Genomic DNA, 115,343 nt, shown 5'->3' on the forward strand with positions numbered 1-115,343 from the left:
GGTTCGCGTTGTAGGTGTGCAGTAAGGTGTCGTCGACGGTAGTTTTTAAATCGGCATGAGTGGTACCAACCGATAAATGAAGGCTTGTCGCATCGGATGGCTTTTCTGAAGTCAAACGTGCGGCTAATTGTGTCGGGAGGTGATCAAGTGTAAGAACGGCTTCATCACCAGATAGCAAAGTGGAGACCTTTAGAACATTGTCTAATTCACGAATGTTACCCGGCCAAGAGTAATGACAAAGTAAGGCCATGAGCTGTGGACAAAGGGTTTGTTTTACGGTCACATATTTCTGGTGAATATGAGAAATTAGCGCCAGTTTATCGTGCCTGTCCCTTAGGTTCGGGATCCTAAAGGTAAGACCCGTAATTCGGTAATAGAGATCCTCTCGAAATTGGCCATCGGCGATCAATTGTTCAAGATCTTTATGTGTGGCAGCAATGATTTGGCAATCAACGTTAAAGTGTTGGTTGGAACCAACAGGCACCACCGTTTTATCTTGTAATACTTGCAATAAACGACATTGTGCCTCAAGAGGCATGTCGGCAATTTCGTCTAGGAATAATATGCCTTTGTCAGCTTGGCGAATTTTACCTTGATAACCTTTGTTGTTGGCTCCAGTGAATGCGCCAGGTGCGTAGCCAAACAGTTCAGACTCAATCAGATCTTTAGGTAACGCCCCACAATTGACGGAAACAAGCGGTGACGATTTGCGTTTACTTTGCTTGTGAAGCGCTTTAACAAACTCTCCTTTACCAACGCCAGTTTCCCCCAAAATAAGGAGGCTAATGTCGTTATTAATAATTCGATTGGCTTGTTGCCACGCATCTTCAATAGATTGCTCGCCAAAATGTAAATCACTGGAGGCCGTGTACGATTGAGAGCGGGGAAGGCTTGGTGTTAGGTGCTGTTTTTGAAACACTAAAGGTGATGGGGAAAGTGAACCATCCAATAACGCATCTATTGATTTACCTAATATAGGAGTCTGGTCTAATAGTTGTGTGGCGACTTGGTTATGGGCCAATATTTCACCAGATTCATTCGCAATAACAATCCCTTGCCAACCACTGCGTAATAGAGATTTGTCGCAAGCAAGGTCGATTCTGATCGAGCCATCTGGAATGGTGTCAAGAAGGTGGTTTTCGACTTGTTGCACCATACTTTGTACTAATACTTGAATGGTAGTGTCGTGCTGTTGCTGTTCACTGGTAATATCTAAAATGCCGATCAGTTGTCCAAGGTGGTCGAATAAAGGGCTGGCAGAACAACTGATGAAGCGATGTTGGTGAATAAAGTGCTGCTCGCCGATAATTGTCACGGGTTTTGCTTCAATTAATGCGGTGCCAATGGCGTTGGTGCCTTTGACTTGCTCTTGCCAGCAGGCCCCTGAACTTAACGCAATGGATGTTAGCTTTTCCTTAAACCGTTCCTGTCCCCAGCTTGCCAGTATCACCCCTTCTTGGTCTGTTAAAATAAGACGGCTGTCCGTTCGAGCAAACATCTGGCTAAACAAAGGTAATGCGTAGCGCTCCACGATGTTAATCAGTGCAGAGGACTGGTGACGTCGCTGTTTCAGTACGGAAGGTGCTAAGTGAATATCATCAGGGCGCTTTCTTTGTTTGAGTCCGGCTTCACTACTGCGGTGCCATGAGCTTGAGAGCCAATCTGAAGTATGAACATGTTGTAGCCGCATGAATGTTCCATCCTGTGACAGTTAGGGTGTTTCAATTTGCAACAGTTGAACAAGGGGGCATTCCCGCGATATCGCACCTGTCGATTATTGTGTTTTATGTTAATGGATTGTAATCATAGCGTTGCGCTATGTTGACGGCAAGTTTTCATAGTTGGCGCGTGAATTGCGTTGTTGGTTTTGTGAAGCTGATTTTTTGATGGCTGTTTTAAACCATATTCTAAGCGCTGACTCATTCGCTGCATTTGCACCGTTTAAGTCGCACGTCGAATATTGCCATACCTTTAGACACTTCCTAAACAATGAACCGACACAACGTAATGTAATAGACAGAAGGATATCACGATGATTTATGCACAACCGGGCAGCGCAAACTCAGTCATTAACTTTAAAAATCAGTATGATAATTATATCGGCGGTGAATGGGTCAAGCCTGTTGGTGGAGAGTATTTTGACAACATCTCGCCAGTGAATGGTGAAGTTTACTGTCAAGTTGCGCGCTCTAGTGGTGCTGATGTTTCATTAGCGCTGGATGCCGCACATGCCGTCCGTGAAAGTTGGGCGAGCACGAGTGTGACGGAACGATCCAATATTTTGTTGAAAATCGCGGATTGCATTGAAGCAAATTTAGAAGAGATAGCCGTGGCAGAGAGTTGGGAAAATGGTAAGCCCGTACGCGAAACGTTAGCGGCAGACATTCCTTTAGTTGTTGACCATTTTCGCTATTTTGCTGGGTGCATTCGTGCGCAAGAAGGCAGTGCGGCAGAGCTAGATGTGAACACGGCAAGTTATCACTTTCCTGAACCGGTTGGTGTTGTAGGTCAAATTATTCCTTGGAATTTCCCAATTCTTATGGCGGCTTGGAAATTAGCTCCTGCACTGGCTGCGGGCTGCTGTGTGGTTTTAAAGCCAGCAGAACAAACCCCAACGTCCATATTGGTGCTAATGGAAAAGGTCGGCGCGTTGTTACCCGCAGGCGTAGTTAACATCGTCAATGGGTTTGGCAGCGAAGCTGATCAAGCACTGGCCACCAGCGATCGTATCGCAAAGCTTGCATTTACAGGTTCAACAGAGATCGGCCATCATATTCTTAAATGCGCCGCTGAGAGTTTGATCCCTTCAACGGTTGAGCTGGGAGGGAAGTCTCCTAATATCTATTTCCCAGATATATTTGACTACGAAGATGAGTACCTTGATAAGTGTGTAGAAGGAATGCTGTTGGCATTCTTTAATCAGGGCGAGGTGTGCACGTGCCCGTCTAGAGTGCTGGTTCATGAATCGGTATACGACAAGTTTATTGCCAAAGTGATAGAGCGCGCTCAGAGCATTAAGCAGGGTAACCCTTTGGACACGGACACCCAAGTTGGGGCTCAGGCTTCTAAAGAACAATTTGATAAGATCTTGAGCTATTTGGATATTGGTCGACAAGAAGGCGCGAAAGTACTGACTGGAGGGGAAATAGCTCAACAATCCGAATCCTTAGGGAGTGGCTACTATATTCAACCAACGGTGCTGCAAGGGAACAATAAAATGCGAGTGTTTCAAGAGGAGATTTTTGGTCCTGTCATTGCAGTGACAACGTTCAAAGATGAAGCAGAGGCGTTAGCCATTGCCAATGATACCGATTACGGCTTAGGCGCGGGAGTGTGGACACGAGACGCAAACTTAGCGTATCGAATGGGGCGTAAGATTGAAGCGGGTAGAATATGGGTGAACTGCTACCACGCCTATCCGGCACACGCTGCGTTTGGCGGATACAAAAAATCAGGTATCGGACGAGAAACACACAAAATGATGCTAGACCATTATCAAAACACCAAAAATCTGTTGATTAGTTACGACACCAAACCGTTGGGTTTCTTTTAATGGCAAATTTCTAAACGCAAACTGACTATGCAGTAAGCAGTAAGCATTAAGTAGTAAGCAGTAAGTAATTAGCATTATCCCCTTAGTTGGATTGTAGTTATGACGTGAATGTAAAGGTCGTTCTGGCAAAGAACGACCTTTTTTTGTTCGCTGAACTACCCATTGTAGGGATTGTTGTAAGACATAGTTGTAGGGTGGCTTCCCGCTTTCGTACGCTTCTGCATAGGATTTGTAGGGCATGGCGAGCTGATCGAGCGCTGTTAAGTGATCGCTTATCGATAGAATAATCCGGCGATGGTGTTCTCGTAGCCCTTGAGCGTAAATAGTTTGAGTCTGAGGAGATTAGGGAATAACCCTTTTTTATCGTGATGATTAAAATTATTAGAAGCGATTGCGTGGTTTGTTATATGTAATTGGACGCGGTAAATGGTAGATTTTGCAGTCTATTATGCTGCCTTGTGCGTATTTTCTAGTTGTATCTGATATTTTCAGTACACGGCCATTGAGTAATAACATGACCGCGAAATCGTCCTTCCTCATTCATTTATCTTGTCTTGCACTTGCCTCTCATACGGTTGCCTCCGATGACCTAATGTCATTAATTGACATGCCTTTGGCGTCATTAGCTGAGACGAAAGTGGTGTCGACCACTCGGAACGCGCAGAGTTTAGCGGATACGCCAGCATCTGTTTATGTGATTACTGCAAAAGAAATTAATCGTTCAGGTGCTCGCTCGGTGGCCGACGTTTTAGCCCTTGCTCCTGGTTTACATGTTGCTAAGTTTTCCAACTATGACTGGGGAATTAGCGCTAGAGGACCAAATCAAGCCTTAAATAATTCGCTGCTGGTGATGGTGGATGGTCGAAGCGTATTTAATGCGATGTTTTCAGGCGTGGACTGGGATTTAATTCCAGTGAGTTTAGATAGTATCGCCCAAATAGAAATTGTGCTAGGACCCGTTGGCACTATTTGGGGAGGAAATGCGGTTAACGGTGTAGTGAATATTATTACCGCAGATGCGGAAAGTGCGCCACAAGGAAAGGTGTCGGTTAGTGCAGGTAACTACCAATATAGAGAAGTAAAACTTCATGAAGCAACGCAGTTAAACGCAAAGACACATATTAGCGGCTATGTTGAATATGTTGAGCATATGCCATGGACGAGTGAAGAAGAGCGTGTTCAAACCAATCAGCACTTTGGCGTATTAACGGGGCGCTTTGGTGGACGGTTGGATTACCAACATCTAGAAAATACACTGAATGTGCAGTTTGGTGGTATACGTTCTGAAGAAGACTACCTGTGGGCAAAATATAACCCACACTTTTTATTTCCAGGTAAACCTAGTACTGAGTACTTTGAACAAGTGATGGTGGCTCAGGAGTATTTTTGGGTATGAATCATGTCTATGAGCGCGCTAATGCCGACACATGGGAAAACGATGCGTGGCTGACTTATAGCTCGAACGACAGTACTGATAGAAATACGCAATTCGCGAGACTCGATCTTGATAGTCGTTACACATTAAATGACGTAGTAGGGACTCAATTAATGCTCGGTGTGAATGTTCGTCTAATTGATGAGGCCTTCGCGTCATACTCCTTACAAGACCAATTCACCATGCCGTATTTACGCACGACGCAATCACCGGAGTTTTTTAATCAAAGTTACGGACTGTTTGCTAACTGGACGGTCCCTGTTACCGATAGAACTACGATGATGCTTGGATCCCGTTGGCAGTATGACAATATTACCAACCGAGTTGCACCACAACCCCAAGCTCGTTTCAGTTACGCCTTGTCCAAATCGCAACGTTTATGGGCGGGTTGGGGGCGGGCTATTGTGACGCCGTCACGCTTGGAGTTAAGCACGGAATTTCAACAAAACGGCTATATTGAAGGCGCTCAATTTAGTGACGGTAACAAATATGATTACTTTTATAGTTACGTCTATAAAGGTAATGAAGACTTAGCGGTAGAAAGTGTAGAAACGTATGAACTTGGCTATCGCTTTTGGAATGAAGACCGCCTGCAACTCAGTGTCAGTGGTTTTTACAGCCAAAGGGACAACATCCGAGTTTACAAAGGTGTGTCGTCTAATCAGTGGGTTATTTCTGACGGATCGTCGCCGGGTACAAGTGGCACGGTGATCGAAGAATACGTATCGCAATATATCGATCCACTTTCAACGCAATCTTATGGCGGTGAGATCGCAATGAAATGGCAAGCTCTTGAGAATCTACAGCTTAATACCAACTACAGCTACAAGCGTATTATTGGTGACTGTTCTGGTGCTATTTGCAGCACCAATAATGAAGTGACATATAACTTGGAAAATCAACCTAATCATTTTGTTAATGCGCAATTAATGTGGGACATTTCCGCGAATTTTTGGATGAGCAGCATGATGCAATATATTGCTCCTTCTGTGTTACATCCCGATTCAAACAGTGAGACGAGTGCGCGTTGGCCACGCGTATTTAACGTTGAAATGGCGTTGAGTTGGTTACCAAAAGTGGGATACCCACGCTTTACTGCATCTGTGGAGAATTTAGGGGCAAACCAAACAATAGAATACCCAGAAACGTTTGGGGCCTTTCAAAATGGTACGCAATATTGGATAACAGCGGAGTGGGATTATGCCGCTTCGCTGAATCGATAACGGAAAGGTCGCATTATGGTGCATTTTCGCGGACTTCACCGTTTGCTAATGATGTTGGGGTGGTTCTGTTATAGCGTTCCTGCTTTTGCTCAATATAGTGATGATGATTTGAAATCTGTGTATTTATTTAGGTTTGCCATGTTGGCAGAGTGGCCGGAAAGTGGAGATGTATCGGCAAAAGAATATTGTGTCGCTCGCGATTCTCAAGTAGGAGATGGCCTTAAAAAAATCGTTGAAGCCAAATTGGGTGGTCAGGCATTTTATAACGCCGAAACCATGAGTTCGGCAAGTACGTGTCATATTTTATATATTGAATCCGCGAGTGCGGCGCTTATATCGCAACTAAAATCGCAATTTCCTCATGCTCTTTTGATTGGTAATGGTATGCAGTTCATCAACCTTGGTGGAATGATTGCTTTCATTCGAGTGAATAATCGAATTAAGCCTTTGATTTCCACCGCTCATGTTAAACAAAGTGGCATAAATTTGAGATCTCAATTACTCAGTGTAGCTGAAATTGTAGGGGTAGACTTATGATAGCCGATCGTTTTGCGTCGATGCCTTTACGTTACAAAATGATGTTGCCTACTTGGTTTATTGTGACATTCATAATGATTGTAGTCGGGTCGAGTGCGATAACGATGTTAAGACATTATCAAGAGCAGGCACTTGATACACGGGTTAATATCTTATCGAAAGGTGTGGCGAATACACTTCAAGCCGCGTTGATGTTTGATGATGCAACGACAGCCCAAGAGCAATTGGCTTACCTGTCTTTTGACCCCGATATTATTGCAGCCAAAGTGAAAGATGCAGAAGTGGCGCGTTTGGCGTTTATTGACCGAACACCATCACACTGCATTTGGATGCAAGAGCAGTTGGTGTGTGACAACATCGATTTCGTTGAGCGCTCCATTAATATCGAATTAGGGGATGATTCTTTAGGGGAGTTGATCGTCTGGGTTTCGTTAGAGCGGCTTCACTTAGAACAACAGCATATGTGGTTTTGGTTAAGCGTGTTAACGGGATGCCTATCGTTGTTTGCTTGGCAATTGGCGAGAACGTTACATAATTTGATCGTGATGCCGTTGAGCTCATTGCATTACTCTATGGAAACCATGATTAAAGAAGGGGTGAAGAAACGGGAGATCCCCGTGTTGCACAATGATGAGTTGGGGCGATTAACCCGTTGTTTTAACGCGATGGTTGTCAGTTTGTTAGAGCGAGAACGTCAACTCCATCAAGCGCTAGAGCATTTAGAAAGTAAGAATCGGTACATTAATAGGGCCTTGGATGTTATGCAAAAAGGCATCATGGTGACGTCGACCAATTTAGATATTATGTACAGCAATCCTCATGCGGCTAAGCAGCTTAAAAAATATGAAAAAATCAGCAATGCGAGAGTATTACTGGATGCGGTGTTTACACCGAAAGCCACCGTTGAAGCCATTGTCAATGCCATTCAAAATCAAACAATATTGAATGAAGTAGAATTAAGAAAAAACAAGACTAACCAAAAATTTATGGTGAGTTGCCATCCAATGGGTAGTGAAGAGCACTCGTTAATCCAGTTTGAAGATTTCACTGAGCAGTATTTAGCGGAACATCGACGAAAGTTAATTGAGTTAATGTTTGAACAGCATCAAGAAGCGATGTTGATGTTGAGCCGAAATGGCACGATTGAAATGCAAAACCCAATCAGTGTGAAATGGTTTGGCTGGCGAGCGCAAGTTTTTGAAATTAATGTTAAAGGTAAAGTCGTTCCGAGCATCCGTGTTTTGAAGAAGCTACTACTGGAAGGGAGTTTGGTGTATCACGTTAAAGTACAAAATGAAGACAGTTCGTGGTTTCCTTGTGTACTTCAATTAAGAACGTTGACCAATGAGAGCGGGAGAGTAGAGGCGTTTGTATTAGCGATTCGTGATGAGTCTGAAAAAGTTCAGCTCAAAAAACTCAACTATCAGGTGAATCATGATTTGCTTACCGGACTGGCTAACCGCGTGAGTGCAATGCAAACGTTACAGCAGCAGCATGACTATGGTGTGTCTTTGTTTGTCGTATTTATTGATTTAGATGGTTTTAAAGCCGTTAATGATCAATTTGGTCACCACATTGGTGACGAGTTACTGAAAGTTGTCGCGCAAAGAATGAAGGTCAGAGTGGGAGAACATGCACTGGTCGCAAGGCTTGCGGGTGATGAGTTCTTGATTGGTGTTGAGAGCCAGCACAACATTGAGGATATTTTAGAGCCCTTGCTCGAAGCGCTGTCTACTCCAGCTGAACTTGAAGGACATGGCTGCCAAGTATCAGCAAGTTTAGGTGTCGCATTTTGGCCTGCCACTTCTAATGAATCCCTTGATGCTGTGATTGATAATGCTGACAAGGCCATGTATCAAGCTAAGCGTGCAGGGAAAAACCGTTATGTCTTGAAAGAGTCAGAAGCGTTCTAAAAGTTATTAGCATGGTTAAGTGATTATATTGCGATGCTTGATGTGCACGGTTGCGCGTAATGTTACGGATATGCGCAGCGGTTTGTCGAAGCCCGCTCTAAGATTACTGCTTCTCCAAAGACTGAGACTGAAACTGCTGCCTAAGCCAGTGTCGAAGCGTGGCAACGTTCTTGGATTTAAGTTTGTCGGGGGCACAGACAAAGTAGAAGGCTTGAAGCGGGTTCGCGATAGGTTCGCCAATTTCAACCAGCAGCCCATGTTCGATATCATCTTTGACAAACTGGCGGTGAGTGACTAAAACGCCTAGGTTGCGGATTGTGGCGTGTATGGCTTGAACCGAAGCATTGAACGTCAAGTTATTCGGCGATTCCGGTGCATCAACGTCATGGGCATCGCACCAGACTTGCCAATCGTTTTTACGTCTGTCGTTGGCTACTGAAATAGCTGGATAGCGTGTCATCATTTCAGTGGCAGATAAACGTGGGTTTGTCGTCAGTGCGCTTGGGCTTGCTACGAGAACCAGGTCATCTTCAGCTAACTTTTCACAAAAGTAGTCTTGCCAGTCATCAATAGAATCATGAACGAGCGCAATATCGACACCTTCTAACTCTAAACTAAATGTTCCGACTCGGTTTGATATACGGATATCAAGCTGAGGTAGCGCTTTTTGCAGGTATGGAACTTGCGGGATCCACCAATGCAGTGCGAGTGAATTGACCATGTTTATGGTCATTCTATCGTCGCTCCCTTTATTAAGTATTTCTTCATTGGCTTTAATGATTTCTGCAATAGCAGGGGCAACATTGCGGTAGTATTTTTTACCTTGCGAGTTGACGGTTACGTGGCGCCCAATACGTTGAAATAGCTGGGTCCCTAGCTGAATTTCTAGTGTTTTTATTGCTTGGCTGACTGCAGAGTGACTAACATTTAGCTGATCAGCTGCGCGTGACATGCTCCCTGTTTCAACAACATTAACAAAGGCATAGATGGATTTTAGTGGGATATGGCTTTTCATAATATCTATAGTTAAGTTTTTCTAACATTATAGTTCACAATTACTCGTTATTTTACTGTGGTGGAGATCAATATACTAACAATCAGTTATCACGTTGTAGCGAGTAATAGAATGCAAATCAATCCAGGTTATCGTGCAGTAGGGCTTATGCTTTCGTCTACATTAAGCTTATCAATCACGGGAGTGTTGACGAAGCTTCTTGCTAGCGATGTTTCACCGGGTAATCTAACGGTATTACGCTTTCTATTACCAGCGGCAGTGTTGTTACTATTTCTTGCTTTGACATCGATTCGGCTGCCTCCCAAGGGTATGCGTAGAATTCTCGTATTTCGCGCCTTGAGCATTGGTGCATGCCAACTGTGCTTTATCTACGCGATCGATAAACTGTCTTTGGTTGAAAGCGTTGTTTTATTCGGTACGGGGCCTTTGTTTATCATGCTTTTTGAAACGCTATTTTTCGGTGTTCGTTTATCCTTCAGTACTATTGTTTCTTTTGTCGTAACATCGATAGGCGTAGTGTTGCTTGCGGGTGATATATCAGGATTTACTGCGAAACCAGAAATATTGATCGGGTTGTTGGCTGGTGTGTTTAATGCGGGTTCACAACTGAGCCTTCATAGGGCGTCTAAAGGCAGCATGTCTGGTATAGAGAATAATGCGTGGGCATTTTTACTCGCAGGCCTTTCTATAGCACCGATTGTTATGGTGACATCCGTGGGTGCTCTTGGAGACGTATGGCGCTTGAATGTAACATCGTGGGATATAGCAAGGCACTGGGAAACAATATTGTTACTCGCATTGTTAACGATGATGATCATTAATACCCAAACAAGCCGTTATAAAGCGTATCAATTGGCACCAACTAGCTCTCAAATCGCCCCTTTAATTTACAGTAATCTTATTTTTACCGCAGTCTGGCAATTGGTGTTTTTTGATGTGGTGTTTAATCAATATCAAGTTGGCGGAATACTGCTGATTGTCTGTGCAAACGTGATGTGTACATTGTGTAATCACCGTCGACCAGTCAATAACCTAGCGACTAATATTCGCAAACGCCCGCTTTCTTCAATTTGATTCTCAAATTGATGTCTTCAAGCTAACCTATAGTTAAGCTTTTGATTATCAATAGTAAATTGTTATGGCATGTTCCTTGTATGACTGTTGGTAACCAGCGTCAATCAAGGGATTAGATAATGCAAAGACTAAAACAAAACATTAAATTGGCCTCCGCGATTAAATTCACTGTCGCCGTTGCCATGTTGACATCAGCGAATGCTACCGCTTCGCCTTTTGAAACCTGTCCGAGCAAAGCCTACCTGTTTCAAGCCAACCCAGTACAGGTTTACGGAGTGAACCTCGTGACCGGAACCACGTCTTTATTACAAGGTGATACGGGGTTAAACGCCAATATTAATGGGGTAGGGTTTGATTTCAATGGTCGTTACATTTACGGCTATGACACGTCAAATAAGCAAATTGTTCGTTTGGGCGAAGATTTTATCGCAGAAACAATATCAACCACAGGTCTGCCAACTAGCCATACATTTTACGTGGGTGATGTGTATGAAGATGTCTATTACCTATACCGAAAAGGGAAAGGTCTGTTTACCATTGATGTGTCCCCACTCGCTGCTGATTCCAGCGCGACACTTGCTGTCAACCAAGTGAGTACGAGAGCGGTGGTTAACCTTACTGATTTTGCATTCCATCCAAGTGATGGAAACTTGTATGGTATTGACAACGGCACAGGTGGATTGTATTCGTTTGATGCAAGTAATGGGCAAGAAACGTATATTGGTGATACAGGAGAATTAGGGACTTTTGGTGCCGGATACTTCGATGTGGATGGCTATTATTATGTTGCTCGTAACCAAGATGGACAAATATACCGAATCGATCTTTCTCCGGGTAATGCAGCGAATATTGCAGCTGGTATTGTGCCCGCAGTTAAATTTGCTGATGGTCCTTACTCAAGTCAAAACGATGGTGCTCGATGTGCAAACGCCCCAGTTATCGATGAGGATTCAAACATCGATTTCGGTGACGCGCCGATAAGTTATTCGACGAAGCTTGCTGACAATGGTCCAAGACATGAGTTGGATGGCGTTACCTGGATGGGAGCAACCGCACCTGATGGCGATCAAGATGGGCTTTATTCGGGGCTGGCAGATGATGAAGTCGGCCTTGATGATGAAAATGGGGTGGGTTTTGTTACTTCAGTTGAACCCGGACTAGACAGTATAGTGAGAGTGAATGCGTCAACGAGCGGTTACCTCTCTGCATGGATTGACTGGAACCAAGATGGAGATTTTGCCGACGACGGAGAGCAGGTTTTCACCGATCAGCTTCTTGAAGCTGGTAACAATGATCTTATTTTAACCGCGGCTTTAGACGCTGATGTTGGCTCAACATGGAGTCGATTTAGATTCAGTCAACAAACGGGACTCAGTTACTCGGGCGGCTCTACATCGGGTGAGGTTGAGGATCATGCGTTGACCGTGACAGGTACAGGGCTCTCCGTTCGGTATTATCCGAACGCAACGGGTTACACCACGGTAGCGTACGAAGATAATTGGCCTTATACCGCGGATTATGACATGAATGATGTGGTAGTCAGATACCGAATTACTGAGATATTGCGTGACGGTGCGGTAGTCAAATCTAAAGTCGATGGTTACTTAGGTGCGGTAGGGGCATCATATCACAATGGGTTTGCGTTGCGTTTTAAAGGCGTTAATCGCAGTGACATTGACACCACAACCACTCGTCAAATTCATAACGGTAGTCAACTTGCCAGTAGTGGCCTTGAAAGCATCTCTAATGAAGCGATTTTTGTAATTAGTGAAGATACATCCGTCTACAAAGTTGAGGGGTGTGAATATCACCGAACGTTGGCATCTTGCGCGCAGCAAGAGGACGTACAGCTCAACTTTACTCTCCACATTAACTTCCTTGATGGCTCGGATACGTCGTCACTGATGAGTATGCCTTATGACCCGTTTATATTTGCAACGCCGGGTTATTATCATGGGGAAGGATACTTGCAACCTGGAAGAGCGTGGGAAGTTCACTTACCCAACTATGAACCTACAGAGCAATTTAACGCACAACTCTTCGCTGGCTTAGGTGTTGACGTTAGTGACGCAGATAGTGGTGTGTATTTTAAAACCTCGGGCAATCTACCATGGGCCTTGATGATAAATGATGAATGGGAATGGCCAACCGAAAGAACAGACCTCGTGGTTGCCTACCCACAATTTGCAACTTATGCCGAATCGGCAGGCGACCAAGCACAAAATTGGTTTGAATCTCAATACGCAACGCCGGGCAAATGCTACGTCCCTTAGGAGGCTGATATGAAAAACTCTATATTATTTATCACGACATTAGGAATGGTGACAGCTTGTGGTGGTGGCGGCGGTGGCGGTGACTCATCAGGAGGCGGTACACCCACACCCGCGCCAGTTGTTGCAGAACGGACGATGGAGGATCTCTCTATTCCAGATGAACTAGACTATAACCCAGTCGAGGCATATACACTGTCAGTTGATGCAAGTGCAGAGGTATCGGGACGTGCATTAGTGTCTATTTATACTGAATTTGCGAGTCAGAGTACTGGTGAAGTGGTACCAGTCTATGACAGTCGAATTGCTTCATTATCACTGCAATCTGGCAAAGGCAGCATAGACTTCTCGTCGGCGGAACATGTGAATGAATTTTTGTTGGAAATCTGGACGCATGATGGCAATCCACCCCTACAAAAAATCGTCTCTGCCGGAAATGAGAACTTGGCTTGGTAATAACAGGATGTTGTAGTTGCTAAAATTCGAGTGTTGGTATCACCAAGGCAAAGAAAAGCCCCGTTTAACGGGGCTTTTTATTAGATAGAATGGGCGCAAACCAGTACAATGCCCGACAATGAAGCAAAGACACCTACCTGAGTAACTGCGATATGAATGACGAACACTTTGATGAAAGCTATGAAGAAGATGCAATAGAAATAGAAGCACTTGGTATTGAGGTCTCCAGTCACCCGATAGAGCTTTATAAGTTGTTTAAAGTGGCAAACTTAGTTGGTGGTGGTGGTGAAGCTAAGCACTTTATCTCTGAAGGGTATGTTGCGGTTAACGGCGAACTGGAAACAAGAAAGCGTCGCAAAATGTATGATGGTGATTTTTTCGAATTTAATCAAGAGTACTATGTGGTGGTGTGCGATCAGCCGCCAATAGAAACGATAAAAAATACCGATGAGAAACAGACGAAGAAAGCGTCAGGTTCCAAATCGGCATCAAAAGAGTCGAAAAAAGCTAAATCGGCCAAACGTGATGCTAAGAAAAATGCCACGTCTAAGCAAGATCTGATGTCTAAGAAAGATCCAGCTAAAAACCCGGGTTCGAACTTAAGTGCTTCTGCTAAAAAGAAAGATAAGAGCAGTAAAAAATCAAAACCTAAAGCAGCAGAAACACCATCAGTTGAAAAATCCAAAAGTAAAGATCCAAACAGCGGTCGCGGTGGTATCGATTTCTTTTAATATTTCTGCGATACGCTGAAGGAAGCTAAGTGACAGTGAAGTGTAAGGTAGCTATTTTGCGACCTTTCATTTTACTGTTAGGAAACCTTCCCCAAATACTTATTTAGTGACACCATTTCAATTACGAAAAGCGTCATTTAAAGCTAGGAGAGCAGGCATGCAATTTGTTGTTGATACTCATACTCACACGTACGCGAGTGGGCACGCATACAGCACTATTATGGAAAACGCTCAAGCGGCAAGTCAGGCTGGGCTAAAAATACTTTGTACCACCGACCACGCGGATTCAATGCCAGGCGCCCCTCATTATTGGTTTTTCTCTAATCAGCGTGTATTGCCTCGCTACTTGTTCGATGTCGCGATTATCCGTGGCGTGGAAGCCAATATCTTAAATGAACAGGGCGACATAGATGTCCATCCAAGCTCTTATTCTTCACTGGATTGGATTATTGGCAGTTTTCATGAGCCTGTATTTAGACCCGCGACGAAAGATGTCCACACACAGGCATTAATTAACGTTATCGAGAGTGGCAACATTGATGCGCTAGGGCATTTAGGCAACCCAAATTTTGATTTCGACTTTGAAGCCGTTGCTCGGTGTGCTGCTAAGCATCATGTTGCGATTGAAATCAATGCTTCTACTTTAAAAGGTCACAGCCGAGTGGGCAGTGTGGATCGCTGTTACGACATAGCAAGGGCAGTGAAGCAAGCTGGCGGGTTTATTACGACGGGTAGTGACTCTCATTTCTGTGACACGATCGGCCAGCTGGATCTGGTGAGCGAGTTGTTAGTTAAAGTCGGCATGCCGACCGAAAACGTCATTACGTTTAGCACCACACAGTTTCTTAGCTTCCTACAGCTTCGTGGCAGAGCACCTATTGCAGAATTTCAGGCGTTACAAGACACTTAACCTTAAGGAGCTTAGCTTTAAGGTACTTCGTCGCAAGGAACTTGGTAACAATGCGTTTAGCTTCAAGATGCTTAGTTTCAAGATGCTTAGTTTCAAGATGCACAGCTTCAAGATGCACAGTTTCAAAAGCTTAGCCCCAAAAAGCCTAGTTCTCAAAGCTGAGTTTTAAACCGCTCATCCGCAAGAGATGTCTTGCAATAGGTCGAGTGGCGTCAATTAATCACAATGCACTTAATTGGCGCTTGTGATTGGCTGTTGATTACACAGACATTATTACGTTTAGAAACAATTATTGTACTGGCTTGTTTCGACAGTTCAGTACAATATTAACCGTATGTGACCTGATTGCTATTGATATCGTTGATTGATAGGGCATTTAGGTCATTTCTTTCAAAAGGAACCTTAAATGAATACAACAATAAAAGCAGGTGCTTTTGCACTCATGCTTGCGGCTAGCTCGACCGCATTTGCCTCTGAAGGCGTTGATCTAAAAAAGAATATGCAAGCGATGAAGCTGGCGTTTAAACAAGCCGCTGAAGCACAATCTGTTGAAGAAATGAAGACACCTGTCGCGACATTGGATACGTTGATTGCAGAAAGCAAGCAAGGTGATTATCCGCCAGAGAAAATGGATCTTTACCAAGAAGGTTTCAACAAGCTGTCATCCGCTTTACAACAAGTTGATAAGGATTTGCAGCAGGGCGATTTAGACGCTGCGCAGCAAACACTTCGTGAAGTGGATACTTTACGTATTGAATACCACGATAGACGTAACCCAAGTATTTGGCAACGCCTATTTGGCTAGTCATATCAAGGGCTTGATTTGTTATACCGCGAAATGCTTAACAAGCAAATAGTGGTATAACAATTAGGGTTACGCAAGTGACGGTGTAACCACATGTAGCCCTAAGCCAGCCATAGCCCCTAAGCTAACTATAGCCCCTAAGCCAACTATACTCTAAGCTAACTAAGCCCCACAGCCAACTAAAGCCCAAAGCCAATTTTTGGCTGCATCCGTACTGATCGTACACCCCAAGGCGTCAAGTCAGGCTTGGGTTGACCTAGATATAATTGCCTAAACAAATGTAACCCTTAGACAAGTAGCGATAAAGAAAGTCACCACCATCAAGTGAGTTGGCTTTATCATTTCCCGTAATAAACTGAATGCGCTCTACGCGTAAATCTCGTGCAGTTTTAAACGCTGGATAAACCGAGGAATTAATGTTGTGAGCGTCGAGATCATTAAGCAGGGCTTTATCGGACATTTTTGCCGTCGTACGACTAAATATCATGATCAGGCGTTTTTGTTGTTCTGATGAAACGATGAGCATTTCCATGAGGGCGCTTCCTTGAAAAACGAGAGACTATACAGCAAGCATCACGCTGTGACTAACGGTTAACGGGTAAATGTCCTCTTAGGGCCGCTAACCATGCATTTTTATACCCGCTATTCGTAGCGCAAAAGTAGGCCGACGATAGGCTTTGATAACATCGCGTTTGAGATAATGGCGTTTGAGATGATGGCTTTTGAGATTATAGCATTTGAGACTATCGCTTTGTTGGTGCTAGCGTGTCAGACGATAGTTTTTGGCCTGATAGCCGTTGCCACTCACTACGGGTCATGCCATATTTGAGCGAGTCATAGTATTCCCCCTCAAAATAACGCACTTTTCTTAAGCGGGCTTCTTGTAAAAATCCTAGCTTTTCCGCGCATGCCATCATTCTTGGGTTACCTGACCACGTAGTAAGACCAACGTGTTCAATACGAAGTGTTGAAAACAGTCGTGCTACCCATAAAGGTATAGCGTCAAAGGCGATGCCTTTATTCCAAAAATTGGAATCATAGATAATCACGCCCATTTCCAACCAACGTGTTTCCTCACACTCCCAATAATAACTCACGCTGCCTATCGGGACTTCATTGACGATAATGAGCTGCATGTCATCGCCGCGACATAAGCGTGCGAATGTACCAAGCTCAAACGCCTCACGAGTAGGCGTTGAATAGGGGAAGTAGGGACCATTATAGCGGGTCCATGCTTCATCTTCTGTCACGAGTGAATAGAGCGTATCTAACTCGTTAACCCTCGCTTTCCGAATGGCAATTTGGCGTTCAGTCATAGTAACAGCACCTAATCATCTGATTGTTTGCAACCATATTAAACTCGGCGAGACAAAAAAACTATTGAATGGTAGCTACGCTCGCTTCATTCACAATTTGCCATCCTTGATTACTTTGGCTATTTCGGTTCACCACACTCTTTACCATTAACTCACCTTATTGACCGTTAATTCTTCCTATAAACCGTTTATCGCATCCTCGTTTTTTCATCGCAAAGGCGAGGTACGCTTAACATCAATAAAAAGGCAGAAGGAGAACAGAAAAATGATGAAGTTTGATGGAATCTCAAAACAATACTCACTCGGTCAGAATCAGATTTCGGCACTAGATGGCGTGACAGGGCAGATCGCACAAGGTGAGCTGGTGGCATTGTGTGGCCCATCGGGTTCAGGAAAAAGCACGCTATTGAATATCTTAGGCATGCTCGATACCCATTACGATGGTGAAATTATGTTTGGAAGCCAGCTGTTATCTAAAAACCCTAAGTCCTTGATTCAATTTCGTCGCCAAAACTTAGGGTTTATCTTTCAACGTTTTAACTTAATCCCAGTGATGAGTGCGTTAGAAAACGTCAGTTATCCATTAATGCTAAACGGTTTGAGTACTAAAGAGCAGCAAGAGCAATCGCTCGCCATGCTCGATAAAGTCGGACTTGCGGATTGGGCACACCATAGACCGGATGCGTTGTCTGGTGGTCAACAACAGCGAGTTGCTATCGCCCGAGCGTTGGTTCATAAGCCAAGCTTGGTGATTGCCGATGAACCGACAGCGAGTTTGGATAGTGCATCAGCAAGCCAAGTGATCGAATTAATGAAGACGCTGGGTCATGAGCTGAAAACCACGTTTATTGTTGCTACTCACGATAGCCGTATGGCAACACGATGCGATAGAACGATTGAGCTAATTGATGGAAAGATAAGCCACAGCGCCTATCAATGGGCGAGCTAATCGCGATAGAGAACGTTAAGCGTCTTCGTTATTAAGACGAGTAATGGCTATGGCTACCAATTAAAAAAAGGGAAAGATTATGATCATGCGCACCGTCTATTCATTCAAAATGCCGCTGTTGTATTTACTGCGTAATCGCAGGCGGACAATTTTGTCTTTATCCATTGTTGCTATCGCTATTTTTGCGTTGACCGCTGCGGCGGGCTTTGGATTGTTTACCTATCAATCACTTGAAAAGTCGACAGCCAATGATGTGGGGCATATCACGGTCACTCAAACGGGATACTTTACGTCGGAGGAAGAAACGCCATTGGAAAATGGCTTAACCAAACCTAATGAGCTGATCGCGTTGTTGAAGGGGGTTGAGCATGCAAAAAGCGTCCAGCCGAGAGTGTATTTTTCAGGCTTGATATCTAACGGTAGAAAGTCAGCGATTTTCATCGGTAATGGTGTTGAACCCAGTGAGTTTGACGTTCGTGATGGCGTTGTTGATATGCAGTCCGGCGCGGTACTTGCGAGTCAAAGTGACAATCAGTCTGGCGCAGAAGGTCAGGATGATAGCGGTATCATGATAGCCAAAGACTTAGCACGTAATTTACGGGTAGCAGAAGGCGATTGGGTGACGTTACTTGCTACAACAAGTGATGGCGCGCTTAATGCGATGGACTTCCAAGTAACCGGGATCTACTCCACTGGCGTTCCTGAGATGGATAAGCGTCAGATATATGTTGGGCTTTTGGCAGCACAAGATTTATTAAGTACAGACCGCATTAGCACGTTGTCAGTGTATCTTTCTGATACTAAATATACAGAGCAAGGGATGGCTGATGTCGAGCAGCGGCTTAATCAATATCACAATCAGGGCGACACTTCAGCGCAAAACCTAGAGACGACACCATGGCAGGACAGAGCATTTTTCTATCATAAAGTTCGTGGATTGTATAACGGCATCTTTGGCGTGTTGGGTTTAGTGATGGCATTAGTGGTGTTCGTTGCCTTGTTTAACACCATGACGATGACGGTGACAGAGCGAACGCGCGAAATAGGCACCTTGTCAGCGCTAGGCAGCTATCCGCGTGAAATTGTGGGCGGTTTTGTGAGAGAGTCAATGTTAATTGCGGTGATTGGCAGTGCGATTGGCGCAGGACTAGCACTTGCGACGACCTTATTTCTTAAAGTCGCTGATGTTCAAATGCCACCGCCTCCAGGACGGTCTGAAGGTTATCCGTTAGAGATCATATTCTCGCCTCAAGTTGCTGTCTATTCGTCACTCGCTATTTTGTTCATCTGTATGTTTGCTGCTTTTATGTCTGCGCGTAAAGGGGCAAAAAAACCAATTACGGAGGCACTCGCTTATGTTTAATTTACTAAATAACCGCTCAACTATTAACCGCTCAACTATCCAAAAGCTATGTCATCAAAAGCTAGGTTACACAAAGCGGTGTCACCAAAAGAAAGGTCACCAACAGTCATCGAGTCACCTAATCAGAGCGAAATGGCTTGTTGCCACCATAATGGCTTTAACGACGCTGCCGAGTTTCGCTGACAGCGTGCTTTCAGTCGATGAAAACCTAACGCAAGCCAGTGCCTTAATCGAACAAGCTGACCATTATCGTTTAGACTCAGAGGCATCTAGAGTCGTGTCAGAAGTGAAACTTTATCAAGATGATAACTTGGACAAAACACGCTTGTACGATGTGTATTTAAAGCCCAATCGTGAATCGTTAGTGGTGTTTAAAGCCAAAGTAGAGCAAGGGCAAAAGATGCTTATGCTGGGCGATAACTACTGGTTGCTGATGCCGAAAAGTCGCCGTCCTATTCGTATAACCCCAATGCAAAAACTGTTGGGTGAGGCGTCGGTAGGTGATATTTCAACATTAACATGGAGTCAGGACTATCAAGGTGAAATTCTAAAAACGGAAGAAATAACGGCATTAGATGGGACAGTACAAAACACCAAAAAGCTCAAGTTGACGGCAAAAACCACGGGTGCCAGTTACCAGCAGATAGATTTGTGGATTGATGACAAGAATGCGTTTCCAATTCAAGCCGATCTGTATTTACGCTCTGGAAAGCTAGCGAAAAAAGCGCATTTTAAACAAGGAATCAGAGCGGGAAAACCCCGCGTGACGGCCATGGTTTTGCAAGACCAAATACAATTAAACAAAAAGACGGTGATCGAATATCAGTCGATAGAGCCTTACTCGCTGCCGAGCAAATATTATAACCCGGCGTTTTTATCAAAAAATAAGCAGCTAGGGATAGAGTAATGTTCGTGGCACGCAAGGTTAAATATGTACCGGTATTCGTTTGCCTCGCGTTAGGGGTACTCGTCCCATCGACAGGGTTGGCAAAGGAGAGCAATGGTAGTGATCTTACTGGACCATGGACACAATCGTTGATGCTAACGGTGGACTACCAACTTAACTTGCAAAGTGTAGGGGAGCAAGACTCAGTGTTTTTTCCTGAAAAAAACCGAGAACCCGTTCAAACCGTGAATGGATTGGTTGATATTGGTGTTGGGTTTAAGGCGTTTTCCACGAATGTTGCTTTGCTGGGAAGTGATCTCTTGAATGATGCTGAATCATCATCGAGTGCTTACCGAGAGCAAGAGTTTGATGCTGTCGTGAGGGAAGCCGTGTATGAATCTCAGGTGTCGTTTGGTGATGTAGAACTTGACGTATTATTGGGAAAGGCCCGGATAGACTGGGGTGTAGGTTATGGATATCGAGTGCTGGATCTGTTTAATCCATACCGCCGTAATCCGGTTGGCATTCAAATTGAAGAGGGCGCAGGGACGTTGGCGTTGTCTCATTATGGTGCGAGCTCTGAGTGGACGTTGATCGCAACAGACTCTAGTTGGACGCAATTAACCAGCTCTGATTTTGATGAAGCGAACCAGCAGCAAGGGGTAGGTGCACGTTATTACACCTTGCGTGGAGATTCAGAAATACAGGCTGTTGGTTATTATGACAATGTCCGGCAGGGTCTTATTGGTGGCAGCTTTGTCACCGTATTTGGCGAGTCATGGGAGTTTCACTCCTCGGCTATGATGCAGCGCCGCTATTTGAATTATCAGTTTGAGGACGCCGCTCCTACAGAACTAAAAGAGAGCCACAATGCTGTGCAGTATCTTATGGGGGTAACATGGGCTAATGAGGCCGGGCATAGTGTGATTGCGGAATATTGGTTTGATGAAAGGGCGTGGAGCGAGCAAACATGGAAGACGGCTTATGACAATACGTCCCAAGTACACCCTTTAGTTGCTCAGTCCTACGGGCTAGGTTATACACAACAAAATCTTGTACAACATAGCGTAATGTTACACTGGTCGCTTGACCCTGCGGCATGGAGCCATTGGGATTGGAGCCGTGGATTGGGCTTAACGGATCGACTGACTCCAAAGATAGATCTGATGCTGTCTCCTGAAGATGGTGGAGTGATTGCAACGCAATGGTTGGATTTCGTAATTATGGATACGGGGGATTCGAATTTGCACTTGGAGCTGGCTGCACGTTATGTGACGGGTAAGAGTAAATCCGTATATGCAAACTTACCCGATCGCTATAACATGTTGATAAACATAAAAGGAAGGTTCTAGTTATGCAATGCGGACGCAAAGGTTCTAACCTGTTGCAATCGATGATCTTTACAACGTTGTTTTGTCTTGCGATTGCTGTGCTTACTTCATCAATTTGGGCGGCATCTTATTTAGAAAATGCGATCATTAGTTTAGGTTATGGCTATAGTGCGGTGGCATGCTCATGGTTCATTCAACGTTTTCTACCGAAAATCGCCGAGCTCAACTTGGTGGCGGTTGGCTTGTCCCTTGTTGGGGCAGTGTGCTTAGGTACGCTGAATGCTTATCTGTGGCTAAAGCAATATCCGGGGTTTGATGAGTGGCAGGGGCTAAAACCTATTTTACTGCTCGGTGTAATATTTACCGCGATTTCATTTTACTTTTTCTATGCTCAAGAAAAACAGTTTTTGCTCCAGCAACAAATCGAGCAGGCAAAACTAGACAGAGCAACACAAGATAGAGCGTTGATTGAATCAGAACTTAAACAGTTACAAAGCCAAATCGAGCCGCATTTTTTATTCAATACTTTGGCAAACATTAATGTCTTGATTGATTACGATACTAGTCAAGCGAAAGAAGTGTTGGACAAGCTGACAGTGTTACTGCGAGGCTCAATGTCCCGGCACAGAGAAAGCTATGTTGACATGGCGTCTGAAATCGCATTAATTGAAGCTTACCTTGGTATTCAGCAGGTTCGGTTGGGGCCTCGGTTAACCTATAACATCGAGATAACAGATGAACTCGCAAGCTTCCATCTTCCACCGTATCTATTGCAGCCCTTGGTAGAAAATGCGGTGATCCATGGAATTGAGCCAAATGTGGCTGGTGGGCATATTCAAATAAAAGGCAGCATAGTTCAGGGCGTCTGTACTTTGCAGGTGATTGATTCTGGTTGTGGCTTCGGCGGGGCAGAAAATGATATTGGGACGGGCAACGGCATTGGTTTAGCGAATGTGAAAGAGCGCTTATCAACACTATACGGCAAAGCATCTTCTCTTTCTGTTAGTGCCGGACAGAAGAAGGGCGTAGTATCAACCATCACCTTGCCGTTACCGATAAATAAGGAAGTATAAAATGAATTCAGTGACCGCGATTATTGCCGATGATGAACCATTGCTCAGATTTCATTTAGATAAGATGTTAGCAGAAACATGGCCTGAATTGACGATTGTCGAAGCTTGTGAAAATGGAGAATCAGCATTAGAGGCCATTAAAGTACTCCAACCTAATGTGGTGTTTCTTGATATTCAAATGCCGGGAATGTCGGGGGTTGACGTCGCCAACCAGCTGGTCGCGCTGGAAAAGAAAAACCAACTGACCGCACCACTCATTGTGTTTGTTACGGCGTTTGATCAATATGCAATCTCTGCCTTCGAGGCGAACGCTATTGATTACGTTCTTAAGCCAGTACAAGAAGAGCGACTTCTTGAAACCTGTCAGCGGGTTAAACAGCGCTTAGCATCCTCAGATACTGACGGCACAATGCAAACATTAATGGCGAAGATTGAGCACCTTTCCGTTGGCGGCACTACCAACTACACCAAGTGGATAAAAGCGACGAAGCATGATGAGATTCATATACTTGCCGTAGATGATATTGTCTATGCGAAAGCGGAAGATAAGTACATCACCTTGATTGCGTCAGTCGAAGGAGGCTATCAAGAGTATATTCTACGTAGCTCGATAAAAGAGCTAATTCGTCAATTGGATCCAGACCGATTTTGGCAGATACATCGCTCAACATTAATCAATGTAGAGCGACTCGATAAAGTAAAAAAAGACATAACAGGTAAGATGTACGTTTATATCGCTGATAATAAGCTCCCCGTTAGTCGAGCGATGCAGTCACTTTTTCGTTGAAAAAACGCTGACCAGTATTCGTCACGCTTCACAATCAGATCGGTCTTATATACGGATAGTGCGCTACTTATGTTAGATCGCTAGCAATATTTTTGGGCAATGCCAATTTGGGATGGTGAACACCTTTCGCAGCCATATCAATAATGGTGTATTCCTGGGTGTTTGGCGTCGCCGAATTTCTCGTTTGACTGAGCCGTAGTGCCTCGAACATTAACTGTTCCAGTTTCAGGTTGTAGTCGCTAAATTCTTGCTGAGTGAGACGAAGCTTACAAGTGATAAAGTAAGCGTTTTTGTCATTGGGTGAAATTACTTGCACGTGTTTTTGCACACTCTCTATGACACAGTTTTTGAATAGTAGAGGGAACTTAGCTTGTTCGGAAAAAGCGGTACTTTTAGGTACCTGAAGTACAAAGTCTGAGCCTTTTAACATTTTAATTAGATTGAGCTTTTCTAGCGATCGTAGGTAAAGGTAGGTTGAAGGTTCGTTTAAATTAAATACAGTCATCAGCTGTGATGAGTTCGCATTTTCATTCACAATTTCATGGAAAATAGTATACAGCTCAGGCTTGTCATAGAATGCAGAATCTTGCGCCGAAGTGAAGAGCGAAACGGTTTTAATGGCGTCCTCTGCCGTTGTTATCACTTTGGATAGAGGTACTTTTATTAACTCGCAGATCTCATTAAGCTTTGAAACGGAAAGATGGCTTTGCCCATTAAGTAACCTTTTAATACTCACCTCTGAGGTTCCAAGCTGCTCCGCAATATTCTTATAAGACCAACCTGACTGTTTTAATCGCTGTTTTATCTCTTTGCAAATTGCGAGGTTCAGTTCGCTCATTCTTGTCTCCTTCCATATATGCCCTTAAAGGTATCATATTTCGTACCTTTGTGATGATTTCTTGTCAGTGTGGGGATGTATATTGATACTAGATTCTAAGGTCAACGATCAAAGAATGCTGAGGAGTCACATGAACATTTTAACATCTTATAACTATCGTTATTTGGCAACGGATTACCTTAAATCTAACGACATCCCGGTTACAGCGATTAGCTTTCGCTCGATCCTTTTTTCGTTTTGGCGATAAGGGAGGATTTTAAGTGAATAGATTGGAGATAGAGCTCATTAAAATAACTGCTTGGGAGTAGATGTATGGATTTAGGATTAGAAAATAGAAATGTTGTTGTGACAGGAGGCTCAAGTGGTATTGGGGCTGAAATTGTGAAAGCGTTTGCCAAAGAGGGCGCTAACGTTTGGTTTTGTGGCCGTTGCCAGCAACGAATAGATACCGCGCTAGAGTGTTTCGATGATGTGAACATCAAACCAACGGGTCAAGCTCTTGATGTTTATGACTTAGACGCGTTTACATCTTGGGTTCATTCCATCGCCAATATCGATATTTTTGTGCCAAATGTAAGCGCGTTGTCTGATGAATGGGATGATGTTGTCTATAAAGATCTTCTGGCGACTCAACAAGCGATTGATGTTGTTGTACCTATATTACTAAAATCCCCCATTGCAGCTTTAACCTATATAGGTTCGAAGGCGAGCGGAACCACGGTATCTAATGCCAATGCTTATGGTGCAGGCAAGGCTGCGCTTGCACATTATATGAAATCACTTTCTCTCACTCACGCCCCAGAGTTAAGAGTAAACACAGTGTCGCCGGGTGATACGTTTACTGAAGATGGATTGTGGGGACGCTGTAAAAACACCGCGCCGCAACAATATCAACGTGTACTGGATCGCAACCCGATGGGTCGGCTTGCTATGCCTGAAGAAATTGCTAATGTTGTCGCTTTTATCTCAAGCCCTACAGCTAGTTTTGTTTCAGGTGCAAATTGGTATGTCGATGGGGCATCGACACATCATGTCCAATATTAGATAACACGTGATATTGTTCAAAATGACAACTCTTCGCACAGTTCTAGTGGTAAGCCGTCAGGGTCTTTAAAAAACGTGTAGCGTTTCCCTGTGTATTCATCCACTCGAATGGGTTCTAGCTGGATCTTTTGTTGACTTAACCACTCAACAGCTTGCTCGATATTTTCGACGGTAAACGCTAAATGTCTAAGCCCTTGTGCTTCGGGCATGTTTGGTCTGGTTGGGGCATCAGGGAATGAAAATAGCTCGATTTGTGTGCCGTCTGGCAAAGCGAGGTCAAGTTTGTAAGAGTCTCTGGCTGTTCGATAGTTTTCATCCAAAACCGTAAGACCTAAGATATGGGTATAGAAGTGCTTAGAGATGGCGTAGTTGGAGCAAATGATGGCAACGTGATGTGTGGCTTTTAACATAAATCGTTTTACCTAACCGGGATGTGTTGTGTTTAATCATGCTTGGCGATGTTTGTATCGACCCGTTATAACGAAAGCCGCTGTGGAAGTACGGACATGACATAATCAATAAATACTCGCATTCTGGCGGGTAAGTACTTAGTTTGGGCGTACTGTAGTGCAATAGCACCATGATAATTACTTTTTATTGTCCAGTCTGCGAGAACTTGAACAGCGCTGCCATCGGCCAACGATTCTTTGATCACAAAATCGTGAAATATTCCAATGCCCAAGCCTTCTTTTACCCCACTTAAACGGAGTTGAGATTGGTTGACAGCGTAGCGACCTGTCACTTTAACCGTCAGAAATTCATCGTCTTTCAAGAAATCCCAAATATTATCTCGTGCCGTTTCGGCAAGGTACAAACAGTCGTGTTGGGTTAAGTCTTGAGGTGTGGCTGGCATGCCATATTGCGCGATGTAATCGGGACTGGCGCATAATACGAGATTCGTTGGGCCGACATTTTTCATGACTAGGTTTTCGTCTGGCTTATCGGTAAGCTTGAACGCGACATCAATCCCCATTTTCATTAAATCAATATTGCCATCTAGGGCGCGAACTTTAAGCTGGATTTCAGGGTATTGCTTGAGAAACGGAGTAATAAAGGGCTGCAGTACTGAATTGAGAAAAGCTTCTGGCGCTGCAACAGTTAATGTTCCGCTTGGGACGGTATGATCGGATTGGGATACTTCAATGGCTTGCTGAGCGGCATTCACCATTAGGACGCTTTGATCGTAGACTTTTTGTCCTGCTTGAGTAATGACGAGTTTGCGCGTGGTTCGTTCAAATAACTTCACGGATAGCGCGCTTTCTAAACGAGTAATGGTTTTCGACAAAGCTGAAGGTGTGACGCCGAGATTTTTGGAGGCCGCAGTAAAGCTGCCTTCATTTACCACCATAATGTAGGAGGCGAGATCAGGTAATAAGCTGATGAGGCGATGATCAAACATTATTGTTGCCTTGAATTCACTAATGGTTTTCCATCTTAAGGGATAATTGTTTTCTTCACAATGAACTAGAATGGTTTCATTAAAGACTGACCAATACGGTCCCCGTCTTTCCCTACAAACCTATGCCCTACAAATCGGTGGTATTAGGATAATAAAAAAGGAATCTAAGATGTCTTCTGCATTCTACCAACAAATCCAAGATCAAATTGAAGAAGTAAAAGTGGAAGGACTGTATAAGTCTGAACGAATCATCACTTCTCAACAAAAAGCAGCAGTAAAAATCGCTTCAGGCGAAGAAGTACTTAACTTCTGTGCTAACAACTATTTAGGTCTTGCTAATCACCCTGAGCTTATTAAAGCTGGTCAAGTTGGTATGGATGAGCACGGCTTTGGTATGGCGTCTGTACGTTTTATTTGTGGTACTCAAGATATCCATAAAGAACTCGAGCAGAAACTGTCTATTTTCCTAGGCAAAGAAGACACGATTCTTTACACGTCATGTTTTGATGCAAACACGGGTTTGTTCGAAACTATTTTAGGTAAAGAAGATGCGATTATTTCAGATGCATTGAACCATGCTTCAATCATCGATGGCGTACGTTTGTGTAAAGCCATGCGCTTCCGTTATGCAAATAACAACATGGCAGAGCTTGAGCAGCAATTGATTGCCGCTAAAGAAGTCGGTGCTCGTCATACGCTTATCGTCACTGACGGCGTATTCTCAATGGACGGCGTAGTAGCGAACCTTCCTGCTATCTGTGATCTAGCGGATAAGTACGGCGCATTAGTGATGGTTGATGATTCTCATGCGGTTGGCTTTATGGGTAAATCTGGTGCAGGTACACATGAATACCACGACGTGGTTGACCGTATCGACATCATTACCGGAACGCTAGGTAAAGCGATGGGCGGCGCGTCAGGCGGTTACACGTCTGGTAAGAAAGAAGTTATCGACTGGTTGCGCCAGCGTTCTCGCCCGTACTTGTTCTCTAACTCTGTGGCACCAGCAATTGTTAATGCATCGATCCGCGTTCTAGACTTACTAGAAGAAAGTGGTGATTTGCGTGACCATTTATGGGCGAACGCGGCGCACTTCCGCACACGTATGGAAGGCGCAGGCTTCACTATGGGCGGAGCAGATCACGCGATTATCCCAATCATGTTAGGCGACGCTAAAGTGGCGGCAGAATTTGCAGAGCGCGCACTTGAAAAGGGCATTTATGTCGTTGGGTTCTCTTTCCCTGTCGTACCGAAAGGGCAAGCTCGCATCCGAACTCAAATGTCTGCAGCGCACTCGCGTGAGCAACTTGATCGCGCAATTGATGCGTTTATTGAAGTTGGTAAAGACATGGCAATCATTTAATTCTTGCCAACAACTAAGCAAGTATTTAATTGAATGAGTCAACGAACGAGCGTTAATTATAGCGCTCGTTCAACATTAGAATTGTATTTTTACTTGCTGTATCGCAAGTGGGAATTATAGGTAACAACATGAAAATTAAAGCACTCTCAAAACTAAAGCCAGAAGAAGGCATCTGGATGACCGAGGTTGAAAAGCCTGAAATGGGTCATAATGATCTTCTTATCCGCATCAAGAAAACTGCTATTTGTGGTACTGATGTTCACATCTACAATTGGGATGAATGGTCTCAAAACACGATTCCTGTTCCTATGGTAGTCGGGCACGAGTACGTGGGCGAAGTTGTGGGTATTGGTCAGGAAGTTCGTGGCTTTGAGATTGGTGATCGTGTTTCTGGTGAGGGTCATATTACCTGTGGTCACTGTCGTAACTGTCGTGGTGGTCGTACTCACCTATGTCGCAATACAACAGGCGTTGGTGTAAACCGAACGGGTGCATTTTCAGAGTACCTTGTGATCCCAGCGTTTAACGCGTTTAAAATTCCAGCAGGCATCTCTGACGATCTTGCGTCTATTTTTGACCCGTTTGGTAATGCTGTTCACACCGCATTATCTTTTGACCTTGTGGGTGAAGACGTCCTGATTACTGGTGCTGGCCCAATTGGTATCATGGCAGCCGCTGTTGCGAAGCACGTTGGTGCACGCCACGTTGTTATTACTGATGTTAACGAGTACCGCCTAGAGCTTGCTAAAAAAATGGGCGTGACCCGCGCGGTTAACGTAATGGAAGAGAAGCTTGAAGATGTCATGAGCGAACTTGGCATGACGGAAGGCTTTGATGTGGGCCTTGAAATGTCGGGTAACCCATCAGCATTTAACAGCATGTTGGTTAACATGAACCACGGTGGCAAAATTTCTCTGCTAGGTATTCCACCATCGGATATGGCAGTAGACTGGAACCAAGTTATTTTCAAAGGCTTGGTAATTAAGGGCATCTACGGTCGTGAAATGTTTGAAACGTGGTACAAGATGGCATCTTTGATTCAATCTGGTCTAGATCTCACGCCAATCATCACTCATCACTTCAAGGTTGATGACTTCCAAGCAGGCTTCGACGCTATGCGTAGCGGGCTTTCTGGCAAGGTTATCCTTGATTGGGAATAAGATAAATTAAACATATTGGCAATGTCGTGGTGTAAGTGCCATAAAAAGGTTCAGATAGCTTTAGTTGCCGATAAAGTTTTTAAAAATGTCCCAAGAAGCGCTTGGGACATTTCTCCTTTCATTGCTTAGATGTAATTAAACACATCAAATTTTTCGTTACTTATAGTCTTTCACATCCCCATTGATTTTTTAAACCCTTTCTGTGAGTCATCGACGTTCCCAAATCTCATGCTGATATGGTGTCCTTACGAGATTGTTCTAAGCGATTTTTCCATATGGCTAAATTTCGGGGCGGGAGCGTGACGGTTCGTATAATCTGAATCACATCATAGCAACGTCTTGTGTTATAAGCCTATGAGAGATGGCATTGTTGTAGTGGCTATACAAGCGAACCTTGGATTATAACTTTCTTACAACTTAGTGAGTTATGAAACCTTTAATGCGCTACTTTTTGCATATATCATTTCTTTAATTCAAAGAGGGCTCATAATGAAAAAATGCAAATCACTCGGTCTACTAACCGCTACATTATTACTTCCATTCACTACCTATGCACAAGTGGTGCTCATTAATCCCTTTACTGTTCCTGAGGGTAAAAGTGAAGAAGCCCTAAAATTCTGGGAAACGGCACGAGATTTTTTGAAAGATCAACCAGGTTATGTTTCAACTAATCTTCATCAGTCTATTACCCAAGGTTCTACTTTTGAATTTGTTAATGTCGCTGTGTGGGAGTCTGACACCAGTTTTGAACAAGCGACGAACGAGATGCGTAGGTATTTTCGTGAGAACGGAATTGTAGCACCAAAAGGGGTAGTTAACGCCCCTGCGTTATACGAGGTTGTTCGCCAATAATCGGCCTTTTTGACGTTGCACCGATTGATTATAACCCATGTTCTTCAGTACGGTGACTTGTTGGGGTGAGCGAGAAAAACTTGTCGATTGTTAAAAATGGTAAGGCGAAAGCAATTCGTTTTAGTACGCTTGAAAAAATATGTGAAGTCTTGGAGTGTCAGCCGGGTGATATTTTGGTTTACGAAGTGAAGTCGTAGGATATGCATAAAGGGGCTAAAAAGCCCCTTTGTTTTATTATGAAGTAATCATTAAGTTTGTTTAGTTGGCGACTTGTGCACAAGACACATAGCGCCAGTTAGACATAGAGTTGTTACCTGATGAACCATCTTTGTAGAACTGAACGGCATTGAGTGTATCAGTGTTAGAGTTTGTTTGCGATGCACTCCAGTAAGCCATTGCAGTACCGCCTTCGCCGTTAATTGGCCAGCCGTAAATTGGAGAAACATGGTAATCAGTGCCATCTTTTTCTATTCGACCAACTAGACCTTCTGCCGTATTTTGGGCAATTTTTGTTAATCGCATCAAGTAGTTAAATTCAGGTGCAGCATTACCTTGGTCAACATAAATGTTGGCCTTGTAAGAACTATCTGCTCGGCTGCTTGGAAGGAACCAAGCTGAATCGTCTTTTAGGTTTAAACAGGCATTGAGTGCGACTTTATTTGCATCAACTTCTGCTGAATATACCGCCCATTGAATGCCATTCACAGTTTGAGTTCTTGTGTAGTCTGGTAGATTCGCACCATACCCCACCTGATCTTTAAGCATGGATTCAGCCGCAGAAAGGGGACGGTGGAAAGCCACAGCTTTGCCTGAATGGCGTAACACGACTTGGCGAGCTGGCTCAATCGCGCGTTTGGTTACGTCGAGCTCGTCGTAGTAGACACCTCCCGTAATATCACTTTGCTCTGAAGCGATAAAACACTGTTCACCTTTTTCTACAGAGTCGATACAGACTTCTAATTCTTTACCGATATATTGCGCTGAGTTCGCTTCATCTACAGGGAAGACATTTTCAGCCATTGCTTTATGCCAGTCATTGTCATCAACCACGCCGTTGTTATTACCTTTAGTCGCTTCAAACTCAGGCGTGATTTTTGCGATGATTTCGCCACCAATGGTGTACGTAGTACCTGTAGCAACTTCAGTTCGGCTTAAGTCACCCGCTGGGCCTTCACTGTTTGATGTATCGATTTTCCACGAAATAGCATTCACGGTGTAGCCGTTTGTCGTAACGGTTACATCTTGACCAAATTCAAGTTTACCTGAGAAATCGATACCAAATGTTTTGATGCCAGTTGTGCATTGCTCAGTACCTGCAACACTGTCGTTGGCTTTTGGCGTCACACAGTAGCTTAGCGCTTTGCCAATGTGCTCTTGCTTGACAGTGATTGTACAATCAGAGCCTGTCGTACATGAAACATCGTTGATAACCGTATCTTCGGCTTTCCATACGGCGCTTGAGTTATCAGCACTACCGGAAGACGAAGGCGTATAGTCGTAACCCGCAGTTAATACGTCACCAAGGATAGTGTGATTCACATCATTATCACTGGTGATGGTTTTTAACGTAACGGTTGGAACATCGCCTACGGGATCGCCAATATCAGTCATTGGTGCTGAGCAGGTTTCTGTACCAGTAGTAGGAAGACCTGTTAATGCTTCAGGAGTAACACAGAACGTTAAACTTTGATCCTTATCAGCAGACTCAATCGTGTAATTTTCAGAGGTTGCGCCTGAAATCGGTGTATCGTTGCGCTTCCAAACTAACTGACTGCTGCCCTCAAGATCGCCATCCGCATCGGTATAGTCATATTCACCGACCAACGATGAACCTACGGTATTATTACCGACAATATCGACATTGTTAGCGACTGGCGCATCACCGGTTAGTGGAAGGACAACATCGGTAACCGCAGAACAGACTTTGTCGCCAATCGTTGGATAGTGTGGGGTATTGTCTGGGTTTTCTGATACTGGAGTCACACAGAAAGACAGTGTTTTGCCTTCTTGTACGTTGGTGACATTGAATTGTTTGGTGTCAGCGCCGCTAATTGGCGTACCGTTTTGTTGCCATTCGAATTCAGACGCCGCTTCTAAGTCTCCGTCCGCATCGTAATAATCGTAGCTGCCTTCTAGGGGATCGCCAACCGTAGGAGAGGTGTTGTCGATCGTGACATTTGATGCTTCAGGTTTTTCGCCATTATCAGGTGCGTCTATTAGCACTGGCGCGGAACAGGCCTGATCACCAACGGTGTTTGATGTGCCGTCAGCTACTGGTGTAACACAGAAGTAAACGTGAGACTGGTCGTGCTCTGGTAGTAGTGGCAAAGTCAGGTCATTACCGATGACGCTATCATTTACATAAGGGGTTTGAGCGTTTTGGCGCATCCAAGCGTAGAGACTATCGCCCTCTGGGCGAGGAGTATGGTTAGCATCAGTAAACTGATATTGCCCGGTTAATGTTGATCCAACGAGTGGATCTCCCTTTAATACGACGTTAGATGCACTAGGCGGTATCCATGCTTGGCCATTATTGTCGCTTGCGTCGTTGCTCTCAGAATTACATCCAGACAGAGCAGTAGCGGCTGCTAAAGCTATCGCGCTATATCTCAGTTTCATTAGTCTTCCCTATTGGTAATCATACATTCCCCTTCATTACTTTTCGATGAAGGCGTGTTTTATTTTCATAAAGGCTAAGTGAAAGAGTTTGCAAGTCAAAGTGGTGTAATTCGAAAGTGTGATGAGCTTCATGTGCTTGCGATATGTTCCGTGATCTTGCGCATTTCTTTCGTTGTCACATGTTGACGTTAACTTACAACTAATTGATAGTTCTCTGACTTTCGATGCCTTTTGTTTATGGGCTAAGTGAAACTTTGTGAGATTGTTAACATAGGATGGTAAGGTCACAATGAAAACCAAATTCTTCTCACCGTCGGTGCGAGTTAGTTGCATAAGTTTAGCGCTGTGCATGATCCCTTTAAGTGCACAGGCTGCACGAGTGAATGCGACATTATCGTGGGAATCAGGCGACTACGGAACGACTTATAATTACGCAGGGCCAAGGCTTGATATGAGTATTAATCCCGATGGCTCGAACTGGTATTACACCTTGGGGTATAGAAATAGGACGCACGAAACAAACCAAAATTATACACGGACAGAAGGACAAGCGGCGTATCGCTTCCGCTATGCCGAGGGTTGGATTCAACCACACCTCAATATCCGCCAAGATGTGACTTCGTTTGAAAGTAACAGTAGAACGAAAGTCGACCATTATAAAGCTGGCGTCACCTATATCCACGATATTGCTGATAGCTGGTCGTTATGGGGTGTTTTGAAGGGCGGGATAGAAAGACAATCAGATACTAACGCAAGCCAAGGTATTACAAGAGAATCAGACTATCTACAATGGGAGCTAGAGCCAGGTATTCGCTATTCGTTTACTCCAAACAGTCGTGTTACGGCATCCTATTATAACAATGGGGTTCGGAGCGATAAAGGCGAAACGTGGGGGCTATCAGATGATAAAAGTAGTGAGCAAGTTCGCCTTTATTACTTCTATCGAGCGGACAATGGCTTTACTTTCTCGCCATACATACGACAAGCGATTGGTTGGGGAAATCAACATACATGGTATGAAAGTGCCGCGCTTGATGGAACAGTCGCACTTAATAAAGTATCTCGTTACGCACTGCAAATGAGCTACCCAATTTTTGACTCAGTCAGCTTGACAGCGGAATATTACATTGAAGATGTCGAATATAAAGAAAACTTCGATTTAGGAAAAGATGATCTTCGAGTTAAATATTTAAAGTTAGGTGTAAGAGCTAGCTTTTAATTGATTTTCATTACCTAATTTCGAGAGTTATTATGAATTCCAAATTTAATTTTAATAAAACCACATTGGCAGTATGCTTTGCGATATCGCCGCTTTCATTTAATGTAATGGCGGATACTTCTCTTTCGTCTACTCAAGGGTTTGATGAGTATAATAAAAACCAAGTTGTGTCGCATAATACAGCATTTTTAGTTAACGCTAATGAGAATTTAGTTAACGCTAAGGCGAACAACTCGAATGAATTTATTTCTCAAGCTGCAAGAGGTGGCGCTTCAGGCAGTGAATTGTTTGTCGCTGACTATATGCTTAACTTTGCTTTAGATAACCAAGCTAATGGGTCTGAAGTGTCACAGCAGCTACTCGACTTGTTTGCTTCAGTCGGCAGTAGTGATGAAGCAGCAGCTCGTCTTGCTGGTGAAATTACCCCAGACGCAGAGGGTAGTGAGATCATGGCTACGTTGCTATTGGTCGATAAAATGAGGGCCAATGCGAATGAGCGAATAGGGTTGCTTAGAAGTGGGGCAAGTTATGGTAACCCAAGTACCTATTGGAATAACTGGGTAAGTTTTATTGGCGGCGCTGGTGATAAAGCAAGCCAAGGAAATGTCAATGGATATTCAATGAACAATTATGGATTGAATATTGGCTTTGACCGCGCGTTTGACAATATCAATATGCTTGGGTTTTCTTTAGCATATTCTAAATCTGACATTGATATAAAGAATTCGCAAAATAAAAAGGAAGTGGAAAGTTTACAAACCATGATGTATGCTGACTGGTACAACGATTACATGTTTATAGACGGTAACGTTAACTTTGGCCGAAATATGAATAGCACCGAACGTGTTATTGGTGCGTCCTCTGGATATCAAGGCGAGACGAATGCCACGGCAAGTTACGATGCCTATAACTTTGGTATTCAATATACAATGGGTGCGATGTTCGATCTGAATTATTTCATGATTGAACCTAAGGTCTCTTATAAATATCAATGGTATCGACATACTGATTATCAAGAAACTGGCTCGCCAGCGAGTTTAAGATATGACCGTCAACAGTACTCTATTTCGCAATTGGGGGCTGGCGTCAACTTACATCAAAGTTATAGTACGACACTTGGACTATTAACTCCGACGTTTAGCATGATGTATTACGCCGATCTTAATGATGAAAGGGTTCGTGCGAGTGCGAGTCTAGTTGCCGATGACCCAAGTTCACGCTTTGTGATTGTTGGAAATCAGGTCGGTGGCGATATGTTGGAAGCGCGCTTGAATGCTCAGCTACAAATGAGTCAAGCTTGGTCAATGAATGGTGGTGTGAATTACTACCAAGTCGATGATTATAAAGATGTCTCTGTCGCACTTAGTGCTTTATATCGTTTCTAGCCTATAGGTTGAAACCGCGATGGTGTGCTTTATTTTTTCAGTAGAGCACATCGATACCGCGGTTTCACTTTTCAAATAAGGATTCATTCTTTATGTTTTCTACCAAATTGACGCAAATATCGATTGCGCTTTCGTTCCTATTTGGTGCAGCAGGTTGTTCGCAATTCACGCCTGTAGAACGCGTTCAGCAAACACAACAATTGGCTCCGGTTATGGAGTCACAAATTATTTCTTTTGATCAGTCTATCCCAGCAGGCGTGTCTGCAGGTGAAGGATCAACGATAACACTGAGTGATGATCGCTATATTCTAGGTGAGCATTCATTGAAATGGGATTGGACATCGGGCAGTACATTGCTGGTAAATGAACCTATTCGATTGATTACCGACACGGAAGCGGCTCAAGCATGGGGTCGTCGAGCAACTCAAGTACTTTCGTTTTGGGTATATAACGAAACTCCAGTCGATGATTATATGGTTGTCGATCTAGGGCGAGGCCTTGGAGGAAAGGCGACGGGTGATGCTGGTTTTAAAGTGAACATGAACTTCACCGTATTGGAGAACAATTGGTGTGTCATTACAAAATGATATTCAAGGGCGCGAAGTTGAAGGCGTGAGTATTACCGATAGCGCGCAAGGTGAAGGCGCGGGTGGTGAAGCGATTCTCGGTGGACCAAGAAGTGATATGGATAGTATCCGATTCTTAGCGCCGTCAAGTGTTGAGTCTGGCGCATTCTATATCGACCGTATTATGTTGTCGGTGGATGACGCACGTTACCAATGGTCAGATGATCAAGTTAAAACTCGTATCGTGATCCCAGAAATTGATTTCGGGCTAGCAGCAGAAATACCGACGGCGACATCTGAAGAGTTGCTTGCTGCGCAAGAAGTCTCTGATTCGTTGACTCAAGTCTTTGTTGAAGCGAGAAATTTGCGCGGTTATGCCGATCTTCGTTCTGTCGATAACATTAGAGAAAAGTATCAAGAATTGTCGATCAATATCGACGATGAAGGCCACATTACAGGGCGACACATCATTACACGCCCGCAAAAAGTTATTTATCAGCCGCAGTTTATGAAGGCGAGTGATAAGGAGCTGTTTGAAGAGTATGTTGATATTGATGACTACGCGAGCCTAATGTTAAATGTCGCCAGATATCGCCTGCTTGCAGACTCTGAGACAGAGAAGCAAGAGCTAGAACAAATGTACGTCAACATGACCCTTCATATGATGGATCAGGGTTTCGTCCATGGTAGTTCACTTGTCACGACTCACCACTGGGGCTACGGGTCTCGCTGGTGGTACATTTCGGCTATGCTGATGTCTGATGTATTAGCAGAGCAAGAGCTGCAACAGCCTATTTTTGACGCTTTACTTTGGTATTCAAGAGAATTTAAAGCCAACTTCGATATGATTGCAGGGCCGGAAAGTTCGGACTTGGATTACTTTAACACGCTGTCGTTACAACATTTGGCGTTAATCCTATTAGAACCTAATGAGGATCGAAAGGTTGCGTTGCTGAAGAAGTTTGGCAATTACATCAATATTGCGCTTTCTCAAACCCCACCGGGTGGTTATGACGGGTTAAGACCCGATGGTACCGCGTGGCGACATGAAGGTAACTATCCTGGTTACTCGTTCCCCGCATTCACCAATGCCGCTCAACTGGTTTACATTCTAGATGGTACTCCATTTAGTGTCAGTCATACTGGGCGTGCAGCACTGAAAAAAGCCATGCTGTCTGCTTGGGTATACAGTAACCCTCAAGTTGGTATTGGTCTATCGGGCCGCCATCCATTTAACCCACCAGAATTGCGCCATATGAGTGAGTCGTATCGTTGGCTTGCGATGTCTGGTAACCCAGAAACGGAGGCACCTGTTGATCATCAACTTGCCGCTGCCTACTTGCAAATGACTCAACAATCAACGGCAGACTCTATAGAGTTGTTTGGTGAAAAAGTCGAAGCCGCAACGTTGCCGCAGGGCTTTTGGGCATTTAATGGTGGTGCATTTGGTATCCATCGCTACCACGACAAAATGGTGACGATGAAGGGCTACAACAGTAATGTTTGGTCATCTGAAATCTACTATCGAGATAACCGATATGGCCGCTACCAAAGCCACGGTGCGGTACAAGTGGTTCCATATGGAAAGCAGCAAGCTATTGGTTTTGTGGAAGAAGGGTGGGATTGGAACCGTAATCCGGGAGCAACCACGATTCACTTACCATTGGAAGAGTTAGATAGCCCAAACTCACATACATTAATGTTACGCGGTAACCAACCATTTAGTGGCGCATCTCATATTGATGGCAAATATGGCATGTTTGGCTTTAAGTTCGATGCGCCATCTATGGCGAAGTTCGACAGCAGCTTTACTAGCCGTAAAACGACGTTCGCGATCGATGACCGAATCGTTATGCTCGGTAGTGATATCTCTAAAAATGCATCACCATATAACGTAGAAACGACGTTATTCCAGCATGCGATTACCGAAAAAGCCGACGAGATATGGATCAATGGTGTGAAGATTGATACGCCGTCATTTGAGCAACAGATCGGGCAAGGTGACTGGCTAATCGATGGGCAAGGTAATGGGTATTTAGTGGTCAGTGATTCGTTAGTTGAGGTGCGCCGTCAGCAACAAAAATCTGCTCACAACAAGACTCGCGCTGTTACGAAAGGACATTTCGCGAGTGCATGGATTGACCATGGCAATAACCCAAGTAGCGATGCCTACGAGTATTTACTGGTACTTGAAGCAACACCAGAGAAAATGAAAGCGTTAGCGAGCGATTTACAAAGTGAAGTCAAACCTTACCGCGTTATTCAAGCAGACCGAAACGCGCATGTGACCTACGACGCTAAAACACAAACGACGGGCTATGTCGCATTTGAATCTACTTCCTTCGATAACCAGTTGGTAAAAAGTATCGCCCAACCCGCCATCATTATGACGAGAGTGGTCAACGATGATGAAGTGGTTGTCAGCGGTGTGACACCAGATCTCAATATGACGCGATATACCGAGGCGAAGCCTACCGCGGTTCGTATTGACATTGAAGGTCTTTGGGATGCCAAAATCGCCAACGATAAAGTGACCGTATCACACTCCGGTAATACCACCAGATTGAGCTTTGAGAGCTACTTCGGTATACCGCAACAGGTCACTCTGCAGAAAACGAAATAACCACACAGTGACACGTTTCAACCAATGACTCGTTTCAAACAGCAATACGACTCAAACAGCAAGGTGGTTTAAGCCTCCTTGCTGTTTTTTACATTACATACTATTAGGACGTTAACATGTTCACACTAGCTAGGTTAGGGTTTGCGCAGCGGCTTATCGTTGGCTTTGGTCTGCTCATTATTTTTATTATCAGCATGCTTATTGAGGGAATATACAGTCGACAGCAGTATGATCAAAACGTCACACAGCTTAATCTTGCGAACGTCGGAGCACGCGAGGTGTTTGGTCTGCAAGTATTGGAAAACAGCTATGTGAGCACAAGGGACCCGATCTATGCCGAGCGTTTCAACCGTTGGCATAAGTTCAATCTAGATAATTTTATTGCCAGCAAGCATTTACTCTCCGACGACGTGTATCGTGACTATGTTGAAAAATTCGAAACTGCGAATGTCAAATATGGACAAGAGTTTAACCAATTTAACCAACTCGTTCTTAACGTTTATGAGCTCAACCAAAATCTAATCGATATTGAACAAGCGTGGTTGCAATCCATCTCTTCAGCAGAACAAACGTTAAAAGTATCCCATTTGAGTAACATGCGAGAGAGAGTGGTCCTGACTTTAGATGATTCCAACATGGAACAATGGGCAGAAGCATCGGCTGAACTAAAAGCGATAAGTGACGTGACAAGCGTACAATATCTTCAAACGTTTGATGCGTTAATGCAGCTAATTAAGCAGTCGGCGGAATCTCGTGAAGAGATGCTTGTCTTTGCTGCCGAAGTTCGTGACAACGCAAAACTGATTGTTGAAGAAGTGACCATACAGATGGAGCGCAATAAGAACACCAGTATGTTGCTTGGTACATCGGTTTCAATCATCGCGCTTGTGGTGGGTATATTGACGTGCTTCGTGCTTTGGCGTTCATTAACTGTGCCGTTAAAACAAACCCATACCCTAGTCGAAAAAATTGCGGGTGGCGAGTTGTTTCATGAGCTTAAAGTCACCTAGCTTCAGACGAACTGAGTACATTATCCCATTCGCTTAATCGTATGGTTTCGGCACTTCGAAGTATGATTGGTGACGTTAGAAACCAAGTTGAAGTTCTGAATACAACGTCTTCGAACATCATCGCCATGGCTGATAGCAATGAAAGCAGTTCTAAGCAACAGGCAATAGAATGCGAGCAGATGGCTTGTGCCATGACACAAATGATTGCGACGATTTCAGAAATAAGTCGAGCGGTCGAGCAAGTAGCGGAGGACACCAGTACGAGTCAGTCATTACTAGAAACGTGTAATCAAAGTACGTTGCAAACAATAGGCGTGACAGGGCAGTTATATGAGGCGGTGAACCATGCTTCAGCTAGTATCGAATCATTGGCGCAAGAAACACATAACATCAGCTCGGTTCTTGAGGTGATCAACAGTATTTCAGAACAAACCAACTTATTGGCGCTTAACGCAGCTATTGAAGCGGCGAGAGCGGGTGAGCAAGGGCGAGGATTTGCTGTTGTAGCAGACGAAGTTCGTTTGTTAGCAATGAGAACACAAGAATCCACCACCGAAATTGCACAGATAATTCAGACCTTGAAAGACAAAGCAACGGAAACCGTGTCCGTTATGCAGAGTAGTCAGGGGTATGCGAATGAGTCAAAAGAGCAAGTTGAAGCCGTAGGAGAGCAAATTCAAGCAGTATTAGAACGCGTCAATAATGTCACTGGGCAAACCATTAACCTTTCATCAGCCGTTGTTGAGCAGCGTTCAACCGCCGAGTCATTCAACGATAGTATGAAAGTTATCGTGGACATCTCACACAATACATCAGATATGGCAAAACGTTTAAGAGATGGCACCGACGATTTATCCAATGCGCAAGAGGCGATCAATCAGCACGTCAGTCGCTTTAAGACGATAGGTTAGGGCTATGATGGATAATAAAAAACAATTAAAAAGCATACCCAACTTATTGAGCGTTAGCCTGTTATGTTTGTCTACAACTGCCATCGCGGATGACGTATTAGTGTCAGACTATTGGCAACATTACTTGGCAACGCGTCAGCACAATAGTGATTTGTATTCTGGAGAAAACAACACCAATAAACCGGTACTGAATAACTTTTCTTATGCTGGGTATCATTTTGGCGAAAAACCGATCCCCACCAGGATGTTGGTGAATCATGAGGCGAGTTCGTTTACCGCTGAAAATATCCAATATGACCAAGCAACCGGGTACAGAATTTTCCTCGTCGACGATTATGGCGCAAACGCCAATGACGGTAAGAGTGATAAGCAAGCGATCAAGAGGGCAGTCGCTGAAGCTGAACGGTATGTCGAAAAGGAGGCTGAACGGGGAGCGATCGTCCAGTTTTCTGCAGGTCGTTATCGCATTAACGAAGCCTCTGACATGACTAGCATTGATCCAGCGTCAAAATTAGACGTGTTAGATGGTCAGACTATTAAGATCAGAAGCAGTAATATCGTGCTAAGAGGTATGGGACAAACGGCGACAGAATTGTATATGTCCCAGCCATTACTTCCTGTTGATAGTAGTAAAATGTGGACCACACCGCGCATTATTAAGTTTGAAGGGAATAGTAAAGGCACGCACAGCAGTCGCGTGATCGCTTCGCTCGTTGGTGGAGCAAGCAAATCGATAACGTTATCAAGTACCAAAGGCTTTGAGGCGGGTGATTGGGTACGGCTAAGTGGTAAAATTTCTCGAAAAGAGATCATTGAGAAACAGGTTTACCCCTATCAATTAGAGGCGTCATGGACGGCAATAAACCGTAGCTTAAACATTGTTGAATATCACCAAATCACCGAAGTTGAAGGGGATGTGTTGGTGTTCAAAGCACCTGTACAGATAGATATCGATCCCCAAGACAAGTGGTTGGTTGAAGCGTACGAGCCCATTGAAAACGTGGGCATTGAACATTTAACCTTAAGAGGTAATTGGCAGGAAAAATTTAAACACCACGCAAGAAGCAAAGACGGCACCATCCACGATAGCGCCTGGAGCCTACTGGAGTTAAACAACGTGGTGAATGGCTGGGTGAAACAGGTCACGCTCGCTGACTTCAATGCAGGGGTTCAATTAAGCGCAACTCGGTTATTCTACTGTCAGAGATGTTTTGCTTACAGGAACGCCCGGTCACTTATCACTGCAGTTCAATGCGTCTTTCAATAACTTGTCGATGGATGTGAATGATGAGTCTAATGCCTGGCATGCGCCTGGCTTTTCCCATAGAGCGTCATCTAATGTGCATTTGAGAACCCGTTATCTCGCATCGACGTCATCGGATTTACACGGTGCGCAACCGCGTATTAACTTGTTTGATAATTTAAAAGGGGGTTGGATACCGTCTCGCTGGGGAGCAGCTATTAGTAACTTACCCAATCATTTAGCAGGGCTGACCTACTGGAATTTTGAGCACATCGGCGCGCCGCAAACAAACTTTGAAATGATGTCGAGTAAATCCAAATATGGCCGCTTAATCGCGCCGTATATGATTGGTAATCATGGCAGTCCTATTACGTTTGCGTCCATGCAGGAATATTCTAAGCATGCGACTAAAAAAGGAGAGGCCAGTTACAAAGAATGGTTGCCTGATCAACCACAAGCTTGGTTAGAGTCTGATGGTCGTCGAGTTTTTCCGGAGTCTCTGTATCAATCTCAACTGGAGCAACGTTTAGGGTACTTACCGGAGTGGGTTGAATAGGGAAATTAATAAACCCCTCATGTGTACTTCTTTAGACGTAGACACATGTGGGGCTTATGATTTGAGCTAACGTTGCCGTTTAATCACTGGAAAATGTATAGTTATCTAAGTCATCTTCTTTGAATCTAACCTGCCATGTCGCGATTGCGCCAGTGTCTCCGTTAATCTCGTTAGCACTTGACCAGCTCAGTGTATTGTTCAAAGGTTTTAATGACAAACGTTTCAGACATCACGTCGACGGTATAAAAGGTAAATTGATAGGTGTCGAGACCATTGATGATCGTCACGGTGTAACTAGGGTTTTCATCATCATTAAGTACCCAAGTTCCCAGCAACCACTCATCATCAGACTTAAGCAAGGCATCCCCAGATAATCCCGTGTCATCATCCATTTTGAACACAACGGTGTCATCGTGCATATCACGGCGTTCCATTACCAGCACTCGACTGTCTTCGACTAAATCATCAGCGAATCGAGGCATATAGACACGGCTATTAAAGTTTTGTGTATCAATGCATCCTTCGACTTGGTTTTCAAACTCAGTAGCTGAAGACGTACTTGTTGGCTCCTCGTCATTCCAAGTGTCGTCGTTACTCATATCGCAATTATTCTCTGATGACAAGCTGTGAAGGTCATACACAGATGCATCATCATCGCCAGACCAGTAATCGGCGACTAAATAGCCATTTTGACTGTCAGCTAGCAACGCGATGCGGACTTCTACAAACTCACTGTTGCGATGGGATATTTCAATTATGTTGTGATCTTGGAGCGACCAGTCATAAACGCCGTCCCATATACCATTGAATACGCCATCCAATGTTCCATCATCTGACATCACAAAAACGTCACTGGCGTTGCCTTCTCGCCAGCTACTGGCTAAAACCAGTTGATCGATATCAGCGGCCTGAATAGACAGTTTATTGTCTGCTCTACAAGAGTGGTAACGCTCGGCGGCAGCGCTAAATTGCTCTGCTGAGGTGATGGAATCAGACTCAAATGAACACAGCACTTTGTCTTCATAGAGCGTGATATCATCAGACCAGATTTCTTGAAAAGTCTGTCCATTTTCAGACCAAGTCTCATAAAATTTAAACGCACCACGGGATTCATGCTGATCGACCATTGCCCAAATCCATGTTCCTCCATCGTCAAATGTAATGGTTACAAGATTATCTTCCAATGCCCACTGCACTTGGTACGTGTTGCTTAGGTCATCGTCTTTAACTACGACAGCGGTGCCGTTGTCAGAAAAAAGTATTCACGGCTGCCACCACTACCACGAGTTCGATAGAAGCTATGGGTTAATAGGAGGTTCTCTGTTATTGGCAAGGCGCCACCACAATGCTCTAATGCAGGCGCATAGTCCGAAAATGCCGAGTTACTCTGTTCACTATCACCGATACGGCAATTAAATTCTGCTCGCAGACTTGCCTGATAGTCATCTAGTGCCGTCTCATTTAACAACGTGAAGTTAGACGCAATACTTCCTCCTACTTGATGTTCGTCTTTCCAGCCTATGTAGACCGCATTATCGTAGTTTGAGAGGATGAATGTCGTTTGCTCGATGTTGATTTTATTACGGATAATGGCCGGAAGTGCGAGCTCGAAAAGTTCAACGTTGTGGATGGTCGAACGGTTCCACGTTGAAGTGACGAGTTCCGAACTGTCGTAACTTATAGGCTCTGCCGTCAACGGAGCGACAAAGCGATAGTAGTACGCCAGCTTTTCGGTCTCGGTTTCGACCAACTCGACAATAATGTCCTCTGATATGAATACGCCATTGAGTGCGATGACGGACAGGGCGGCATTAGGTGAAGATTCTTGCGATGAACTGGTAGCTTGTGCGTTGACAAGCGTTGATATATCGGTGGGTGTTGTACCTATATTGGATACTGCGCTGTCATCAAGCCAATAATTATCTTGTTGGGTTACAAGGGAAAAGGTGAGCGCTTGAGCATCATCAGAAAATAGAGTGTTGGTATTCAAATAAGGCCAATAGTCACCAATAGTTGTGACCTTGTCACCGCTCAATGAGGTCACGGAACCGACGCCGAGTATATTGAGCGTTGAGCCCTTCCGGTGATCCCACTGTGATCGTCCAATCACTACCGTCATAAGCAAGAGAGGCATCGTCGCCAATTTCATTCCAGCCGGTGCTGGTTAAAAGCACCTCGGAGCCTAAATCAGATATGCTCTCCCATGTGCTTTGGCCATTGTCATCGTAACTTAAGTAATCAGATTGTGTGAACGTCGCGATGGGATTGCCATCAATGACATCCAAACCAAACGCTTCTCTGTCGGCTTCAGGTGAGTCATAGTCATTGTTTCCCCATAGTGAGTAAACGGTATCGTAGGATTCAAAGAATGTGATGAGTTTTGCGATATCAGAGAGTCCGATAGTAGGATCGAAGGGATCGGCATCTGATATATCTAGGACGCCGTCGTTGTCATCGTCGGTATCGGTATAATCGCCGATACCGTCATTATCGTTATCATTACTTTCTAGGGAATCGAAGGGCATAAAGTCTCGATCATTGGTGACTCCGTCACCATCGATGTCGGGATCCATCCGGTCACCAATACCATCATTATCAATGTCATCCCATGATGAGACATAATTTTCTGGGTAGTCGTTTGGATTGGGATCTGTAAAGTTATCGAGTGCATCCGGAACACCATCAAGATCACTATCAGTATCGGCTGCTTTTTTTAATCCATTGCCATCAACCACAACGATGTCGCTTTCAGGATTGAAACTTTCGTCTTGAACAACGTCGCTTAGCTGAGTGAGCAAACCGTCGACATCGTGATTCGACGTATCACCAGACAAGTTTTGTTGGAGTTGCTCTGTGTTTTTCGGTAGCACTTTGGCGTTAACAATAATCTGGGCGATATGTTTCGTGCTCTCGGAGCCAGATTCATAAAAATCACCTAGAAGTTCTTCTTCTGGCACGCCTAAATCTGAGGCGACTTGTTGTTTGGCTTCATCAAGAGAATGGCCATTTTTTACTTTAACGTGAACTAAAGTAGAGAAGGGGGTCACGGCTGCTTGCCCAGGGGGAGCAGACATGACGTAATCTTCAAGTATTGGTTGATTGCCACTACCATCGCCAACATCCACCGTTTTGCCTCGAATTGCTCGAACAACAACGGGATATTTACTTGGATCGGAAATTGGATTGCCTAGTGGGTCTTTGGCATCCGTCAAATCGAGCGTCGCGTCACCAAGACCTGATGTCTCTGCGTGTGGTTCGCCATCATCTTGTTGTCCATCTCCATCGATGTCGAGCCATACAAGCGCACCATTTAGGTATCCATCAATCGCTTTGACGTTATAGCTGGAGCCATTACTGGCGCCAACATCATCATCGCTGCCTCCACAGCCCGCAAGCACTGCCACAATCGATAGTGCCAGTGCCGATTTAAGTTGTTTCATGTTAAGCCTCACTTCCAATGTAGGGTCTATGCCTAGCTCATCTGACGTTGTCTATTTGTTTGTCCAAGTAAATAGCCAGCGTTTCTTGGCTATTTAAAGGTTGTATTAGTAAATGAAACAATGTTGTTGGAAGCAATGAGTGGAAGGTAATTACCCCCAAGTGGGGGGGAGGCGAGATTGGAGGTTGTGATAATAGTCACAATAAGCTCAGATTGTTTTCTTGTACCCGTCTTGCAGTAGATGGATTTTAAATGGTCTTTTATCGTATGCGGCGATCGATTAAGCTGTTCAGCAATATCTTGGCGACTAAAACCACGAACGGTGTATTCGCAAACTTTAATTTCTGTTTCAGTTAATTGGTAAAGCTGATGAAGTAGGGCTGGATTCAGTCGAATGGTGTGGCTTTTATCGAGCAAGAATACGATGGATCCTTGCGATGATTCAGCGCCGATGATCGGTGTGAACACGAGTGTGCATTGTTCGCTATTATTGTCGCAATAGGACATGCTTTCAAAACTAGAATGCTGAGTGTATTTCATACTCACGGCTCGCAGAATATTAACGACAAATTGTCGAGAGAAATCAAGATCATCAAATACCAGTCGATCTTCGTTGATTGAGATGCCGGAGAGTCTTGCAATGAGTCGTTTTGCATGTTGGTTAGAGTAAATTAATTCACCTCTAGCACCAAACAGTAAACTCGCTTGTGGGATGTGTTCCAGCGTCGTTTCCCACCCCGTCTCATTAGATAGACGTTTGTTGTGCTGGTACAGCAAGTAGGCCTGTTTAATATGAGGCATTAAGTTGTCGAGTTTTAACACCTCGTTTTTCGTAAACATTGGCTGATTTTTTCCCTATGCGTGAATATGCAGGCGACGCTTTCTTCATCGTGATGGATGATGGCACCGCAAACGTCACTGAAGTGTGAATCAAACCAATTCTCCCCATGAATTACGGCGCTACTTCGCGCAGGCCCTGTGGGGCGTCCAATATCGTGGTTTAACGTGTAAAATCGACTGATAGGGCTGCTTTGTACATATTCAATTACATAATCAATAGCGCTTAGATTCTTGTCCATATGCTCTAAAACGGCAGACACCTTAGAGCCAGCCATCCATGCGGAGTAGATTTGTCCAGTTGATTTACTAGCAAAGTAAATCACAGCGTCAGCAAGATGAAATTCTTCTACCATCTTATCCAAAAAAGATTGGAATCCGTGCGGGGATAAACTGGAGGAATAAAGGGATTCGAGTAAGTGGCTATATTCCTCTATTAACTGTGCGGAGCCGTGGTCATCTTTGGTACGGCCTGGTGAATCCAAAGGTATATGCTCGTCTAAACGGGTCGTTTCTTCCATGAACTGCCCACCTTAATGATGATATTGATAATAACGGAACCTAAACTATAGAAAGAAATTTGAGATATGAAAGGAAATGCGTTGTGAAATAGGTCTTGTACTATTGTTATGCTTAGGTGTGCATGTTGTGTTTGAACAACGTACTTAGTCGACAACGGCCATGAGAAAGTGAGGTGATGTCGCTCTAACAGCACTGCTTTACCCTCGTCTGTGACTTCGAATTTTACGGTTCCGATACTGCACGCTGATTTGTCACTTGGTTAAACTGGATAAACCCAACAAGTGGCACGAAATATTCGATAAATTGGCTATGTTGTTTATTCGCGCCTTCAAAACTTTGTAAGATAAGTTGATTTACCAACGCAGGATTTACTCAATCTGAATTAAAGGCGCGGTAGGTTTGTACCACCATTATTTATGGAATTTAGTCTAGCGTTGTGGCAAAGAACTAACAGTGTACCTATGCCTGTTACTTTTTAAGTCGAATTACCGGAACGTGTTTGCGTCATAGTGTTGGCTACGTGAGTGTTATGTTAATCTATCGCGAACTGACAAGGTTTGGAGTGAAAAGATGGAAGGTGGTAATCTTTTTAGTGAGATTCCAGATATTATTAATAGCGAGCTATTTGAAGATATTCAAAAGCATAAGTCCGTTCGTATCGAACGTATTATTTCCGATGGCCATGCGAGTGCAGAAGGAGAGTGGTACGACCAAGAAGAGCATGAATGGGTTTCGGTTCTAAAAGGAACCGATGTCATTGAATATGATGATGGAACATTAGTCGTCCTCGATGTCGGTGACTACGTCAATATTCCAGCACATACCAAGCATCGCGTAAAATCGACATCGGCGACAGAAAAAACGATTTGGCTAGCCGTGTTTTACTAGCGTAAGCGAATCTGTCACTACGTTACGCCATTATCGGAAAAGATCAGCAGACAATAGATTATGTTAAATAAAGAAAATTTAGTTAAACTTGCCAGAACGCCAATGCCGTTTGGTAAGTACGCAGGGCGTATGCTTATTGATCTTCCAGAAGAATACTTACTCTGGTTTGATAAAAAAGGATTCCCTAGCGGTGATCTAGGCGACTTATTAAAGCTATGTTTAGCACTCAAAATAGAAGGTTTAGACAGCGTAGTAAAGCCTCTAAAGCGCATCTAACCTACCACAGAAATTCTCCTTTTAATGAAAAGACTCACTATGAATTTTGATATCAATACACTGAAACACCACCAACTGGTTGAAGATGGCCAATTAGAGGGGTGTTACATTCATCAGCCTGCCGAAGGTAGCCAGCCAGATGACAAAGCTGTCTTGGCAGAGCGGCAAGCGCTGGAAAAGATGGGGTACAAGATAATACAGGTTCAAGCTAAAGGTAGGACAACAACGTTTGCCGAGGCTATGCAAAAACTTGCTAAGAAGACGGGTCATCAGCCGAAGTAATAAAAGGCTGTAACCTAGCGCAGTACCTTTTATCTTTCTCCCAATACCTTTTGCCTCTTTGCGTGTCTCGAACTATCCCTAAAAACACCGTCATCCCCTTGAAAAAGGGGATCTCATTCTGCACGTTGCGTAACTGATTTACGTGACTGAATCGAAGGTTTTCAATTATCTACACGTTGTAAGAGATGTTCACTTTCGCGAAGGTGACGAAACCGATAAGAACGTAAGTGCCTGATTCAGTTCCAACCAATTTAACAATAAAGGTCATATTGGTAGCCGTACTCTACGACTAATGTCTAACTATCTGAGACTGTTTGTTTTTTTTCGTTTGGTATAAGGTACTAGCAGCTGAATTTCAACGATGGTTTTTAGTAATAGGCTGAATGGTTCCATTTATCTAACAGTGAATTTCAAGGGCCCATAAAAACTGTCATCGAGTGCTTTGTTGCAGTGAATAGAGACAACGACTCACTATATCTTCGCACAGTGAGTAAATAACGTTTGTTGGAAAACACACCTTAGAGTGTGAACGAAAGGAATCAAAATGAGCAGTACTTTAGAGTCCGTGCAGATACGAACAGATAAGCCTCAAGTCAATGAGGATGAGCTCTCTTATGAACAACAACATAAACCAAGATCGGAATTTGGTTCCAGAGAACAATACTTAGAGCATGAATTACAAATCATGGCGCCTAAACGCTGGCGTCCCAATTTGCCGTTTAAAGACTATCGATTTGAGATAGAAGATACCATCCCAGCGATGGCGGCGACTATTGGTAAGGTTGTTATGGTGGGCGCCATTGCAGCAACCTTTGCCGGGGCTCTAGGGTTAAATGAAGGCTTTGTATTAGAAAATGTTCGATATGAATTACTTATAGCCTCTGTTTTCATTATTCTTTTCTCTGGTTTTTTATTACCGACTGCTAACCTCGCTGGTACACACGGCCCACTCATCCCCTTGATTCCTATTGTTGTTGCAGCAGGCGGGCATCCAATGGCTTTTGGGTTGCTGATTGGCGCTTTTGGCTTAATATTAGCCATCAGTAAAGGTGGCAGCATGTTGGCAAATCTCACCAGCAAAGGTGTGTGTGGCGGTTTATTACTTTACCTAGGCTTTGTTGGAACCGTTTCTCAAGTTAAAAAGCTGTTTGCTTGGGCTGAGGGAATCGGTATGAGCCACATTGCTTTTGTCGTGATCTTTTGCACTATTATTCTATATGCTTTGTTGGAGCATTTTCGTAAGCGCTGGCTAGCGGTACCTCTTAGTTGCTTACTAGGTGGTACGTTAGCTTTTGCCATGGGTGCTCCGTTTTCTTTTCAAACCGAGCCTGGTTTACCCAATATGAACCCGATGTATTGGTGGGGGGAAGATACAGGCTGGATGCTAGGCTTACCGACGGTTGAGCACTTCATGGTGGTATTGCCCTTTGCTATCTTGGCAGTGGCGATGTGGTCGCCGGATTTTTTAGGGCATCAAGTGTTTCAAAAAATAAGCTATCCAGAACGTACGGAAAAAGTGCATATGAACATTGACGACACCATGACCACGGCTTCAATTCGTCAAACGTTCGGCTCTTTGCTTGGAGGCACTAATTTTACGTCTTCATGGGGGACTTATATCGTGCTGACGGCTATTGCTAAACGTCCTATTCCTGCTGGCGCTTTGCTAACGGCATTGTTCTGTATCATAGCTGCGGTTTGGGGCTACCCAATGGATTTAGCGATATGGCAATCGGTACTTTGTGTTGCGTTAATTGTAGGGGTATTTGTTCCATTGCTAGAAGCTGGAATGGAAATGACGCGTGAAGGGAAAACCACACAATCGGCGGCGATTGTTGTATTTTCTTCAGCGCTAGTTAACCCAGCATTTGGCTGGGCTCTCACCATGCTATTGGATAACTTAGGTTTAGTCGGTTGCAAAGAGCGTAGTAGTGAACTTAGTAAAATGAGCCGTTGGGTACTACCTGGTATTATGTTTATTGTGCTAAGTAGCGTGATGGCGTTGGTTGGTCTTCTACCAGGGATACTCGGCGATTATTCCAACGTTTCGTTAGCCGTTGAATACGAGTTATTGAAATCAGCAGGTAAGGCCGTCCGTTACAGGCTCCACACTGTGAGACTTTCAGTGTTACTATAAATACTTTGTATTTGAAATAGCGACAGTGCCTAATATCGTTTTAGACAATATTGACCGACAGCTTTTTTTAAGTGTAAATAGGAAGTTTGCTTCATGCGTAAATCAGATAAGAAGATCGAAAATCAAATTAGAGAGGTGTTAACCGAAGTTTGTGAAGATACGTTAAAAGGCTACGATGGTTTTCTTTGGGTGACTCATACGGTCAAATGCTCGTCTTTTCCACAGAGCTTAAAAATCGCTTGCGTATTCGAAACGAATCAAGACCGAGCAAATTTTCTAATGAAAGAAGGTCAGCTTCATGTTGCAAGCATTATCCAAAAAGCGTTTGATAAGGTTGGAGTCCAACTAAAGAACGTAGATAAGCAGATCAGTTACGATACGCAGGAAAATCGCGAGTTTGGTCATCAAACAAAGTGAATTGAGTTTGTAGTGGGAATATAAGGCTTTATATGACGAAATTGATACAGAGCCTGAAAGCGATGTCTGAGCTCTCCTTAGCACATTTACTTTTACTCCAAAGCTTGCTTCACTTCCCAAAGCGCGTAAAGAACACTATTTACGTGACTTAGCCATTATCTTTGAGTTAGCTAGGTGCTTTGGGAGATCTTCATTTGCGTGAGGATAGCGAGAGCTTTACATTGAGAAGGTCATGGATGTTAAGTATCGTAATATCTAATACCGTGCATAAATCCGACATTAATGTCGGATTTATGCTATTGAATACGACCAATTATATCGGTTATCAATGACTAAAATTGTTGGCAGAATTAGGCAAATTGATATCATAGTGGTTTGTTCTCTAAGGTAAGAAAAAGAAATGACGATTCATCGAGTTAACCCTTGTAAGCGTTGGTCTGACGTGACCGTATTTAACGGAATTGCGCACTTTGTTGAAGTGGCGGAGTCGGATACCTCTGCCGGAATGCAAAGTCAAGTCCAGCAGATTTTCGACCAAGCTGAAACCATGCTTCAATCCATCGGTAGTGACAAATCTAGAATTCTCTCCGTCACGGTTTACGTGACAGATTTCGCTAATTTCGATGCATTGAATGAAGTATGGGATTCGTGGTTCCCAGAGCAATGCGCACCAAGCCGAGCGTGCGTTAAGGTTGAATTGGCCGATCCGAATTTATTGGTAGAAATGGCGTTTGTCGCAGCCGCTGGTGACGACTATTTACCCTAGTGAGGATAGGCTGGGTTAACTCCCTGCCAAGGACCCACAAAAAAAGCTCCTAACAAGGAGCTTTTTGTCGATTCAAGCTTGAATACGTTGTGTTGGCACTCTAAGCGTTGTAAACCTCTAACTACTGAATGGCAATCAACTCAACATCAAAGATCAAAACAGAGGCTGGTGGGATAGGGCCTGAGCCGCTTTTACCGTAGGCAAGGTTACTAGGAATAAACAGGCGGTATTTGTCACCTTCATTCATGAGTTGTAGACCTTCAGTCCAACCTTTAATCACTTGGTTTAAACCAAAGCTAATCGGCGTGCCGCGATCAACAGAGCTATCGAAGACGGTGCCATCGATGAGCGTACCGTGGTAATGAACCTTTACTTTGCTTTTAGCGGAAGGGTGAACCGTACCTTCGCCTTTATGTAATACCTGATATTGAAGGCCGCTTTCGGTTGTGGTCACTTCTTCTTTTAGTCCGTTTTCTTGCAAGAAAGCCTGACCTTGTTGCAAGTTCACTTCGCCAGCTTTGTTATTTGTCCATGTACGGTAAATCATAAAAGCTGCGAGCAGTACAACGATGAGAGGGATAAGTATCTTTGACACGGTAATTCCTTGATCTAATTTAGGTAAACTGCCACTGGCTAAAGTGGCTTCTACGGTGATGCTTATTTGGTTTTTAGGTAATTTATCGTCTCTGCGATTTCTTTGATGTCTTCGTGACCTGCGAGTACCACTTCATACTTACCATTGACGATGAAGGTCGGTACTGCGTTAATTTGAGCTTCAGTTGATACCGTGTTAGCCAGTTCAATATATTCGAATAGCTCCTTTTGCTGCGCTTCATCAAAGTCGTAAGGTGTGACCATAGTACGAGACTCAAAAATTCGATTTAACTCAATTTGTTTTTGCTGGCCATCCAGCTCACTGTTTTGAACTAGAGCAAACAATTCAAGTTTCATGTCTTCAGGAATACGCTGGTCTTCAGATTGCATGACGGCACTGTAAAAGATCATCGCAGCAATTTGTGCGCTGTCGTTAAACATCACATGTACTTTGCCTAGCTTAGAATCAGTAAGCTCCTCAAGTTCCGGCAACAGTGGCTCCAAATTGCGACAATGGCCACAGCCTAACGAGAAAACTTCTGTCACTTGAGGAAGGTTATGTTGGCTAAGATCGTTAGGTAGGATTTTGTATTGCTTGCCTTCAACGGGGGTATTGGATTCCCCACAAGCGGTGATTAGGACGGCGAGAGAAAGTACTGCGGCGAGTTTGCTAAGTGATTTAAACATGTTGATGCATCATATTATTAATAATACCTCGAGTGTAACTGTTACCAATTACTTCAGACAAGCAATTAGTAACAATCTGAAACAGCTAAATGAAGAATATTTTCTTCTCGTTGGTAAAGTTTCGGATATTCACGCCGATAAAAGAAATATTGGATGTTGCTACGAGCGTTTGGAGTGTGTCATGAAGAAAATTGCGTGTTTGATTGCGGTCGGGTTATTGGCGGGTTGCAGCTCTACATCATCGATAACTGACAAAATGTTCGCAGGCATGCTCGATACGGCTCCACGGTCTGAACACGACGTCATGCATCCTGACTGGGTCAATGCACCCCATATCAGTCATTCCGCGCCAATAGGGGCGACTGTGGAAGGTCCCAATGGTCAATATCGTACTCAGGCTTGGGATTCGTTAGAAACCTATCTGGTTAATCATGGACTCGATTATGAACTCGTCCCAGGTGACTACGTTATGATTCGCCTCAAAGAAAAAATCCACTTTAGTACTGGTTCGTCACGTGTTTCTGATAATTCTTCCCAATGGTTGTTTCACTTGGCCAATTTTTTGTCTCAGCAGCAGGGGATAGATGTGGTAATTGGTGGTCATACTGACAATACAGGGGCAATCGTGAGAAATGATGTGTTATCGGACCAGCGCGCGGCAATGGTGAAAGAAACGCTAATCAAGAATCAAGTCTCTCGCCAAATCATTTATACACGTGGCTATGGTGAGGCGGTGCCAGCTTGTACCAATAGCACTTCTTTTGGTAAGGCTTGCAATCGGCGTGTAGAGCTAACGTTGATTGTCGCTAAGTAAAGTCGCTAATAGCGTAGTTAGGTATAACAATACTGCGCGGTTGAAACCTGATGATAGAAACAGAAAAGCGACGATTACTCGTCGCTTTTTTTGAGCACTTAATTGGTCTTTTCGCTAGATTATTCTGATTTAGTCAAACCGATCTAGCTTAAACCGATGATGTTACCCTCATCATCAAGGTCAAGAGACATAAAGGCGGGTTTATCCGGTAAGCCCGGCATCGTCATTACGTTACCGCAAAGCGCATAAATAAAGCCAGCACCAGCACATAGCTTAAGCTCTCTGATCACCACTTCAAATCCAACGGGAGCGCCTTTAATACTGCCATCTGTCGTGATAGATAGCGGTGTCTTGGCTAAGCAAACGGCCAAATGATTGAAGCCCTGAGTTTCGTATAGCTCAAGCTGTTTTTGTGCTTGGTAAGATAACGAGACATTTGCTGCCCCATATCCAGCTTCACACACCGCCATTAGCTTTTCTTTAACAGACTGCTCTGCGGTATACAGTGGTTTGAAGTTAACTGGTGTTTGACAGGCAGCGATTACTTCTTTTGCAAGATCAATGGTACCATCTCCGCCAAGGGAAAATCCTTCGCTAGTGGCGACGCGACAGTTACCATCAAACTGTTTGATCCACTGAGTCAATAAATCCAATTCTTGCTGTGAATCTTGTGGGAAGCGATTGATGGCGACCACCGCAGGAACGCCGTATTTGGCTACATTATTGATGTGCCATTTCAGGTTTTCAAATCCGGCTTTAAGTGCTTGCTCGTCATCTTCAAATAAGGAGTCAGGGATTGGTGCTCCTGGTTTAAAGTCATACAAGCCAGAGTTGGCTTTAAGGCCGCGAAGTGTGGCGACAATGACGGCACAGTCCGGTTTTTTATCGGTTGCAGCGGCTTTAATGTTACAAGCTTTCTCGAAGCCCATATCGGAGCCAAACCCACCTTCAGTGACGGTGTAACTCGCGAGCTTGGTTGCAATTTTGTCGGCGATGATAGAAGAGTTACCGTGAGCGATGTTAGCAAAGGGACCAGCATGAATAAGGGTAGGCACGCCTTCCAAGGTTTGCATGAGTGTCGGTTCAACCGCGTCTTTCATACTAACAGCCATCGCGCCAGCAACTTGCAGGTCTTCAGTGGTGATAGGTTGACCTTCGATACTGTATGCGACAACAATTTTACCAATGCGAGCTCTAAGATCGTTAAGGCTTTCAGATAACGCTAATATGGCCATGAGCTCTGACGCGGCAGAAATATCAAACCCGTCTTCGCGTTCAACCCCGTTGATGGTTTTATTGACTTCGTTTTTGCCAACAGTAACCATACGTAGCGACCGATCATTATGGTCAATAACTCGTTTCCAAACAACGTTCTTTACATCGATTTTAAGCGCAGAGAGTCCAGTTCGAGACTCGAAATTGTCATAGCCTAAGCGCTGCTCATGATAGATACGGGCATCTATCGCCGCAGCCGCTAAATTGTGCGCTGCAGTCACGGCATGGATGTCGCCAGTTAGGTGTAGGTTGAGCTCTTCCATTGGTGCAACTTGAGCATAGCCACCGCCTGCTGCTCCGCCTTTTACGCCAAATACAGGTCCCATAGAAGGCTGTCGAATGCAGGCAAATACCCTTTCGCCGAGTTTTTTAAGTCCTTGAGATAGACCTACGGTGGTGACGGTTTTACCCTCACCTAATGGGGTTGGGGTAATTGCAGTGACGACAATAAGTTTACCATTAAGGTTGTCTCGAAGACGTTCAATTGCTTTTAGCGAGACTTTCGCTTTATGCACACCTTGAGGAAGTATTTCGTGATCAAGTAAACCAGCGTCTTTGGCAACGTCGGTGATAGCAGAAAGTGACGCACTACGGCAGATTTCGATGTCAGATAGCATTAACGGTCCTTTAAAGCCACAAAATTAATGAGGAAAACGTTTGCGTCGAGATAATACTGGCTAATAATTCTTTGTAAAGACAAAAATTCAGTATGCTGTACTAAATTTGACCAGTTCAACTGGTTAGCGTTAGTTCAATTAAAAAAAGAGGCTAAATTAGCCTCTTTTTATTTATCTATCCCAGTACGCTTCTTCTAGGCTATCTTCTCGTTCGGGCAACGCACGAGTCAGTCTTGGTGAGTGTTGCATTAACACTTCGTAACTGACTCGGTTCGCATATTTACATATTTGCGACAAAGAAGAGTAGGTCAAACATGGCATCACATGCTTGTCCGAACCTGGTACATTATTATGATGGAATGCATTTGCCGTCATATCATGTAGCAGAGCCGAGAGTGCACCATCACTAAGCACCATTGGTATTCTTGATCTCAAGAGGGCCACCTAAGTATGGACCAATGTGCGAATATACTTTTTGCGGGTCAGCACAATCTTGTTTGCGCATAGCTCGGCTGAATTCAAACTGGTTAAAGTTTTCAATTGGGCCTTCTAATAGCTCATGGGTGGTGTCTCTAAGCGCGACATTGTCGCAGTAGCCAGCCATATATAGCCCATGGGGACCTGCAGTACACAAGACCAAATCAACCCAATCTAGTGCTTTATCGGCCGCAAGAAGGGGATCGGCAAACCCAGTTAAGGCTTCGCCTTCTTCTTCGTTCATTGCAACAATCGTGACGTTCTCTTTAATGTAGTCTTGCCAAAACGTTTCGTTACCCTGGATAACCCATTTCGTACCGAGAGTGAGGACAACAGGTACAGACTTTTGCTTAGCAAGCTCTACTGCGCGAGCTACGGCTAATGGCATTGGGTCTTCGGGTTTGCCACGCATTAAGTAAGATGAGACCACTAACGCCGACGCTTTATCAAAAATAGACTCTGGAACACTCTCTGGAAGCAGTTGGTTCATTTCACCTTCGTTGATCGCAAAGGTACGTTCACCGTCATCAGTAATTAACGTGTAGCAGCGACCAATTGGCCCATCGACAGTTTGCAAATGGTTGAGGTTCATACGTGACGAAGTACGGCACAAGTAGCGATAGCCATACGAACCTACTTCAATGTTTTTCGACATCACGCCAAGCAACACGGATTTACTATCAGCAAGAACTGAATAATTGTGTAGGGTATTACCTATCGTATCGCCTGGAAATTGATGAGTAATTAAGCCTTGTTCAACCAATTCTTGGTACAAAGCATCCGCTTTGCTTTCTTCGAGAACAAGTGAGTGTCCCTTACTCAACTCATACTTCTCTAAGAAGGAATCATCTACTCGAGCTTCAATATCGACAATAGTTTGCCCAACACCAATGATAGTCGGTCGAAAGTATTTCGGCGCAGCTTGAGCTTGGCTCACTGATAGGTTCTTTTTACTTGTTGGAAAGTAATGCTTTGATTTACGTTGTCCGGGGAATCTCATACTAAACGCTAAGGGATCAAAATTTTCCGCATAATATCACAAAAAGTGTCAAATTGTTGCAATGAATTGCATTAATGACCTGTTGAAAGTCGCAGGAAGTAGCTTTTAGTTACGTTTGCTATTGGCTTAGGTTCATATTGATAGCCATAACATTGACATGGGTAAGGAGAGTACTAGTCTAGTTAAAAACAATAATAAGGGGTGTGGATTTGACTCAACTTGATATTAGTAAGGTTGACTTTAAACAAGCGTTCAATCGCCTCGACAGTTACATTTTTATTAAAGATGCGCAGGGCTGCTATGTTTTCGTCAATGAAGCCATTTGCCAGTTGTTTAACTTATCCAGTGAGCAAATTTTAGGCAAAAAAGACGATGCGTTTTTTAATCTGAATGACAGTGACGATATCCTAGTTAATGACCAGTTGGTACTTAGTGGCCATACGGTCTCTAAGCTTGAAAAAAATATTTTAAAGGATAACCGTGTTCGGTATTACCAAAACATGAAATCACCATTATTTAACAGTGATGGTGAGGTAATCGGGATATTTGGAATTGCGATTGATGTGAGTGATACAATCGCAAAGCACAATGAATTAGAGACGATGGTTATTCGAGACGAATTGACTAGGTGTTTATAACTGACGGTTTTTAGAAACTCAACTAGCACGTGAATATGCGTCGTTTCAACGTCATAAGCAGCCATTTTCATTTCTCATGCTGGATGTTGATAATTTCAAGTTAATCAATGACGCACTAGGGCATAGCTCTGGAGATCATGTACTCCATGAAATTGGCAAAATTATGCTGGAATCGCTGCGTGTTGAAGATTATTGCTGTCGCTTTGGGGGCGATGAATTTGCCATTTTATTGCCTAACACAGAGCTACGTGAAGCATTTTTCCTTGGAGAAAGACTTCGAGAAAAAGTTGAGGCGTTCAAATTTACCTGTGTTGAAGGTCGAATATTTAGTGTGACAGTAAGTATTGGTGTCTCACATCTTACCGAGCAGCAAGAGCAAGGCAAGCTCGCTAATGTTGCGGATGCAGCTTTAATGCAGGCAAAAAGAAACAGTAAAAACTTAACACTGGTTTCTTGTCATAAACAAACGAGTATTACCAAGTGCATCGATTGTAACTTGTGTGATTTAGCATCCGGTGATGAACCGCCGGATGATGAAAGTTAGCGCTCCATAAGCGTTGGTTGAAACTATTTAGTTACTTATCATTATTGTTTACACGATTTAACTTAAAAAGAGCCAGTAAAGGGCTCTTTTTATAGGGGTTAGAGTTTAATAGATCTTAGAGTTTTAATAGAGCTTATCGTTTTATTAGAGCTTATTGAACTGAAGCAACGGGCTCAACAAACGCTTTGGTTCCCCACAACGGGACCGTGGAGAGGCTGTGTTTAAAGCTGCCCGATGTTTCTTTAGTTGAATAAGACAAATACATGAGAGTTTGATTGTCTGCATCTAAGATACGACGAACTTTCATCGTTTTGAAAAGTATGCTTTTTGACTTTCTAAATACGACCTCGCCGGATTTTGATTTGTCGATCTGTGCTATCATTTCAGGTGTGATTTCACTCGGTTTGACGACATGATATTGAACTATCACTCGGGTCTGAAAAGCTTAGGTTAGCCTCAATGCTTGCGATATGGCACGTAACACCGGGTACTTCAGGATCGGTTAATGTGTTGAGTTTAATGTCTTTTAATGTAAACATGCCAAGTGAAACATCACCAACCTCCTTATCTCCGCAGCCTGCTAAGGCAAGGGCAAGAGCTGGAACAATCATAAGCTTTTTCAACATATTGGGGCAATCCTTTAAAATAAGAGCTTGTGTATACAATAACCACGGTCAGAAAAAAATCAAATAGGATTTACAATGAAAGACGCGGCAATGGCTCTATATAACAAAAAGAATGAATGGTTAGCAAGCCAAGTAGATGTCGAATTTCCCACATCAGAAAGCATTAAAGGGCGAGCTTTATACCTAGACGCCTTAACCAGCAGGGTTCTAGAGCCTCTATTGGTCGCAGAAAGTGCTTCCGCAACAATCGAGTGGCACCTTGTTGATTTTCATAGACTTACGATCATGTTTTCACTTCTTCAGTCTAAGATGTGGGAAAACGAAGAGACCCAAAGTTACATTGTTGAGTTTTTGACACAAATCATTTTAGACCCGGATTACAGCTTGTATGTAGGGTTTAGTGAAGGAGAAGCGGTTTACGCGGCAATCATCTGCAGTGAGCAAGATGTTGTCGTCGTGTCTGATATTGTCGGCGTGAGCGCATCAATGAGTAATGATGACATCGCGTTGTCACTGATTCATGAGACTTTGAACATCAATCTTAGTGATAATTCAAACTTAGTCGACATATGGATTGAAAAACGGTGATCAGCACGAAACTTTCGTCTATTGCTTAGGAAAATGTTGCAAACCCTCGTTTAGATACCGTTTTGTATACTCATAGTCTATTAATATTTATAACGAATTAAGTAGGTATGGGTAGATAAAGAAGTATGTCAGTAGTGAAATGTGTTTTATTCGATTGCGATGGAACCCTAGTCGATAGTGAAATGCTTTGTTGTGAGGCGCTAGTTGCGACCTTTAAAGAGGTTGGAGTGTCGCTTTCATTAGAAGTGGCGGCGGAAAACTTTTCTGGAGGGAAAATAGCCGATGTGTTGATGTCAGCTAAGCGTCTCACTGAATCCAACGTCTCGTTGGATCTGCTTGAGCCGATTTACCGACGTCTGACTACGGAGCTATTTGAATCAAGACTTACGCCAATTAATGGTGTGGAACGTCTTTTAGATTATTTAGACGATGAGATGATTGAGTATTGCGTTGTCACCAACAGCCCAACAAAAAAAGCGTTGCATATGTTGTCTATTGTTGGACTTTCCGATCGTTTCAAGGGAAAAGTTATTTCAGCGTTTGATGCCAATAGTTGGAAGCCAGAACCTGATCTTTTACGGTATGCTGTGACAATCATGGGTTTTTTACCTAAGGAATGCGTGTACATTGATGACACTGAAAAAGGCGTCAATATGGGCATCGCGACAGGCGTTAAGACGGTACATTTCGCTAAAGTCTGTGTAGAAAGTCAACCCAATGTGACATGTCTATCCGCGATGACACAAGTTGTTGCGCATATTAGTGAACTCAATGGTTTAGTGAATAAGGCTGCAAGTGTGTGAGTTAGACTGTGTTTGAACCATGACTTTATTAATATACATCTCCGTCCAATCTTTGGAATATTCTTGCGTGTAGAATCCACAGCCTGCACAAAGGAAGGTTTCGCCATCTTCTGACAATAGATACTCATCTGAATCGCATTCTGGGCAGTCGTTACTAGTTTGTGTTTCGATAGCGTATTTCTTCATTGGAAGTACCTTGTGATTCATTCAATTGACGAGTCTGTCATCAAGGTAAGCATAATACGCATCACTAATTTTATGTTGAAAAATTAGCCTCTTGCATAACAACCTGCGAGCAATATCACCCAAATGTGCGAAAAGCTAGTGCTAGGGTAGTAGTTCTTGGATATTGAAAGTAATCAGATCTTGTCACTGAGCCCCGATTTTACAGTAGAAGAGAGTGTTTTTATCTTACCGTTACTTAATGCGCCATCACTACGTATTTTGATTTGATTGAGCAGATCTCTAGCTCTTTCCGTGGTTTTTATGAATACGTTTATTCAAATTTGTGAGTGGTTCTGGCATGAGGAGATAGTCGAGCCAATAGCAAAGACAGAAGGTGAATCCAGAGGCGTGTTTGAACAGAGGCGTTAAGATGATGAAGAATGAATATTGATCGTTAAAGTGCATGTTTGACTGGTAACACGAAATAGCGTAATTGACCATTGATAGGCCTCTCACTATGGCAATAAATAATCGCTTAAAGTGACGCTGTCACATGTGTTGGGGTTGGGAATTTATAAAATTTTCAATAGGTTAAAACTTGTCCTGACCGAGTGTTCGGTCAAAAAAACATCGTTTTCCCGCTTCGTGCCCCTAATATATTCTGTCTCATCACTTCGTATTCAAGGGGCAGTGTGAAAATTATTTGAGAACAAAGAAGTTAATCACGAAAGTGTACAAATTCACTTGGTCAAATGACGTGGAGTTTGCTACGTTTAAATGACACAGTGATTGGAAAGGTAGAATTATATGAAAGTAAATGTTCAAACACATCATGTATCAATCAACGACGATTCTCGCAAAGAAATAGAAAGCAAATTTGAGAAGGTTTCCGCTCACTTTCCACAACTAATCAGCTGCGACATTATCATCACAAAGGAACATGGCCAGCATCAAGTGGAAGTCTTTACTAATTATGAAGGTGTTAGAGTTTCAGCAAAAGCGACTGACGATGTTATGTATCCAGCTATCGCTAAGTGCAGTTAAGAAGTTAGAGACAGGACTGCGTAACAGAAAAGGGCAGCTTAAATCAGGGCTTCATGAAAAGCCAACCAGTACAAAACCTGAAATTGCATCAGATATCATTCAAGAAATGAAACTCGTTTAATTTTTAAGCCGTAAATTTTCTAAGCCAGCACCTAGTGCTGGCTTTTTTCATATTGCACAAGTCAAAAGCAAGGAAGGAAGTGGGAGTGGGTAATACTGCCTCGTTGCATTGGTTCGACTACGCTTATTATTACACTGGTTGATTACATGAATTTACAACGTGGTTTTGTCGTTGAAATTAGCAGCAATCACACTATAAAAGTGAAGGTTACGTAGCATTTTCATACACGCTTGGTTACTGTGTTCACGCTGGTGACGGTATTCATGTTGGTGACTGTATTCACATTGACTACTTGGGTCATACAGCACACGTTTACGATATGGGCTTACGATATCGTGTGAAGCCAAATCAGCGTAGATGTAACGTATAAATATAAAAGGGTAGAGCATTGGCTAAGAAGTATTATGTGGTGTGGAAAGGAAGAGAAACAGGCATTTTCTCTACATGGGCAGATTGTAAGGCTCAAGTTGATAAGTTTACTGGTGCGAAGTTCAAATCGTTTCCGACGTTAGCAGAAGCAGAACAAGCATTTGGTTCTAACGGTGCAACAGGTAATAGTCCGGTAAAAACGCGCACTTCAGCCATGTCATTAGCGACAGGCGCTAAAAAAAATACGAAGGCCAAAGCTAAGCCGCTATCACAACAAGATATTGCTGCAATGCCATTGGACATTAAGATATTTACCGATGGCGCATGTGATCCCAATCCAGGTCAAGCAGGCACAGGGTTGGCGGTGTATCAAAACAACGCACTTGTCGAGTTGTGGTATGGGAAGTATCAAGCTAATGGTACCAATAATACTGCGGAGCTTAATGGCTTGCATCAATCAATGCATTTGGCAAAGACGCATTTATTGGCTGGGCGTAGCGTAGCGATTTATTGTGATTCTATGTATTCCATCCAATGCATGACCACTTGGGCGAAAGGATGGGAAGCGAAAGGCTGGAAAAAGTCGGGTGGAGAGATTAAAAACCTAGATTTGATTAAGCCAATGTTTGAACTTTACCAACAAATTTCGAACCAAGTCGCTATTCACCACGTTAACGGGCATGTGGGAATTGAAGGTAACGAGTTAGCGGACCGAATGTCTATCGTTGCGGTTGATACGAAACAAGAAGCAATGGTGCAATACTCAGACCTTTCGGATCTTACGAAAATACTGGCGTTACGTGCAGGCTGAGTAACTCATTTATCTTAAGTGACTCAAAATGAGAGTAGAAGAACGCCAGCGAGTATTTAGTATTAGTGACGTTTTGGTCCCGTACGTACCAGTTCTTTGCCTGTTTCGAAAATTTCATCGCTGATCCAGCGAGCGAGAAGGAGCTGTTGCTTGTCATTGAAGACCGCGACGAAGTGGCGACCATCAGAATTGTTTGTCGCCATTCCTACACCAGCAACGCCTTCTAACCCCAGACCGCCATTTTCAACTGAAAGTAAGAACTGCTCAAGGGATTCAAGGGTGTCGATAATATCGTTATCTGTTTTCATGGTTTTACCGCTGTATGTTGATTAATGTCACCAGTAGAGTCGGCACTTTACAGAACAAGCGAAAAGATGTGAATACTCCAGGCAATGAAAGCGGGTTCTTTTTCTATTTAGACCCCGCTAGTTACGCCGCGCTAGTTATGGTTGTGAACAGGCGCTCATACAATGAGCGCTATGAGTTCAATTCATCGACCAAAATAGCCAATGACGACTTTATCCTCGCCGAGGATTCTGGAAAATACAAACGCGTCATTATTAGCGATAACTTGGTGCGCACCTGCGCCAATTGCAGGATGACGGTCTCTAAATTGACCGACGGTTTTCCAATGTGCGAGTAACTGTTGCTTATTGGTATCGAGTGACCAAAGCATATCTGAACGAGTACCTTGATGGAAATCATCGGCGAAAGGTCCTATGTCTCTTGCGATTTCATCTCCGTAATAAACTTGTATTGCGCCCGGACTCAATAGTAGAGCGTTAGCCGCATTTTTTTGCATTTGATAGTTTTTAAATCGGCTAAAAAACAATTCGGTATCGTGAGATGACATGTAGCTGACGGGATTAAAGTCCGTAGAGTCGGCAATTGAATTGGAGTAGTGTTGATAAGTATCGGCCATTTGACTAAAACAAGCCGCGCCTTTATCGAGTTTTTTCTGCATATCAAAATTGATTAATGCGTCAAATCCATCGTCGAAATAGGGACTGCGATTTGCACTGTGTCCCCAAACCTCTCCCATCATCCAAAAAGGTTGACCAGAGATGTTATTAGACAAGCGCCATTGCTCTAGACTGTCTGCCGCTTCGGATTTAAGTCGTTTCCATACTTCCGGCTCTACGTGCTTGACGGTATCAACGCGATAGCCATCGATTCCAAAGCGCTTTACCCAGTCCGTTTGCCACTCAATGAGGTAGTCGGTGACGGTATAGTTGTCTCGTGGTGCAACACGTGTGCCAGGATTATTCATCAGCCATTGCGGCGGCTGAACATGTTTAGTCGACTCCGTTTTGAAATCGGGCAATCCCGCCAAAGATAGCGTAGTGTCACTTGAACCAGGTTGGTCATAACCGGGCAGTCCAGTTCGAACCCAATCCGCTCCCCACCAGTCTTTCCAATTTGATGATTGATAGTTGATGTTGCTGTGGAAGCTATGCCAATTTTCGCCCGCCTCGGGTGCCCAGTCCGCCCATTGAGTCGGCAGGCTTTCTGGCGCGGGAATAACATCGAGCGCATCAAATTGTGCATCCGCTAACGTCGCATAACCGGGATGATTAATGACGGCATCCAATAGAACTTTGATTCCTCGTTTATGGGCCTCTGATACTAGACGTTTCAGGTCTTCCTCGTTACCGAAGCTTTCGTCAACTTTGGTAAAATCTCGTGCCCAATAGCCATGATAAGCATAAAATGGGAAAGATCCGCTATCACCACCACCAACAAAACCGTGCACTTGCTCAACAATTGGCGATAACCAAATCACATTGGTTCCTAGGCTCTTAATGTAGTCGAGCTTTTCTGTGACGCCATTTAAGTCACCACCGTGAAAAGTACCAATTTCTTGCTTGTTATCTTTATGCCGAGAGTAAGGCTGTGTTTTTGAACGCTTAGAATTATTGAAACGATCGACCATGACAAAATAGATGTTAGCATTACGGTAGTTAAGCGTTTTATGTGATGATGTATTAGATGTTTTTGTCTCGTTGACTACTGGCTCTAGTAGTATTAGACCGCCATTTCCTTGAGAGGGTGTGACGGTAACCTTGCCATTATTGACGCGTATTTCCTCACCGGAAAATGCTTCCCGAAGCAATGTGCCATCGGCAAAGGCAGAAGAGACATTGAGGTCTTTGGGTCCCTCACTAAATGCTTCGCACTGTACTTTAGGTAGTGGGCGTTTAAACGCGGTCTGGGAGACTTTTTTAGGCTGTCGCTTAAACAGTAAGGTTTGGTTATCTTCGTGATAGGAGAACGAATAATCCCCTGTGAACCTGATGGTCAGAGGCAATTGAGTGGTTTCTCCACACAGCAGAGGGATTGGTGTATTAAATTTGATTTTGCTTGGAAGCTGATTATCACATCGCCCTTCAATGCCAGAAATAGACAGTTGATATTTGTCTTTGGTGAGTGGAATCACCACCGCATTGTCATTCTCGAGCGGGTAATCGCGACTGGTTGTGGTCGTAGATATCGTGAGATAAGGCGTTGCAAAAAGGGCAGGTGACGCGAAGATAGATGGCGTTGCAATGAGCAAAGCGGTGAACAGAGTCTTATGTTTCATGGTCATTCCGTTGTTATTATTGTCCATCCTAACTGTACTTATTTCATATCTGACTCACATCATTCTTGCGCTCTACGCCTCAAAGTTTGTTGTTGTTCACATTATGAGCGCGTAGGGCGTAGACCCTCGATTAATTCGACGTTAAACATGGCGCATTTAATGGCGTTAAACGGTAGCTTCCGGCAGCAATAGGGTAAACGTCATGCCGTGTTGCGCATTATTATGAGCGCTGATGGTCCCATTCATATCTCGCATATTGTTAGCGGTGATTGATAGCCCTAACCCAAGTCCGTCACCTATCTTTTTGCTGGTGTGAAAAGGCTCGAAAATAGCGTCTATTGAAGAAGGCTGTACGCCGCATCCATTATCCATTATTCGTATTTCTATCATGGTGTTCACCTTGCTAATCGCGATGGTGAGCACAGGATCCTTAGTATCGCTGAGCGCATCGATGGCATTTGAAATCAGGTTACCTAGCACTTGTCTAAGACGTTGTTCTTCACCTGTAATGGTTGGCATTACTTCCGGCGCTCGAACCCGTATGTCAATCGAGGATAATCTTGACTGGTAAATACGCAGTGTCTCTTCGAGTGCTTCAGTTAATGAAACAGGGTTGAGTAACTCGGGTTTACTATAAGCAAAGCTTTTTAGCTGGCGAGTCATATTTGCCATACGATCGATGAGCGTTTGAATTAACGTGTGGTTAGCGCGCATCATTTCATATTCATTACGCTCCATTAAAAGCTCATTGGTGGTAAGCAACGTACGAAGCCCAGTGAGGGGTTGATTTAATTCATGAGTGATTGCGCTCGACATTCGTCCCAATGCTGCCATTTTACTTGCTTGAACGAGCTCGTGCTGCGCTTGTTGTAAGGCTTGGGTACGTTCTTCAACACGTTTCTCAAGCGCTTGGTTCGCTTGCTGTAGCGCGTGCTCGGCCGTTTTTCGTTTACTGATATCAATGACAGTGGCAAGGAAAAAGGGCTGACCATGCCATGGAAATAGGGTTAATGAAAAAAGCACAGGGAAAAGACTGCCATCGCTTCGCTTTGCCATGGTGTCCACCGCGCTTAGTTCGGTATGCTCTTTATGAATCGCTAGGTTCTTTAGTAATTTGAGCGTAGTAGAGTTTGGGTTACCGGCATCAAATAATTCCCATGCAGGTATCGCTTTGCTATGTCTATCGGGAAGACAGAATTGGCGTTTTGCCATAGGGTTTACATCGAATAAAAAACCGCGATCATCAATCACCATTAAGCCAACATGTGTTTTATTTATCATTTGGGTAAGGCGTTGTTGTGACTCCTCCAAAATCGATTGAATCTGCTGTTTACTTTGTTGCTTTTGATGGCGTTGAAAGAAGATGATCATCAGTAGAGTGGCGAATAACAGTAAAGTGACGGTGCTCCAACCGACAACATTAATCGTCTGTTGCATTGGTTTCATTGGCGTTAGGTAACTAATTTTCCAATTTAAGTCGTCAAGTTTAACAGTGTGGGCTAGGTAACTATCGGCGGAGATATTCTCTGAGTCAGTGAGTTGCCAGGTTTTAATACGCGTGTTGTCATACAGCAACTCGGTATTTTGCATAATGTGATGGGATGAGTCGTTTAGCCAATCCGCACTGTATTGACTGCTACTAGACAAAAAAACCGATCCTGCTGGTTCTGTAAGGTGATGACGTCACGGCTGGTAATGATTTGTTCGGTTAACAGACTGAGATCAATTTGCACTACCGCTATGCCCTCTATGTCTAAGCCAATAAAAATCGGGGCAGTCAAATAGTAAAACGGCGTCGAACCTTTGGTTTTACTCACCAGCGATACACCTTCGCCTTGAGAGTGAATCTGTTGCGCGATGGCTTGCCTATCTGATCGGCTGAATCGTTCTCCAACTAAACTCGAGGCAAGCGCTTCACCTGTGGCCGACAGAATCAGCCAACCTTCAGTATTTGCGGCTTTATCAAGTTGGAATAGTTCGTCTTCAACACTTTGTTTTAGATCTAAATCGCCAGCCACTAATGCGATGGTTCTAGGATTATTAGTGACTAGGTAAGGAAGGTGATAAAAGCGTTTCAATGTCCGCCTTACTTCACCGATATATTCAAGCAAACGTTCTTGGACAAGAGTCTGGGTTTGATTGCTAAGCCATTGCCGTGATACTTCTCGGCTCGTTGCATAGAACACACCGATCAACATGACGACAACGATAATAATTATCCACTTATATCTCATCATGTATCCTGTAATAGACTGATTTTGTTTTATTTAAAGACTGCGCTGTTTCTGATTGATGTAAAAGAGTTGTGATCAAAAAGTGCGACTTAGCTCCTTTTATCCTATTGAAAATTTACCTAACGTAGGTAAAGAGTATTTATTTAGGTGATGGGTTATGGTTTTCGTCGATGCAGCACGAGTAGCACTAATTGAAGATGACGACATTGTTCGACAAGCAACAAGCCAGTGGTTACAACTCGCAGGTTTCGAAGTGGAAGCATTTAGCACTGGGGGCGCGGGTAAGTCTGCGATTCTGAATGGCGACTACGATGCGATAGTCAGTGATGTCCGATTACCCGATATAGACGGGTTGACCATACTCGCCGACCTAACGGCAAACAATATTCACACCCCAATGATCTTAATTACCGGGCACGGTGATGTCGACATGGCGGTAAGTGCCTTGCAACAAGGTGTGTTTGATTTTATTGAAAAACCCTTTCAGCCAGAAAGGTTGTCACAACGCGTTAATGAGGCGGTGATTTCTTATCGAGCACAAGCGTCAGCTCAACATCGACAAGAATACTTGGCCAGTGTTAACGGACTTGAGCAAGTGTTAATAGGGCAAAGTACGGCAATGGTGCAACTGAGAGATCAGGTGGTCAAGCTGGCTCGCATTGACACTCATGTCATTATTTATGGTGAAACGGGATGCGGTAAGGAGTTGGTTGCCACGAGTTTGCATAATGAGAGTCCGCGCGGTAAACGTGAATTTGTACCAATAAATTGCGGCGCGGTACCTGAGAATCTATTTGAAAGTGAGTTGTTCGGCCATGAAGCTGGCGCGTTTACGGGGGCGAGTAAAAGACGAATTGGTAAGCTTGAATATGCTGATAAAGGGACGTTGTTTTTTGATGAAATAGAGAGTATGCCACTCGCCATGCAAGTGAAAGTTCTGCGATGTATACAGGAAAATACCGTTGAGCGGGTAGGAGGGAATCAAACGATCAGTACGGATCTACGAGTGATTGCTGCGGCAAAAGAGGACTTGAGTGACAATAGCGAATTTCGACAAGACTTATATTATCGCCTCAATGTCGCTCAAATTCACATTCCTCCTCTGCGAGATCGGGAAGATGATGCCCTAATCTTGTTTGAACACTTTATTCGCCATACTCGCGAAGACGCACGCACATTAAGCGATGCTGATCGACAGGCGATATTGAGTTATTCATGGCCTGGTAATGTCCGTGAATTGAGGAACGCCGCAATGCGCTTTGCCCTTGATGATAGCGTGTCTGTCATGGAAATTCTGACGATGCGACCTAGCTCTACGACCGAAATGACACAAAGCGGTGTACCACTCGCGATTCAATTGCATAACTTCGAAAGAAAGGTGTTGAGTGAGGCGTTGTCTCGCCATCATGGTTGTATCACGGATGTCATGCTTGAATTAGATATTCCAAGGCGAACGCTTAATCAAAAAATGCAAAAGCTGGGTCTGAATCGAGGGGATTATACCTAGCGCAACTAAGCGACATAGTAACTAAGCAAAATAGGAACAAGCAACATAGGAACAAGCGACATAGTAACAAGCGACAGAGTAACGAAGCAACGATATTTGTATCGATAAAGTTGGCGAATTGATTGTTTTTATTCTTGAGCAGAAAGCAGAGCTAGTTGCAAACTCATGTCGTGAAGTGATCTAGAGAGTCGAGCCTATGACGTAATGTTATCGGCAAAAACTTGCTTAGTGGGATTACGTCTAAAACATCCTCGAAGTCACAAACGTTTAACATGTGGACGTTGTCGCACGACTTTCTCGGTGTTTGGATAAGCAAAAACTTGCTCATGTGTCGTGGCTCATTTGAGCAATAATTTGCTCATTTTATCATTGTTTTCCAGTAATGTTGTTATGTATCAATTGGTTATATTTTGGCATCGCATTTGCTATAGAAGATTGATTGATAACAAGTACGTAACGCTAAATAACATGGAGTGTAACAATGAACAAAAATAGAGTAGCTAAAGCGTTAGTCATCGCCCTGACTTCTTTTGGACTGGTCACGAATGCCGCTATCGCACAAGAGCGAAGCTATATTTTGTCAACGGCGTCTACGGGGGGAACGTATTACCCCGTAGGTGTGGCGCTGGCCACGTTGAGCAAGGTCAAGCTAGCACCCAAATACCATTTTTCTCTATCGGCGATTAGTTCTGCGGGATCAGGCGAAAACGTCAAGCTTTTGAATGAGAATGAAGCTCAGTTTGCCATATTACAAGGTCTATACGGCGCGTGGGCGTGGTCTGGTGAAGGTCCATATGCAAAGAGTGGTCGTCAAGAGCAGTTACGCTCAGTGTCTATGCTGTGGCAAAACGTCGAGCACTTTATCGTTCGTACTGAGCTAGCGGAAACCGGTACCGTGTCTGACTTAAATAATCTGGTTGATAAGAAGTTCTCTATTGGTAAAAAGAATTCAGGAACTGAAAACTCGGGTCGACAAATTATGAAAGGGTTAAAGGTGGATCCTGACTCATTTAATCTTGCGTTTATGGGCTACGGCGGTAGCGCGAGTGCCCTACAAAATGGCACGATTGACGGGATGAACACACCAGCAGGGGTGCTTAGGTGGGCGCGGTCACTCAAGCATTTGCTGCCCTTGGTAATGATATTTCTATTTTGTCTTTTACCGATGAGCAAATTAAAGAGGCAAATGGGGGGTTCAACCTTTGGACTAAATACGATATTCCAGCCAATACCTATCCCGGTTTAGACAAACCAATTACGACGATCGCTCAGCCTAACTTTTTGGCAGTAAGAGACGACATTTCTGATGATGATGTTTATGAGCTAACCAAAGCTATCTATGAAAATTTGGCATTTTTGCAAGGTATTCATAAAGCGACAAAAGCCATGGCGCTTGAAAAAGCCATTGCTGGTTTACCGGTTCCACTTCACCCAGGCGCCGCTCGTTACTATAAAGAAGTGGGTTTAGAAATCCCATCTCACCTGATTGCTAAATAGTAAGTTAACAGCGTGCAAAATGCGCTGTTAGTTGGACGGAGCAATCATCGGCTACAGGCGTTTGGCCAGTAGTGTAGTTTCTTACCAGCTAATGGCGCGACAATGCCTTCGCGTTCGATGGAGGCATTCCTTAAATACGTCACTTTAAATATGTGGATAGTTAGGAACAGAAGCCAATAGGCTGGAGTATGTCATGAGCGACACCGTTCAAAAGGAATTGCAAAAATTTGAGTTGCCGACCCGCAGTGATTTTCCGTGGGTAACGACCACGATCACGGTGTTTGGTGTCGTGCTGTCTTTACTTCATATTTGGTTTAATACGCTATCAACGTTACCGGAGCTTTGGATTTCTGCCACGCACTTCGCTGGGTTCGCTGTGATATGCAGCCTTTGGTATCCTGCTCATGTATCACTGAAGTCCAGTAAAGCAGCGCTTGTGGTTGATGTCTTTATCGCGCTGGCTGCCATTGCATGTTTGTTGTATATCCCTTATGCCGAAGATGCACTTTACGAGCGTGGCGTTAAATTTGTCACCAGCGATTGGGTATTTGCCATTCTAGCGATTGTTATCGTAATTGAACTGATACGTCGGACGATGGGATGGTTTATTCCCATTCTCATTGTCGTTTGTCTAAGTTACGTTGTACTGTGGGGGCAATGGGCAAGCGGTATTTTTCATTTCCCCGGCTTGAGTATGGAAACCTTGTTATATCGGAGTTTCTATTCGTCTGAAGGAATGTTTGGCGCAATCTCGCGTATTAGCTGGACGTTCGTATTCATGTTTATTTTATTTGGGGCGTTTTTAGTTCGTTCTGGTGTGGGTGACTACATTATCAACGTCGCTCGTGCCGCCGCCGGAAAAATCATAGGTGGGCCTGGGTTTATAGCGGTGATTGGCTCAGGACTAATGGGTTCGGTTTCAGGGTCAAGTGTCGCTAACACGGTGTCGACGGGGGTAATTAGTATCCCGTTAATGCAAAAAGCGGGGTTTCCATCTCGATTTGCGGCCGGAGTAGAGGCCGCCGCATCGACTGGCGGACAACTGATGCCACTCGGTCATGGGGGCGGGTGCGTTTATTATGGCGTCTTATACTCAAATCCCTTACGTCGATATTATTGCCGTCTCTTTTGTTCCGGCGTTGATCTACTTTTTATCCGTTGCGTTCTTTGTTCGGATAGAAGCCAAACGTAGTGGCGTTCAAAAGATTACCACGAGCGAAGTGCCTTTATGGAAAGTGTTGATATCAGGCTGGCACAATCTGATTCCACTCGCCGTTCTGGTGACATTGCTGGTGCAAGGCTTTACACCAACCTATGCTGCGGGCATCTCAATTCTTTCCGTAGTCGTAGCGTCGTGGTTTTCTAAAGATCATAAAATGGGACCGAAAGCGATCGTCGAAGCGCTGTCACAAGGCGCTAAGAATATGGCGACCACGGCGATATTGCTGGTGGGTATCGGACTGGTAATCAATGTGATCAGTACCACTGGTATCGGCAATACTTTTTCTTTGATGATAGACGGTTGGGCCAGTGGTAATTTGTTGGTCATGCTGGTCTTGATAGCACTCGCGTCTTTAGTGCTTGGCATGGGGCTTCCCGTGACGGCAGCGTATATTGTGCTTGGTACCTTGTCTGCACCCGCGTTATATAAACTGATTGCAGAAAATCAATTGTTTGAACTGATGGTGTCGGGACAATTGCCCGAGCAAGCGAAGGCCATATTTATGTTGGCGGCGCCAGAGCGTTTACATTTACTCAATGCGCCGATGCCATTGGAAACGGCGAAAGAGTTGGTTGCGTTAGTTCCCGCAGATTTTGTGGAAACCTTATTAGAGCAAAGTATTGGAATGGAAGCGGTTGGGTTAGCATTACTTGCGGCGCATTTGATCATATTCTGGCTTTCTCAAGATAGCAATGTGACCCCGCCAGTGTGTTTGACCGCTTTTGCGGCTGCGACAATCGCGAAAACGCCCCCGATGCGAACGGGCTTAACCGCATGGAAAATTGCTAAAGGATTATATCTCGTTCCTTTACTTATCGCGTACACAGGTTTGGTTAGCTGGGATGTGATGTCGGTAGTGAGTGTTGGGTTCTTCGCCATCATAGGGACTTACGCGTTAATCGGTGCAATTGAAGGCTACCTCGAAGGCCCGTTAACGGTACTACTGAGAGTCGTACTTGTAGTGGTAGGTGTTTGCTTAGTTTGGCATGATCTTCCTATCCTCGTTCGTGTGATTGCATGCGGTGTATTTGCCTTGATTTTTATACACAGTAATCGCGTATTTAAAGCGGAGAAACGTAAAGCTCAAAGCCTTAAGTTTCCAGACACAAAAGCTCAAAACAGTAAAGCGCAACAAACGAAATCGGTATCAGCATCTTAAGGGGTAACATGGACACGGAATATGACTATGTGGTAGTGGGAGGTGGCATTGTTGGTGTGTCGACCGCTTGGCAGCTGCAGCTGCGATACCCTGAGAGTAAAATATTATTGTTAGAAAAAGAGACGGGGGTTGCTCAGCATCAAACGGGTCATAATAGTGGTGTGATTCATGCTGGCGTTTATTATGCACCGGGCAGTATGAAAGCCGATTTTTGTAAGCGCGGTGTCGAGCGAACGTTGGCATTTTGTCGTGCTCACGAGATACCAGTGGAAAATTGCGGTAAGTTGCTGGTTGCGACGAATGCCGTCGAGCAACAACGTATGATGGCGTTATATGAACGATGTCAGGTGAATGGTATCGAGGTCACCTTGCTAGACCAAGCGCAACTCAAGTTAGCTGAACCCAATATTATCGGACTAGGTGCAATTTACGTTGCCAGTACCAGTATTGTTGACTATCGCCTGGTGACAGAGCAGATGGCGTTGGAATTTGAGGCCAACGGCGGCATCATTCAACTTGAAACCAAGGTGACGGCGCTAATAGAGCACGACGACCAAATCATAATCGGCTGCGTTAAACACGATAAGGAAAAGGTTAAGGAATTGACGATTACTAGCCAGTTTTTGATCACTTGTAGTGGGTTGATGGCGGATAGAATGACGCAGTTGCTTGGAATCAAAACTGACTTTCAAATTATCCCTTATCGCGGTGAATACTATCGGTTAGATAGCCGTCATAATAGGGTGGTGAATCATCTTATTTATCCTATTCCAGACCCAGACTTACCGTTTTTGGGTGTGCACTTAACGCGAATGATTGATGGCTCTGTGACCGTAGGGCCAAATGCTGTACAAGGTTGGAAGCGCGAGGGTTACGGGGCGATTAACGTGAGTGTTCAGGACACTTGGCAAATGCTGACATTTCCAGGCTTTTGGAAGGTGACCCGAAAGCACATCAAAACAGGACTGACCGAACTCAAGAACTCGTGGTGGAAAGCGGGGTACTTGAAAGCGGTGAATAAATATTGCCCGAGCATTACCGTCGATGACCTTAAACCTTATCCAGCAGGTATTCGTGCCCAAGCGGTCTTATCTGACGGTACGCTAGTCCATGACTTTTTGTTTGCGGAAAGTGCGAGGAGCTTGCATGTTTGTAACGCACCATCCCCAGCCGCGACATCCGCTATTCCAATAGGAGAGTATATCTGTGACAAGGTCACAAATAAGCGTAATGATAGCGAGCTTTGAGACATGACTGTTATTCTGTCTGACATAAGCCATAAAGAATGAAGTGACATGTGAGCGGCTTGAGGTTTTGTGACCACAAGCCCTTTATGACTCTATACCCTCACTGTATCTATATACTCGCTGTACCTAACTCCTTGTCGTACCTATCTTCCTTGCCGTACCTAACTCCTTACAGTAACCATCCAGTCACGGTAGCGATTGGTATGAATTTTATCAGTTCGAGTGTTATTTGTGTTAAGTCTGAGGCTTAGCAGCAGCCACAGCTTGATAGCGACCAGGTTTGTGGTTCATGGCAAGAATAAGGTTTGTGGTAATTGCTCCCAAGATAGACAGTGCAATTAGTGACACGTCAACGATGAGGAAAGACAGAATCACGATGGAGCAATCGAGCGCCATTTGAACTTTACCTGCACGAATACCAAAGCGCTCTTGTAGAAACAATGCAAGAATATTGAATCCACCTAAGCTCATTTTGTGTCTGAAGATCACGAGCATGCCAATACCAATCAAACCACCACCGATAATGGCGGCATACAGAGGCTCAATATGACTGATTTGAATAACATGATGTAGATGGTCAACCGCAAATGAAACGATACTAACGGCGATAAACGTGTTAATGGTAAATGGCCAGCCCATTCGAGTTGCGGAGAGTAGGTAAAAAGGCAGGTTTAGTGCGAAAAATACCTGTCCAAACGTAAATGCTGATACTTTAGTAATGAAAATAGCCAGACCCGCAGTCCCACCGTGTGAGTAATCCGACGTGATTGAAAAAAATGACACCAAGTGAAACCAATGCACTACCGAGTAATAACGCTAGTAGGTTTTCTCTTAAGCTATGATCCTTGTCCATGTTAATGCATTCCTTTGTTGATTTGAGCTTATGTTAGCTTTTTGTGCGTTGGTTTGGCTGCAATAAGTAGCCAGTATATTGCGTGTCCAGCATGCTCCGATTGGTGGTTTCCTTGCCACTAGCACGGATATTATGTTTCCACGAAGATTGGGATAGTAGCCTTGCGTAGTAGATTTCGTCGAGGTTTTGCCGATAATTAGCATTGTGAGAAGTGTTGCGAAACCTTTACAGGTAAGTGATAGGAAGAACCAGGCTTTTAATCTATTGCGGTATAGATTGAATAAACGCGCAGTAGTAGCCACACTGTTTTAAAGTTGAATAAAAGGAACGGGATGAATTTTTTAGCGCACCTTCACATTGCCGATCACTGTCATAGTAGTTTGCTAGGAAACTTGTTAGGCGATTTCGTTAAAGGCGATCCAGCAAAAATCTATGGCGTGGAGTTAGCTCGTGGTATCCAACTACATCGCAGCGTGGACTCGTACACGGATAGTCATGACATTATTAAACAATGCAAAGCGCTATTTGCGCCAGAGAAGCGCCGCTTTGCCCCTATAGCGTTGGATATGTTTTGGGATCATTGTTTAGCGAAACACTGGCAGCATTATCATGCGTTGCCTTTACGGCATTTTGTTGATAATGCACATCGCGACGTTACCACACCGCAAGTCGTGGATGCTGCGCCATTGCCAGAACGCTTTCTACGCATGAGTGAATTTATGTGGCGTGATAGGTGGTTAGAGTCGTATCAAGAGCTGGGCAATATCCAGTACGCTTTGGAAAGAATGTCGCAACGCAGCCTAAGGATGGAACCTCTAGCCGAATGTGGCGTTGACTTAGAGCAGAACTACCAACGATTCTCGAGCTTGTTCACTGAACTCTATCCGCAAGTTCTTCTTCATGCGCGATATTTCTCACAAAACCAAGCTTAATGTCATAATTGAAAGTCATTGACGACGCTCTATAGCTCATGGTTTTTTATTGGTAAGACCTGTTGATATTTGGTTTTAACCATTAGTGCTGGATGGTTTTTTGTTTAATTATCATCCGATTTTGTCATGAAAAAGCCTGCCCAATCTGTTTTAGGTATGAGTTTGGGTTGGTTGCATTTATTGTGTGAATGGTTGTGTGGTGAATGCAGCCTACAAGCATTGTTTGCATTTGCATTAACAATCAAAATGTTGTGATATGATGGAAAAATTGCTTAATGATTCAATATAGATAGGTACAGAATGACAGCTTATTATGCCGAAATCACTGGTTGGGGTAAGTGCCTTCCACCAGCAACATTGACTAACCATGACCTAAGTACGGTAATGGAAACTTCTGATGAGTGGATTCGTTCTAGGACTGGGATAGAAACTCGCCGTATTAGCCACGTTAACACTTCAGATATGGCGACGGTTGCGGCGCAACATGCAATGGCATGCGCTGGTATTACGGCAGAAGACGTTGATCTGATTATTGTTGCTACTTGTTCACCAGACTCATTGATTCCAAATACCGCTTCTCGTGTACAACAGAATTTGGGCGTTCCTGCGGCGGCGGCGTTTGATCTAAACGCGGCATGTACGGGTTTTGTCTACGGCTTAGAAACCGCGACTAAATTGATTCAGTCGGGTAACTACCGTAATGCGATTGTTATTGGCGCTGAGCGTTTGTCTTTCTTCCTTGATTGGAGTGAAAGAGATACGGCGGTATTGTTTGGCGATGGCGCAGGGGCAGCGGTATTAAGCCGCACAGAAAGCAAAGTGGGCTTGCAAGACGCTCAGATTGGCTGTGACGCGAAAGGACGAGACATTCTAGCGGTGCCAAAATTTGGTACGTCAATGGATCGTTTCGCGGCGGATAACGGTTACTTTGAATTTGAATTCATTGGTAAAGAGATCTTTAAGCGTGCAGTAAAAGGTATGGGCGCTGCTGCGAATACCGTATTGTCTCGCTCAAATTTGACCAAAGAAGACATTGATGTGGTGATCCCTCATCAAGCAAACATTCGTATTATTCAAACCTTGTGCGACCTGTCGGGCATTGAACGTGAAAAAGCGTTTGTGAACATTCAGAAGTATGGCAACACGTCAGCGGCGACAGTACCTATCGCGTTGTGTGAGGCGGTAGAGCAAGGGAAGATAAAACCCAATGATAACCTTCTTTTAGCGGCATTTGGTGCTGGACTGACTTGGGGAGCAGGGTACATAAAATGGGGTGAGCGTGTTACACCGATTAACAGTAGTGATGCGCAGCTACCAGCGTGTGAAAAATCTGCATTGGAACTGATGGCTACCGCCATTGAACATTGCCAGAACAAGCCTGCAAAATAATTAGCACTGTGCTCAATACACAAAAAAGGAAGCCTAGGCTTCCTTTTGTTTTTTGGGTTATTGAGTTGTTGTAATTAGTCGATATCTATACCTGGTCATTTTGTATCATGAGCCGTGATAAGCCAACGTATCACGGTATCCCGTTAAATTGACGCAAACTTATAAGTACGGTAACCACCAATAAGGTTACGCGCTTTAAAGCCACTGTTAACCAGTTGGCGATAGGCGACGTTACCGCGTAACCCAACTTGGCAGTAAATGATGATCTCTTTGTCTTTCGGTAGCTCATCCATACGTTGACGAAGTTGATCGACGGGAATATTGATTGCACCAGCGATAAAGCCGACATTTTCGAGCTCACCAGGGTTACGAACATCCAACAATATTTGATCGCTTGTCAAGTTATCTACCTCATCAAAGTGAATCGGAGTTGAATCACCCTTAAGTATATTGTTGGCAACAAACGCAGCTTGGTTAATGACATCTTTTGCACTGCCATATGGAGGAGCATAAGTTAGCTCAAGGTGCTGGAGTTGTTCTATTGTCATTCCCGCACGCTGCGCAACGGCAAGAACATCAATTCGCTTGTCCACGCCATCTTTACCTGTGGCTTGAGCCCCAAGAATTTTGCCTGTTTCCGGGCTAAAGAGCAGTTTTAGCGACACAATTTCAGAACCAGGGTAATAGCTGGCGTGACTGGCTGTATGAACGTACACTTTTTCATAGCGAATGCCTTCACGTTTTAGTACTTTTTCATTTTTGCCTACCGACGCAACAGCTAAGTCGAAGATCTTAACGATGGCGGTACCTTGTGTACCCTGATAGGTTTCACTACGCCCAAGCATGTTGTCTGCCGCCATACGGCCTTGACGATTTGCAGGTCCAGCGAGTGGAACAAAGCCTGGCTTGCCAGTAACAAAGTCTTTGTCTTCGACCGCGTCACCGACGGCATAGATTGCAGGGTCACTGGTTTGCATGGCGTCATTAGTGTAAATACCACCAAATGCGCCCAATTGTAATCCGGCTTCTTTTGCTAGGCTTGATTCTGGACGCACGCCAATGGACATGATCAGAATGTCGGTGTTGAGTTGTTCACCGTTATTAAGGGTGAGCTGTAAACTACCTTGTAAATGTTGGTGTTCAGTTGCTTCGCCTGCATCCTTACTGGCCACTTGAACATTATTGGTATAGTGGACAGACTCAAGCGCAACCCCCAATCGAAGATCAACATCGTGCGCCCTGATTTCCGCATGTGCAAAGCCCGCCATTTCCTTATCGACAGGTGTCATGACTTGATCTGCCATTTCAATGAGGGTGGTTTTAATACCAAGCTGGTGGAACGCTTCCATCATTTCTAAGCCGATAAAACCGCCGCCTACGACAGTGGCATGCTCGGGTTTATTCATTTGGATAGTTTGCAGAATGCGATCCATATCCGGGATGTTACGCAGAGTATGCGTAAGGGGGTTAGCAATACCGTTGATAGGTGGAACGAAAGGGGCCGCTCCGGGACTCAGTAAGAGAAAGTCGTACGATTCAGTATATTGACTGCCATCGACTAAATTTTTGACCGTAACAGTTTTATCGCTGCGGTTGATTGACGTGACTTCATTCATGACACGAACGTCGACGTTAAAGCGAGCTAGAAAGCTATCAGGAGTCTGTAATAACAGCTTGCTTCGATCCTGAATGTCGCCGCCTACATGGTAAGGTAATCCACAGTTCGCAAAAGAAACAAAAGGTCCACGTTCGAACATCACGATCTTAGCATCTTCACTTAAACGTCTCGCTCGTGCCGCGGCAGATGCGCCTCCAGCAACACCACCTACGATTACTATCTTAGTCATACAATACCTCTGTTCATTTTATTTAAAGCTAATCGTGCTAAATAGACGATCTTGCCGTCAATTCATTTCAGTTTCGATTACTATAACGCGTTAAATTAGCACTGTCTAATGTAATTTAATCTAAATTCAATTATTCTAATTAAGGTTTGACTAAAGTATGTGATGCGTAGATAATCAACCAAAACCATGACACACAGAGGTAACAACGTGGATTTATTGCATATGAAAGATCGCGTAACGGATGTCGCAGAGGTATTAAAAACGTTATCGCATCCAGACCGTTTGTTTGTGTTGTGCCAGTTAGTGGATGGAGAGCAGGGGGCTGGTCAATTACAAGCTAACTCAAACCTCAGTCAATCAGCGTTTTCACAACATTTGACTGTGTTAAAGAAGGCGGACTTAGTCTCTTCAAGAAAGGAATCACAACATGTTTACTACGCACTCAAAGATGAGCGTGTTGTGGGACTTATTAAACAGTTGCATACGTTATATTGCCACTAGTTACAGGACATTGAAGTTGATTTAACTTGCAGAATTTTTGATGAATTTTGCAACTTAAATCATTTTTTATGTTTAAAGAGGTCATTATGGAGTTTACCTTCCCTTGGGCATCGATGCTCGGTGGTATGTTACTTGGGCTATCCGCCGCATTGTTATTATTTTTCAACGGCAAGATTGCTGGAATAAGTGGCATTGTTGCCCGAATTCATCAAGTTAAATCGGGCGATACTAGTTGGCGTATCTTGTTTGTGTTAGGCATGGTGGTTGGAGGTGTTCTATCAGCAAAACTGTTGAATGTTGCGCCTGCTGAGATGGTTGTGTCTACGCCATTAGTTTTAGTCGCTGGCTTGCTCGTCGGTTTGGGAACTAGGTTGGGTAATGGCTGCACCAGTGGGCATGGCATTTGCGGAATGGGCCGTTTATCAAAGCGTTCTATTGTCGCGACAATGACCTTTATGGCCGTTGCAATGGCAACGACTAGCGTTATGTTACACGTACTATAGGAGGCAATGATGCAACGTATTATCTCACTTATTAGTGGTTTTTTGTTCGGTATCGGCATGATTGTCTCTGGTATGAGCGATCCTCAAAATGTGATGGCTTTTCTGGATATATTTGGTCACTGGTCTCCTGACCTCGCTTTTGTGATGGGCGGCGCATTGATGGTGTTTGCACCAAGCTATTGGCTGATTATTCGTAAGAAGGAGAAGCCAGTGTGTACTGATCAATTCTGCGTTTCAGATGATAAGAAGATCGATGCTCAATTGTTAACTGGGTCTGCTTTGTTCGGCCTCGGCTGGGGTATCGCGGGCATTTGTCCTGGACCTGCTATCTCGTCAATCGCCAATGGAAGCACGGGCATTGTTGGCTTTGTGGTTATGATGCTCGTCGGAATGTTTATTGGCGATGTTTTGTTGTCTAAACGCACTGGTTCAGTATTAGCGAAGCAATAATCTACATGCTTTGATGGTTACTTGAACGTAACAGCACCGATAGAAAGGCTTGGTTTGATGACCGAGCCTTTTTTTTGCCTGAGCACGGGTCAACATTTCACCCAATAAGTGAGTAGTAGTTATATTTTAGCATTAACTAATGTTAATATTAGACATTGCTAAAGAATGGATATATATTAGCAGTGTCTAATTAAAGTAAAAGAGGTGAACATGAAAGTGGGTTTTCTTAAATGGGCGGTATTGGGCAGTACGATGGTCAGTACAATCTCGTGCGCTTTCGAAACCACCGTTGTTGATCAGCAGGTTGTCGATGTTGTAGTTGAATTAGACGGAACAGTTGAAGCGGTTAACCGAGGTACATTATCAGCGCAAACTTCAGGGCGTATTGTGGCAGTTAATGCCGATGTTAATGACTTGGTTAGCCAAGGGGACGTATTGCTAGAAATTAGTGCAGAGCAGCAGTCGGCCTCACTTGATGCTGCGCTAGCACAACTCAATAGCGCGAATGCTCAGAAGACGAAAGCAATGGCGCAGGTAAAACGCTATCGTGAGTTATTCCCCAAAGGTGCGATTTCCAAAGAGCGACTCGATACTGCGGAAGCGGCTGCGCGATCATCGCTCGCCGACGTAAAACAAGCAACCGCTGCGGTGACGCAGGCGAAGGAGTCGTTAGGGTATACCAGCATTACTGCGCCTTATACCGGTATTGTGACTAAGCGCCATGTAGAACTTGGTGAAACCGTTGCGCCGGGCAGCCAGTTAATCACTGGGTTTTCTTTATCCCCCTTACGAGTGGTTACTGAGATTCCGCAACGTTATCGCAATGATGTTAACGATGCAGAGCAATTTACAGTGATTACACAAATGGGGGAGACTTTAAACCCCTATGACGCAAAACTGTTCAATTATGCTCACCACCAATCTCGTACTTTTCGTCTTCGTCTCGAGCTTTTAGAACAACCAGAAAAACTTTTCCCTGGTGAATGGGTCAACATCATGTTTCATTATGATGACCAGCCGATGCTGTTGGTCCCACAGAGTTCGGTCATTCAACGTGGAGAACTCAGTATGGTTTACCGAGTGAACGGTGAGCAAGTCACTATGAACCCAATACGAGTAGGGCAAGAACATAGCGATCAACTGGAAGTATTGAGCGGCCTTGAAGCGGGTGATGAAATTATCTCTGATGTTGTGTCATATCTAACAGAGAAGTAGGAGCCTATGATGAATAATAACAAAATGAGCTCTAGAAAAATGGGGATCTCTGGTCGTATTGCTGCCGTATTTCAAGCGTCGCCAATGACGCCGTTATTGGCGTTAGTCGCGCTATTACTTGGCTTAATGGCGATAACGGTGACACCGAAGGAAGAGGAGCCTCAAATTGACGTCACCTTTGCTGATATATATATTCCCTTCCCCGGCGCCTCCCCAGGCGAAGTAGAAAGTTTAGTGACAAACCCCATAGAACAAATCGTGTCAGAAATTAACGGGATAGACAAAATTTACTCTTTCTCGCAGCATGGTGGGGCGATGATTGTGGCTATTTTTGAGGTAGGCATTCCTCGCAACGAGGCGGTGGTTAAAATCTACAATAAGCTTTATTCCAATAATGACTGGATGCCACCAAATATGGGCGTGGGAACGCCGCTAATTAAGCCACGTGGTATCGAAGATGTGCCGATTGTTACTGTGACATTGTCAGGCAAGCACGATCAGGTGTCGTTGCAAGCCTTAACCAGTTTGGCTTCCGGTCTAGAAACAGAACTGAAGCGAATTAAAGGGACAAGAGATATCTATACAGTAGGCCGCCAACCCACGATCGTGGATGTTAGACTGGATCCAGCGAAAATGTCTGGTTACGGCGTCACTATTGATGCGTTAAATAGAATTTTGCCGGATGCTAACGCCACGTCGGCGTTGCTTAGCCTAACGCAAGATAATCAGTCAATTCCTTTGCAGGTCGGAGAGTTCCTAACCAAAACTGACGAGGTGAAACAGTTGGTGGTGGGGCTTCATGATGGTCAACCTGTTTATTTATCCGATATTGCGCAAGTCGAGTTAGGCGCGGACACTCCAACGCAAGTGGTATGGACAGGCGATAAAAATCAACTGAAGTCAGCGGTTACCATAGCAATTGCCAAAAAAAGTGGTGAAAACGCGGTCGATGTTGCTAGAGCGGTTGAACAGCGTCTGACTGAGTTACAAAGCACGCTGATCCCTCACAACGTGCAAGTTGATATTAGCCGTGATTATGGAAAGACTGCTGCCAACAAAGCCAACACTTTAATTGGTAAGCTTGCTTTCGCCACGGGAGCCGTGGTGCTACTCGTGTTGTTTACCATGGGGGTACGTGAAGCGGCTGTTGTTGGCGTCGCGGTAATCGTAACCTTATTGCTGACGTTGTTTGCATCGTGGGCCTGGGGCTTTACTTTGAATAGGGTCTCTTTGTTTGCGTTGATTTTCTCCATCGGAATATTGGTCGACGACGCTATTGTAGTAGTAGAGAATATTCATCGACATATGGTGAAAGGGAAACAAAACCTAACAGAGCTGATTCCTGGCGCTGTTGACGAGGTGGGTGGACCGACGATACTGGCAACCCTCACCGTGATCGCTGCATTACTACCCATGGCGTTTGTTTCCGGATTAATGGGGCCATACATGAGCCCAATACCAATCAATGCGTCAATGGGAATGTTAATTTCACTGGTTATTGCCTTTGTACTGACGCCGTGGCTTGCACGCGTTTTGTTAAAAGAAAGCAATGAGTCGAGTAAGTCGGTTAATGGTAAGCAAGCTGATTTCTTTAATAAAATACTATCTCCGTTTGTCACAAGCGGTATGCAAAAACGCAATCGTGCTTTGTTGGGAGCTGGAGTGTTGGTGGCGATTGCTGTGTCATTGTGGCTACCGGTGCAACAGTTGGTCGTAATGAAAATGCTACCGTTTGACAATAAGTCTGAGTTTCAAGTGATTCTGGATATGCCAGAAGGTAACGCCTTGGAGCGAACACAAAGAGTATTGTTTGAATTGAGTGATGCGCTTAATGACGTTGAGGAGGTAAAGGATTACCAAATTTACGCGGGCACTGCGGCGCCAATTAATTTTAATGGTTTAGTACGACATTATTTTATGCGACAGGCACCAGATAAAGGTGATATTCAGGTTAATTTGGTCGATAAGTCTGAGCGAACGCGTTCTAGTCACGAGATCGCAGCCCAGATACGACCGATTTTAGTGGATATCGCAAATGGATTTGGTGGGAAAGTCAAAGTCGTCGAAGTGCCACCAGGACCACCCGTTTGGTCTCCGATAGTGGCGGAAGTTTATGGACCAACGCAAGAGGTACGTGAACAAGCGGCGCTGACATTACGTGAAATATTCAAAGAGACCCCAGACATTGTTGATGTTGATCTTTACCTACCAGAGTCACATCAAAAATGGCAAGTGGTTATAGATAGAAGCAAAGTATCTCGGTTGGGGGTTTCTTATTCATCAGTCGTAGATACATTGGCGACGGCAGTAGGCGGTAAGCCCGTTAGCTATTTGCACAGTGAGCAAAGCAAAACGCCAATACCTATTCAGATTCAAGCAAAGGAGAGTGCTAAGGTTCGTTTAGAACAGGTGATGAACATGAAAATAAGTAGTGTGAATGGTTCACCGTATTTACTCGCCGATCTGATTAGAATCAGTGAAACGCCAATGGATAATTATATCGTACACAAAAATCTTGTCCCTATGATCATGGTTGTAGGTGATATGACTGGTGAGCTGGATAGCCCTTTGTATGGGATGGCGGATATTGCCACTACCATGGCTGATAAGGGACTAGACGCGAAACAGTCCTATATTAATCAACCTTCTGGGTTACAAGGTGTGGAGATATTTTGGGATGGTGAATGGACTATTACGTACGAGACATTTCGTGATATGGGCATTGCCTATGCAGTTGGAATGGTACTTATCTACCTATTAGTTGTTGCGCAGTTCAAATCGTACGTCGTGCCGCTGATCATTATGGCTCCGATTCCTTTGACCATAATTGGAGTAATGCCGGGGCACGCTTTGTTGGGTGCGCAATTCACCGCGACGTCTATGATAGGTATGATTGCACTTGCAGGCATCATTGTTCGTAATTCAATACTACTTGTCGACTTTATTAACCACCAATTACGTAATGGTATGGCTTTGGGCGAGGCGGTGATTGAGTCCGCGATAGTCCGAGCGAAACCCATTATGCTGACGGCATTAGCCGCGATGATAGGGGCTGTGTTCATTCTCGATGATCCTATTTTTAATGGGTTAGCAATCAGCCTAATCTTCGGGATTTTTGTTTCAACACTTTTAACCTTATTGATTATTCCAGTTCTTTATTATGTTGCGTTAAAGCGTGGTGTTATTCAGGTTGACAGTCACTAATGGTGTGCTCAGCCATGACTCGTAGCGTCACACAGTAAACGTTTGCAAAGAAGAATGAGACTAAGGAAAGTATAAAAGGAGAGCGTCATGAAAGTTGAAGATGGTATTCGAGTGTTAGCGGGTTCGATGGTTTTAGTGTCTGTGTTACTAACGGTATTTGCGAGTCACCACTTTGTTTGGTTTACCGTATTTATTGGACTAAACCTAATTCAAAGTGGTTTTACGGGGTTCTGCCCACCCAGAAAGCTACTGCTAAAGTTGGGTTTTAAACACTCGCTATAGATATCAGTGTGGCGGCTAATACAGCGTCACGCTAATAGGGCAATGGTCGCTCATGTTAAAAGACAGCACGTCTTTGGTCTCCATGGTATTTTGAATTGCTGGGGACGTACGCAGCGATGGACTTACGATGATATGGTCGATCAGTGATCGGAACTGATGGGTACGATTGGGGTTTCTATTAGATCGTACCTTACAACTTGCTTTAGTGGATTGGCTCGTTAATCTTGGGCTGTAAGTGAGACCATTGGTCATTTGAGTCCACAACCAATCTCCGCGATAAGCCAGATTATGGTTGAAGTCGCCTAGTAAAATGTAGTGCTGTCCTCGTTGCTCTACTTGCTTAAGCCAGCTGTTGATAGCTTTGCCCTGACGTTTGAGCTGTTTACATGACGATGTTGAGGAGTATTTTCCACTGCACCCCGCCTTAAGATGTACAGAAAGTAGCTGAATTTTTTTACCTTTATGGGTTAGTGTCACCGCAGATGCAAATCGTAGTCGATTTCCTTGGGTAAGAGGAAAATCAGGGAGATCGTTGACTTGTAATGTGTCGCGTATGGCAAAGCCAGTGTACTGGTTGATCTCATTAAACTGGTGTTTATGGTTATGGGAAAGTGCTCGGTCAGAAAAGTAGATGGTGTACTCGTCTCCCACCACTTTTTGAATGGCGGCGATGGAGTCTACCTCTTGGAATGCTAGAACGTCGGGTGACACTTGTTTTAAATGGCGCGAGAGTGCTTGAAAATCGGTATCGGTTCGCTTGCTCTGTTCAAACCGATTGGAAGGAGTAAGAGATAGCCACTCTATATTCCAACTTGTTACCGTTAATGCATACGTGATTGTAGGAAAAATACTTATAGCCATTATGCAAGTAAATTTCATTATTTCATAACAGATCGTTCTAAACATCGCCCTTGCCAATTCTAAATATTCGTCCAGCCAATGTGCCGCAAGCGATGCCAAAAGATCAACATAAAGTTGGCAAAAATTAATGAAAACTGTCTGCAATTTATTAACTGGGATCAAGTTCAGTAAGATTGAATTCTTCTTGCTCACTACCTCATATTGGTTGATCTAGATCAATACTTTTAGTTGGCGCTTCTCGTTAAATACACCACAATATATTGTGTCAGAATCAATCGTAACACCCCCATATAGTGTATTTGTGGATAAGTCTGTGAATATTGAGGGGATAGGAGAAAGGGTGAAAACAATCGTAATCAAAAGAGACGGCTCTCGTGCTCCGTTTACAAAGGATCGTATAGAAGCTGCCGTAGTAAGAGCAGCAGAACATGCAGACAAAGCGCTCGAGCTTTATGCGGCTAATGTCGCGATAGCAGTGGAGCTTAAACTGCAGGATTGCGAAAATGTAGACATCCAAGAGATCCAGACTCTCGTCGAGAACGAATTGATGCAAGGTCCATACAAAGGACTGGCTCGTTCGTATATCGAATATCGTCACGACCGTGATTTAGCGCGCGAGAAGAAAAGTGCGCTGACCAAAGAGATTGAAGGTCTGATTGAAGAAAGCAATGCCGACTTATTAAACGAAAATGCGAATAAAGACGGCAAGGTTATTCCAACTCAACGTGACTTGTTAGCGGGTATTGTCGCGAAACACTACGCGAAAACACGTATTTTGTCACGTGATATTGTACAAGCGCATGATGAAGGTGATATTCATTATCACGATCTCGATTATGCCCCGTTTTTCCCGATGTTTAACTGTATGCTGATTGACCTGAAAGGCATGCTGACTCATGGGTTTAAAATGGGCAACGCTGAGATCGATACCCCTAAATCTATTTCTACAGCGACGGCGGTTACGGCTCAAATCATAGCGCAAGTGGCAAGCCATATTTATGGCGGCACCACCATCAACCGCATTGATGAAGTGCTTGCTCCGTATGTAAAGACCAGTTACGACAAACACCTTGAGATTGCTAAAGAGTGGGATATTCATGCGCCTGAAGAGTTTGCGATCAAGCAAACTGAAAAAGAGTGTTACGACGCTTTTCAATCTTTAGAATATGAAGTAAATACGTTACATACTGCAAATGGTCAAACTCCTTTTGTTACGTTTGGTTTTGGTCTTGGCACGAGCTGGGAATCAAAATTGATCCAACAGTCTATTTTGAAGAACCGTATTGCTGGTCTGGGTAAGAATCGTAAAACGGCGGTGTTCCCTAAATTGGTATTCGCGATTAAAGATGGCTTGAATCATCAATCTCAAGACCCACACTACGATGTTAAACAGCTAGCATTGGAATGCGCGTCAAAACGTATGTACCCAGATATTCTTAACTACGACAAAGTTGTAGAAGTCACGGGGTCATTTAAAACGCCGATGGGTTGTCGTAGCTTCTTAAATACCTATGAAGAGAACGGTGAACTGCAGCATGAAGGTCGTAATAACCTAGGTGTTGTTAGCTTGAACTTGCCTCGTATCGCCATTAAAGCAAACGGGTGTATTGATAAGTTTTATGAGTTACTTAATGATCGAATGACATTGGCTCGTCGTGCTTTAGAAACGCGTATTAGTCGTCTTGAAAAAGTGAAAGCTCGTGTGGCACCTATCCTATATATGGAAGGGGCATGTGGTGTTCGCTTGAAAGCGGATGATTCCATTGCGCCGATCTTTAAAAATGGTAGAGCATCTATTTCATTAGGTTATATCGGTATTCATGAAACGATGACAGCGTTGTTTGGTACTGAAGTGCATATGTTTGATGACAATGACATCCGTGATAAAGCGCTTGATATCATTAAACACATGAAAGAAACCGTAAAATCTTGGGCAGAAGAAACAGGTTACGCATTTAGCCTTTACGGAACGCCAAGTGAAAACCTATGTAGCAGATTCTGCCAGATTGATACTAAAGAATTTGGTGTGATTGAAGGGGTTACTGACAAAGGTTATTACACCAACAGTTTCCACTTAGACGTACAAAAGACGGTCAACCCATACGACAAAATTGACTTTGAGATGCCATATCCAGAAATATCGTCAGGTGGTTTTATTTGTTACGGCGAGTTCCCGAACATGCAGCGCAACATCGAAGCGTTAGAAAACGTTTGGGATTACAGCTATAGTCGAGTGCCTTACTACGGTACAAATACGCCAATTGATGAGTGTTACGAATGTGGCTACACTTAGGTGAGTTTGATTGTGCGAGTAAAGGCTTTACTTGCCCTAAGTGTGGTAACCACGATTCATCGAAAGTATCCGTGACTCGCCGTGTTTGCGGTTATTTAGGTAGCCCGGATGCTCGCCCTTTCAACTTCGGAAAGCAAGAAGAAGTGAAACGACGCGTTAAACACTTGTAGTAAAGCCAGCTAGCAGCGTTGAGCGCAGTGTCTGTTGTGATACTGCGTCTAACCTAACGAGAGGGTAATGACTTCTTGTTAAAGGTTAACTTGACGTCTAGCAAAAGTAGAATATGAGCCGTCTTCGCATAGTGTTATGTGCAGACGGCTCACTTATTCGGTCGTCATTGAATCGCCAAGTAAACATGTAGAGACTTAACCATTATGAACTACCATCAGTATCACCCGATAGACGTTGTAAACGGACCAGGGACAAGATGTACGCTTTTTGTTTCTGGCTGTGAGCACCAATGCAGAGGGTGTTACAATCAATCGACGTGGTCGTTGCGCTCTGGACACGCTTTTACACCAGCCCTTGAAGATCAAATTATTGCTGATTTGAATGATACGAGAATTAAGAAGCGTGGACTCTCTTTATCTGGAGGGGATCCACTGCATCCGGCTAATGTTGAAGCGGTACTTAAATTGGTTAAGCGAGTAAAATCCGAGTGCGTTGGAAAAGATATTTGGTTATGGTCAGGTTACACCTTAGCGAACTTGTCTGCCAAGCAGCGTGAGGTTATAGATCTTGTGGATGTGCTGGTGGATGGAAAGTTTGAGCAGCCACTATTTGACCCAGAACTTGAGTGGCGCGGCAGTTCTAACCAAATTATTCATCGCTTTACTGAAATTTAGCTCATCGTTTCGCTGATTGTGGTGTAATTCTCTGCAGCTCGCATAGTCGAGCGCATAAAAGTATTTCAATCATTCGAATCTAGTGATAACGTGAAAGCCATTGCTTGAATTTCAAAGGGTTGTGACTTTCATGTTTTCTCATTTATCCGAGCCTACGCTCGATCCTATTCTTTCTCTTTCTGTCGCTTACCGAAACGATCCTCGCGAGGATAAAGTTGATCTTGGTATTGGTGTCTATCGCAATAGTGAAGGCCAAACGCCAATTATGAAAGCTGTTTCCGAGGCACAACGAATTGTGACCAATGAACAGCAAACCAAAGCTTATGTCGGCTTAGCGGGTTGTGAAGAGTTCAATCAAAGTATCGCCAAAGTTGTGTTTGGTGAAACCCCTATTTATGACCGAATGTCTATCATTCAAACACCGGGTGCAAGTGGGGGTCTAAGAATGTTAGGGGACCTGCTTAACGTTGCAGCACCGGGTACGACAGTATGGTTATCGAATCCAAGTTATGTGAACCATAAACCAGTGATGGAAGCGGCAGGTCTAAACGTTAAGTTTTATCGCTATTTCAATACTGAAACCAAGCAGGTCGACACTGATGCGATGTTGACCGATATCAGTTCAGCGGGCGCTGGCGATGTTGTATTACTGCATGGTTGCTGCCATAACCCTACCGGAGCGGATATTTCGCTAGAGGATTGGAAACAGATAACCGATCTGAGCGTACGTAATGGATTTGTTCCTTTTGTTGATGTTGCGTACCAAGGCTTTGGTGACGGCCTGGAGGCAGACGCATTTGGTCTGCGTCACATGGCAGAAAATGTCGAAGAAATGTTGTTAACGACGTCTTGTTCCAAGAACTTTGGTCTGTACCGTGAGCGAACTGGGGCGGCGGTTGTAATTGGCAAAAATGCTAAGGAAGCGGCGAACGCCCGTGGAAAACTTCTGACCTTGGCCCGTTCTACCTATACGATGCCACCAGATCATGGTGCAGCACTGGTCAAAACGATTTTGGCCGATGAGCATTTAACGAGTCAGTGGCAAACAGAACTGTCAGAAATGCAGCAAAGATTGGTTTCGTTACGCGATGGTCTATGTAAAGAATTAAAAAACAATCATTCATCTGACCAATTTGACTTTATCATGGCTCACAAAGGCATGTTTACTGTGCTAGGATTTACAGCAGAGCAAATGCAGCGCCTACGAACTGATTTTGGTATTTATGGTGTAGATGACGGTCGAATTAATATTGCTAGGTTTGTCAGAAACGCAGTTACCTTATGTCGCTAATGCTCTTATGTCTGTGAGCTAACCGTAATTTTAGCGCGTGAACGATAGCGCGCAGTTTAAGTAAATCGTCGTTCATTCGTTGATACCACTGAATGGTAGTTAGCAAAATGGCGACGGTAACCCTATAAAAAAAGTAATAAAAAGGTGAATGAATGAAAGCGTGGAAAGTGATTTTACCACTGATGTTGAGTGGCGGCTTAGTGGCATGTTCTACAACAAGCCAAACTGAATCAGTGACTCCACCACAAGTAGAAGAGCCTAAAACGGACTCATCTGCAACGCAATCTCCAGCCGACTCTGAAACGACGAAAGCTGATCCAGTTAAGCCTGAGCCTGAGGCCGAAAAGCCTGCGATTGTTGAAAAAGAAACCAAACCCGCAGAAAAGCCTACTAAACCAGCGGTGAAACCTTCGCCTGTGAAAAATGGTGAAGGGAAATTGATTCTAGGTGAGCAGGAATATGTTCGTCTTGTTGACATGAAAGTAACCACAAAGGCAAGGGTAGATACTGGTGCGACGACTTCATCATTGAGCGCGGTGGATATTGTCCCATTTGAACGCGATGGAAAAGACTGGGTGAAATTCAAGGTTAAGCACAAAGGTGTTGAGTCGAAAGAAATGAGCTTACCCGTTGAACGTTGGGTAAAAGTGAAACAGTCTGGTTCAGAAGAGAGTGATAAACGACCAGTTGTTCTTTCAGCAATTACTATTGGTGATATGACAAGCAAGACCGAGTTTACATTAGCGGACCGTACGCACCTTAAATACCCAGTGCTATTAGGCAGAAGTTTCTTTAGAGATGTAGCCTTGGTGGATGTTGGTAGAAAATACGTACAACCGAAACCAAAATCTAAGTAAACCGAGATCTAAGCAGAAATCGAACTTGGTAAACACAATAAAAAGGCTTTCATAATGAAAGCCTTTTTGCTGTTTGAGTATTATTTGAACTAAATTTCGAACGCTATATCGATTATGTTTGATCGTTAGAACTCAAATCTGACTGACATTTGTACTTGTGGTCCGTAAATACCACCATCTTTAATGTCAGCACCTAGAGCAAGTTGATCCGTTGAGTGGAAACGAGCACCCGCACTCCAAATAAATACCGTGTCATCACGGCGATTTAACATACCAATTTGACCAACGCCTTCGATATTCTCGAGAAGCCATACACGCGAGCCAATATTAAACTCTGACATAAATTCACTATCAAATTTTTCATCGTCGCGCGTTTTTACATTGTGAACGAGAAGTTGGCCATATATGTCGGCAAATTGGCCAGCAGGTCCATTAAAACCAATACCACCAGCGACATCCCAGTCGCCTTCAAAGCGAGAGTCTCCACGTACAATAATATGAGTGTTTTCGGTAAAGAAAGTACTAAACTCTGCTCCTACTGTACCTGGGTTTGCACCTAAGCGAACTTGAAACGCGTTGTAATTAAAATTATTAGCTTGAACTAACGATGGGGCGGTGACTGCTAACGCTAAAAGGGCAGTACGACTTGCTTTACCTAGCATGAGAACTCCGTAATGAATGTCGACATAAGGTCAAAATGATCAATTCGTCAAGTATATATAAAAAAGGTCTGCAAAATACAGACCAATTTATCTTATGTCGAGACATTCGTTACATTATTTGAATATGGTCCACCTCAATTTCCGGTGTAGAGCCACCCTCATACTCGCCAAAAATACGGACTTTGGTTTTATTATCAATTGGTGTGGTTAAAACGACGTCATCTAATTCAACTTGTATTTCCGCGTTCCCATCACTAAATATAAACTTGTCGCCTTTAATTTGGCGCACGAGATAACCATCAACGATGACGTTTTGTTCGCTAAACATGCTGTTATCCGCCAGCAATTGACTGACCGATGTAGTATCAACGGGACCGTTATACACGACGGCTGGGACTGTTTTATGCCCACCGTCTTTAGCGAATACAAGAGCAGGGGCGAAAGTGAGGGCCGTAATGATGGCATAAGTTATTTTTTTCATGGTGAATATCCTATTCTGTAGGGCTGGTTGTTATGCGAGTTCGTGGTCTATTAAAGCGCACCATCGCTTAACGGTGTCTGAGCCATGCATTCATTTTCAATTCACGCTGGCTTTTATTTATGCCTTGTCGTTTTGTTGAGTAATACTGTCATTTTGACTATGACAGTATTTGGGATATCTAAGTAAAAAAGGTAAACTAACCAAAGGCTTTGAAAGGATAATTAGGAACGTATGCGTCGGACTTCACAAGCTCTGATGGTGCAAGGCACCACATCAGATGCCGGGAAAAGTGTATTGGTGGCAGGTTTGTGCCGGGTGTTGGCGAGAAGAGCGGTGAACGTTGCCCCCTTTAAGTCGCAGAATATGGCACTGAACAGTGGCGTCACTCAAGATGGGGGAGAAATTGGCCGTGCACAAGTGGTGCAAGCCCAAGCGGCGAAGGTGTTACCAACGGTAGATATGAATCCTGTATTGATTAAACCCAACTCTGATACGGGTGCGCAGATCATCATACAAGGTAAAGCTTTTACCAATATGGATGCGGTTGATTTTCACGGCTATAAAAAAATTGCAATGCCCTATGTTATGGACTCGTTTAACAAACTATCTCATCAGTTTGATACCATTATTATTGAGGGGGCGGGCAGTCCTGCAGAGATTAACTTAAGAGAAAATGATATTGCTAATATGGGGTTTGCGGAAAAAGCAGACGTTCCCGTCATTATCGTGGCCGATATAGATAGGGGTGGTGTATTTGCCCATTTATACGGCACATTAGCACTGTTGTCTGAATCTGAGCAGCGCCGGGTCATTGGTTTTGTGATCAATCCGATTTAGAGGTGATATCTCTCTTTTAGAGCCGGGATTGGACTGGTTAGAAAAGAAAACGGGTAAACCTGTTTTGGGTGTCATTCCCTATTTGCATGGGCTGAATATTGAAGCTGAAGATGCCATTGTGGGCGAGCAAATTAAAAACGATAAGACTAAGCTAAGTGTCGTGGTTCCAGTGCTCACACGCATAAGTAATCATACCGATTTTGATGCATTACGGCTGCATCCTGATATTGATTTCAGGTACGTCGGTAAAGGCGAGCCGTTAGGCAGTGCTGATCTAATTATTCTACCTGGTTCTAAATCTGTAAGAGATGACCTCGCGTATCTACGAGAGCAGGGTTGGGATAAAGAAATTTTCCGTCATTTGCGCTATGGTGGAAAAGTGATGGGAATTTGTGGCGGTTATCAAATGCTCGGCAGCACAATTTCAGATCCACTGGGCATTGAAGGCGTTGCTGGTACAACACAAGGGTTAGGACTACTGCAGTTAGACACGGTATTAGCGGAACACAAGCAGTTGAAAAACGTTACTGGTGAGATTCAGCTGTTAGATAAATGTTTACCAATCCAAGGTTATGAAATTCATGCAGGTGTCTCACAAGTTGATGAGAAACAACCTATTATCAGTAGTGACAATGTCACTGATGGGGCGATAAACGAGGACTCAACAGTACTTGGGACCTATTGGCATGGTCTCTTTGATTCTGCTGATATGGTAGAGCTGGTCGCTGAATGGGTTAATGGTTCTCAGATACCATCATTTTCAATAGCCGACGAAAAGGAAAAAGCGATTGATTTAATTGCAGACGCGATAGAAGCACACATGAATCTTGACGTGCTATGGCCAGATATCCAGTTGGACTCATAATGAAACGAGTTATCGCATTAATGATGGTGACAATGTCACCTTTTGTGTTAGCTGAAAAACTTACCGTTTATGCAGCGTCATCAATGACAAATGCCGTTACCGCCTTAGCTCAGAGCTATGCAGAGCAAAGCGGTGTAGACGTTACAACCGTGTTTGGTGGGTCGGCGTCTTTAGCTAGGCAAGTGTATCAGGGAGCGCCTGCCGATGTGTTTATTTCAGCCAATGAACGTTGGGTTGATTATCTTGTCGAGCAACGCATTACCTCGGGGGAGGCAATATCTGTCATCGCGAGAAACCAACTGGTTGTGGTATCAAATACTCGATTACTGCCAGATCAAACCTTTGTCGTGCTTGAGGCGCAATCTTGGAAACAAGCTTTGGGTGATGGTCGTTTAGCCATTGGTATTCCGACGTCGGTGCCTGCTGGGATTTATGCTAAGCAGTCTTTAGAGTCAGTCGGTGTGTGGGAACAAGTGAAAAATCAACTGGCGCCGTTGAGTAATGTTAGACAAGTGTTGGCAATGGTAGAGCGCGGTGAAACGCCACTTGGGATTGTATATAAAACGGATGCTTTGCTTAGCCATGAGGTGGAGGTACTCGCGACATTTGATAGCAATACTCACGATGCCATTATTTATCCTTTGGTAAAACTGAGCCAATCTAAGCCTTCAGAACAATTTCGTGAGTTTGTTTTGTCTAACGAAGGACAACAGCTACTGAAGGCGTATGGTTTTGATACCGATGATTCTGAAGGGCAGTAAGGAGGAGACTAACAGTGCTGACAATATCTAAAGGCGTTCGAGTTTATGAGCATTCTACCGCGATTAGACGACCTTATTTCATCAAGTTGACACAAATAATTAAAATAATGACGGCGATTTAAATGGGTGAACTTATTGATGGTAATAGTGAATAGACGATGTTGAGTGAATATGAACTTCAAGCACTATGGCTGAGCCTCAAAGTTGCCAGTGTTGCAATCATCTGGTTGATCCCTATTGGTATTTTCTTTGCGTGGATATTGAGCAAGAAAACATTTGTTGGTAAAAGTTTGCTCGATAGCTTGATTCATTTACCGCTTGTTCTTCCGCCCGTTGTCGTTGGATATCTCTTGCTAATCTCTATGGGGCGTCAAGGGTTTATAGGGCAGCACCTGTACCAATGGTTTGGTATTAGTTTTAGCTTTAGCTGGAAAGGGGCCGTGTTAGCTTGCATCGTTGTGGCATTGCCATTAATGGTACGCTCTATTCGTTTATCGATGGATAGTGTCGATCATAAGTTAGAGCAGGCAGCGCGTACACTTGGTGCCTCTCCATTAAGGGTATTTTGTACGATCACCTTGCCACTGATCATTCCTGGTGTAATCAGTGGCACAATGTTGGCTTTTGCACGTAGTCTAGGTGAGTTTGGAGCGACGATCAGTTTCGTGTCTAACATTCCAGGAGAAACGCAAACCATTCCATTGGCGATGTATAATTTCTTGGAAACTCCAGGCGCTGAAGCGGCAGCAATGAGGTTGTGTATTATTTCTATAGTGGTCTCACTGGCATCGTTATGGTTTGCAGAAGGATTGAACCGTTGGACCCAAAAGCGGCTAGGAGTTCAGCGTTGAAAGTGATTGATATTAATGTTCGAAAGCGGTTGTCACAGCAGGACTTCCATTTTAGCGCTGAACTTCCTCCTAAAGGTATTTCGGCTATTTTTGGTCGCTCCGGTGCAGGAAAGACAACATTTATTAATTTGCTTAGTGGCTTAACGGAACCTGACAGTGGAAACATTAAGGTTCAAGACACTGTTCTGTTCTGTTCTGATCAGGGCGTTAATATTCCGATAGAAAAACGAAATATTGGCTATGTGTTTCAAGATGCACGCTTATTTCCGCACATGAAAGTTCGTCGCAACCTATGTTACGGCGTCACAAGTTTCGATCAAACGCATTTTGATGAAATACTTGCTCTATTGTCTATTCACGATTTGCTAGAACGATATCCTTCACAACTATCAGGGGGGAAAAACAGCGTGTCGCGATTGGTAGGGCATTGTTGAGCAAACCGGATCTATTACTAATGGACGAACCACTCGCATCTCTGGATCTACCAAGAAAGCGTGAGGTAATGCCTTATTTGGAGCGCCTTTCGAGCTGTATCGACATTCCCATTATTTATGTGACGCATAGTTTGAATGAAATACTTCGTCTTGCTCAGCACCTCATCGTGATTGACCATGGGGAAGTTGTTGAATCGGGATCAATTGAAAAAGTGTGGCGCTCACCTTCAATGCAAGCATGGCAATCTTTTTCTGATAAAAGTGCTTTGTTCAAAGGTAGGATTATTGAGCAGAGCCAACGTTACGCATTAACAAAGGTAGCGCTCAACTCACAGAGCTATCTTTGGGTGCAGCATACACAAGGGGAGCCAGGTGAACTGGTTCGATTACGAGTAAGAGCGAGTGATGTCTCTATTGCTTTAGAGCGGCCTTCGAAAACCTCGATACGGAATATTCTCGCGTGCGAGATTAAGTCTATTAGCATGGGCGCGCATGGGAGTTCAACCCAAAGCGTTGAAGTACTGCTGAGCTTAGGTGAAGATTCAGAGCTTGTCGCTGTGGTTACTCAGTGGGCTGTCGAAGAATTAGAGTTAGCCATTGGGCAACGCGTATATGCTCAAATTAAAGGGGTGAGTGTGGCACAACGGGATATTGCGTTAGATCCTCATATCTAGCGTTATAGCCCCAGAACTAGCGTTAGTCCCAGATCTAGAGTGGGTCACTAAATATAAAAAGGCACAGCTATATAAAAAAGGCACTATAGTCAGTGCCTTGATATCGAGCATATACTCTAGCTTGAAGTGACGTTACTTTTCGAACACTTCTTTAAATTCACGCTTCAAGATTGGGTCACGGCGGGCTTTTTTGATTTGTTTAACCATGTCTTTAATACAGTTATGTAGTACTTTATCAATTAGGTTCGCACGGTAATCTTCTTTTTCTTCGTCGCTCATGTCTTTTGGAAGATCCATTGATGCGAACTCTTCCATTGTGTTTACCCCTGCAAAACCTTGGCTCACAGAGATAAGACCATGGAATTGTTCGAAGTTATCAAGAATGTTTTGAGCACTTCCTGGTAGCGAGTCCCATGCTTCACGTACCGCTTCTTCTGTCACTTCATGGATTGATACAATCATGTTGTGTAGAGCTTCCGGTACTTCATCAAATTCGATGACTTTGCGCAATTCAGGTGAGATGGTGGTTAGATCTACAGTTGTTGTTTCGGTGTTTTGAGTATCAGACATACGGCTATCTCTTCTGAAAAATGTTCGCCTATCCTAAAAAAGGCAGGATAAAAGTCAATAATAAACTGTGTCGCAAAAAAATCCTCGTTTAAATGCGATTTTCCCGACTCACGAGTCAAATCATATGGAAAATATGGGCTTAAATGAATATTGTTCTATTATGTGTTATATCTTAGTAATAGTTAGAAAGTTTAGTTTTTACAGGGAAAGCTATGATTTCGATGGATTCTTCAATGAGAATACTGTTGGTTGACGATGCTCAACTAGAGCGAATGCAACTGCAGATCAGGTTAAAACAATTGGGGCATGAGGTCGCGACAGCAGCAAGTGGCAAAGAGGCACTCGCCCTTTATCCTAATTTTGATCCTGAACTCGTGTTACTGGATATCTCTATGCCAGAAATGGACGGGTTTGAAGTCGCAGCTAAGATACGGGAACGGTATCTAGAGGATTGGATTCCTATCATTTTTTTAAGTAGTCATGAAGAGCCTGAAATGATTGCTAAAGCTATTCAGGCGGGCGGTGATGACTATTTAGTGAAACCTGTAGATAAAATAGTGTTGCAATCTAAGCTTATTGCAATGCAAAGAATTGCCCATATGCGTAGAGAGCTTAAACAGGCCAGCGCCCAACTTGAAGAAGCTAATAAGGCGCTTCAGCACCAAGCCAATGAAGATGGTTTGACTAAGCTATTTAACCGCCGTTTTATGGACCAAAAATTACTTGAGTTAGTCCAGTGGCATGGTCGCCACCAAGCCCCACTATCCGTCATTTTAATGGATGTCGATCACTTTAAAGCCTACAACGATAATTATGGACACACGCAAGGCGATCAGTGCCTGATAGATCTTGCTCAATTTCTTGACGTTATGTTTATTCGAAGTGGGGAATATGTTGGACGTTATGGCGGAGAAGAATTTGTTATATTCATTAGTAACTGTGATATTGCAGGGGCTGAAGACCATGCGTTGCGCGTTATAGACGGTGTAAGTGGCTTGAATATTCGCCATGCTTATTCTTCTACTGCAGAGTTTGTGACGCTGTCACTCGGTGTCATCAGTTTTATTCCGCAGGGCACAGAACCCATCACTAATTTGTATGAATGCGCCGACAAATTGTTGTATGAAGCAAAACGTAGTGGTAGAAATAGATATGTTTTGCCTATTAATGGAGACTTAGTTCCTTCAATCACATAGAATTTTTGTGTTAAAACAAAGAGTGATGTTTGGTACGTTTTGTACAGGGCACTTCGCCGTTTAAGATACGAAGGCCACATATTTAGCTAGATACGGATTTCATTAACCGTCTTTTTCATCGCTGAACTTGATATTTAGTGACATGTTTACACTCTAAGAGGTTTGAGTGCGCAATTTCCCTTCCTTTTCTCCGCTGGCGGCTTTATTTTTTGTCTGTACTCAGGCTCATGCTGATCCACGTTACGCGAGCATATTTGAAGATAGCTTCGCTGCCGCGATTATTCTTACCGATAGCGATGCCTTAACGCTCGGCATTAAAGATTTTGATCCTAACGACTGGCTTAATATTGATAACGATAATATCGGTTCTCAGGACGCACTTGATTTAAGGAAGAGCATTGGTGTCTCTACCTTACCTTTTACCTTCGAACTCGAGGGTAACGATATAATGAAACAGCGGGCGATTTTAAGGTTTTCAGCCCTTCGTGCAGAAGGAGATGTTGTTGATATCCCTAATCAACCGACGGACTTACATAAAGAAACCATACTTGGTGTATTCACCAAGCTATGAACAAAATATTGAATTTTCTCAACATTGGAGTTTTGAAACGGGCGTAGGTGTACATTTGCAATACTATGTCAGCGACTACGACTTTAACTCCAATGTATCTCAAGAGTATCTTAAACCAGTCATTGATGGTCAATTAGTCAACACAGATGCGTGGGCGGCGACAGTGCAACCTAAAGTAGGATTTGTGTATTCAGCACCAAGAAATTGGGGGCATGTTAAGTATAACTCAACCTTTAACTATTTTTCTGGTGTGGGTTGGGGGAAGGCGAATAATGGTGATGTGGGTACTCCAGAAGGTTGGTATTGGTCCAACGAAGCGAAATTCTTCTATGACGTTACTGATTGGGGACGTTCTGTCCAAACGCTATATTCAAGTATTCGACGTGTTGATGTTGGCGGTGATACCGTTGGTACGATTGGCGCGCAGTATTACTATGAAGGTACCGTGGGTTGGTTGATGACACCACCCTTTAAGATTCAGTTTGTCGATAATATCGGCGTGGGGTTTAGCATTAACTATGGTAGTGCTCTAAAGGGGGGAGCTTGGTATTGTTCTTTAATCAAGACTAGATACCTTGTTGACATTGTGTAGTAAGAGATCGACGGCTGGCATTATAAGGTAGCTTGCGTGCTTATGTCATTGAATGAACACGGTTTCTTCCTAGCTCTTTTGCTTTGTATAGCGCTTTATCTGCTTTTTTGAGCACTTGTTCTGGTTTATTAGTATTTTTGCTGTCTGATACACCAATACTGACGGTAATACTCACTGTGGAACTGTCATTTTCTTTACCACGACGTTGAGCCCCCGCTTTATTGTTTTTAGGGCGCTGCTCATTGTCTCTAATGACCATTTTATAGTGCTCAATTTCGCCTCTAAGATCTTCTAAGAAAGACTTACTTTCTTTGACCGTCTTTCCTTTGAAAAGAATAGTGAACTCTTCACCCCCGTAGCGGTAGACTTTCGCATTGCCACCCGTGCTTGCCATTCGAGAGGCAACGAGTTTCAGTACGTCATCACCTGTTTCGTGCCCATAGGTATCGTTAAATTTTTTAAAATGGTCGACATCAAGCATCGCTATCGTGAACTTTCGCCCCAAGTGCTTCATATCCATCTCGAGTGCTCGTCGACCTGGAATATTCGTCAATCGGTCGTTAAACGCCATTTGGTGGCTTGCCGAAATTACGTAAATAATCACTAATACTCCAGCAAGAGAGAAAAGCGTACTGGAGACATAAGGAAGGTGGAAAAAAATGAATGTTGTGCTGGTTAGCAAAATACAAGTATAAACGACAGCATCGATAGGACGATTGTAATTAAGGACAAAAATACCTGTAGCCCCCGTCATCGCGATGCAATACAGAATCAATACGATAGGCAGTCTCGATATGGCTGGAAATGAGAAGAGAAGATCTTCTTCAAACCCGCTAAAGCCGCCAGTATAAAAATGCGTCAAAATGAGGTAGGTCCAGAGCAAAAAGCTCAAGATAATGGCGCTAAAGATATACATACCCCGGTTGAAAATACCGAGTATCGGGAAATAAGAAAGCTAGGCAACATGATACTGGAAGTAACAAGCTGACAAGGGATAATTCAAGCAGCGTCGTACCAGTGGAGATTGGTGTTTGCAAACGGGTTTGAATAACCGCATAAGCAAGAAGCATCGCCATCGACACCATGGCGATGCGCGACTGTTTAAAGCTGTGGCTGAGCGCAAGTGCGGTGCCAAAAAGAATGTAGGGGAGGTTAGTTGTAAATCCTGAATTGGCTTGCGTTGCTTCAATAATGTGGTTCATTCCGATAAGTACGCAACTAATCAATACGACAGGAATAAACAGTCGGAACAAGTTTGAGCTAGCAAAAGATGGTGACATTTATGGTACGGCTCAGGGCTTAATAATTTACATGTATATGATAGTTAGCATACGGTAATTTGATGTTTTGCCAAGTCTTTTGTTAATGAAAGTTTGAAAAGTATGGTGTTCAGCTCGCATACCTGATAATACATGCATATTCAGGTTTCTACTGACATTAGTCCAACCGCACTAATGGCAACGCGTTTCTGTTGCAGTGTGGTTGACCAAACCGCAAAGAGTCGACACCATAAGGCAAACAAGTAAAGGGAAACAAATATCGGTTGGCTTTTAACTGTAGTTTACTCATCAATAGTAACGGTTCAGTGACTGCCTATAGGTATGACGTAGCTAGCTAGGACATAGAGTCGATCTTCGATGACAACCTCTTAAATAAAAAGGATCTAAGATGGGATTTTTCTCAAAATTATTTGGTGGAAAACGCCAAGAAGAAGCAAAAGAAGTAGAGCCTGTAGAATACAAAGGCTTTTTAGTTTATCAAGAGGCGCTTTCAGAAGGTGGCCAGTATAGAGTAGCCGGTAAGATCACTAAGCAAATCGCGGACGAACTAAAAACACACCGTTTTATCCGTTCAGATGTGTTGGGCAATGAAGCTGATGCTAACGAGTTAATGCTAAAAAAGGCACAGATGTTTATTGATCAGATGGGCGACAACATGTTTTAACGCCATTTTGCCATGGTTGTTACTTCTGGAAAGACCAGTTTGAGTTTTTGGTATTAATTGATGTTGGTCATCCGCTTACAGGTAAAATTGTCATAACATGACGCGTCTACCTGAATTCTTCCTGTAAAACCTTAAAATTATACAGGTATGACCTCTAAATAGCGTAATAAATGTAGTTTTTTTACTGAAAAAGATTGTTTAATCTTCCTTACATTCAGTTATATGTAATGAAATATAGTCTTTTTCTTACAAAAGACTTGATGTTATGAAGTTGGTTGGTTAAAAAAGAATAATCATTGTGCCAATAGTTAAGGAACAGCTATGCAAATTGGTGTGCCAAAAGAAATCCTCGCAGGTGAAACGCGAGTCGCTGCAACACCGAAATCGGTCGAGCAGCTGTTAAAATTGGGATTTGATGTCTCAATAGAATCACAAGCTAGGTTCGCTCGCGAGCTTTGACGATAACGCTTATGTCGCCGCTGGCGCGAAAATAGTGACAACCGAAGAGGTTTGGAACTCAGAGCTTATCTTTAAAGTAAATGCGCCAACGGATGAAGAAATTGCCCTACTCAACGAAGGAGCTAGCCTAGTCAGCTTTGTATGGCCTGCGCAAAATCCTGAATTGATGGACAAGCTATCGAGCAAAAACATTAATGTGATGGCAATGGACGCGGTTCCTCGAATTTCCCGTGCACAAGCTCTTGATGCGTTAAGCTCAATGGCGAATATTGCTGGTTACCGTGCCGTTGTTGAGGCGGCTCATGAGTTTGGACGATTCTTTACGGGACAAATTACTGCTGCGGGTAAAGTTCCACTAAGCAAAAGTTCTTGTCGCGGGTGCGGGTGTTGCAGGACTCGCTGCGATTGGTGCTGCTGGCAGTTTGGGTGCGATTGTTCGTTCTTTCGATGTTCGACCTGAAGTAAAAGAGCAAGTTGAATCGATGGGGGCTGAGTTCCTAGAAGTCGACTTCAAGGAAAACTCGGGTTCTGGTGATGGCTATGCCAAAGAAATGTCTGATGAGTTCAACAAGAAAGCGGCTGAGCTTTATGCTGAGCAAGCCAAAGATGTTGATATTATCATTACCACCGCGCTTATTCCTGGTCGTCCTGCTCCGACGCTGATAACCAAAGAAATGGTAGATTCAATGAAAGCGGGTAGCGTCATTGTTGACTTAGCCGCTGCCAATGGTGGTAACTGTGAATACAGCGTAGCGGATCAAGTAGTGACAACACCAAATGGCGTTAAAGTCATTGGTTACACTGACATGGTTGGTCGCCTTCCTACACAGTCTTCCCAACTTTATGCGACAAATATCGTTAACTTAATCAAGTTATTGAGCAAAGAAAAAGATGGCAACATCAATATTGATTTTGACGATGTGGTGTTGCGTGGTGTCACCGTCGTTAAAGAAGGTGAAGTGACCTGGCCTGCGCCACCCATTCAGGTTTCTGCTCAGCCAACTGCTCCGAAAGCGGCTCCGGTTAAGCTTGAAGCAGAAAAAGTCGAAGAACCAACATCTCCAGTTAAAAAGTTCGCTGGGTTGGCTGTTGGGCTTGGTGCATTCGCTTGGGTGGCGTCCGTTGCTCCTGCTGCCTTCTTATCTCACTTTACAGTATTTATTCTTGCATGTGTCGTTGGCTATTACGTAGTTTGGAATGTATCTCATGCATTACATACACCGTTAATGTCTGTAACTAATGCTATTTCCGGCATCATTGTTGTTGGTGCGTTATTACAAATAGGACAAGGTAACGGAGCGGTCACAGTGCTTGCGTTTATTGCTGTTCTTATCGCAAGTATCAACATATTTGGTGGCTTTACTGTTACCAAGCGTATGCTTGAAATGTTCCGTAAAGACAAATAGGAGGCGACATGTCTGCAGGATTAGTACAAGCCGCTTATATTGTCGCGGCGTTATTCTTTATCATGAGTTTAGCAGGTCTTTCTAAGCAAGAATCTGCTCGTTCAGGCAATTACTATGGCATAACGGGTATGACTATCGCATTGATTGCGACGATCTTTAGCCCAGATGCCCAAGGGTTTGCTTGGGTTATTATCGCAATGGCAATCGGTGGTGCGATCGGTATTTTCTACGCAAAAAAAGTAGAAATGACTGAGATGCCAGAATTAGTCGCGATTCTTCATAGTTTTGTTGGCCTTGCAGCGGTTTTAGTAGGCTATAACAGCTACTTGGAGCCACCTGTTGCTATTTCAACCGATCTCGCTGAAATGCACGCTGAACATGTTATTCATTTAGTTGAAGTCTTTTTAGGCGTGTTCATTGGTGCGGTGACATTTACAGGATCCATTGTTGCTTTTTGTAAGTTACGTGGTGTCATTTCTTCTTCACCACTGAATATTCCTCACAAGCATAAATGGAATTTAGCGGCGATTGTCGTTTCAACGCTTCTTATGATCTACTTCGTGAAAGCAGATGGCAGCATGTTTGCGCTTCTTGTCATGACTTTGATTGCGTTCGCATTTGGTTACCATTTAGTCGCTTCTATCGGTGGCGCTGATATGCCAGTTGTCGTGTCAATGCTGAACTCATATTCAGGTTGGGCTGCCGCTGCAGCAGGCTTCATGCTTGCAAATGATCTGCTGATTGTTACAGGTGCGTTAGTGGGCTCTTCTGGTGCGATTCTGTCTTACATTATGTGTAAGGCGATGAACCGTTCATTTATCAGTGTTATTGCTGGCGGTTTTGGTCAAACAGTTGTAATTTCTGAAGATCAAGAGCAAGGTGAACACCGTGAAACAACAGCAGAAGACGTGGCTGAAATGCTCAAAGATAGCAAATCAGTCATCATAACTCCTGGGTATGGTATGGCAGTGGCTCAAGCTCAGTATCCCGTTCATGAAATTACCGAAAAGCTTCGTGCTCAAGGGATCGATGTCCGTTTTGGCATTCATCCGGTAGCAGGTCGTCTTCCTGGTCACATGAACGTTTTACTTGCTGAAGCGAAAGTTCCGTATGACATCGTTCTTGAAATGGACGAGCTAAACGATGACTTCCCTGAGACTGACACGGTTTTGGTTATCGGTGCAAACGACACGGTAAACCCAGCGGCGCTAGAAGATCCAAATAGCCCAATTGCGGGAATGCCAGTCCTTGAAGTTTGGAACGCGAAGAATGTCATCGTGTTTAAACGCTCGATGAACACCGGTTATGCAGGTGTTCAAAACCCACTTTTCTTTAAAGAAAACACGTCAATGTTATTTGGTGATGCTAAAGAAAGTGTTGATGCGATTTCAAAAGCACTTTGATAAAAGCGTGACAATCGAGAAAGCCAGCGGAAGCTGGCTTTTTTTTCGACTTTTTACACGATAAACACATTATTAACAGAATATTTGCGTGCACTTGGCGTGAATCTTGCCGATAATATGTAAAACTCTGTTGCAATCTCACTACGTAGAGACAAGATCAGCCCTTTGAAGAAATTAACTCAAACATTGTTGCTTGCGATTATATTACCGCTCGCTAGTTCTGCGAGCGCTGAATCTTTGCCGGAACGCATTGATAACTTTGTAAGCTTTTTTGATTATGAGCAAGCAAAGGCTTCCTATGACATTCGTGTCATCCAAGCGGACTTCCCAACACAGTTGTTGACGCTAGGTGTCTATGTTGCCACAAACAACAAAGTATCCTCTAAAGTCAATTCAGCAACTGTATCGATTGGCGCAGCAGTGCAGTGGTAAACTGCCACTAAGCCCGTTGATTACTGAACCATTAGTTTTCACTCGAGCGATGTGTAGTGGAAGAAAAATATCAACGAAGTGGTTTGCTCGAAGTGGGTTGATTCATCCAGGAGGGGGGACATACGCTGCGAGATACATTGCCAAGTATCCAGAGAAAGCAGAAGAGTTAAAAAAGTTCATGCATATTAATGAACGCGAACTCTCACCGCCTGGTTCATTGCTTGGCAGATTGCAAGTCATGGATGAGCAAACGGTTATTTCACTTATACGCGGCTCTTCAATGTTTGTAGAAAATGGAGAGTTGTGGCTAAGGCGAGGAGATATGTACTATCTCTTTGAACCGAATGTTTGGAAGAATAATATTAAAGAAGCGGGTCTCAACTACAAACTGGCATCACAAACATCCACTTGTTTTGTACAACGCGGTAACTTGTGCTGGGAAGTAGAAGATCATTCTGATGTATTAAGAATAAGCATGATCGTATTGATCATCGCGAATATACTATTGGTTATTGGATGGGCTATTTATCGCTGGAATAGCAAGCGTGAAGAACTAAGAAGTCGTATGCTTGTACTACAGATCTTAACCCATGAGCTGAGAACACCTATTGCGAGTTTGTCTTTGACAGTAGAAGGGTTTCGTCGAGAGTTTGAGAGATTACCAGAATCTGTTTATGATGAATTCCGAAGGTTATGTGAAGACACTCGGCGATTAAGACAATTAGCGGAAGCGAGTAAAGATTATTTGCAGTCAGATAACAAACCCCTTGCAACAGAATGGCTTCCATCTGTCCAAGATTGGTTAAGCTTCAAAGCGGAGGAGGAATTTGAAGTTGACGTTAATCTGACTATTAATCAGGACATCGCCGTTAAAATCAATATATATTGGCTAGGTACATGTATCGATAACCTGTTGCGCAATGCGATAAAGTACGGTGTTGCTCCGGTTACGTTAAATGTCATCACTTCTTCAAATTCACTAAGAATTGAAGTGATAGACAATGGTCCATTGTCAGCAAGCGATTGGCGCGAACTGAGGAAACCATTTGTTAGTAAGGCTGGCCTTGGGTTAGGACTTACGATTGTAGAATCTATGGTGGGTCGAATGGGTGGCAAAATGTCACTAGCTGGACCGCCTACAACATTTATTTTGGAGATACCCTGTGAAACAGACACTGCTACTTGTTGAAGATGACAAGAATCTAGCTGACGGCCTTTTAGTAAGCTTAGAGTTAGCCGGGTATAACTGCCTACATGCAGAACTTATCTCTCAAGTTGAACAGTATTGGGAAGAAGCGGATCTCGTTATTCTAGACCGTCAGCTACCCGATGGTGATTCAGTACAACATTTACCTGGCTGGAAACAAATAAAAGATGTTCCAGTTATTCTTCTAACGGCACTTGTTACGGTAAAAGACAAAGTGACGGGGTTAGACGCTGGCGCAAATGACTATCTAACAAAGCCATTTGCTGAAGCTGAATTGTTTGCTCGTGTACGTGCACAACTTCGTGCCCCTGAGTCAGATATTGAAGAAACGAACAAAGTGGTTACTGATAGTTTGGTGATCGATAAATCTACACGAGAAGTAGACTACAAAGGCGAGATGATCACGCTGACTCGTACCGAGTTTGATCTATTACTGTTCTTGGCAAGCAATCTAGGCCGAGTGTTCACCCGTGATGAACTACTCGACCATGTCTGGGGCTATAATCACTTCCCTACGACAAGAACGGTAGATACTCACGTATTACAATTACGCCAAAAATTACCAGGGTTAGAAATTGAAACTCTGCGTGGTGTTGGTTATAAAATGAAAGGCTAATGTCAAAACATTCATTGCTTTTGATTTGTTCACTACTCACAGCATCAACTCAGGTTGGTGCTGAGTGGTTTGAGAACAATACGCCAATCTCACAAGCACATCGACATCTATTGACGAAAGATCAAGAATCAATGTTTCAGTCTTTAGTTGAGATTTGGCAACAACAACCATCGAAAACGATAAAAACTCATATCAACCGTTTGTTTCTTCAGTCACTCGAAGCCGATTGTGGTAAAGGCTACTCATCACAGCCACTACCGAAATGGTTAAGTTCTGTCATAGTTAAACAGCAATCGATTCAAAGCCCCGGGCGAGACACTTTTCAAGCAACTATTGAACTCGAGTCGGAGATAGCGATATCGTCGATCACGCTGAAAAAGTGGGTCAATCGGAAAATTTCGAATGATCGTGAGTTTTTTACTAATGCTGCTAGTGACGTTGTCACTCAATCGGCGATTTACGGGATTCGCTACAATTTGACTTCACCAATTGATGTTGGTCTATATCGATTAGAAGTAAAACGGATTGATGGTGAAGCGTGGAGTCAGTGGCTTATTTTTACAGACCAAGCGCTAAAGCAAACGGTGCGATGGTCCGCTAAAGATAAGTGGCAAATTGAGAAAAACGCATTACTGAATCCATATTGCCCTTTACCTAAGCTAGAAGTCGGGCTCTATGATTATGTGGATGGCAAATATACGCAAGTATGGGGTCAGGAGTACGAATCGGATTACCCAACAGAACTGAAGGCAAAGAATATTCCACCAGACCAGAGTATGTGTTAGCCGTTTCAATGAAACAAACAAGATGGCAAGGTCCAATTCTCTTTGAGCGCTCTCAGATTATAAGTAAAACGTTTGATGTCTCAGTTGATGATTAACATCAGTAAAACAATGCTCTAATCACTAAAGTAAATTCAATTGATGCCGTTAATACCTAGATAAAGGATTAACGGCATTTTCGTAATGAACTCAAGAATTAAAACGCTCACCACACTCTCATTAGTTTCAACAGCTTCAATGTTGCCTTTCGCAATGTCACACGCATCAACATTAGCGATTGATGCAAGAGGCGATGCGATGGGCGGAGTCGGTGTTGTCTCTGCATCTTATCTTACTGCACCATTCTACAACCCGGCGTTAGTCGCCATTTATAGACGTAATGACGACGCTTAAGCATGTTAGTTCCGAGTTTAGGCGTGAGCTATAACGACGAAGACCAAATGTTAGATAAGATCGACACTGCCATTAATTCGCCTTCAGGCGCTACGCTCAATGCCTTGCATGGTACTCAGGCGAAAGTAGATTTTGGTGGGGCTATAGCATTTGGAATACCAAATCGCTACCTAGCGGCGAATATATTTGGTAAAGCGTATGCTGAAAATGTAGCCACACCAGATATTGCGACTGGTGGTACAGATATAGAGAACGCGAATCAGTCGGCGGTCAAGACCGCATCGGTTGCTGTCACCGAAGTAGGGATCTCGTTAGCCCGATATCAGACACTCTTTGGGCAACACTTTTCTTTTGGTGTCACACCTAAGTTACAGCGTATTTATACCTACACGTCAGTAAGCTCCCTAAAAGACTTTAACCTCAATAATATTCGTGAAAACTCGCAAGGTGAAACAGCGCTTAACTTAGATGCGGGCGCACTCTGGTTCAATGGCCCGTTTAGAGCGGGGTTCTCTGCAAAAAATATGTTGTCGAGAAACATTAAAACCGCTACTGGAGTGGTTGATATTGGAGGTCGGAATATTAACTATGGATACGAATATCAGCTGACGCCACTCTATACGGTAGGTGCAGGTTTTATTGCCGACTATTTTCAGTTTTCAGTGGACTACGACTTGAATGAAGAAAAGAAATTTACCCAGTTTGACGATAACGTACAAATGCTACGAGCGGGTATTGAAGTTGATCTAGTTCGACAAATCCAACTTAGGGGAGGGTACATGAAAAATATGGCGCGTGATTCGGAGGGAACGATCACCGCTGGTATTGGATTAAGCCCGTTAAACATTTTCGAAATCGATATTGCTGCGAGTTACACCTCTCCACAAGCCATGGGCGCAACGATTAACTTCATGACCACTTATTAGCGCTTGCCTGATTGAGATTATCGTTTATAGTCCTTCTTTAAGACACACTTCGTCAGGAGGACTTTATGTTTGACGATTTACCAACCTTATCTCACCAAGAGCAACAAGCTGCTGTCGAGAAAATTCAAGAACTTATGCAGCAAGGTATTAGTACTGCTCAAGCAATCAAAATGGTCGCAGAGCAAATACGTAAAGAAAAAGCAGAATTACCCAAGTAGTTAAAATCAAACAGAATCACATGAAAGGCTCCCAATAGGGAGCCTTTTTTTGTGTCTCAATACATACCATTTCATGCTGACAGCATACATAACTGATTAAAATACAACGAAATAACAGCAACTTACCAAAGCACATTATGCTGCCGCAATATCGAGATGCAATTCCATTTTGTAACTAAATTACAGAATGGAATTGCGCTTAATTTCCACTAGCATATTATGCTGGCTCGTGTGCTGGAGTATACGGCAAAAGTAAGTGTTTACTTATAGTAAGATTAGAAGAGGATCCATCACGCACTATAACTAAGGCATTGAGGCATATTATTATCATGTACTACGTTATATGAGCGTTGTGCCATAATGATATTGAGACAGCTTATTGACGCAAGAGTTGTCGTTTTTACTACCCGGCATTTACAGAGGTCATATTATGTTTCCATCGTCTTCCATATTAGCTCGACGGTTAATGCAGCAGTCTAAGAACCTAGTCACTCCAACTCAGCTTTGCTCCGCTTTGGCCGTTATCGACAAAGTCCCTACGGCTATCGTGCCAGTGACGAACTATAAACTTGACATGCCAGTTTGTGTGTTTCCAAGGGCAATCTTTGAAGAGCACGTCAAATCCAACAAGACACTAGGTAGAAAAGATGGTGTATTCTGGGTCACAGACCGTAGTACATTCGATAGCTTTGGTAAAAGCCTAACACACCTAAAAATCGAACGAATTTTGGGCATGAACCCAGGTTACTACCCAAGAGACCAAGACTTAGTTATGGTTGTCATCGATAACGCAGAAGAAGATGACTTTCGATTACCAAGTGATAGTGAAGGTGGTGCGAATGATAACTGGCGAAAAGGTGGCTATGCTGGTTGGCCACATACTTATATGTCAACTCCAGAGCGAGTCGCCTGCTCGCGAAATAGCACATTAGCCGAAATCAGTTCGGCAATGATGTTAGTGCAAGGGCTCACAAATCCACTCGACGTATCTGGGTCGATTGATGACATATACAGTCACTTTAAAAAGTAGTGACACCCATCGCGAAGCACTGTTTAAATATACAGCATTAGGTAATGGCTAATAATCTATGTGAATCTTATGGCATATAAGTGTCGCATTCGTGATGATGTTTACGAATGATGTAAGGTAGAATTCGGCTTGCGTGACGCGGTAACACAGTGCTGATTTTAGTACGTATAGGACTTAGAGTGTATCAGGACTATAGTATGACCAATCTTACCTAATGTGACAGGGTGACTTTATCGCGCGATAGATAACACTAGAGAAGATGATTCATATCCCGTGATCGTTGACTTAGCGGTAGACGAAAATACAAATCGCTTAAAAATACATTCTAGTTAACATTAAGCGTCTTAATCAAAAAGCTATGCTTGCATTGTTTCAGGTGTCGGAGTGTTTTGGTCGATAGAGATAGATTGTGTAGCTCGGCGGTTTTCCAAAGCGAACATTAGTTGGAACTAGCGAGTAAGCTATAGTATTTCAACCCTGAAACTTTCTGAGTAGTATTTTAAGTGCCCAGAGAGACAAGTTAATTCACCAAAGCCCACGATACGAATGGACAGAAGATGCAGAAGTTCATGGGTAAACAAATGGTCAATCAATATTACGTTCAGCAGTTTTACAGTGAGTGAATTGGTGAATGCCGGACGAACGATGGCAACATTAACGTGAAAAACTCAGCGCCTTAACGCATAGGTGAAAGCTCACAGCAGTAAAACATTTTGAATGACTCATAAAACATGAAGTGCCTCAGGAATTTGAAGGGCGGCGAAACTATTTTTTCGCGTAATTTTAGGTTGTTAGACGTACAGTATGCAGCAAGCCATTCGGATTGTATGAGGGATTAACGCTGAGGAAAGAAATTTTCATAGGGAGTTCGGTATACATATCAATAACGTACTGTAATGGATGAGACAGTTTTGAACGTGTGTGCCTAAATGTTAAATTTGGGTACGTTAGTGCGCATTATGTATATTATGTTAAATGGCAGCTAGAGTTACAAAAGAAACCTTATATTGAACGTTCCCTACCGCTATTCGTCGAGTATTGTTGAAGCGTATTTAACCGTAACGCTATTTACCATAAAATACCTAATAATCACTTTCTTAATTTGGATTAAGAAAATGCTCATTATGTTATAGCGACTTAGCCGAAGGTTTAGTTAAAGCCAGCACGTCACTCGTACTGGCTTTACTTGGTCACGATTGTTAACCGCCAGATAGCTTAACGGTATAGCCTTTCTTTTCAAGTGCTGCTTTGATTTTATCTCGAGCATCGCCTTGGATTTCAATTGTGCCGTCTTTAACAGATCCACCACAACCACATACTTTTTTAAGTTCTGCCGCGAGTAGCTTTAGTGGCGCGTCATCTAAATCCAAACCAGAAATGACGGAAACGCCTTTACCTTTACGTCCTTTGGTTTGCTTTTGAATGCGGACAATACCATCACCTTTTTCACGCTGAGGTGTAGGTTTGTCTTCTTTGATACGGCCAATTTCCGTTGAATATACAAGTGTCATGTTATTTCTTTAGTTGCTCTGCTTTCTTTTTTGCGATTAGGTAAGCTTCGATATGCTTTTGGATAGCTAACTTACCACCTTTGATAAGTTTACCATTAAACATACAGTACCATGCGTTATTTTCGCCAGTGTCATTTTTTATCATATAGCCATTAAACAGCTCTTGTACACCAGCGCTATCTGTTCGTTGTGTCGCTGTTGCTAGCTGTGTCGGATCGATAATTGAGGCAGTATCACACCACCAATCGATACTTTTTTTAATTGCCGATAGACTGCCCTTTAGCTCACGGTTTTTGATCGTGACTTTCCAGATTTGGTTTTCACTACCGATAGATTTAAGGGTGAACCCTCGATAACTTGCTAAAGCCATAAAGATGCATCTCTTATTTATTGTTGCTAAACTTGTATTAACGCGTCTATGTTATCAGTTATTATTTACCAATCAATTAAGTTATAGTGCATTAAAATGAAAAAAGACATACCTTTGATCACAGAAAGACATCAAGTTAATAAATTTAAATCGATTCTGGTCGACTCTATAACTCCAGCGCAATTTAATGAATTAACAAGCTGTTATTACTCAAAAAGTTCATTACTAGCGCTATCCAAAGATTGGCGTCTATTTAATGAGTTTTGTCGATTAAATGGCGTTTCAAGTATTCCTGCATCGGTTACCGCCGTTAGACGCTTTCTTGATAAAGAGCGACACTCGAGGAAATACTCTACGCTAAAGCGTTACACGGTCACTATAGGCGTGGTACATACTGTTCTCGGATTTAAAGACCCGACGAAAGGTCGAGAAATAGGGTTAAGCCTCAATGAAATCCGAATAGCAGGCGCAGACAAAGTTAAAGAGACTAATGCATTTACCGAAAATCATTTAAGTGATTTACATGCCCTACTTTCAGCGTCACCTGAACCTAGAGACCGACGTGACCTTGCTATCTATTACGTCATGTATGAATGTGCGTTAAAGCGAAAGGATTTACGACAATTAACTCAAGGACATGTCGAAACGTTAGATGGAACGAGTTATCTACACATAGATGGCACGCGTTATGTGTTGAGCCACACTGCCGCATCAATGTTAATTGCATGGCTAGACTGCAACCCGTACACACCGCTTTTTGTCTCAATCGATCGCCATGGCAATATGAAGGATGGCGTCCTAGACGATTCGTCCATCTACAGAATTTTGAGACGCGCTAGTGAGCTGCTGAATTTACCGGACTATCGGCGTTTCTCTTCACAGTCTGGTCGTGTTGGAGCCGTAAAAAAACTGTGGAGTGAAGGTTATAAAGTACGGGATATACAAGAGTTTGGACGTTGGGCCAGTCCCGCAATGCCACTTCAATACACGGGTAATCCAGAGAGTTCGGAGAAAGAGAAAAGTAAGTTTAAACCGTCATAACACCCCGCTGATATTAGAGTGTTATGACTATTATTAGAGTGCTATGACTATGACCGCTTCAACGGTTAGGCTATCCGCTCTATACAGTCAATAACAAAGTCAGCGAACTTCACGCCTGAGTGTTCCACCATTTTAGGGAACATAGATATTGGAGTCATACCGGGGAATGTGTTCACTTCATTCAAATAAATCTCATCGTCTTCTGTTAAGAAAAAATCGATACGAGAAAGGTGTCGCAACTTCATCTGGGTGAAGACCTTCTCTGAATACTGCTGAATTTTCGCTTGCTGGTCTTTAGTTAAGCCTTTTGCTTCAACATCCGTGGTCGAATGACTTTCAGTGCTGTATTTCTCATCATACGAATAAAAGGTTCCTTCCGGCGCAGTGACTTCGCCAGGTAACGTAATATGCAATTTCCCTTTATACTCATATGCAGCGACTTCAAGCTCACGGGGTTTTACGGCCTTCTCAATCACAACTTGATCAGAGTAGCCAAATGCCGCATCAATAGAATCTGAAAGTACTTCTTTATTGGTGACATTGTAACAACCCACTGACGAGCCTTGTTTCGCAGCCTTAACAAACACTTTTCCCCATTTGTCGAATGCATCATGAGCCTGCGTATGTGCGCGTTTATTATTTTCAGTCAAAAATAGATATGGCGTATTTGGAATGCCAAGGGTGTCATACCATAGCTTAGAAGTTATTTTGTTAAAGCTATTACAGCTTGCTTCAGGGCCACAGCCAAAGTAAGGAATGTTTGCAATTTCCAGCAGCGATTGGATATCTCCGGTCTCACCTGGGAAGCCATGGATACACGGAACGACATAGTCGATGTTGTGGTGACGATTTTCTCCAACTAGGGCTTTTTTGTTGACGTCCAAGGACACCAATTGACCATCTTGACATCGCCAGCCGTCTGCTGTGATTTCAACGCGTATAACATCAAAACGAGGATTGGTCTGTAGCTGAGATTCTAGGTAATCAGCAGACACAAGTGAGACTTCATGCTCGCTTGAGGCGCCACCACATAGTAGAAGAATATTCATGTTTGACATTGTACATCTGTCCTTAGGTCGTTGGACGTAAATCATAAACGATCGTGCCCTAAGATTCAGTCCAAAAAGTGTTAAATATCCCGAAAACCTTACTGTATGCATATTTTACATACAAAAATGCACCCAGGGCA

Annotated in this window: 89 protein-coding genes and 18 pseudogenes (1 of these 107 cut by a window edge); 75 read left to right on the forward strand and 32 right to left on the reverse strand. The window is 43.7% G+C overall.

Annotation, left to right across the window (positions count from 1 at the left end):
• Window positions 1-1,690: the 5' portion of a sigma-54-dependent Fis family transcriptional regulator gene (locus tag AC0L66_RS23335; protein WP_265673886.1), read on the reverse strand. Its footprint begins 86 nt before the window's first position; only the first 1,690 of its 1,776 coding nucleotides appear in the window; its start codon is at window positions 1,688-1,690; the stop codon falls past the left edge of the window.
• A 342-nt stretch (window positions 1,691-2,032) separates the two neighbouring features.
• Here AC0L66_RS23335 and exaC point away from each other — a divergent pair, with 342 nt between their 5' ends.
• From exaC to AC0L66_RS23355, 4 genes and pseudogenes are all read left to right on the forward strand, one after another.
• Entirely contained in the window at window positions 2,033-3,553 is a 1,521-nt protein-coding gene (gene exaC / locus AC0L66_RS23340) for an acetaldehyde dehydrogenase ExaC (protein ID WP_473569640.1), read from the forward strand.
• Between the two features lie 514 nt (window positions 3,554-4,067).
• Window positions 4,068-6,211: pseudogene (locus AC0L66_RS23345) on the forward strand (TonB-dependent receptor plug domain-containing protein).
• 15 nt (window positions 6,212-6,226) lie between these two features.
• Window positions 6,227-6,748 carry a YfiR family protein gene (locus AC0L66_RS23350; protein WP_265673889.1) on the forward strand — a complete coding sequence of 174 codons (522 nt, stop codon included), beginning with the start codon at window positions 6,227-6,229 and terminating at the stop codon, window positions 6,746-6,748.
• Window positions 6,745-8,661 carry a diguanylate cyclase domain-containing protein gene (locus AC0L66_RS23355; RefSeq protein WP_473569642.1) on the forward strand — a complete coding sequence of 639 codons (1,917 nt, stop codon included), beginning with the start codon at window positions 6,745-6,747 and terminating at the stop codon, window positions 8,659-8,661. Before AC0L66_RS23350 ends, AC0L66_RS23355 begins: the two co-directional genes overlap by 4 nt.
• Window positions 8,662-8,764: 103 nt before the next feature.
• Here the strand turns inward: AC0L66_RS23355 and AC0L66_RS23360 are convergent, their stop codons facing one another.
• Entirely contained in the window at window positions 8,765-9,676 is a 912-nt protein-coding gene (locus AC0L66_RS23360) for a LysR substrate-binding domain-containing protein (RefSeq protein ID WP_473569643.1), read from the reverse strand.
• Between the two features lie 111 nt (window positions 9,677-9,787).
• Between AC0L66_RS23360 and AC0L66_RS23365 the strand changes: the two genes are divergently transcribed.
• The 6 genes from AC0L66_RS23365 to AC0L66_RS23390 all read left to right on the forward strand — a co-directional run bounded on the left by AC0L66_RS23365 (window position 9,788) and on the right by AC0L66_RS23390 (window position 15,922).
• A complete protein-coding gene (locus AC0L66_RS23365; protein WP_265673892.1) occupies window positions 9,788-10,750 on the forward strand; it encodes a DMT family transporter in 963 nt (320 codons plus the stop codon).
• A gap of 182 nt (window positions 10,751-10,932) precedes the next feature.
• Window positions 10,933-13,023, forward strand: a complete 2,091-nt coding sequence (locus tag AC0L66_RS23370; RefSeq protein WP_473570875.1) for an LruC domain-containing protein — start codon at window positions 10,933-10,935, stop codon at window positions 13,021-13,023.
• 9 nt (window positions 13,024-13,032) lie between these two features.
• Window positions 13,033-13,476 carry a hypothetical protein gene (locus AC0L66_RS23375; RefSeq protein WP_473569644.1) on the forward strand — a complete coding sequence of 148 codons (444 nt, stop codon included), beginning with the start codon at window positions 13,033-13,035 and terminating at the stop codon, window positions 13,474-13,476.
• Between the two features lie 152 nt (window positions 13,477-13,628).
• Complete coding sequence (locus AC0L66_RS23380) at window positions 13,629-14,207, forward strand: RNA-binding S4 domain-containing protein (RefSeq protein WP_473569646.1); 579 nt, start codon at window positions 13,629-13,631, stop codon at window positions 14,205-14,207.
• 157 nt (window positions 14,208-14,364) lie between these two features.
• On the forward strand, window positions 14,365-15,117 hold the full coding sequence (locus AC0L66_RS23385) for a PHP domain-containing protein (protein WP_473569647.1): 753 nt from the start codon (window positions 14,365-14,367) through the stop codon (window positions 15,115-15,117).
• Window positions 15,118-15,523: 406 nt separating this feature from the next.
• Window positions 15,524-15,922, forward strand: coding sequence for a cytochrome b562 (locus tag AC0L66_RS23390; protein WP_390902892.1), 399 nt, complete (start codon window positions 15,524-15,526; stop codon window positions 15,920-15,922).
• A 256-nt stretch (window positions 15,923-16,178) separates the two neighbouring features.
• Here the strand turns inward: AC0L66_RS23390 and AC0L66_RS23395 are convergent, their stop codons facing one another.
• Together AC0L66_RS23395 and AC0L66_RS23400 are read right to left on the reverse strand one after the other, a co-directional pair.
• The gene (locus tag AC0L66_RS23395) at window positions 16,179-16,454 is read right to left on the reverse strand and encodes a hypothetical protein (protein WP_473569649.1); all 276 of its coding nucleotides are present in this window, start codon (window positions 16,452-16,454) and stop codon (window positions 16,179-16,181) included.
• A 211-nt stretch (window positions 16,455-16,665) separates the two neighbouring features.
• On the reverse strand, window positions 16,666-17,238 hold the full coding sequence (locus AC0L66_RS23400) for a GNAT family N-acetyltransferase (protein ID WP_473569651.1): 573 nt from the start codon (window positions 17,236-17,238) through the stop codon (window positions 16,666-16,668).
• Window positions 17,239-17,503: 265 nt separating this feature from the next.
• Here AC0L66_RS23400 and AC0L66_RS23405 point away from each other — a divergent pair, with 265 nt between their 5' ends.
• The 6 genes from AC0L66_RS23405 (at window position 17,504) to AC0L66_RS23430 (ending at window position 23,627) form a co-directional block, all read left to right on the forward strand.
• On the forward strand, window positions 17,504-18,187 hold the full coding sequence (locus AC0L66_RS23405; protein ID WP_473569653.1) for an ABC transporter ATP-binding protein: 684 nt from the start codon (window positions 17,504-17,506) through the stop codon (window positions 18,185-18,187).
• Window positions 18,188-18,266: 79 nt separating this feature from the next.
• Window positions 18,267-19,550: an ABC transporter permease gene (locus AC0L66_RS23410; RefSeq protein WP_473569655.1), complete on the forward strand. Its 1,284-nt coding sequence runs from the start codon at window positions 18,267-18,269 to the stop codon at window positions 19,548-19,550.
• A gap of 151 nt (window positions 19,551-19,701) precedes the next feature.
• Entirely contained in the window at window positions 19,702-20,457 is a 756-nt protein-coding gene (locus tag AC0L66_RS23415; protein WP_390902897.1) for an outer membrane lipoprotein-sorting protein, read from the forward strand.
• Window positions 20,457-21,788 (forward strand): hypothetical protein, encoded by a 1,332-nt coding sequence (locus AC0L66_RS23420; RefSeq protein WP_265673901.1) that lies wholly within the window; start codon window positions 20,457-20,459, stop codon window positions 21,786-21,788. The genes AC0L66_RS23415 and AC0L66_RS23420 overlap by 1 nt, the downstream gene beginning before the upstream one ends.
• Before the next feature lie 2 nt (window positions 21,789-21,790).
• Complete coding sequence (locus AC0L66_RS23425; RefSeq protein WP_265673902.1) at window positions 21,791-22,840, forward strand: sensor histidine kinase; 1,050 nt, start codon at window positions 21,791-21,793, stop codon at window positions 22,838-22,840.
• A gap of 1 nt (window position 22,841) precedes the next feature.
• On the forward strand, window positions 22,842-23,627 hold the full coding sequence (locus AC0L66_RS23430; protein WP_265673903.1) for a LytR/AlgR family response regulator transcription factor: 786 nt from the start codon (window positions 22,842-22,844) through the stop codon (window positions 23,625-23,627).
• Between the two features lie 67 nt (window positions 23,628-23,694).
• Here the strand turns inward: AC0L66_RS23430 and AC0L66_RS23435 are convergent, their stop codons facing one another.
• Window positions 23,695-24,465: a helix-turn-helix domain-containing protein gene (locus AC0L66_RS23435; protein WP_473569657.1), complete on the reverse strand. Its 771-nt coding sequence runs from the start codon at window positions 24,463-24,465 to the stop codon at window positions 23,695-23,697.
• A 312-nt stretch (window positions 24,466-24,777) separates the two neighbouring features.
• On the opposite strand from AC0L66_RS23435, the gene AC0L66_RS23440 reads away from it, so the two are divergent.
• Window positions 24,778-25,509: an SDR family NAD(P)-dependent oxidoreductase gene (locus AC0L66_RS23440; RefSeq protein ID WP_265673905.1), complete on the forward strand. Its 732-nt coding sequence runs from the start codon at window positions 24,778-24,780 to the stop codon at window positions 25,507-25,509.
• A 17-nt stretch (window positions 25,510-25,526) separates the two neighbouring features.
• On the opposite strand, the gene gloA2 is transcribed toward AC0L66_RS23440, so the two are convergent.
• A complete protein-coding gene (gene gloA2 / locus AC0L66_RS23445; RefSeq protein ID WP_265673906.1) occupies window positions 25,527-25,919 on the reverse strand; it encodes an SMU1112c/YaeR family gloxylase I-like metalloprotein in 393 nt (130 codons plus the stop codon).
• Window positions 25,920-25,984: 65 nt separating this feature from the next.
• The gene (locus AC0L66_RS23450; RefSeq protein WP_265673907.1) at window positions 25,985-26,908 is read right to left on the reverse strand and encodes a LysR family transcriptional regulator; all 924 of its coding nucleotides are present in this window, start codon (window positions 26,906-26,908) and stop codon (window positions 25,985-25,987) included.
• 169 nt (window positions 26,909-27,077) lie between these two features.
• Between AC0L66_RS23450 and AC0L66_RS23455 the strand changes: the two genes are divergently transcribed.
• From AC0L66_RS23455 to AC0L66_RS23470, 4 genes are all read left to right on the forward strand, one after another.
• Complete coding sequence (locus AC0L66_RS23455; RefSeq protein WP_473569660.1) at window positions 27,078-28,271, forward strand: glycine C-acetyltransferase; 1,194 nt, start codon at window positions 27,078-27,080, stop codon at window positions 28,269-28,271.
• Window positions 28,272-28,399: 128 nt separating this feature from the next.
• Complete coding sequence (gene tdh / locus AC0L66_RS23460) at window positions 28,400-29,431, forward strand: L-threonine 3-dehydrogenase (RefSeq protein WP_473569662.1); 1,032 nt, start codon at window positions 28,400-28,402, stop codon at window positions 29,429-29,431.
• A 489-nt stretch (window positions 29,432-29,920) separates the two neighbouring features.
• Window positions 29,921-30,283 (forward strand): antibiotic biosynthesis monooxygenase family protein, encoded by a 363-nt coding sequence (locus tag AC0L66_RS23465; protein ID WP_428754227.1) that lies wholly within the window; start codon window positions 29,921-29,923, stop codon window positions 30,281-30,283.
• Between the two features lie 65 nt (window positions 30,284-30,348).
• Entirely contained in the window at window positions 30,349-30,480 is a 132-nt protein-coding gene (locus AC0L66_RS23470; RefSeq protein WP_473569664.1) for a helix-turn-helix domain-containing protein, read from the forward strand.
• 61 nt (window positions 30,481-30,541) lie between these two features.
• On the opposite strand, the gene AC0L66_RS23475 is transcribed toward AC0L66_RS23470, so the two are convergent.
• Window positions 30,542-32,902, reverse strand: coding sequence for a hypothetical protein (locus tag AC0L66_RS23475; protein WP_473569666.1), 2,361 nt, complete (start codon window positions 32,900-32,902; stop codon window positions 30,542-30,544).
• 289 nt (window positions 32,903-33,191) lie between these two features.
• Between AC0L66_RS23475 and AC0L66_RS23480 the strand changes: the two genes are divergently transcribed.
• The 8 genes from AC0L66_RS23480 (at window position 33,192) to AC0L66_RS23515 (ending at window position 42,415) form a co-directional block, all read left to right on the forward strand.
• Window positions 33,192-34,121: a transporter gene (locus AC0L66_RS23480; protein ID WP_473569668.1), complete on the forward strand. Its 930-nt coding sequence runs from the start codon at window positions 33,192-33,194 to the stop codon at window positions 34,119-34,121.
• 32 nt (window positions 34,122-34,153) lie between these two features.
• A complete protein-coding gene (locus AC0L66_RS23485; RefSeq protein ID WP_473569669.1) occupies window positions 34,154-35,506 on the forward strand; it encodes an autotransporter outer membrane beta-barrel domain-containing protein in 1,353 nt (450 codons plus the stop codon).
• Between the two features lie 92 nt (window positions 35,507-35,598).
• Window positions 35,599-36,093 (forward strand): chondroitinase family protein, encoded by a 495-nt coding sequence (locus AC0L66_RS23490; RefSeq protein WP_473569670.1) that lies wholly within the window; start codon window positions 35,599-35,601, stop codon window positions 36,091-36,093.
• The gene (locus AC0L66_RS23495; protein WP_473569671.1) at window positions 36,077-38,695 is read left to right on the forward strand and encodes a polysaccharide lyase 8 family protein; all 2,619 of its coding nucleotides are present in this window, start codon (window positions 36,077-36,079) and stop codon (window positions 38,693-38,695) included. Before AC0L66_RS23490 ends, AC0L66_RS23495 begins: the two co-directional genes overlap by 17 nt.
• 116 nt (window positions 38,696-38,811) lie before the next feature.
• A complete protein-coding gene (locus AC0L66_RS23500) occupies window positions 38,812-39,705 on the forward strand; it encodes a hypothetical protein (protein WP_473569673.1) in 894 nt (297 codons plus the stop codon).
• Window positions 39,706-39,767: 62 nt separating this feature from the next.
• Complete coding sequence (locus tag AC0L66_RS23505) at window positions 39,768-40,616, forward strand: methyl-accepting chemotaxis protein (RefSeq protein WP_473569674.1); 849 nt, start codon at window positions 39,768-39,770, stop codon at window positions 40,614-40,616.
• 4 nt (window positions 40,617-40,620) lie between these two features.
• Complete coding sequence (locus tag AC0L66_RS23510; RefSeq protein WP_473569676.1) at window positions 40,621-41,883, forward strand: hypothetical protein; 1,263 nt, start codon at window positions 40,621-40,623, stop codon at window positions 41,881-41,883.
• Complete coding sequence (locus AC0L66_RS23515; RefSeq protein WP_473569677.1) at window positions 41,828-42,415, forward strand: DUF4955 domain-containing protein; 588 nt, start codon at window positions 41,828-41,830, stop codon at window positions 42,413-42,415. The genes AC0L66_RS23510 and AC0L66_RS23515 overlap by 56 nt, the downstream gene beginning before the upstream one ends.
• Window positions 42,416-42,585: 170 nt before the next feature.
• Here the strand turns inward: AC0L66_RS23515 and AC0L66_RS23520 are convergent, their stop codons facing one another.
• The 5 genes from AC0L66_RS23520 to AC0L66_RS23540 form a co-directional block, all read right to left on the reverse strand.
• Window positions 42,586-43,599: a hypothetical protein gene (locus AC0L66_RS23520; RefSeq protein WP_473569679.1), complete on the reverse strand. Its 1,014-nt coding sequence runs from the start codon at window positions 43,597-43,599 to the stop codon at window positions 42,586-42,588.
• 44 nt (window positions 43,600-43,643) lie between these two features.
• The gene (locus AC0L66_RS23525; protein ID WP_473569680.1) at window positions 43,644-44,459 is read right to left on the reverse strand and encodes a hypothetical protein; all 816 of its coding nucleotides are present in this window, start codon (window positions 44,457-44,459) and stop codon (window positions 43,644-43,646) included.
• Window positions 44,440-45,855: a thrombospondin type 3 repeat-containing protein gene (locus AC0L66_RS23530; RefSeq protein WP_473569682.1), complete on the reverse strand. Its 1,416-nt coding sequence runs from the start codon at window positions 45,853-45,855 to the stop codon at window positions 44,440-44,442. The genes AC0L66_RS23525 and AC0L66_RS23530 overlap by 20 nt, the downstream gene beginning before the upstream one ends.
• Window positions 45,856-45,944: 89 nt before the next feature.
• Window positions 45,945-46,694 (reverse strand): helix-turn-helix transcriptional regulator, encoded by a 750-nt coding sequence (locus AC0L66_RS23535; RefSeq protein ID WP_473569683.1) that lies wholly within the window; start codon window positions 46,692-46,694, stop codon window positions 45,945-45,947.
• Window positions 46,670-47,212: a hypothetical protein gene (locus AC0L66_RS23540; RefSeq protein ID WP_473569685.1), complete on the reverse strand. Its 543-nt coding sequence runs from the start codon at window positions 47,210-47,212 to the stop codon at window positions 46,670-46,672. Before AC0L66_RS23540 ends, AC0L66_RS23535 begins: the two co-directional genes overlap by 25 nt.
• A gap of 571 nt (window positions 47,213-47,783) precedes the next feature.
• Between AC0L66_RS23540 and AC0L66_RS23545 the strand changes: the two genes are divergently transcribed.
• The 6 genes from AC0L66_RS23545 to AC0L66_RS23570 all read left to right on the forward strand — a co-directional run bounded on the left by AC0L66_RS23545 (window position 47,784) and on the right by AC0L66_RS23570 (window position 51,979).
• Window positions 47,784-48,101, forward strand: a complete 318-nt coding sequence (locus AC0L66_RS23545) for a cupin domain-containing protein (protein ID WP_473569686.1) — start codon at window positions 47,784-47,786, stop codon at window positions 48,099-48,101.
• A 60-nt stretch (window positions 48,102-48,161) separates the two neighbouring features.
• Window positions 48,162-48,377 carry a DUF3820 family protein gene (locus AC0L66_RS23550; protein WP_265674459.1) on the forward strand — a complete coding sequence of 72 codons (216 nt, stop codon included), beginning with the start codon at window positions 48,162-48,164 and terminating at the stop codon, window positions 48,375-48,377.
• Between the two features lie 39 nt (window positions 48,378-48,416).
• Entirely contained in the window at window positions 48,417-48,659 is a 243-nt protein-coding gene (locus AC0L66_RS23555; RefSeq protein ID WP_473569688.1) for a hypothetical protein, read from the forward strand.
• 544 nt (window positions 48,660-49,203) lie between these two features.
• The gene (locus tag AC0L66_RS23560) at window positions 49,204-50,796 is read left to right on the forward strand and encodes a DUF3360 domain-containing protein (RefSeq protein WP_473569689.1); all 1,593 of its coding nucleotides are present in this window, start codon (window positions 49,204-49,206) and stop codon (window positions 50,794-50,796) included.
• Between the two features lie 93 nt (window positions 50,797-50,889).
• Complete coding sequence (locus AC0L66_RS23565; protein ID WP_265674456.1) at window positions 50,890-51,213, forward strand: Fis family transcriptional regulator; 324 nt, start codon at window positions 50,890-50,892, stop codon at window positions 51,211-51,213.
• A gap of 400 nt (window positions 51,214-51,613) precedes the next feature.
• Window positions 51,614-51,979 carry a RidA family protein gene (locus AC0L66_RS23570; protein WP_265674455.1) on the forward strand — a complete coding sequence of 122 codons (366 nt, stop codon included), beginning with the start codon at window positions 51,614-51,616 and terminating at the stop codon, window positions 51,977-51,979.
• Window positions 51,980-52,100: 121 nt separating this feature from the next.
• Here the strand turns inward: AC0L66_RS23570 and AC0L66_RS23575 are convergent, their stop codons facing one another.
• Window positions 52,101-52,574: an FKBP-type peptidyl-prolyl cis-trans isomerase gene (locus AC0L66_RS23575; RefSeq protein ID WP_265674454.1), complete on the reverse strand. Its 474-nt coding sequence runs from the start codon at window positions 52,572-52,574 to the stop codon at window positions 52,101-52,103.
• A gap of 62 nt (window positions 52,575-52,636) precedes the next feature.
• On the reverse strand, window positions 52,637-53,260 hold the full coding sequence (locus AC0L66_RS23580; RefSeq protein ID WP_473569690.1) for a thioredoxin domain-containing protein: 624 nt from the start codon (window positions 53,258-53,260) through the stop codon (window positions 52,637-52,639).
• Window positions 53,261-53,441: 181 nt separating this feature from the next.
• Between AC0L66_RS23580 and AC0L66_RS23585 the strand changes: the two genes are divergently transcribed.
• The gene (locus tag AC0L66_RS23585; RefSeq protein WP_473569691.1) at window positions 53,442-54,074 is read left to right on the forward strand and encodes an OmpA family protein; all 633 of its coding nucleotides are present in this window, start codon (window positions 53,442-53,444) and stop codon (window positions 54,072-54,074) included.
• A 143-nt stretch (window positions 54,075-54,217) separates the two neighbouring features.
• On the opposite strand, the gene AC0L66_RS23590 is transcribed toward AC0L66_RS23585, so the two are convergent.
• Window positions 54,218-55,966: a formate--tetrahydrofolate ligase gene (locus AC0L66_RS23590; RefSeq protein WP_473569692.1), complete on the reverse strand. Its 1,749-nt coding sequence runs from the start codon at window positions 55,964-55,966 to the stop codon at window positions 54,218-54,220.
• A 171-nt stretch (window positions 55,967-56,137) separates the two neighbouring features.
• Window positions 56,138-57,443, reverse strand: a pseudogene (locus AC0L66_RS23595) (inosine/guanosine kinase).
• A gap of 209 nt (window positions 57,444-57,652) precedes the next feature.
• Between AC0L66_RS23595 and AC0L66_RS23600 the strand changes: the two are divergent.
• Together AC0L66_RS23600 and AC0L66_RS23605 are read left to right on the forward strand one after the other, a co-directional pair.
• Window positions 57,653-58,081, forward strand: a complete 429-nt coding sequence (locus tag AC0L66_RS23600; protein WP_473569694.1) for a PAS domain-containing protein — start codon at window positions 57,653-57,655, stop codon at window positions 58,079-58,081.
• A 64-nt stretch (window positions 58,082-58,145) separates the two neighbouring features.
• Window positions 58,146-58,625 (forward strand): annotated as a pseudogene (locus AC0L66_RS23605) (GGDEF domain-containing protein); the annotation flags it as partial.
• A 151-nt stretch (window positions 58,626-58,776) separates the two neighbouring features.
• Here AC0L66_RS23605 and AC0L66_RS23610 read toward each other — a convergent pair.
• Window positions 58,777-59,251 (reverse strand): annotated as a pseudogene (locus tag AC0L66_RS23610) (CreA family protein).
• A gap of 75 nt (window positions 59,252-59,326) precedes the next feature.
• Here AC0L66_RS23610 and AC0L66_RS23615 point away from each other — a divergent pair.
• On the forward strand, window positions 59,327-59,839 hold the full coding sequence (locus tag AC0L66_RS23615) for a hypothetical protein (RefSeq protein WP_473569696.1): 513 nt from the start codon (window positions 59,327-59,329) through the stop codon (window positions 59,837-59,839).
• Window positions 59,840-59,964: 125 nt separating this feature from the next.
• Window positions 59,965-60,642 (forward strand): HAD-IA family hydrolase, encoded by a 678-nt coding sequence (locus AC0L66_RS23620; RefSeq protein ID WP_265674446.1) that lies wholly within the window; start codon window positions 59,965-59,967, stop codon window positions 60,640-60,642.
• On the opposite strand, the gene AC0L66_RS23625 is transcribed toward AC0L66_RS23620, so the two are convergent.
• Complete coding sequence (locus AC0L66_RS23625; protein ID WP_265674445.1) at window positions 60,616-60,828, reverse strand: hypothetical protein; 213 nt, start codon at window positions 60,826-60,828, stop codon at window positions 60,616-60,618. The genes AC0L66_RS23620 and AC0L66_RS23625 overlap by 27 nt on opposite strands.
• 786 nt (window positions 60,829-61,614) lie before the next feature.
• Between AC0L66_RS23625 and hpf the strand changes: the two are divergent.
• Window positions 61,615-61,972: pseudogene (hpf, locus tag AC0L66_RS23630) on the forward strand (ribosome hibernation-promoting factor, HPF/YfiA family).
• A 388-nt stretch (window positions 61,973-62,360) separates the two neighbouring features.
• A complete protein-coding gene (locus tag AC0L66_RS23635) occupies window positions 62,361-63,152 on the forward strand; it encodes a ribonuclease H1 domain-containing protein (protein ID WP_473569698.1) in 792 nt (263 codons plus the stop codon).
• 62 nt (window positions 63,153-63,214) lie between these two features.
• Here AC0L66_RS23635 and AC0L66_RS23640 read toward each other — a convergent pair whose 3' ends face one another.
• The 3 genes and pseudogenes from AC0L66_RS23640 to AC0L66_RS23650 form a co-directional block, all read right to left on the reverse strand.
• A complete protein-coding gene (locus AC0L66_RS23640; protein ID WP_265674442.1) occupies window positions 63,215-63,460 on the reverse strand; it encodes a hypothetical protein in 246 nt (81 codons plus the stop codon).
• Between the two features lie 182 nt (window positions 63,461-63,642).
• On the reverse strand, window positions 63,643-65,733 hold the full coding sequence (locus AC0L66_RS23645) for an alpha-amylase (protein WP_473569700.1): 2,091 nt from the start codon (window positions 65,731-65,733) through the stop codon (window positions 63,643-63,645).
• 165 nt (window positions 65,734-65,898) lie between these two features.
• Window positions 65,899-67,967: pseudogene (locus AC0L66_RS23650) on the reverse strand (sensor histidine kinase).
• 157 nt (window positions 67,968-68,124) lie between these two features.
• Between AC0L66_RS23650 and AC0L66_RS23655 the strand changes: the two are divergent.
• The 4 genes and pseudogenes from AC0L66_RS23655 to lhgO all read left to right on the forward strand — a co-directional run bounded on the left by AC0L66_RS23655 (window position 68,125) and on the right by lhgO (window position 74,599).
• The gene (locus AC0L66_RS23655; RefSeq protein WP_473569702.1) at window positions 68,125-69,474 is read left to right on the forward strand and encodes a sigma-54-dependent transcriptional regulator; all 1,350 of its coding nucleotides are present in this window, start codon (window positions 68,125-68,127) and stop codon (window positions 69,472-69,474) included.
• Window positions 69,475-69,955: 481 nt separating this feature from the next.
• Window positions 69,956-70,971 (forward strand): annotated as a pseudogene (locus tag AC0L66_RS23660) (TAXI family TRAP transporter solute-binding subunit).
• 193 nt (window positions 70,972-71,164) lie between these two features.
• A pseudogene (locus AC0L66_RS23665) lies at window positions 71,165-73,352 on the forward strand (TRAP transporter permease).
• A gap of 8 nt (window positions 73,353-73,360) precedes the next feature.
• On the forward strand, window positions 73,361-74,599 hold the full coding sequence (gene lhgO / locus AC0L66_RS23670; RefSeq protein WP_473569704.1) for an L-2-hydroxyglutarate oxidase: 1,239 nt from the start codon (window positions 73,361-73,363) through the stop codon (window positions 74,597-74,599).
• 234 nt (window positions 74,600-74,833) lie between these two features.
• Here the strand turns inward: lhgO and AC0L66_RS23675 are convergent.
• Window positions 74,834-75,452, reverse strand: a pseudogene (locus tag AC0L66_RS23675) (DUF6198 family protein).
• 332 nt (window positions 75,453-75,784) lie between these two features.
• On the opposite strand from AC0L66_RS23675, the gene AC0L66_RS23680 reads away from it, so the two are divergent.
• On the forward strand, window positions 75,785-76,384 hold the full coding sequence (locus tag AC0L66_RS23680) for an acyl carrier protein phosphodiesterase (RefSeq protein WP_265674436.1): 600 nt from the start codon (window positions 75,785-75,787) through the stop codon (window positions 76,382-76,384).
• Between the two features lie 300 nt (window positions 76,385-76,684).
• A complete protein-coding gene (locus AC0L66_RS23685) occupies window positions 76,685-77,773 on the forward strand; it encodes a ketoacyl-ACP synthase III (protein WP_265674435.1) in 1,089 nt (362 codons plus the stop codon).
• Window positions 77,774-77,916: 143 nt separating this feature from the next.
• On the opposite strand, the gene AC0L66_RS23690 is transcribed toward AC0L66_RS23685, so the two are convergent.
• Window positions 77,917-79,620: an FAD-dependent oxidoreductase gene (locus AC0L66_RS23690; protein ID WP_473569706.1), complete on the reverse strand. Its 1,704-nt coding sequence runs from the start codon at window positions 79,618-79,620 to the stop codon at window positions 77,917-77,919.
• A gap of 186 nt (window positions 79,621-79,806) precedes the next feature.
• Here AC0L66_RS23690 and AC0L66_RS23695 point away from each other — a divergent pair, with 186 nt between their 5' ends.
• The 6 genes from AC0L66_RS23695 to AC0L66_RS23720 all read left to right on the forward strand — a co-directional run bounded on the left by AC0L66_RS23695 (window position 79,807) and on the right by AC0L66_RS23720 (window position 85,775).
• A complete protein-coding gene (locus AC0L66_RS23695; protein ID WP_390902908.1) occupies window positions 79,807-80,121 on the forward strand; it encodes an ArsR/SmtB family transcription factor in 315 nt (104 codons plus the stop codon).
• Between the two features lie 86 nt (window positions 80,122-80,207).
• Complete coding sequence (locus tag AC0L66_RS23700; RefSeq protein ID WP_473569708.1) at window positions 80,208-80,624, forward strand: YeeE/YedE family protein; 417 nt, start codon at window positions 80,208-80,210, stop codon at window positions 80,622-80,624.
• A 6-nt stretch (window positions 80,625-80,630) separates the two neighbouring features.
• Window positions 80,631-81,074 carry a YeeE/YedE family protein gene (locus AC0L66_RS23705; protein WP_265674432.1) on the forward strand — a complete coding sequence of 148 codons (444 nt, stop codon included), beginning with the start codon at window positions 80,631-80,633 and terminating at the stop codon, window positions 81,072-81,074.
• Window positions 81,075-81,284: 210 nt separating this feature from the next.
• On the forward strand, window positions 81,285-82,289 hold the full coding sequence (locus AC0L66_RS23710) for an efflux RND transporter periplasmic adaptor subunit (protein ID WP_473569710.1): 1,005 nt from the start codon (window positions 81,285-81,287) through the stop codon (window positions 82,287-82,289).
• Between the two features lie 9 nt (window positions 82,290-82,298).
• A complete protein-coding gene (locus tag AC0L66_RS23715) occupies window positions 82,299-85,493 on the forward strand; it encodes an efflux RND transporter permease subunit (protein ID WP_473570878.1) in 3,195 nt (1,064 codons plus the stop codon).
• Between the two features lie 87 nt (window positions 85,494-85,580).
• Window positions 85,581-85,775, forward strand: a complete 195-nt coding sequence (locus AC0L66_RS23720; RefSeq protein ID WP_265674430.1) for a YgaP family membrane protein — start codon at window positions 85,581-85,583, stop codon at window positions 85,773-85,775.
• A gap of 15 nt (window positions 85,776-85,790) precedes the next feature.
• Here the strand turns inward: AC0L66_RS23720 and AC0L66_RS23725 are convergent, their stop codons facing one another.
• Window positions 85,791-86,654 carry an endonuclease/exonuclease/phosphatase family protein gene (locus AC0L66_RS23725; protein WP_265674429.1) on the reverse strand — a complete coding sequence of 288 codons (864 nt, stop codon included), beginning with the start codon at window positions 86,652-86,654 and terminating at the stop codon, window positions 85,791-85,793.
• Window positions 86,655-86,976: 322 nt separating this feature from the next.
• On the opposite strand from AC0L66_RS23725, the pseudogene nrdD reads away from it, so the two are divergent.
• The 4 genes and pseudogenes from nrdD to AC0L66_RS23745 all read left to right on the forward strand — a co-directional run bounded on the left by nrdD (window position 86,977) and on the right by AC0L66_RS23745 (window position 91,922).
• Window positions 86,977-89,099 (forward strand): annotated as a pseudogene (gene nrdD / locus AC0L66_RS23730) (anaerobic ribonucleoside-triphosphate reductase).
• A 204-nt stretch (window positions 89,100-89,303) separates the two neighbouring features.
• Entirely contained in the window at window positions 89,304-89,774 is a 471-nt protein-coding gene (gene nrdG / locus AC0L66_RS23735) for an anaerobic ribonucleoside-triphosphate reductase-activating protein (protein ID WP_265674410.1), read from the forward strand.
• A 130-nt stretch (window positions 89,775-89,904) separates the two neighbouring features.
• Window positions 89,905-91,087: pseudogene (locus AC0L66_RS23740) on the forward strand (amino acid aminotransferase).
• 130 nt (window positions 91,088-91,217) lie between these two features.
• Entirely contained in the window at window positions 91,218-91,922 is a 705-nt protein-coding gene (locus AC0L66_RS23745; protein ID WP_428754292.1) for an ATP-dependent zinc protease family protein, read from the forward strand.
• A gap of 125 nt (window positions 91,923-92,047) precedes the next feature.
• On the opposite strand, the gene AC0L66_RS23750 is transcribed toward AC0L66_RS23745, so the two are convergent.
• On the reverse strand, window positions 92,048-92,584 hold the full coding sequence (locus AC0L66_RS23750) for a hypothetical protein (RefSeq protein WP_265674407.1): 537 nt from the start codon (window positions 92,582-92,584) through the stop codon (window positions 92,048-92,050).
• A 109-nt stretch (window positions 92,585-92,693) separates the two neighbouring features.
• Window positions 92,694-93,065, reverse strand: coding sequence for a YgiW/YdeI family stress tolerance OB fold protein (locus AC0L66_RS23755; RefSeq protein WP_265674406.1), 372 nt, complete (start codon window positions 93,063-93,065; stop codon window positions 92,694-92,696).
• Window positions 93,066-93,296: 231 nt separating this feature from the next.
• Here AC0L66_RS23755 and AC0L66_RS23760 point away from each other — a divergent pair.
• The 4 genes and pseudogenes from AC0L66_RS23760 to modC all read left to right on the forward strand — a co-directional run bounded on the left by AC0L66_RS23760 (window position 93,297) and on the right by modC (window position 97,487).
• Window positions 93,297-94,767 (forward strand): annotated as a pseudogene (locus AC0L66_RS23760) (cobyric acid synthase).
• A complete protein-coding gene (gene modA / locus AC0L66_RS23765; RefSeq protein ID WP_473569713.1) occupies window positions 94,767-95,528 on the forward strand; it encodes a molybdate ABC transporter substrate-binding protein in 762 nt (253 codons plus the stop codon). Before AC0L66_RS23760 ends, modA begins: the two are co-directional and overlap by 1 nt.
• A 158-nt stretch (window positions 95,529-95,686) precedes the next feature.
• Window positions 95,687-96,379, forward strand: coding sequence for a molybdate ABC transporter permease subunit (gene modB / locus AC0L66_RS23770; protein ID WP_265674403.1), 693 nt, complete (start codon window positions 95,687-95,689; stop codon window positions 96,377-96,379).
• Window positions 96,376-97,487, forward strand: a pseudogene (gene modC, locus AC0L66_RS23775) (molybdenum ABC transporter ATP-binding protein ModC). Before modB ends, modC begins: the two are co-directional and overlap by 4 nt.
• Window positions 97,488-97,619: 132 nt before the next feature.
• Here modC and AC0L66_RS23780 read toward each other — a convergent pair.
• Window positions 97,620-98,057: a DUF3069 domain-containing protein gene (locus tag AC0L66_RS23780; RefSeq protein WP_250618617.1), complete on the reverse strand. Its 438-nt coding sequence runs from the start codon at window positions 98,055-98,057 to the stop codon at window positions 97,620-97,622.
• Window positions 98,058-98,290: 233 nt separating this feature from the next.
• Between AC0L66_RS23780 and AC0L66_RS23785 the strand changes: the two genes are divergently transcribed.
• From AC0L66_RS23785 to AC0L66_RS23795, 3 genes are all read left to right on the forward strand, one after another.
• Window positions 98,291-99,253: a GGDEF domain-containing response regulator gene (locus tag AC0L66_RS23785; protein WP_473569715.1), complete on the forward strand. Its 963-nt coding sequence runs from the start codon at window positions 98,291-98,293 to the stop codon at window positions 99,251-99,253.
• Window positions 99,254-99,419: 166 nt separating this feature from the next.
• The gene (locus AC0L66_RS23790) at window positions 99,420-99,824 is read left to right on the forward strand and encodes a Solitary outer membrane autotransporter beta-barrel domain (protein WP_473569716.1); all 405 of its coding nucleotides are present in this window, start codon (window positions 99,420-99,422) and stop codon (window positions 99,822-99,824) included.
• A complete protein-coding gene (locus AC0L66_RS23795; protein ID WP_473570879.1) occupies window positions 99,805-100,416 on the forward strand; it encodes a Solitary outer membrane autotransporter beta-barrel domain in 612 nt (203 codons plus the stop codon). The genes AC0L66_RS23790 and AC0L66_RS23795 overlap by 20 nt, the downstream gene beginning before the upstream one ends.
• A 40-nt stretch (window positions 100,417-100,456) precedes the next feature.
• Here AC0L66_RS23795 and AC0L66_RS23800 read toward each other — a convergent pair.
• A pseudogene (locus AC0L66_RS23800) lies at window positions 100,457-101,696 on the reverse strand (GGDEF domain-containing protein).
• A 388-nt stretch (window positions 101,697-102,084) separates the two neighbouring features.
• On the opposite strand from AC0L66_RS23800, the gene AC0L66_RS23805 reads away from it, so the two are divergent.
• The 9 genes and pseudogenes from AC0L66_RS23805 (at window position 102,085) to AC0L66_RS23845 (ending at window position 111,232) form a co-directional block, all read left to right on the forward strand.
• Window positions 102,085-102,360, forward strand: coding sequence for an HlyU family transcriptional regulator (locus AC0L66_RS23805; RefSeq protein WP_265674398.1), 276 nt, complete (start codon window positions 102,085-102,087; stop codon window positions 102,358-102,360).
• Window positions 102,361-102,681: 321 nt separating this feature from the next.
• Window positions 102,682-104,225: pseudogene (gene pntA / locus AC0L66_RS23810) on the forward strand (Re/Si-specific NAD(P)(+) transhydrogenase subunit alpha).
• A gap of 8 nt (window positions 104,226-104,233) precedes the next feature.
• Window positions 104,234-105,628 carry a Re/Si-specific NAD(P)(+) transhydrogenase subunit beta gene (gene pntB / locus AC0L66_RS23815; protein WP_265674396.1) on the forward strand — a complete coding sequence of 465 codons (1,395 nt, stop codon included), beginning with the start codon at window positions 104,234-104,236 and terminating at the stop codon, window positions 105,626-105,628.
• Between the two features lie 165 nt (window positions 105,629-105,793).
• Window positions 105,794-107,249, forward strand: a pseudogene (vxrA, locus tag AC0L66_RS23820) (sensor histidine kinase VxrA).
• Window positions 107,224-107,883, forward strand: coding sequence for a response regulator transcription factor VxrB (gene vxrB / locus AC0L66_RS23825; protein ID WP_250618624.1), 660 nt, complete (start codon window positions 107,224-107,226; stop codon window positions 107,881-107,883). Before vxrA ends, vxrB begins: the two are co-directional and overlap by 26 nt.
• Window positions 107,883-108,763, forward strand: a pseudogene (locus AC0L66_RS23830) (DUF2861 family protein). Before vxrB ends, AC0L66_RS23830 begins: the two are co-directional and overlap by 1 nt.
• An 85-nt stretch (window positions 108,764-108,848) precedes the next feature.
• Window positions 108,849-109,984: pseudogene (locus AC0L66_RS23835) on the forward strand (conjugal transfer protein TraF).
• A gap of 65 nt (window positions 109,985-110,049) precedes the next feature.
• Entirely contained in the window at window positions 110,050-110,202 is a 153-nt protein-coding gene (locus tag AC0L66_RS23840; RefSeq protein ID WP_265674394.1) for a YoaH family protein, read from the forward strand.
• A 430-nt stretch (window positions 110,203-110,632) separates the two neighbouring features.
• Window positions 110,633-111,232, forward strand: a complete 600-nt coding sequence (locus AC0L66_RS23845; RefSeq protein ID WP_473569719.1) for a hypothetical protein — start codon at window positions 110,633-110,635, stop codon at window positions 111,230-111,232.
• 1,199 nt (window positions 111,233-112,431) lie between these two features.
• Here the strand turns inward: AC0L66_RS23845 and yciH are convergent.
• Both yciH and AC0L66_RS23855 read right to left on the reverse strand, forming a co-directional pair.
• A complete protein-coding gene (gene yciH, locus AC0L66_RS23850) occupies window positions 112,432-112,743 on the reverse strand; it encodes a stress response translation initiation inhibitor YciH (RefSeq protein ID WP_265674375.1) in 312 nt (103 codons plus the stop codon).
• 1 nt (window position 112,744) lies between these two features.
• Window positions 112,745-113,113 carry a DUF3319 domain-containing protein gene (locus tag AC0L66_RS23855; protein WP_473569721.1) on the reverse strand — a complete coding sequence of 123 codons (369 nt, stop codon included), beginning with the start codon at window positions 113,111-113,113 and terminating at the stop codon, window positions 112,745-112,747.
• Between the two features lie 96 nt (window positions 113,114-113,209).
• Between AC0L66_RS23855 and AC0L66_RS23860 the strand changes: the two genes are divergently transcribed.
• The gene (locus AC0L66_RS23860) at window positions 113,210-114,154 is read left to right on the forward strand and encodes a tyrosine-type recombinase/integrase (protein WP_473569723.1); all 945 of its coding nucleotides are present in this window, start codon (window positions 113,210-113,212) and stop codon (window positions 114,152-114,154) included.
• Between the two features lie 65 nt (window positions 114,155-114,219).
• Here AC0L66_RS23860 and AC0L66_RS23865 read toward each other — a convergent pair whose 3' ends face one another.
• A complete protein-coding gene (locus tag AC0L66_RS23865; protein ID WP_473569725.1) occupies window positions 114,220-115,212 on the reverse strand; it encodes a D-alanine--D-alanine ligase in 993 nt (330 codons plus the stop codon).
• Window positions 115,213-115,343 lie beyond the last annotated feature (131 nt).

This window comes from Vibrio sp. GJ43-1, assembly GCF_055808835.1.

Excerpts from the sequence above, each read along its gene's own strand:
- exaC (WP_473569640.1), top strand. The coding sequence starts at position 2,033 with ATGATTTATGCACAACCGGGCAGCGCAAACTCAGTCATTAACTTTAAA.
- AC0L66_RS23350 (WP_265673889.1), top strand. The coding sequence starts at position 6,227 with ATGGTGCATTTTCGCGGACTTCACCGTTTGCTAATGATGTTGGGGTGG.
- AC0L66_RS23355 (WP_473569642.1), top strand. The coding sequence starts at position 6,745 with ATGATAGCCGATCGTTTTGCGTCGATGCCTTTACGTTACAAAATGATG.
- AC0L66_RS23360 (WP_473569643.1), bottom strand. The coding sequence starts at position 9,676 with ATGAAAAGCCATATCCCACTAAAATCCATCTATGCCTTTGTTAATGTT.
- AC0L66_RS23365 (WP_265673892.1), top strand. The coding sequence starts at position 9,788 with ATGCAAATCAATCCAGGTTATCGTGCAGTAGGGCTTATGCTTTCGTCT.
- AC0L66_RS23370 (WP_473570875.1), top strand. The coding sequence starts at position 10,933 with ATGTTGACATCAGCGAATGCTACCGCTTCGCCTTTTGAAACCTGTCCG.
- AC0L66_RS23375 (WP_473569644.1), top strand. The coding sequence starts at position 13,033 with ATGAAAAACTCTATATTATTTATCACGACATTAGGAATGGTGACAGCT.
- AC0L66_RS23380 (WP_473569646.1), top strand. The coding sequence starts at position 13,629 with ATGAATGACGAACACTTTGATGAAAGCTATGAAGAAGATGCAATAGAA.
- AC0L66_RS23385 (WP_473569647.1), top strand. The coding sequence starts at position 14,365 with ATGCAATTTGTTGTTGATACTCATACTCACACGTACGCGAGTGGGCAC.
- AC0L66_RS23390 (WP_390902892.1), top strand. The coding sequence starts at position 15,524 with ATGAATACAACAATAAAAGCAGGTGCTTTTGCACTCATGCTTGCGGCT.
- AC0L66_RS23395 (WP_473569649.1), bottom strand. The coding sequence starts at position 16,454 with ATGGAAATGCTCATCGTTTCATCAGAACAACAAAAACGCCTGATCATG.
- AC0L66_RS23400 (WP_473569651.1), bottom strand. The coding sequence starts at position 17,238 with ATGACTGAACGCCAAATTGCCATTCGGAAAGCGAGGGTTAACGAGTTA.
- AC0L66_RS23405 (WP_473569653.1), top strand. The coding sequence starts at position 17,504 with ATGATGAAGTTTGATGGAATCTCAAAACAATACTCACTCGGTCAGAAT.
- AC0L66_RS23410 (WP_473569655.1), top strand. The coding sequence starts at position 18,267 with ATGATCATGCGCACCGTCTATTCATTCAAAATGCCGCTGTTGTATTTA.
- AC0L66_RS23415 (WP_390902897.1), top strand. The coding sequence starts at position 19,702 with ATGGCTTTAACGACGCTGCCGAGTTTCGCTGACAGCGTGCTTTCAGTC.
- AC0L66_RS23420 (WP_265673901.1), top strand. The coding sequence starts at position 20,457 with ATGTTCGTGGCACGCAAGGTTAAATATGTACCGGTATTCGTTTGCCTC.
- AC0L66_RS23425 (WP_265673902.1), top strand. The coding sequence starts at position 21,791 with ATGCAATGCGGACGCAAAGGTTCTAACCTGTTGCAATCGATGATCTTT.
- AC0L66_RS23430 (WP_265673903.1), top strand. The coding sequence starts at position 22,842 with ATGAATTCAGTGACCGCGATTATTGCCGATGATGAACCATTGCTCAGA.
- AC0L66_RS23435 (WP_473569657.1), bottom strand. The coding sequence starts at position 24,465 with ATGAGCGAACTGAACCTCGCAATTTGCAAAGAGATAAAACAGCGATTA.
- AC0L66_RS23440 (WP_265673905.1), top strand. The coding sequence starts at position 24,778 with ATGGATTTAGGATTAGAAAATAGAAATGTTGTTGTGACAGGAGGCTCA.
- gloA2 (WP_265673906.1), bottom strand. The coding sequence starts at position 25,919 with ATGTTAAAAGCCACACATCACGTTGCCATCATTTGCTCCAACTACGCC.
- AC0L66_RS23450 (WP_265673907.1), bottom strand. The coding sequence starts at position 26,908 with ATGTTTGATCATCGCCTCATCAGCTTATTACCTGATCTCGCCTCCTAC.
- AC0L66_RS23455 (WP_473569660.1), top strand. The coding sequence starts at position 27,078 with ATGTCTTCTGCATTCTACCAACAAATCCAAGATCAAATTGAAGAAGTA.
- tdh (WP_473569662.1), top strand. The coding sequence starts at position 28,400 with ATGAAAATTAAAGCACTCTCAAAACTAAAGCCAGAAGAAGGCATCTGG.
- AC0L66_RS23465 (WP_428754227.1), top strand. The coding sequence starts at position 29,921 with ATGAAAAAATGCAAATCACTCGGTCTACTAACCGCTACATTATTACTT.
- AC0L66_RS23475 (WP_473569666.1), bottom strand. The coding sequence starts at position 32,902 with ATGAAACTGAGATATAGCGCGATAGCTTTAGCAGCCGCTACTGCTCTG.
- AC0L66_RS23480 (WP_473569668.1), top strand. The coding sequence starts at position 33,192 with ATGAAAACCAAATTCTTCTCACCGTCGGTGCGAGTTAGTTGCATAAGT.
- AC0L66_RS23485 (WP_473569669.1), top strand. The coding sequence starts at position 34,154 with ATGAATTCCAAATTTAATTTTAATAAAACCACATTGGCAGTATGCTTT.
- AC0L66_RS23490 (WP_473569670.1), top strand. The coding sequence starts at position 35,599 with ATGTTTTCTACCAAATTGACGCAAATATCGATTGCGCTTTCGTTCCTA.
- AC0L66_RS23500 (WP_473569673.1), top strand. The coding sequence starts at position 38,812 with ATGTTCACACTAGCTAGGTTAGGGTTTGCGCAGCGGCTTATCGTTGGC.
- AC0L66_RS23505 (WP_473569674.1), top strand. The coding sequence starts at position 39,768 with ATGATTGGTGACGTTAGAAACCAAGTTGAAGTTCTGAATACAACGTCT.
- AC0L66_RS23510 (WP_473569676.1), top strand. The coding sequence starts at position 40,621 with ATGATGGATAATAAAAAACAATTAAAAAGCATACCCAACTTATTGAGC.
- AC0L66_RS23530 (WP_473569682.1), bottom strand. The coding sequence starts at position 45,855 with ATGAAACAACTTAAATCGGCACTGGCACTATCGATTGTGGCAGTGCTT.
- AC0L66_RS23535 (WP_473569683.1), bottom strand. The coding sequence starts at position 46,694 with ATGTTTACGAAAAACGAGGTGTTAAAACTCGACAACTTAATGCCTCAT.
- AC0L66_RS23540 (WP_473569685.1), bottom strand. The coding sequence starts at position 47,212 with ATGGAAGAAACGACCCGTTTAGACGAGCATATACCTTTGGATTCACCA.
- AC0L66_RS23545 (WP_473569686.1), top strand. The coding sequence starts at position 47,784 with ATGGAAGGTGGTAATCTTTTTAGTGAGATTCCAGATATTATTAATAGC.
- AC0L66_RS23550 (WP_265674459.1), top strand. The coding sequence starts at position 48,162 with ATGTTAAATAAAGAAAATTTAGTTAAACTTGCCAGAACGCCAATGCCG.
- AC0L66_RS23555 (WP_473569688.1), top strand. The coding sequence starts at position 48,417 with ATGAATTTTGATATCAATACACTGAAACACCACCAACTGGTTGAAGAT.
- AC0L66_RS23560 (WP_473569689.1), top strand. The coding sequence starts at position 49,204 with ATGAGCAGTACTTTAGAGTCCGTGCAGATACGAACAGATAAGCCTCAA.
- AC0L66_RS23565 (WP_265674456.1), top strand. The coding sequence starts at position 50,890 with ATGCGTAAATCAGATAAGAAGATCGAAAATCAAATTAGAGAGGTGTTA.
- AC0L66_RS23570 (WP_265674455.1), top strand. The coding sequence starts at position 51,614 with ATGACGATTCATCGAGTTAACCCTTGTAAGCGTTGGTCTGACGTGACC.
- AC0L66_RS23580 (WP_473569690.1), bottom strand. The coding sequence starts at position 53,260 with ATGTTTAAATCACTTAGCAAACTCGCCGCAGTACTTTCTCTCGCCGTC.
- AC0L66_RS23585 (WP_473569691.1), top strand. The coding sequence starts at position 53,442 with ATGAAGAAAATTGCGTGTTTGATTGCGGTCGGGTTATTGGCGGGTTGC.
- AC0L66_RS23590 (WP_473569692.1), bottom strand. The coding sequence starts at position 55,966 with ATGCTATCTGACATCGAAATCTGCCGTAGTGCGTCACTTTCTGCTATC.
- AC0L66_RS23615 (WP_473569696.1), top strand. The coding sequence starts at position 59,327 with ATGAAAGACGCGGCAATGGCTCTATATAACAAAAAGAATGAATGGTTA.
- AC0L66_RS23620 (WP_265674446.1), top strand. The coding sequence starts at position 59,965 with ATGTCAGTAGTGAAATGTGTTTTATTCGATTGCGATGGAACCCTAGTC.
- AC0L66_RS23625 (WP_265674445.1), bottom strand. The coding sequence starts at position 60,828 with ATGAAGAAATACGCTATCGAAACACAAACTAGTAACGACTGCCCAGAA.
- AC0L66_RS23640 (WP_265674442.1), bottom strand. The coding sequence starts at position 63,460 with ATGAAAACAGATAACGATATTATCGACACCCTTGAATCCCTTGAGCAG.
- AC0L66_RS23645 (WP_473569700.1), bottom strand. The coding sequence starts at position 65,733 with ATGAAACATAAGACTCTGTTCACCGCTTTGCTCATTGCAACGCCATCT.
- AC0L66_RS23655 (WP_473569702.1), top strand. The coding sequence starts at position 68,125 with ATGGTTTTCGTCGATGCAGCACGAGTAGCACTAATTGAAGATGACGAC.
- lhgO (WP_473569704.1), top strand. The coding sequence starts at position 73,361 with ATGGACACGGAATATGACTATGTGGTAGTGGGAGGTGGCATTGTTGGT.
- AC0L66_RS23680 (WP_265674436.1), top strand. The coding sequence starts at position 75,785 with ATGAATTTTTTAGCGCACCTTCACATTGCCGATCACTGTCATAGTAGT.
- AC0L66_RS23685 (WP_265674435.1), top strand. The coding sequence starts at position 76,685 with ATGACAGCTTATTATGCCGAAATCACTGGTTGGGGTAAGTGCCTTCCA.
- AC0L66_RS23690 (WP_473569706.1), bottom strand. The coding sequence starts at position 79,620 with ATGACTAAGATAGTAATCGTAGGTGGTGTTGCTGGAGGCGCATCTGCC.
- AC0L66_RS23695 (WP_390902908.1), top strand. The coding sequence starts at position 79,807 with ATGACACACAGAGGTAACAACGTGGATTTATTGCATATGAAAGATCGC.
- AC0L66_RS23700 (WP_473569708.1), top strand. The coding sequence starts at position 80,208 with ATGGAGTTTACCTTCCCTTGGGCATCGATGCTCGGTGGTATGTTACTT.
- AC0L66_RS23705 (WP_265674432.1), top strand. The coding sequence starts at position 80,631 with ATGATGCAACGTATTATCTCACTTATTAGTGGTTTTTTGTTCGGTATC.
- AC0L66_RS23710 (WP_473569710.1), top strand. The coding sequence starts at position 81,285 with ATGAAAGTGGGTTTTCTTAAATGGGCGGTATTGGGCAGTACGATGGTC.
- AC0L66_RS23715 (WP_473570878.1), top strand. The coding sequence starts at position 82,299 with ATGAATAATAACAAAATGAGCTCTAGAAAAATGGGGATCTCTGGTCGT.
- AC0L66_RS23720 (WP_265674430.1), top strand. The coding sequence starts at position 85,581 with ATGAAAGTTGAAGATGGTATTCGAGTGTTAGCGGGTTCGATGGTTTTA.
- AC0L66_RS23725 (WP_265674429.1), bottom strand. The coding sequence starts at position 86,654 with ATGAAATTTACTTGCATAATGGCTATAAGTATTTTTCCTACAATCACG.
- nrdG (WP_265674410.1), top strand. The coding sequence starts at position 89,304 with ATGAACTACCATCAGTATCACCCGATAGACGTTGTAAACGGACCAGGG.
- AC0L66_RS23745 (WP_428754292.1), top strand. The coding sequence starts at position 91,218 with ATGAAAGCGTGGAAAGTGATTTTACCACTGATGTTGAGTGGCGGCTTA.
- AC0L66_RS23750 (WP_265674407.1), bottom strand. The coding sequence starts at position 92,584 with ATGCTAGGTAAAGCAAGTCGTACTGCCCTTTTAGCGTTAGCAGTCACC.
- AC0L66_RS23755 (WP_265674406.1), bottom strand. The coding sequence starts at position 93,065 with ATGAAAAAAATAACTTATGCCATCATTACGGCCCTCACTTTCGCCCCT.
- modA (WP_473569713.1), top strand. The coding sequence starts at position 94,767 with ATGAAACGAGTTATCGCATTAATGATGGTGACAATGTCACCTTTTGTG.
- modB (WP_265674403.1), top strand. The coding sequence starts at position 95,687 with ATGTTGAGTGAATATGAACTTCAAGCACTATGGCTGAGCCTCAAAGTT.
- AC0L66_RS23780 (WP_250618617.1), bottom strand. The coding sequence starts at position 98,057 with ATGTCTGATACTCAAAACACCGAAACAACAACTGTAGATCTAACCACC.
- AC0L66_RS23785 (WP_473569715.1), top strand. The coding sequence starts at position 98,291 with ATGAGAATACTGTTGGTTGACGATGCTCAACTAGAGCGAATGCAACTG.
- AC0L66_RS23805 (WP_265674398.1), top strand. The coding sequence starts at position 102,085 with ATGGGATTTTTCTCAAAATTATTTGGTGGAAAACGCCAAGAAGAAGCA.
- pntB (WP_265674396.1), top strand. The coding sequence starts at position 104,234 with ATGTCTGCAGGATTAGTACAAGCCGCTTATATTGTCGCGGCGTTATTC.
- AC0L66_RS23840 (WP_265674394.1), top strand. The coding sequence starts at position 110,050 with ATGTTTGACGATTTACCAACCTTATCTCACCAAGAGCAACAAGCTGCT.
- AC0L66_RS23845 (WP_473569719.1), top strand. The coding sequence starts at position 110,633 with ATGTTTCCATCGTCTTCCATATTAGCTCGACGGTTAATGCAGCAGTCT.
- yciH (WP_265674375.1), bottom strand. The coding sequence starts at position 112,743 with ATGACACTTGTATATTCAACGGAAATTGGCCGTATCAAAGAAGACAAA.
- AC0L66_RS23855 (WP_473569721.1), bottom strand. The coding sequence starts at position 113,113 with ATGGCTTTAGCAAGTTATCGAGGGTTCACCCTTAAATCTATCGGTAGT.
- AC0L66_RS23860 (WP_473569723.1), top strand. The coding sequence starts at position 113,210 with ATGAAAAAAGACATACCTTTGATCACAGAAAGACATCAAGTTAATAAA.
- AC0L66_RS23865 (WP_473569725.1), bottom strand. The coding sequence starts at position 115,212 with ATGTCAAACATGAATATTCTTCTACTATGTGGTGGCGCCTCAAGCGAG.